The following is a 115,343-nucleotide window of genomic DNA, read 5'->3' as shown; positions in this document are numbered from 1 at the left end:
AGACAAGAAGAAAATTTAAGATTCTGATGATCGGCGCAGTGCTGGCGGCTTCTCTGTGTGCCTGCGGCTCAGTTTCTTCCGGCCAGAGCAGAGAAGCAAGCGGGCAGACAGAGACCTCCATGGAAAGCGCAGGGACAGAGGCTTTTGGAGAACCGGATGGAGCGGAAGGGGAGGATACGGGATTTACCTCTGCAGACAGGAATACAAAGGTGCAGGACGTAATTCAGTCCCCTGTATTTGGAGAATATGGACGGCTGATTTTTCCGGTGGATCAGACCATCCCGGATGACCTGACTTTGGAACATGTGGAAAGCATTCTCCCCTGGTACAACGATGTAATCCGGATAAGACCGTGGAGATTGTAAATTATCTGGGAGAACAGGCCGCCTCCGGCAGTCAGATCTTTTTTGACATCTACACGGAAGAGGAAAAAGCACAGGATCTCAAAAAGGAAAATACCGGCCTGTTTTTCTTCCGCGGAGAGCCGGGCGGCAAGACGGCAATCTGCAGTGCGGGAGGAGGCTTTGTCTATGTAGGAGCCATGCAGGACAGTTTTCCTCATGCGCTGGAGTTGTCGAAAAACGGCTACAATGCCTTTGCGCTGATCTATCGTCCCGGTGCGCAGACTGCCTGTGAGGATCTGGCTCGCGCCATTGCTTTTCTCCATAATCACGCAGAGGAACTGGAGATTGATATGACGGATTACTCTCTGTGGGGCGGTTCTGCCGGCGCAAGAATGGCAGCGTGGCTTGGCTCCTATGGAACTCAAAGCTTCGGAGAACAGGAGTATCCCCGCCCGGCTGCCGTGATTATGCAGTACACGGGACTGTCTGAGGTAACCGGAAATGAGCCGCCGACCTATAACTGTGTGGGAACCAGAGACGGCATTGCATCTTACCGCATTATGGAAGACCGGATAAGCAGGATCAAAGAGCAGGGTACGGACGCCGAAATCCAGGTGTTTGAGGGACTCCACCACGGCTTTGGATTGGGAGAAGGAACCACAGCAGAAGGGTGGATTAACCGCGCCATCGCCTTCTGGGAGAGGCAAATGTAGAAAACAGGGAAGTATGGCAGTTTCAGGCTCCGTACTTCCCTGTTTTTTTGCGAATTTTCTTCCGCTTCTGACGGGACCGCCCTTTCGGATATTATTCCGGGCTTTCCAGGCCGCCTGCGGCTGAAACAGGAGCGGCCTGCCTGAGCCTGTCCGTGCAGATTTAACTCTTAGTTTCCACAGCGGGAATTTATAAAAATGTAACTTTTCTGCAATAAAAATGACGAAACTGTTAAAACCTTTATGAAAATTTTAAGATTTTCCTCTTGACGGGTGCTGGGGCAGATCTGGTAGACTATTACTGTATCAAATTGTCGAAATTGGTCATAAATGGCAGGATGAGACAGGAGAAATTCTGCCATGCAGCAGGCTGAAAATACAGCAGCGGATCAAAGACGGAAACAAAGCAAGGGAAGATGCCTTAAAAAGCAGAAGGAAGAATCAGAGGTACAGAGGCCTGGATTTTGAAGACTGAAATTTTAAGGATTGAGATTTTAAAGATTGAAATATTAAGGATTGAGATTTTGAAACAGGGCTTTACCAGCGATAAAGCCCTGCAAAGGAGAAGAAACGTATGAAGAAAAAATTACCTTTCGCGGCTCTGACGATGGCCGGGATTCTGGGAGCCTCTGTGTGGCTTCAGCCGCTGACGGCTTATGCGGCTGCCTGGGAGCGCTCCGGAAATGTGTATGAGATGCCGGACGGCTCCCCGATCACAGGCGTATTCCGAAGAGGAATTGACGTATCTCACTGGCAGCAGGATGTGGACTGGAACCAGGTAGCTGCTGACGATGTGGATTTCGTTATGCTGGGAACCAGATACAAGGGAGAGGTAGATCCCAATTTCAGGAAAAATGCAGACGCAGCCTATGCAGCCGGTGTGGAGCTGGGAGCCTATATCTACTCCTACGCCACCAGCGTGGAGATGGCTGAGCAGGAGGCTGACTTTATTCTGGATTTGGTGAAGGACTATCCGATTTCCTACCCGATTGCCTTCGATGCGGAGGATGCGGGAACGCTGGGCACACTTCCACCGGAGCAGGTCAGCCAGATTATCAATGCGTTCTGCAAAAAGATTGAGGATGCCGGCTATCATTCCATGGTTTATGCCAACGAGTACTGGCTGAACAATAAAATTGACAGGGATTCCCTCGATTATGATGTGTGGGTTGCCCGGTACAATGTGATGTATACTTATGACAGTCCGGCGATCTGGCAGGCCACAAACACTGGCTCTGTAAACGGCATTGCCGGAAATGTGGATATCGATTTCCAGTTTAAGGATTACTCCTCTGTTATTCCGGCTGACACGTGGAGAGAGATTGGCCAAAACCGGTATTACTATCAGAATTATGTGATGCAGAAGGACGCCTGGATTCACGATGGCAATGGCTGGTATTACATGAACAGCTCGGGAAACCCGGCCAAGGGCTGGCAGGAATTTCATGACGGAACCTACTATCTGGAGGAGCCGGACGGAAGGATGGCTGAAGGCTGGAGAGAGCTTGACCAGAACTATTACTATTTTAACAGTTCCGGCCGTATGACCACAGGCTGGCAGGATGTGGGCGGAACCTGGTACTATATGGACAGCGAGGGCCATATGCAGACAGGCTGGCAGGACATCGACGGAAAGCGCTATTATCTGAACTCCTCGGGAGCCATGCTTTCAGGCTGGCAGGATATCGACGGAGCGCGCTATTATCTGAACGCTTCCGGTGCCATGCAGACGGGCTGGCAGCAACTTGACGGAACCTGGTACTATCTGGGCGAAGACGGAAAGAGAAGGACAGACTGGCAGCAGGTGGGAGAGAGCTGGTATTATCTGGACGGCGAGGGACGGATGCTCACAGGCTGGCAGGACATCGGCGGGTCCCGCTACTATCTGAACGGTTCCGGGGCTATGCTTACAGGCTGGCAGGATATCGAAGGGGCACGCTATTATCTGAACAGTTCGGGAGCCATGCTTTCAGGCTGGCAGGATATTGACGGAAGCCGGTATTATCTTGGAACAGACGGGCGCATGGCAGCGGGCTGGCAGGACATTGACGGAGGCCGGTATTATCTCGGAACAGACGGGCGCATGGCGACGGGCTGGCAGGATATTGACGGAGGCCGGTACTATCTCGGAACAGACGGGCGCATGGTGACGGGCTGGCAGCAGCTTGACGGAACCTGGTATTATCTTAACAGCGACGGGCGTATGGCGACAGGCTGGAAGAAATCAGGTGAAACCTGGTATTATCTGAACTCTGAGGGCCAAATGCAGACGGGCTGGATTGAGGTGGACGGAGCGCTGTACTATCTGAATGAATCCGGTGCCATGGCGGTGAACACAATCCTGGACAGAAATGGCGTGAAGTATCAGGCCGACGGCAGCGGAGCCTGCACAGAGGTTCCGGCAGACAGTGCCGCAGGAGATACCGCTCAGAGTACAGAACAGGCAGCGCCTTCAGACTCCGGCCAGCAGAGCGGGCCAGCAGGTCCGGCCTCTGATTTCTGATAGCAGACCGGTGACAGAGTTTATGGAGGATAGAGGGAAAGAACGCGGAAAAGGCGTCTGCGGTCTTTTTTGAAAAGATTGACAGGGAAAAACGATCGCGAAAAAAAGCAGGCAGCATACTGCATGATTCAGTGTGCTGCCTGCTTTTTTTACAGAAATTTAAAGATTGAATTCTTTCATTTTCCTCCACAGAGTGGAACGGCTGATTCCCAGAAGGGCGGCAGCTCTGGAGCGGCTGTAGCGGCATATTTCCAGGGCTTTCAGGATGGTCTCCCGCTCACTGTCTTTGGGGCTGTCTTCTTCTGCAGATCTGAATGGGGCAGCCGGCGGGAGGGAAGGCTCAGCCGGAAGGGGAAGAGCGGGGGAACCTGGCTCCTGCGGGAGCGTTGGCAGCACATTTCTCACATCCTTCCCGGCGATAAGGCTTCCGCTGCAGAGGACGGAGAGGCGTTCACAGATATTGAAAAGCTGCCGGATGTTCCCGTTCCATTCAGCCTGGGACAAGAGGCGGCAGGCATCGTCGGACAGCTCCGTGCCGGGGGCATGTTTCAGGAGCCATCCCCGGGCCAGAAGGGGAATATCCTCCCTTCTGTTTTCCAGAAAGGGGATCTCAATGCGCAGCACATCCAGCCGGTAAAAGAGATCCTCCCGGAATTCCCCCTCTCTCACCAGCTGTTCCAGATTCCGGTTGGTGGCGGCTATGATGCGGATATTCACAGAAATCGTGCGGTCGCTTCCAAGCCTCATAATCTCCCGCTCCTGGATAGCCCGCAGCAGCTTCGCCTGAAATTTGAGAGGAATCTCTCCGATCTCGTCGAGGAAGAGAGTGCCGTTGTGTGCCAGCTCAAAGTAGCCGGGCTTTCCGCCCTTCTGCGCTCCTGTAAAGGCGCCGGCAGTGTAGCCGAACAGCTCACTTTCAAGCAGATTTTCCGGTATGGCAGCGCAGTTGACAGCCACAAAGGGGCCGTCTTTTCGCATGCTGTGATTGTGGATACTCTGGGCGAACAGCTCCTTGCCCGTCCCGCTCTGGCCGATCAGAAGAATATTGGAATCTGTGCGGCTGTATTTCTGCGCAGTCTGGATGGTGGAGCGGATCGCCGGGGACTCTCCGACAATATCGTCAAAATGGGCCTTGGCCACATGTCCCTTGCTGTGAATCTTTCGCCGGATGTCATTTTCCAGATCCATAATGTCGCTGATGTTCTGGAAGCTCACCACAATACCCATATTGGAGTTTTGGACCATGACGGGGTATTTGGTGACATTGAGCATCATATCGCCGTATTTAAAAATTTCGTTGGTGCAGGCCGTATCCTCCAGCAGCAGCTTTTTAAATTCCCGGGGAAAGGGGGCATCCATGACCTTCATCCCTGTGATGGACTCTGAGATGTGCAGGATCTTTCTGGCAGAATGGTTGACCATGCGGATGTATCTGAGGCTGTCGATGGATAAAAGCCCTTCCTTGGAGGCGTTCAGAAGAACGTGGATGCGGCTTGTCTTCTCCTGCTCTGTCCGGCTGATGGCGGCAGCGCGCTTGGCTGCCGTGATCCCCTGCCAGAAGGAATCGTGGCCGGTGGGAATAAACAGATTTGGTACATTGATGCTGGAGGCATAGCTGCAGGTGTTCACACCGCCTACGATGGCGTCACACCCCTCCCTGACCGCCTGATCGACCAGCTTGGGGCCGTTCCAGTCCTGTGTCAGAATATAGGTTTCTAACGGAATATCGAGAAAATCCTGAATCTCCGCAGCCCCCATGACCATGTTGTGTGAGGCGATAATGCCTACCTTGCGGGCGTGAAAGGCTTCGATGCACTTGAGTACCACCCGGAGAGTGTCGGTGGCCGGAACGGCGATCTCCACAACCGGTATATCTCCCTGAATGCTCTTCAGTATTTCAGCCAGAAGTCCTCTGGTAATTATCACATCTGCGTCAATTTTCACCATTCCCACCGTTTCTTCTGTGACAATCACCTCTTCCATGGAATAATCTTCCAGATCATAGGCTCTTCCCATCTCATTGTGCTGTTTAAAAATTTCAAAGGCATCGCTGATAAAATTGTGGCAGGGAACTGCCAGGGCAAAGCGAATCATAGGCTTCTCCTTTCGCGGACGGACTCTGAGCAGAGGCTTAAACATATCCTGTATCTTCAGTATAGCGTTCTGTTCAGCGAAATGCAACAGATAGTGTCTGATAAAACATTTAGATTCAATATTTTAAAACAAAATGTTTTAAAAAGTAATATGGAGAAAGAGAAGCAGTGAAAATCCCCGTATAAAACAATCAATATCGAAAAAAACAGAAAAAAATAATGTAAAAAAGAACCTGAAACCGAGATTTCCAGCCAGACCAGAATGCGGAGGCAGCCGGAGCCGGGGTTCTGAAGACGAAAAAACACCGCATTCAGACAAAAAAATAGGTTATATTACTAAATAATATTAGAAAAAAGGAGGAAAACAGTACAAAAGCAACAAAAAATGGCATACTGTCTGCTTTATATATAAACATCAGAGAAAACGGAGACAAAAGGAGAAACGGTATGCTCAGACAAAATGAAATTTTCTACAATAAGGTAAAATGGCTCCTAAAAGAGCGCAAGAGAACCGTGGGGGCCTGGCTTCAGGCGGGAAGCCCCATCACGGCAGAGGTTCTGGGAAAAGCTGGATTTGATTTCCTGATGGTTGACATGGAACACGGGCCGGGAGATATTCTGACGCTGATCTCCCAGCTGCAGGCCATCGCCAAGTTCGACGTGGCCCCCTTTGCCAGGGCTCCATGGAATGATCCGGTAGCTATCAAGAGGATGCTGGACGCAGGACTTTACGGAATTCTGATTCCCTATGTCAGTACAAGACAGGAGGCAGAAGAGGCAGTTAAGGCCTGCAAATATCCGCTTGAGGGGATCCGGGGGATTGCCCCAAGCCCCAGGGCAGGGGGATACGGGATGAATGGAAATCATTATCTCGAGAATGCCAACGAGCAGATTGTGGTCATGACGGCAATGGAGACGCCGGAGGCGGCAGAAAATATCGGAGAGATTGTCAAGGTCAGCGGGCTGGACGGTATTTTTATCGGTCCTATGGACCTGGCCACTTCCATGGGTCACTTCTGTAATCCGAAGCATCCGGAGGTACAGGAGGCGATCGGGAAGATTGAGAGAACGGTTCTCGCCTCAGACAAATTCCTGGGAACGGTGGCAGGAGACTTTGAGGCGGCGAAAAAGCTCTATGAGAGGGGATACACCTATGTGGTGGTCATGTCAGATACCACAAGTCTTGGAAAACTGGCCCTGGAAAATGTCCAGAAATTCAGGAAAGAGTACCCGGAGCGGTGACAGAAATGAAACAGAGGATGGAGAGTACGCAGAGGGAGAAGCTGATGAGAGGGAGGGCAGATTGGAAAGTGAAGCATGAGGTAAGGGTGGAGGCCGGATATCTTGAATCCTTTGTAAGGGAGCTGTTCGAGAAGGCCGGCATGGAGAGAGGGGATGCACAGTTTCACGCAGAGGCTCTCGTACAAACTGATTTGTGGGGAATTTCTTCCCACGGCTGCATGAGGGTTCCGGCCTATTTCGAGAGAATGAGAAACGGGGCAATCAATGTGAGGCCGAATGTGAGAAAGGTATCCGGCGAGGGCGCCTTTGAGGTTCTGGATGCAGACGCAGGGGCGGGATTTATCGCCGGGAAGCGGGCCATGGAGAGAGCCATGGAACTGGCGAAAAAATATCATATTGCCGCGGTTGGGGTGAGGAACAGCAACCACTTCGGCGCCGGAGCGGTTTATGCCAGGATGGCTGCGAAGGAAGGCATGGCGGGAATTGCCATGACCAATGTGCTTCCCCTTGTGACGGCGCCGGGGGCTTCAAGGCCGGTGACAGGGAACAATCCCATAGCCGTCGCAATTCCCACCTATGGGGACTTTCCTTTCTGTCTGGATATGGCGCTCTCGAAGGTGGCCGGGGGGAAACTGACTCTGGCGATCAAGAGAGGGGAAAAAATTCCCATGGACTGGGCCACGGATGAGGAGGGCAGACCTACCGATGATCCGGAAAAAGCCTTTAAGGGCTTTCTGCTCCCCGTGGGAGGCTACAAGGGACTGGGACTTGCCTATGTGGTGGATATTCTGTCCGGTGTTGTCACAGGAGGAGTGTTCTCCCATCAGATGAAGAGCATGTACGCTCAGCCCACGGAACCAAGCCTGACAGGTCACTTTTTTGTCGCAGTTGATATTGATGCGGTGATTGACCGGGAGCAGATGAAACAGCGGATGGGAGAGTACTTCCGAAGGATCAAGGAAACTCCCATGTGGGAGGAGGGGGCCGAGATGCTTCTTCCGGGAGAGCTGGAATACAGGAAGGAAAAGGAACGCAGGGAGAACGGAATACCGGTTCCGGTTAAGACGTATGAGGAGCTTCTGGAACTGAAAAAGACCTGGGGACTTCAGGCAGAACTTCCTGAAAAACAGAATTAAGAGCCGGAAAACTCAAAACAGGCCCAGAGAAAAGGAGGGGGTGCCATGAAACAGAAAGTATTGCTTCCCCAGGATATTGCAAAGCCGGGAAGAGATTACCTGCTGGAGAGAGGCTATGAGCTGAAAATGGGGCGGGGAATTTCTGAGGAACTGATTGCAGAGGACGTAAGAGGGTGCAGCGCCATCATTGCAAGGCTGGGAGCCTTTGGGAAGCGTGTGATAGAGGCAGAGCCGGGCCTTCGGGTAATCGCCAGGCACGGGGCCGGATACGACAACATAGATATTGAGGCGGCGAAGCAGGCGGGAATCTGGGTGACCTTTGATCCCGTTTCCAATGGAAACGCGTGGCAGAACACTGCATCGCCCTGCTTCTTGCCTGTGGGAAGAACCTGCCCGTTATGGACCGGGCGGTCAGGAGCGGAAATTTTGCTGTGAGAAACCAGAGACCCACGATGGAGCTGTCCGGAAAGGTTCTGGGAATTGCGGGATTTGGAAGAATCGGAAGACTGGTGGCCCAAAAAGCGGGAGACGGACTGGGTATGGAGATTGCGGCCTATGATCCCTATGTGAAGGAGGCAAAAGGGGCCAGAATGACAGAAACTCTGGAGGAGCTTCTGGAAGTCTCAGATTTTGTCAGTATCCATATGCCGTCCACAGAGGAAACGAGAGGCATGTTTGGGATGGAACAGTTTAAAAGAATGAAGGGCACCGCCTGGCTGATCAACGCAGCGAGGGGGGGAACTTGTAAAGGAAAAGGAGCTGATCGGTGCGCTGAGTCAGGGGGTGATTGCCGGAGCAGCCCTCGACGTCTTTGAGAAGGAGCCGCCAAAAAAGGACAGCGGACTGTTTCAGCTGGAAAATGTGATTTTATCGCCCCACAATGCGGCGCTCACAAAAGAGGCCATGGAGCGTATGGCCGTGACGGCGGCAAAGGCAGTGGATGACGTGCTGTCAGGCAGAAAGCCGCAGTTTGTGGTGGCAGAAGGGAAGTAAAGACGATTTTTGGAAAATTCATAGAAATAACAGAAAAAACAGGGGAGGATACAAAATGAAGCGTTTTTTTGCGGGACTTCTGGTAGTTGGAATGATGGGAACAGTTTTGACAGGATGCAAAAGCCAGGGAACGGATTCTGCTTCCGGAAATGCAGCGGCAGATGCATCGGGGACAGATACAACCGTTCTGGTGCTGGCAAATTCAGCGCCGGCCAGCGAAGACAACCACATGTACCAGTACTGTGAAAAGTTTAAAGAGCTGGTAGAGGAAAAAGTGGGAGTAAAATTCTTATCCTGGGGCGTAAACGGTTTCAGACATTTCTGCAACAATATCCGCCCGGTGAAATCGCCGGAAGATATCAGGGGACTGAAGGTGAGAACCATGGAAAATAAAATCCATATGGAAGCCTTTTCAGCACTGGGAGCAGACCCGACTCCTATGGGAACAGGAGAACTTTATACTGCCCTCCAGCAGGGAACCGTGGATGGGATGGAGGGGCCGCTGACCTGGATTCTGCCCAGTAAATACAATGAGGTTCAGAAATATATGTCACTGACCAGCCATTTCTATGCCCCGTCAGCAGCACTTATGAATCAGGCGAAGTTTGACGGCCTTCCGGAAGACGTCAGGACCATACTGGAGGAGAGCGCAGAGGAGGCGGAAAGCTACCAGCTTCAGTTCTGCCGTGATATTGACAAGCAGATGGCAGAGGAGGCGGCAGAAGCCGGAATGGAGGTAATTCCGGAATCAGAGCTTGATATGGATGGATTCCGGGAGGCCGTTCAGAGCGTTTATGACGCCCATCCGGAGTATGCACAGATCCTTCAGAAAATTAAGGAAACAGAGTAAGGAGAAGGGGGTGAAGGGGTGAGAGCGTATATTTGCTTTATGGATCACCTCAACAGAGCGGTAAAATTAATTCTGGCTGCTCTTCTGACTGCCATGAGCCTTGTGATTATTATCCAGGTGATTTACAGGGGACTGAAAATGTCCCTTCCCTGGTCAGAAGAGTTTTCCAGATATGTGATGATTTATATCGTATTTCTGGGAACAGGATATGCAGTGCGCTATGATCTTTTAATGTCAGTCAAAATCCTCTGGGAACATGTTCCTGAGAAGGCAGTCAAGGGGCTTTCGATTCTTGTAAACCTGCTGATGGCAGCATTCTTTCTTCTCCTTATTGTGCAGGGCATCAAAATATTAGGAACAGTGGGAAATCAGACATCGCCGGCTATGCTGCTGCCCATGTCTGTTCCCTATGGCGCCATGCCGGTGGGAGGAGCGCTGATGTTCTTAAACAGCCTTGCGGTGATAGCGGAAGATATTGTGGGGAAGGAGGGGTGATATATGGCTGGAATATTATTTGTTGGAATGCTGGTTTTGTTTATTCTCGGAGTTCCGATTGCAGCAGGAATCGGCATGGCTGCGGCTGGCTTTCTGGCGTTTCTGACCGATCTTCCGCTTACCGTAGTGCCCCAGAGGCTTTTTACGACTTCTGATTCATTTCCTCTGATGGCAATTCCATTCTTCGTACTGTCGGGAGCTTTGATGGAGTCGGGAGGAATCTCAAAACGTCTGATTCATCTGGCTGATGCCTTTGTGGGACATAAGACAGGCGGACTGGCCATGGTGGTGATTATAACCTCTATGTTTTTCGCGGCTATTTCAGGCTCCAGCGCAGCCACTGTGACAGCAGTGGGCGTTATCCTGATTCCCGCAATGATTCAGAAAGGATACAGCCGGAGCTTCTCGGCCTCGGTTCAGGCCTGTTCTGGGCAGATGGGGGTTATCATTCCGCCCAGTATCCCCATGGTTATCTACGGGGTGGCGACAGGCGTGTCAATCGGTGATATGTTTAAGGCCGGAGTCCTTCCTGGAATTCTGATGGGTGTATCGCTGATTGGGCTGTCCTACATGATCTGCAAAAAAAGAGGATACAGAGGAAACGAAAGAAAGGCCACGGCCAAGGAGAAAATGCATGCCTTTACAGAAGCAATCTGGGCCATTTTCATGCCGGTCATTATCCTGGGGGGAGTCTACTCAGGCCTGTTTACGCCTACAGAGGCTGCGGCAGTGGCGGCCGGATATTCGTTCCTGGTGGGAAAATTTATCTATAAGGATTTAAAGCTGAAGGATCTTCCGGAAGTGATAGGAAACGCGGCTGTTACAACGGCAACAATCATGTTTCTGGTGGCGACGGCGGGGCTTCTGGCATGGCTGATGGGACGTCTGAATGTGCCCCAGCAGGTGGCCCAGATGTTTACCACCTTTGCCCACAACAGAGTCATATTCCTTCTGATTGTCAATGTGCTTCTGTTCTTTGTGGGAATGTTTTTCGACGCAGGGCCTGCCATTATTATTCTGGCGCCTCTTCTTTCCCCGATTGCGACGGCATTTGGAATCGATCTGATCCACTTTGGAATTATTATGGTTGTGAATCTGGCCATCGGCTATTGCACTCCGCCAGTGGGGATCAACCTGTTCTTATCCTGCCAGATTGCGGGGATCAAGCTGGAAGAGATGATGAAGGATGTGCTTAAATTCCTCGTAGTGCTTGTGATAGATGTGCTGATCATCAGTTTTGTTCCGTTTTTATCCCTGGCGCTTATTTAAGATGCCGGAACACAGAGAAAATGACAGAAAAGAAAGGAAAGTATTATGTATACAATTAGACCGATTTTTCATGGAGTATTTATTGACTTTGACAAATCTCTGTTTACATACAAACAGGATCCGGGCGTTAAAATTGATGTGCCCCTTGTATCCTATCTGGTAGAGGGAGACGGGCTGACCGTTCTCGTTGACGCGGGCCCCCCAAACCCGGAGCTTGCCAAAGGCATGACACACCGGAAGGTGGAGAGGGCTACCTTCCTGAAGGAAGAGCTGCAGAAAATGGGGGTGGAAACGGAACAGATCGATTTCATTATCCTGACGCATCTCCACTGGGATCACAGCTACAACCTGGAACTGTTCCCCGATGTGCCGATCTATGTGCAGAAAAGGGAGCTTCAGTATGCAGTGGCTCCCCTTCCCTCGGACAGCGTCCCATACTGCTACGATCCGAGAAACGGAAAACCCAGCTGGTTCACCGGCTTTCAGCAGATGAGAGTGGTGGATGGGGATATGGAAGTGGCTCCCGGAATCAGTCTCGCGCTTCTGCCGGGCCACACGCCGGGAATTCAGGGAGTCCGGGTAGAAACAGAGGAAGGCGTTTATCTGATTGCCAGCGATACGTATCCTCTCTATGAAAACTATGAGAAAATGTCGCCGTCCGGCATCCATGTAGATTTGAAAGAATGGTTTGCAAGCTATGAAAAGACAAAGAAAATCTGTGATTTCATTCTGCCGGGACATGATATGAGAGTTCTGGAGAGGAAAATTTACGGGGTGAAGGAAGGCTAGGCTTTGATTGGCTGCAGAAGACAAAAAACGGACTTTTGCAAATGCGAAAACAATAAAAATACATGAATCATTCAGGTAGCAATTTCAGCCAGATGAAATGGAGGAATGGCGCATGGAGGCCTTCAAGAGAAATGAACAGCCTTTTAAAATCGCAGTCCTGGACGACGATCCTACTGGAATTCAGACGGTTCACGATGTATACGTCTATACCGACTGGGAAATTTCCACGCTCCGGGAGGCATTTAAAGACAGCAGCTGTCTGTTCTATATCCTTACCAATTCCAGAAGCTTTGGAAAAAAGCAGACAGAGGAGGTGCACAGAACCATTGCCCGCAGACTGCTGGCCGTGTCCGGGGAAACCAATATCCCGTTTCTGGTGATCCTGCGGGGAGATTCCACACTTCGCGGACACTACCTCCTGGAGCCGGAAGTTATGGAGCAGGTGTTTCTGGAGGAAGGGGGACTGAAAACAGACGGAGAGATTCTGTGTCCGGCCTTCTTTGAAGGCGGGCGCTGCACGAAGGACGATATTCATTATGTGGAGGAGAACGGAAGCTGGACAGAGGCGGCGAAGACGGAGTATGCCCGGGACAGAACCTTTGGCTACCGCTCCTCCAATCTGAGAGAATTTATAGAGGAAAAGACGGGCGGTCGGGTAAAAAGGGATAACTGCATTTCTGTCAGTACGCAGCTTCTGGAATCGGGTACAGAAGACTGCCGTCTGGATGAACTTCTGAAATCAGCGAAAGACGGGCAGAAAATTGTCGTAAATGCTGTCTGCTATTCCCAGCTTGAGAGGTTCTCCGTTTCCTTCTGGCGGGCGGTTAAGCAGGGAAAATGGTTTACCGTCAGAAGCGGTGCTTCCCTTGTAAAAGCTATATCGGGCATAAAGGCAAAACCATTTCTGACAGGCAGGGAACTGCTCAAAAAGGGAACAAAGAGCGGAGGACTGATAATAGCCGGCTCCCATGTAGAGAGAACTACGAGACAGCTTGCAGAGCTTGAAAACAGCATCCATCCCTACTGCTTCATCGAATTTCAGGCAGATGCGGCCCTCAGGGACGGAGAGCTGAGAAAAGAGATACAGGAGGTCAGAAAACGCGCGGAACAGGCAATTTCATGGGGGAGAGACGCAGTCGTCTACACCAGCCGCCGCGTTCTCTGCAGAGAAGAGGGGGAGGAAAGTCTGAATCTGTCTGTCCGCATTTCCGAGGCCCTCACGTCTGTTGTGCGGGAGCTTTCCGTTTCCCCTTCCTACATTATCGCAAAGGGCGGGATTACCTCCAGTGATGTGGGGACAAGAGGGCTTGGAGTGAAGAAGGCTCTGGCTCTGGGACAGGCGGCGCCTGGGGTTCCCGTGTGGCTGACCGGGAAGGAGAGCCGGTTTCCGGGTATGCCCTACATTATCTTTCCCGGCAATGTGGGAACCGATCAGACGCTTAGGCAGATTGCCGACAGTCTGGCCGAAGAGCGGGGGTCATGTACCTGACCAGATTCTGTGTGAAGGGGAGGATACGATCTGCCCGCTGTCCGTTATCCGGCAGCGGCAGTTCCCCGCTTTCCGGGAGTTTTCCCCGCCTTCTTTTCGTCCTGCTCTTCGGACTCTCCTGTGGGGGCAGAACTGCTTTGCTCTGTGTCCAGCTTTTTAACAAGAACAGATTCGATTCTGCGTCCCACGATTTTTTCAGCGTGGAGGGACAGGCCGTTTATCTCCACATCCACTGTTGTCCCGTCTTTTGGAATCGTGTGAAGACAGCTTAAGACCATTCCGCCGATGGTATCGTACTCTTCCTGGTCGGGAAGCGTAATATCCATCTGCTCCTCCACATCTTCGATCAGGGTGTCCCCCGGGAATCTCCACAGGTTTTCGCTGATCCGTTCAATCTCCGGATCGATCACCCGGTCAAATTCATCGTAAATGCTTCCCACAATTTCTTCCAGCAAATCTTCCATTGTTATGAGACCGGAGATGTTTCCGTACTCGTCCACGACAATGGCCATATGCACTTTTTTCGTCTGCATGTCACGGAACAGGTCATCTGCGTGGATAGACTCCGGAACGAAATAAGCCTGGTGGAGAAGCTGCGAAAGAGATTTTGGCTGTTTGGCCGTCAGGTTTAAAAGGTACTCCCTTGTATAGAGGATACCCTTTACGTCCTCGTGATCCTTTGTGTAAACCGGAAGTCTGGAAAGTCCTGACTCACGGATGATTTTCAGAATTTCCTGTTCGGAGGAGTCCTCAAACAGGTTTACTATATCAGATTCTCTGGTCATGGCAGACAGGATAGAGGTGTCACGAAAATCAAAAACATTCTGAATCCACTCATTTTCATCTTCGGCAATAGTACCCTTTTCCTTTCCCAGGTCAATCATCATGCGGATGTCCTCTTCTGTAACGCCTTCCTCCTCGGCTTCCGTTTTCATGCCGAGAAGACGAAGCACCAGATTGGTGGAAAACGCGAGAAAAGCGATTACCGGACGGGCCATAAAAGCGATGGCAGATACCACTGAGCAGGAAAACTTTGCTACAGCGTAAGATTTCTGCATGGCGATGCGCTTTGGAACCAGCTCTCCGAAAATCAGCGTAAAGTAGGAAAGAATCAGAGTAATAAGAATGACGGAAACTGTATTCAGCACAGCCGGGGAAAGGGTCTGAAAGCCCAGTCCGCTGTATATCCACTCTGTCAGGGGGTCAGAGAAGTTATCAGCCGCGAAGGCGCTTCCGAGGAAGCCTGCCAGCGTAATTCCGATCTGGATGGTGGAGAGAAAGCCAGCAGGCTCCTCTGCCATTTTCAAAAGGCGTCCGGCCATACGGTCGCCTGCCTCCTGCTGTTTTTTCAGCTTCGCCGTGTTCAGCGAGATGACCGCAATCTCTGTTGCGGCAAAAAATGCATTGAGAAGAATCAGCCCTGCCTGAATCAGCAGTAGCCCAGGTAGATTGTCCACAAAATGTCGCTCCTTTTCCTAATTATTTTGACCGGAACAGGCTGTCTTAATCATGCCCTGTCATCATTATGCCCTTCCGGCGTCTTTGCAGACTAATCCTATTGTACTAAAAAAAGAACAGTGTTTCAATCGGGAAAAAATAAGATTAACGAAGAATTAGCGGGACAGGAGAGAACAGAAGAGAGTTACAGAGTTGGGAGTAAAAACGGAATAATTGGTTTATATCGGATAATTAATGAAGTGGTGAATAAAAAATAATGTTAAATTATTATCAGTCATATTGACGACAGGACAGGTGATATAGTATTATATTTATCATAGCGATGCAGGTTGTTATAGAGAATTTGCATTTTTTTATTTCGTCAGAAATTTGTCAAATTTCCGACGAAATAAAAAGCCCTGCCGGGCAGAAGGCATTGCGGAAAACGGTTGTCCTTTTCCGCAGAATCAGCACTGAGGATAAAAACCGGCGCCAAAGAGCAGGACAGCGTACGCTGTTTGAGCCGGAGGCATCCCCGTGCAGGAAGCAGCGGGAAGCTTATGAAAAAGAGAAGAGCATAGGAGAACCCGCCTGCTTAGCGTTTGGCGAAGGACGGAATCTGCCGGGAAGTTTATTTATAAGGAACTGAACGGAAAATTTGCAGGGATAGAAGCGGAAATGGGGTATGCTGGTACAGACAGACGAAACAGCAGTATGAGAGCAGGGAGGTGAGACGGAGAGGAGCTTCGGCAATACTTCTGCGTTATTTCGGAATGATTCGCCAGAAAAAGATAATTCAGGGAGGTTAATGCAATGAAAGAATTGGTTTGGCTTGCGCCGGCAGCGGGAGTGGCGGCACTTCTGTTCGCGCTGATCCTGGCATCAGGGATCAGGAAGCAGGCTCCGGGAAATGAGCGAATGAGAGAGATTGCAGGGGCGATCAAGGAAGGCGCCCAGGCGTTTCTGAGGGCGGAGTATAAGATCCTCGTATTTTTTGTGGCGATCCTTTTTGTGGTGATTGGGATCGGAATCGGCAACTGGATTACTGCCGTTTGCTTTTTAGTGGGAGCGGCATTTTCTACGATGGCAGGATACATTGGCATGCAGGTAGCCACAGATGCCAACGTCCGCACAGCTAACGGCGCCAGAGAGGGCGGCATGGGAAAAGCCCTCGGCATCGCCTATAAAGGCGGAGCCGTTATGGGAATGTGCGTAGTCGGCCTGGGACTTCTGGGCGCCAGCGTGATTTATCTTGTGACAAAGGATGTGAACGTGCTGACAGGCTACAGCCTTGGCGCATCCTCCATCGCCTTATTTGCCCGTGTAGGCGGCGGAATCTACACAAAGGCTGCCGATGTGGGAGCTGACCTGGTAGGAAAGGTTGAAGTGGGAATTCCGGAGGACGATCCGAGAAACCCGGCAGTTATTGCAGATAATGTGGGCGACAATGTAGGCGATGTGGCCGGAATGGGAGCCGATCTGTTCGAGTCTTATGTAGGCTCTCTGGTATCAGCAGTGACTCTGGGAGTTGTGGCTTACCAGGCGGAAGGCGCATTCTTCCCTCTGGTTCTGGCAGCCTTTGGAGTAATCGCTTCCGTAATCGGAACTTTCTTTGTAAAGGGAAAAGAGGGGACAGATCCTCAGAAATCCCTGAATCTTGGAAGCTATGTGGCATATGCCATTGTAATTATTATGTCCCTGGTGCTCAGCAACCAGTTCTTCGGACGCATGAATGAGGCGGCAGCTGTGATTTCCGGTCTTTTAGTGGGCTTCATTATCGGACAGGCCACAGAGATTTACACCTCAGACAAGTATAAATCTGTAAAGAAGATTGCAGAGCAGTCAGAGACCGGTTCAGCTACAAACATTATCTCCGGTCTTGCCGTGGGCATGAAGTCCACAGTAGTACCTATTCTCTTTATCGCAGTGGGAATTATCGTGGCCTACTCCACAGCAGGCCTCTACGGAATCGCGCTGGCAGCAGTGGGAATGCTGGCTACCACGGGAAGCACTATTGCAGTTGACGCCTATGGTCCTATCGCGGACAATGCAGGCGGAATCGCAGAGATGTCCGGTCTGGACGAAAGTGTGAGAAACATCACAGACAAGCTGGACAGCGTCGGCAACACAACGGCGGCAATCGGAAAGGGCTTTGCCATCGGTTCTGCTGCCCTGACAGCTCTGGCTCTGTTTGTGTCCTATGCTCAGGCGGTAAATCTTACGACTATTGATATTTTAAATCCGAAGGTAATCATCGGATTATTTATCGGAGGCATGCTGCCCTTCCTCTTCTCAGCCATCACCATGGAATCGGTGTCCAAGGCGGCTTATAAGATGATCGAGGAGGTCAGAAGACAGTTCCGGGAGGATCCGGGTATCTTAAAGGGCGAGAGCCGTCCTGACTATACGTCCTGTGTTGGAATTTCCACCACAGCAGCTCTCCACGAGATGCTGGTTCCCGGCATCATCTCCGTGGCAGTTCCGATCGCAATGGGAATCCTGCTTGGAACAGACGCACTGGGCGGCCTTCTTGCAGGTTCTCTGGTTACAGGCGTTCTGATGGCGATTTTCATGGCCAATGCCGGAGGAGCGTGGGACAACGCAAAGAAATATATAGAGAGCGGAACTCACGGCGGAAAGGGAAGTCCTTCCCATAAGGCAGCCGTTGTGGGCGATACGGTGGGCGATCCGTTTAAGGATACTTCAGGACCTTCCATCAATATCCTGATCAAGCTGATGACGATCGTGTCACTGGTGTTCGCGCCGCTGTTCCTGTCTATCGGAACTATATTCTAGGAAGCGAAAAATCTTACAGAGAGATACAGAAAAACTGCAGGGCTGTCCGCTCTGCAGTTTTTCTGTATGGAAATTCAAAAAGAGAGACGGTTCTGAACCGTCGGACTCGGCACAGGTTCTCCTCAGTTCGGTTTCAGTGTGTCTGATTTCTAAAAGGAACTTTCCTCATCTAAAAGGAGCTTTCCCTCATGGCGGATACATGGTAAAATAAGGTACAGACAGAGAAATAATACATTCAGGAGGTATTTCTTATGACACATTGGAAAAAAGTACTCCTTCCGGCAGTGTGCGCGGGGCTGGCAGCTGCCATGCCGGTGACTTCGTTTGCCGCTTCCAAGATTACGTCCGTAACCATCGAGCTGGATTCAGCCATCACAGTCGGGGACAGCGACAGCGAGGTAGATGGCTCCACAGATTCAGATAAATATTATGTGGATACAGTGGAAGTGGAGAATGAGCCGGAAAACGACTGGGAGGAAGGCGATCAGCCCGAACTCAAAATCACTCTGGAGGCTGAGGACGACTATATTTTTAACTCCGGATTTTCCGAAAAGAAAGTGAAGGTAAAGGGGGTAAAGGGAGAGGTTACCTCAGCCAAGAGGAGCGGAAGCCGGACCCTTATCGTATCCTTTACCATGGATGGCCTTGAGGATGACAATGAGTATGAACTGGATTTGGAGGATCTGAGCTGGGATCAGAACAGCGCAGCGGCATCCTGGAACGGCGGCTACGATGCAGAGAGCTATGAGATCCGCCTTTACAGAGGAAGCACCGTAGTCTCCCCTCTTCTGTCCACAACAGATATTAAATACGATCTTTCTCCATACTTCACAGCGGCCGGAGACTATAAATTCCGCGTCCGCGGTGTCCACGGCTCCCAGAAGGGCGAATGGCACAATTCACCGGTCTGGACGGTAAATGCTGAGAAGGCAGCGGCCTTAAGTGCAGGAAAAAGTGCGGCTGTGTGGATTCAGGACACTACAGGCTGGTGGTACAGGAATGCAGATGGGAGCTACACAGTAAATAATTGGCAGTACATAGGAGGCAAGTGGTATTTCTTCGACGGAACCGGCTATATGAAGACAGGCTGGATTGACTGGAACGGAAAGTGGTATTACTGTGACTCCTCAGGGGCCATGCTGTCAAACACCACGACGCCGGACGGTTATCAGGTCGGGGCAGACGGGGCCTGGATTCAGGCAAACTAGGAAATTTGAGATAGGACGGGAAAAGCAAAAGATGCAGGGAGCCGAGTTTTCAGAAAGACGGCTCCCTGCATCTTTTTTCCTAAACGGCCAGAGAGACCCTGGCGGCCATGGCTGTCTTATTTACTCCAGCCCCAGCTCCCTGTAGCACTCCCTTAAAACCTGGCAGGAATTGTTTAATTTTTCCAGCTCATCCTCTTCCAGGGTGAGGGGCAGCACCCTCTGGATTCCGTTTTGATTGATGATGCAGGGGACACCGACAAAGATGCCGTTCTGTCCGTACTCGCCCCGCAGCATGGCGGAAACGGTCATAACGCTGTTTTCGTTTCCCAGCACCGCTTTGGTAATCCGCGTGAGGGCCATGCCGATCCCGTAGTAGGTTGCATTTTTTGCCTCGATAATCTTGTAGGCGGCTGTCCTCACTTCCTCGGAGATCTGCTCCATATCCTGCTCACAGATGGAACCATGGGATTCATTGACCATCTCCCGGATGGACTTGGTGGCAACCATGGCCTGGCTCCAGGGCACAAACTCAGAATCCCCGTGCTCGCCCATGACATAGGCGTGAACATTTCTCGGATCAACCTTCAGGTAATCGCCGAGAAGGTAGCGCAGGCGGGCGGTGTCGAGGGTGGTTCCCGTACCCAGGACACGCCTCGGGTTAAAGCCGGACAGGGTGCAGGTGATTTTCGTCATAATGTCCACCGGATTTGTGGCTACGAGGAAGATTCCGTTAAAACCCGAGGCTGTCACTGGCTCAATGATAGACTGGAACACCTCCGTGTTTCTCTTTAAAAGATCAAGCCTTGTTTCGCCCGGCTTCTGTGCAACGCCTGCGCAGATAACCACAATATCCGCATCCGTGCAGTCATCGTAGCTTCCGGCGTAGATTTTCATATTAGAGCTGGAAAAAGCCAGCCCGTGGTTTAAGTCCATAGCCTCGCCCATGGCGCGCTTCTTGTTTACGTCAATTAAAACCAGTTCATCACACACGTTCTGATTGAGCAGGGAGTAAGCGTAGCTCATCCCCACCATTCCAGTACCAATCAGGGCAATTTTCCGGTTGTCATGTTTCATAAGGGTACCTCCTGTCAGAAATCATACAGATGTTTGCAGATGCAGTCAGACCTTAAATCCTCTCTGTTTTCACAAACGAGTGAGTCAAGGCTAACTCTATTGTTAATAATATCACAAAAGCTGTGGGAAGGGAAGAGAAAAATGCAGTTTCTTCCTTAATATAATTATATCATTGCAGTTTTGCAGGTTTTTATTCATGTAGGCGGGAAGGCAGCCCGGCACGGTGATTAAAACTTGCTAGGGACATTAATTTATGGTATTATAAAATCTAAGTATTTATGAACAAGAGAATAACGGAGGAAATGAGATGGAAGAAAACACAAAAACAGTTGCCGAAGCGGAAGAGAAGGAAACCGTTTCGAAAAACTTTATCGAGAGAGAGATTGAGAAAGATTTGGCTGAAGGTGTTTACAACCATGTCCAGACCAGATTTCCACCGGAACCGAACGGGTATCTTCATATTGGACATGCCAAGTCCATCATCCTGAATTCGGGGCTGGCCAAGGAATACAATGGCAAATTCAATCTGCGCTTTGATGACACGAACCCGACAAAGGAAAAGACGGAATTTGTCCAGTCCATCATTGAGGATGTAAAGTGGCTGGGAGCTGATTTTGAGGACAGGCTGTTCTTTGCCTCCGATTATTTTGAGCAGATGTACGAGTGCGCAGTTCTTCTTATTAAAAAGGGAAAGGCGTTTGTATGCGATCTGAGCGCCGACGAGATTCGCGAGTACCGCGGCGACTTCAATAACCCCGGCAAGGAGAGCCCCTACAGGAACAGAAGCATCGAAGAAAACCTGCAGCTCTTTGAAAATATGAAAAACGGCATGTACAAGGATGGGGAGAAGGTTCTGCGCGCCAAGATTGATATGGCATCTCCCAATATCAACATGAGAGACCCGGTTATCTACCGCGTTGCCCACATGTCCCACCACAATACAGGGGATAAGTGGTGTATTTACCCGATGTATGATTTTGCCCATCCGATTGAGGATGCTATCGAGCATATTACACACTCGATCTGTACCCTGGAGTTTGAAGATCACCGCCCGCTTTATGACTGGGTGGTAAGAGAATGCGAATTTGAGAATCCGCCCCGCCAGATCGAGTTTGCAAAAATGTATCTGACCAATGTGATCACAGGAAAGCGCTATATTAAGAAGCTGGTTGAGGATAAGATTGTGGACGGCTGGGATGATCCGCGGCTGGTTTCCATAGCGGCTCTCAGAAGGAGAGGCTTTACGCCGGAATCCATCAGAAAGTTTGTGGAGCTGGCAGGCGTTTCCAAGGCGGACAGCTCCATCGATTACGCCATGCTGGAATACTGTGTCAGGGAAGATCTGAAGCTGAAGAAAGCCAGAGTGATGGCAGTTCTCGATCCGGTGAAGCTGGTTATTGACAATTACCCGGAGGGACAGATGGAAGAGCTTTCCGCGCCGTGCAATCTGGAAAATCCTGAGCTGGGCGATCGCATTGTGCCCTTTGGCCGTGAGCTCTACATTGAGCGTGAGGATTTTATGGAGGAGCCGCCGAAAAAATATTTCCGCCTCTATCCGGGCAATGAGGTGCGCCTGATGAATGCCTACTTTGTCACCTGCACCGGCTGTGAGAAGGATGAGAATGGAAATGTGACGGTTGTTCACTGTACCTATGATCCGCAGACAAAGGGCGGAAACGCGCCGGACGGCAGAAAGGTAAAAGGAACGATTCACTGGGTGGCAAAGGAGACTGCTCTCAAGGCAGAGTGCCGTCTCTATGAAAATCTCGTGGATGAGGAGAAGGGCAAGCTGAATGCAGACGGAACCCTGAACCTGAACCCCAACTCCCTGACTGTATTAAAGGAGTGCTATGTAGAGCCTTCCTTAAAAGATGCAAAGGCCTATGACAGCTTCCAGTTTGTGCGCAACGGCTATTTCTGTGTGGACTGCAAGGACAGCACGCCGGAGAAGCCTGTGTTTAACAGGATTGTATCTCTGAAGAGCTCCTTTAAATTAGGAAAATAATGCGGAAGGGAAAATCCGGCAGGTCAGACCTGCAGACATCTGCAGTGTGCTCAAAGAGAGACTGCGCTGTGATTTTACCCGGAGACTATATCAGCTGCAGTAAAAAGAAGAAGACTTCAGAAGTCTCAGATAGGTGAAAACGATAGATGAAAACGGCCGCCGGGCAGAAGAATTGGCAAAAATGGATTCTCTGCCTGGCGGCCGGTTGTTTTTTGAAAGTGTGCAGGCTTCAGGCGCGCGAAAACCTGAAAAGCTGACAAATTCAGACAAGGTTCAGGCAGGAATGTTTTTAAAAACAAAATGAGCCAAAATATACAATTAAAATAGGGAGAAATGAAAAAAGAAGCCAGAATTTGAGCTGTATGTGCGTCTTTTGCAGAGGAAAGGGATTTTTATGTAATTTTCTGGAAAAAAGCAGGACAGTAAAACGGTAAAAACAGCGTGATTGCTGGAGAAAAGAGGCGGCGAAATATGAGTTATTGTGCAAAATTTATGAAAGCATCCGTTGACATTTCAGGCCGCCACTGTTATAATTTAGTTAAATAAAATTCCAGGAACGGGGTTTTGTTTGTGAAGGAATAAGAGGGGTTATTCCCTCGATTTTTTATCATTAAAAAATGGAATGCGTTCCATAATGTGAAATATGTGGCGGAGAGATTTTGCTTACATAATTTTTCACAAAACATTGCAGAGCTGTCAGGAACAGCTCTGACTATAAAAGGAGGTGCAAAGGAGTATGTGGACTCAGTCAACCATGAGCTTTCCAGAGTCTATCGTAGTTTCTGCGCTTGGGCTTTCCGTTGTATTTGTTACATTGATTGCCCTTGCTCTGGCGATTATCTTTATTTCAAAGATTCTGCGCTTAATTATCAAGGATGAGGCGAAGAAGCCGGCAGCGGCTCCGGTTCAGCAGACAGCCGTTTCCGATGAAGCTGACAAGGAGACGCTGGCAGTGCTTATGGCTACCATCGGTGTAGATCTGGATTTGCCGCCAGAACAGTTTAAAATTGTGAACGTCAGGGAGATCAATTAAGAAGTGACGGATTTCATGGTACGTCTTTTGAGAGAAAGGGTTTTCACAGAAAACCGGCCAGAAAATTAATTGAAAAGGTTCACTATTTGGGAATGAAAGGAAGGTTCAACAATGAAATACACAGCCACACTTAATGGAAAACAGTATGAAGTGGAACTCGAGAGAGTAGCTGAGTACAGCCCGATTCCGCGCTACGGCGAGGCGCCTGCAGCGGCTCCGGCCCCAGCAGCAGCTCCGGCACCTGTTCAGGCAGCTGCCCCAGCAGCAGCACCAGCACCTGCAGCAGCTCCGGCTCCGACGGGTAAGAGCACAAATGTAGAGGCTCCAATGCCAGGAAAGGTTCTGGATATCAGAGTGACTCCAGGCCAGGCAGTGTCCTACGGTCAGGTGATCATGACAATGGAAGCGATGAAGATGGAGACAGAGATTGTGGCTCCGGCTGACGGAATCGTAACATCTATTCTTGTTAAGGGCGGCGATATGGTAGAGACAGGCGCAGCGCTGGTTGTTTTAAGTGAGGCTGCAGCGGCAGCCCCAGCCCCAGTTCCAACACCGGCTCCAGCACCTGCCCCGGCTCCAGCACCTGCCCCGGCTCCAGCCCCAACACCTGCAGCGGCACCAGCTCCGGCTCCAGCAGCAGGAGCAACTACAATCGAAGCTCCGATGCCAGGAAAAATTCTGGATGTAAAGGTAAATCCAGGTCAGGCAGTATCCTACGGCCAGGTTGTGCTGACAATGGAAGCGATGAAGATGGAGACAGAGATTGTTGCCCCGGCAGACGGTACGGTTGCTTCTGTTCTTGTTAAGAGCGGTGATATGGTAGAAACAGGTGCAGCCCTTGTATCTCTGAATTAGTAAAACAGTTCGTAAGTGAAAGGATGAAATCTGATTATGAAGTATGTAGCTACGATTAACGGAAAAAGATACGAGGTTGAGGTGGAAAAGGTAGATGCCTACAAATCTCTGGATCGCAATGGAGCAGCAGCTCCCAAGGCGCCTGTTCTGGCTGCCACACATGCGGCAAGACCGGCGGCACCAGCCCCGGCTCCGGCAGCAGCCCCAGCACCTGCAGCAGCACCAGCTCCGGCAGCAGCCCCGGCTCCAGCACCTGCAGCAGCAGGCGGAACTACAGTGGAGGCTCCAATGCCAGGAAAGATTCTCACTGTTAAGGCCTCTGTAGGACAGGCTGTCAAATTTGGAGAGCCGTTAGTAATCATGGAAGCTATGAAGATGGAAACTGAGATTGTTGCTCCGGCAGACGGCACAGTAAGCCAGGTTCTGGTAAATACAGGCGATACTGTGGACACGGGAGCCGCTATGGTTATCCTGAACTAGGAGGTACGTGATGAACTTTTTTGAAATTTTAAAGGAAATGCTGGCACAGTCCGGTTTTGCAGCACTTACCTGGCAGAACTGCGTAATGTTCGTTGTTTCCTTTATCCTCTTATATCTTGCTATTAAAAAGCAGTTTGAGCCGCTGCTGCTCCTTCCGATTGCCTTTGGTATGTTCCTTGCAAACCTGCCATTAGCAGATCTGATGAAGGAGTCAGAACCCTGGTATACTCAGGGCGTGCTCCGAATCATGTACGGCGGAGTAAAGTCCAGCCTGTTCCCCTGTCTGATCTTCCTCTGCGTAGGAGCGATGACAGACTTTGGTCCGCTGATTGCAAATCCGGTCAGCCTTCTTCTGGGAGCTGCCGCACAGTTTGGTATTTACATCGCATTCATGCTGGCGAATGCAACCGGCCTCTTTACAGTAGGTGAGGCCGCAGCTATCGGCATCATCGGAGGAGCTGACGGTCCGACAGCTATCTATATCGCAAACAATCTGGCACCGGATCTGGTTGCGCCCATTGCGGTTGCCGCTTATTCCTACATGGCGCTGATTCCTATGATTCAGCCGCCGATTATGAAGCTTCTCACAACAAAGAAGGAGCGCGCTATCGTGATGAAGCAGCTTCGCAAGGTGAGCAAGGTGGAGAAGGTAGTATTCCCGGTTTTCGTAGTATTATTCTGCTCCTTACTGCTCCCGTCCGTTGCACCGCTTCTCGGTATGCTGATGCTTGGAAACCTGTTCCGTGAGTCCGGCGTGGTAGAGCGTCTGTCTGACACAGCTCAGAACGCTCTGTGCAATATCGTAACAATCATGCTGGGAACTACCGTAGGCGCTACAGCAAACGGAGAGATTTTCCTTCGTCCCCAGACTCTGGCTATCGTCGCTATGGGACTTATCGCTTTCTGCTTCTCCACAGTGGGCGGTGTGCTTCTCGGAAAGCTGCTCTGCTTCCTGACAGGCGGAAAGATCAACCCGTTAATTGGTTCTGCAGGTGTTTCTGCTGTTCCGATGGCAGCCCGTGTATCCCAGACAGTAGGTTCTAAGGAAAATCCGACAAACTTCCTGTTAATGCATGCTATGGGACCGAACGTAGCCGGAGTTATCGGCTCTGCAGTTGCAGCCGGCTTCTTCATGCTGATTTTCAAGTAAAAGATTGATTAGGAAGATGACGCTCAGGACGCCGCGCTGTAATTTACGGCGCGGCATTCCGAACGGTTATCCATACATAAGGTAACAATGGTGTTTACCAAAAAATTATAAAGGAGGCTTTATTGTGGCTAATAAAGTAATGACATTACAAGAGGCAGTTGCAAAGTTTGTTGAAGATGGCGACGCTATCTCCTTCGGCGGCTTTACAACAAACAAGAAACCTATGGCTGCTGTTCGCGAGATTCTGCGCCAGGGCAAGAAAGACTTCATCGCATATGCAGGTCCTGCCGGATCTGACTGGGATATGCTGATTGGAGAGGATCGCGTAAAAGCGTACATCAACTGCTATACAGCTGACTCCGGTGTTACCAACGTTTCCCGTCGTTTCCGCAAAAAAATCGAGGCCGGCGAGCTGATCTATGAGGACTACTCCCAGGATGCCATCATGTACATGCTTCACGCTGCTTCCTTAGGTCTTCCATTCTTACCGGTACGTTTTATGATCGGTTCCGGACTGGTTGATGAGTGGGGAATCACAAAGGAAGTGCGCCAGACTATCGACAAGCTGCCGAACGACAAATTTGTGTACATGGACAACCCATTTAACCCAGGTGAGAAGACCGTATGCCTTCCAGTTCCGCAGCTGGATACAGCAATCATCCACGTACAGAAGGCTTCACCTGACGGAACCTGCATTCTGCTCGGCGACGAGTTCCACGATGTAGATATTGCTGTTGCAGCTAAGAAGGTTATCGTTACATGTGAGGAGCTGGTAAGCAACGAAGTGATCCGCAGAGATCCAACCCTTACAAAGATTCCGTGCTTCGCAGTTGACGCTGTCTGCGTTGCTCCTTACGGCGCATACCCGACACAGTGCTACGGCTACTATGATTATGACAACAGCTTCCTGAAGGCTTATGGCGCAGCCAGCAAGACAGAGGAGGATTTCAAGGCATTCTTAAAAGAGTACGTTTACGACGTGAAAGACAATGAAGAGTTCCTTGAGAAGATCGGTGTAAATCGTCTCCTTAAGTTAAAAGTATCTGATGGCTTTGGATATGCAACAGATGTAAGCAAGGAGGATTAATCATGGCTGACTACACAAAGTATACAAACAAAGAGATGCAGGCTATTACGCTTGCACAGCAGATCACAGATGACAACATCGCAATCGTAGGTACCGGTCTTCCGTTAATCGGCGCTTCTGTTGCCAAGAGGCTTTTCGCTCCTAAGTGCAACTTAATCGTTGAGTCCGGTCTTATGGACTGCTCTCCGATTGAGGTTCCGCGTTCTGTAGGTGACCTTCGTTTTATGGCACACTGCGGATGCCAGTGGCCGAACATCCGTTTCATCGGATTTGAGACAAACGACTGGCTGCACAACAACGATCGTATCATCGCTTTCATCGGCGGCGCTCAGATCGACCCATACGGAAACGTAAACTCCACCTGTATCGGAGATTACCACAATCCGAAGACACGTTTCACAGGTTCCGGCGGTGCAAACGCTATTGCTACCTTCAACAACACAATCATCATGATTCAGCATGAGAAGAGAAGATTCATGCAGAAGATTGACTACGTTACAAGCCCAGGCTGGATCGACGGCCCTGGCGGACGTGAGAGACTCGGCCTTCCGGGCAACAGAGGACCTCTGGCAGTCGTTACAGACCGCGGTATCTTAAAGTTTGACAAGGATACAAAGAGAATGTACCTTGCAGGATACTATGAGACATCCTCACCGGAGGATATCATCGAGAACACAGGTTTCGATCTGGATGTATCCAGAGCAGTGAAGCTGGATCCTCCGTCTCCTGAGGTAATCAAGATGATCCGTGAGGAGATCGATCCAGGTCAGGCATTTATCCAGGTTCCGAAGGAGGAGCCGGAGGCAAAATAAGCCAGAAGGATCTGAAAACAGGATACTGAGGTGAAAATTACACCAGACAGCATTTTCCGGCATGGCCTTCCGTTTCGGAAGACCGTGCCGCTGTTGATTTTCACTTTTTGTTATAGTTTCATTTTTCAAAGTAAAGAATAGGAGATTCAAAATGAACATGTATTCTATGCCAGGATATTTCCAGAACATGCCTACAATCGGTAAAGATCTGGTTAATCCGAATCCAGAAAATGAAGAGAGCTTAAAGGCTGTTGAGAAGGACATTCACGATTCCATCGAGAAAGCTCTTGCAGCCGGCATTACTTCCGAGGAGAAGTTAAATGAGCGCGGACAGTTATCCGCTATGCAGCGTATCAATGCATTAATCGACGCTGGAACATGGTGTCCGTTAAACAGCCTTTACAATCCGGAGGGCAACCGTTTCGGAACAACAAACGTGGTAAACGGCCTTGGACGCGTAGACGGAAAGTGGGTTTACATTGTAGCATCTGATAACAAGAAAATGGCTGGAGCATGGGTTCCGGGACAGGCAGACAATCTGCTTCGCGCTTCCGACACAGCTAAGATGCTTCACTTACCGCTTGTATACCTGTTAAACTGCTCCGGTGTTGAGTTCCCGAACCAGGATAAGGTATATCCAAACAGACGCGGAGGCGGTACACCATTCTTCCGCAACTCTGAGTTAAACCAGTTAGGCGTTCCGGTAATCGTAGGTATCTACGGAACAAACCCTGCAGGCGGCGGATACCACAGCATTTCCCCGACAATCCTGATCGCTCATCAGGATGCCAACATGGCAGTTGGAGGCGCTGGTATTCTTTCCGGTATGAACCCGAAGGGATACATTGATGAGGAGGCTGCAGAGCAGATCATCAATGCACAGATCGAGAACAGCAAGCACCATGTACCGGCTCCAGGCTCCGTGCCGATTCACTACGATGAGACAGGATTCTTCCGCGAGGTATATGAGAACGATTTAGGCGTAATCGAGGGTATCAAGAAATACATCAGCTACCTTCCGGCTTACAACCTGGAGTTCTTCCGTGTTGACACACCAAAGGCTCCTCAGTTCCCGGCAGAGGATCTGTACAGCATCGTTCCGATGAACCAGAAGCGTCCTTACGATATGTACGAGGTTATCGCACGTCTCTTCGACAACAGTGAGTTTGCTGAGTACAAGAAGGGATACGGCCCGGAGATGATCACAGGTCTCGCAAAGGTAAACGGCCTCTTAGTAGGTGTTATCGCCAATGTTCAGGGACTTCTGATGAACTATCCGGAGTACAAGCAGAACTCTGTAGGTATCGGCGGAAAGCTCTACCGTCAGGGCTTAGTTAAGATGAACGAGTTCGTGACACTCTGTGCACGCGACAGAATCCCGTTAATCTGGCTGCAGGATACAACAGGTATCGACGTAGGCGATGAGGCTGAGAAGGCTGAGTTACTTGGTCTTGGACAGTCCTTAATCTACTCCATCGAGAACTCCAAGCTGCCGTCCTTAGAGGTAACCATCCGTAAGGCCAGCGCTGCTGCTCACTACGTTCTCGGCGGACCACAGGGCAACAACACAAACGTATTCTCCATCGGTACAGGTGCATGTGAGTATTACGTAATGCCAGGCGAGACAGCAGCAAACGCTATGTACTCCAGAAAGCTCGTTAAGGCTAAGAAGGCAGGAGAGCCGCTTCAGCCAATCATCGACAAGATGAACGATATGATTCAGATGTACACAGACAAGTCCCGTCCGAAATACTGCACAGAGAAGGGAATGGTAGACGAGATCGTTGACATGACAGACATCCGTCCATACATCCAGGCCTTCACAGAGGCAGCATACCAGAACCCGCAGTCCATCTGCCCATTCCATCAGATGATTACTCCAAGGGCAATCCGCGAGTTCGAGACATTTAAGAAATAATTCAGCCGTAGGGCCGGACTGCTTTTTGCCAGACGGTCCGGCCAGACAGCAAAAGAGACAGGGGACGTTCTAAAACGTTTGAGTGTCCCAAATAATGATAGTAAAAGAAAAAGCATAAAAATTAGCCATACAGGCGCATAAATGATAGGATAGCACGATAAGTCGGGCAAAGGCACTGGAACCTTTGCCTGACTTGTCGTGGTTAGAGACATTTATGCGCCTGAATGCGGAGCCTATAAATAATACCAGATCACAGTTATATGAATACTTTTATGTATGTTTGGCCAAATTGTTTTGGCTTTTTTATGCTGTATATGATATACTTAAAACGATGTAGAAAAATGATGTAAGAGATTAAGTGGGGATGTCAGGAATCCGTTTGACATTCCTTTCTATACGGAGGTCATTATGGCAATTTACACAATGGGTATCGATGTGGGTTCTACTGCGTCGAAATGCATTATCTTAAAGGACGGAAAGGAAATTGTCGGAAAATCCCTGGTGGATGTGGGAACAGGCACAAGCGGTCCGGCCCGCGCTATTGAGGAAGTCCTCAGGGATGCGGATATGACACAGGAGCAGCTTGACTACACACTGGCAACCGGCTATGGCCGCAATTCCCTCCTGGGAATCGCCAAAAAGCAGATGAGCGAGCTTTCCTGCCACGCAAAGGGTGCATCCTTCCTGTTTCCAAATGTCCATACCGTCATTGATATCGGCGGGCAGGATGTGAAGGTGCTTCACATTGACAACGGCGCCATGACTAATTTCCAGATGAACGACAAGTGTGCAGCCGGAACCGGCCGTTTTCTGGATGTTATGGCAAAGGTTCTGGAGGTTAAGGTTCAGGATCTGGGAAGACTGGGCGCTATGTCTACAAAGGAGGTAGGCATCAGCTCTACCTGTACGGTTTTCGCGGAGAGCGAGGTTATCAGCCAGCTCGCCATGGGAACAGACAAGTGCGATATTATCAACGGTATCCACAAATCAGTGGCACACCGGGTTACGGGACTTGCACACAGAATCGGGGTAGTTCCGGATGTGGTTATGACAGGCGGTGTTGCTCAGAACAGCGGCGTTGTCTCCGCTCTTCAGAAGGAGCTGGGCTGCGAGATCCACATTTCCCCGCTGACACAGTATAACGGCGCGCTGGGTGCTGCGCTTTTTGCGTACCAGGCAGCCAGCCGTCAGAAATAAATCTTACAGAAAGATTGGAGGATAATTATTATGGCAAAACAAGTTAGTCCAGGCGTACTCGCCCTCCGCAAGGTAGTTGACGATGTTCACAAAGAGGCGCGCGAGGCCAAAGCAAGAGGAGAGTTAGTTGGATGGTCCTCTTCCAAATTCCCGTGCGAGCTTGCTGCGGCATTTGATCTGAATGTTATGTATCCTGAGAACCAGGCAGCAGGTATTGCTGCAAACCGTTACGGCGAGATGATGTGCCAGGCGGCAGAGGATCTGGGATATGACAACGATATCTGCGGATATGCCCGTATCAGCCTTGCCTATGCAGCCGGCGTCCGCGTATCCCGCAAATACGATCCTGAGACAGGCGAGTATATTATCGATCCGAGCACAGGAAAGCCATTAAAGGATGCTGACGGAAACGTAGTGATGGGTGAGGACGGAAAGCCATTAAAGGATCCGAAGACACAGACTCCATACCTGCAGCTGGACAACATTCTTGAGATTGAGAAGCTGCCGGACGGACCGGAGAAGGAGAGACGTCTTGAAGCCATCTCCCCAATCCGCCAGATGCGTATTCCGCAGCCGGACTTCGTGCTCTGCTGCAACAATATCTGCAACTGCATGACAAAGTGGTATGAGAATATTGCCCGTATGTGCAATATCCCGCTGATCATGGTAGATATTCCTTACAACAATGACGTTCACGTAGCAGACGAGAATGTAAAATATGTGCGCGCACAGTTTGACAAGGCTATCAAGCAGCTGGAGGAGCTGACAGGCAAAAAGTTCGACGAGAAGAAGTTTGAGGAGGCCTGTGCAAACGCAAACCGTACAGCTAAGGCATGGTTAAAGGTATGTGATTACTTACAGTACAAGCCGGCTCCATACAGCGGTTTTGACCTGTTCAACCATATGGCAGACGTAGTTACGGCACGTGCCCGCGTTGAGACAGCAGAGGCATTTGAGCTTCTTGCAAGAGACCTGGAGGAGACAGTTAAGAAGGGTGAGACAACCACTCCATTCCCGGAGAAGTACCGTGTAATGTTCGAGGGTATTCCATGCTGGCCGAAGCTGCCTGCACTGTTTAAGCCTCTGAAGGCAAACGGTGTAAACGTTACAGCCGTAGTATATGCACCTGCATTCGGATTCGTTTACGACGGACTGGATGAGATGGCCCGCGCTTACTACAAGGCTCCGAACTCTGTCTGCATCGAGCAGGGTGTTGACTGGCGTGAGGGCATCTGCCGCGACAACAAGGTAGACGGCGTTCTTGTTCACTACAACAGAAGCTGCAAGCCATGGTCCGGTTATATGGCAGAGATGCAGCGCCGCTTCACAGCCGATCTGGGTGTTCCATGTGCAGGATTCGATGGAGACCAGGCCGATCCGCGTAACTTCAATGCCGCACAGTACGAGACAAGAGTACAGGGTCTGGTAGAGGCAATGGAAGCAAACAAGCAGGCAAAGGAGGCATAGTCAAATGAGTATCAACGCATTATTAGATGAATTTAAAGTAAAAGCTGCCACACCAAAGCAGCAGCTTGCTGAATATAAAGCTCAGGGGAAAAAGGTAGTTGGCGTTCTGCCATATTACGCTCCGGAAGAGCTTGTTTACGCAGCCGGAATCGTTCCCATGGGAATCTGGGGTTCCAACAACAAGACTATCAGCCGTGCGAAAGAGTACTGTGCTACCTTCTACTGCACAATCGCTCAGTTAGCTCTTGAGATGCTCCTTGACGGAACTATGGACGGCCTTGACGGAATCATCACTCCAACTATCTGCGACACTCTGCGCCCGATGAGCCAGAACTTCCGTGTAGCTATGGGTGACAAGATGTCCGTTATCTTCTTAGCTCATCCGCAGAACCGTTTTGAGGACTTCGGCCTTCAGTTCACAGTGGATCAGTACACACACGTTAAGAAAGAGCTGGAGAAGATTGCAGGCAGAGAGATCACAAACGATGACATCAAGAATGCCATCAAGGTTTACAACGAGAGCCGTGCAGCACGCCGCAAATTCGTGAAGCTGGCTTCCGACCACTGCGATGTGATCACTCCAACCAAGAGATCTGCTGTATTAAAGGCCTTCCACTTCATGTTAAAGGACGAGTACACAGCTAAGTTAAATGAGTTAAATGCTGAGCTTGAGAAGCTTCCAGTCTGTGACTGGCAGGGTACAAAGGTGGTTACCTCCGGTATCATCTGCGACAACCCGGCTCTGCTGGCAGCCTTTGAGGAGAACAACATCGCCATCGCTGCAGATGATGTGGCTCACGAGACACGTTCCTTCCGCACCGATGTACCTGAGGATGCTGATCCGATGATGGCACTTGCACATCAGTTTGCAAACATTGACTACGATGTTCTTCTGTACGATCCAAAGTCCAGCGAGAACCGCCGCGGTGAGTTCGTTGCTAACCTGGTTAAGGAGAGCGGCGCTCAGGGTCTGGTACTGTTTATGCAGCAGTTCTGCGATCCGGAGGAGATGGAGTATCCATACCTGAAGAAAGCATTAAATGATGCAGATATTCCTCACATCAAGCTGGGAATCGATCAGCAGATGCGCGACTTCGGACAGGCCCGCACAGCTATCCAGGCCTTTGCAGATGTGCTTGAGATGAGAAAATAACTTTCTGTAAATAAGAGAGACTACAAAAGATAAGCTGAGACTTCTGCACTGGAATCGCACGGAAGACCCAGGAAAAAATGAAAAAGCGCAGGCAGGAAATGCAGGCGCAAAAAAGTTCCCCACCGGCAGAGGAAGAGTTCCCACCGGTGGGGCTTTTTGTGTTCAGGGGAAGGGGAAGTTTCGGCGCTGTCAGTGTCAGAATGGCCGGGGAAGATAAAGAAAAGGAAGAACAAAAGACAGAGTGTGGAGTATCCTGCGCTCTGTCTTTTACCTTGGTCTCTGGAAGGTGTGTCCCATGTAGTAGGACAGCTCTGCCGCGCTGTGCTTTACCTGTTCTATCATATGTTCTAAATGAATATCATCGGCAATTCGGCTGTAGGGAGCGATGATTCCCACAGAGGCTGCAACCTTTCCGTCTATGCCGAATACAGGAGCTCCTATCCCAACTGCGTCGTGGACGTATTCTCCGTGTGAGACAGAGAGCCCTGTCTCGCGGATTTCCTTCAGCTCTTTGAGAAGTCCTGCCCGGCTTGTCTGGGGGAACGCCTCCGGGCGGTCTAAAACCTGTCTGGTATAGTAGTCCAGGTATTCCGGTGTCTGATAGGCAAGAAGAACCTTGCGTATGGCACCGCAGTGGAGATCCAGCTCATACCCGAATTTTTCCACTACCTTTAAGTGGTTGGGGCCGTCCACTTTGTCGAGAACGAGCCCCTTATCGCCCACCTGGATAATGAGGTAGGAATCCTCGCGCGTCACATAAGAGAGATTCTTCAGAATAGGAATAGCTGCGTCCTGAATGCGTACATTTGCCGCTGCCGCCCGGCCCAGTGAGATGAGCGCCGGGCCGAGACAGTAGGTGTGTGTGAGTTCATCCCGGATTACATATTTTTTATCGCAGAACGTCTGGAGAATCCGGTGAACCGTGCTTGGTGGAAGTTCAAGCCGCTCTGAAAGCTCTGCAATCGTTATCTTGTGGTCAGACTCCTTGAGGACCTCCAGGAGATCCAGGGAGCGCAGAAGGCTCTGAATCATAGTTTAAATCCTGCCCTCCATTACTGATTTTCGGTTTCTTCGTCGTCCACAATGGTGGTTGCAGAAGTTTCTGCCCCAGGGGAAGCGGAGCTCTCTGACTTCTCTGAGAACAGGGGCTCATCATCCAGAAATTCCATGTCGCTGTCCAGGTAACCGGTATTTTCGGACGAAGCCTTTGGCTTTTCTTCTGTTTTGCCGGCACTGCCTTCTTCGGTGGAATCAGCAGAAGCGGTTCCGGGCATCTCTGCCTCTGTTTTCTGGGTATCCTCAGCTGCCTTTTCGGGAGTCAGGGAAACGTAATTTCTCTGCGGAGATTCTTCCTCGCTTTCCCCGACGTCAAACTCATCGAGATCATCTTCAAAATCGTGGAAATCTTCTTCCAGCTCTTCGTGAAAGGATTTGTATCTGAGAAAATAAGTGATTCCCACTGCGGCTCCTGCCAGAGCGGCGAGAGCAGCAATTCTTCCAAACTGTTTTTTTGCCATGATATAACTCCTTTTTTAGTTAATATTTTATATTTGCTCCTGCCCGATGATGTACAGCACCAGGTGGAAAATTCAAACATATTTGAGCAGAGGCGGGGAGAAAGGATCTCAAAAAAGGGACCTCAAACTCCGCTATGCTCCGTTTGAGTAGCGGGGGAGAGAAAGGGACCTCAAACTCCGTTACGCTCCGTTTGAGTAGCGGGGGAGAAAAAGGGACCTCAAACTCCGCTGCACTGCGTTTGAGTAGCGGGGGAGAGAAAGGGACCTCAAACTCCGTTACGCTCCGTTTGAGTAGCGGGGGAGAAAAAGGGACCTCAAACTCCGCTGCACTGCGTTTGAGTAGCGGGGGAGAGAAAGGGACCTCAAACTCCGTTACGCTCCGTTTGAGTAGCGGGAAGCAAACAGCACTTGTGCTGTTTGCTTCCCTTTATTGTAATACGAATTCGCTGAAAAATAAAGGGATTGGGGATGAATAAATTGTAAAAAAAGGAATAAACTAACAGGGATGATGGAAGAGGCGGGGGAGAACTGGGGAGTTTTGGAAAGTTTTTGAAACTGTGGATTAAAATAAAAAGTGTTTATATATTCGGAAGTGCCTGATAATCAGCCGGATAGCGGAAGGAACTGTTTTGCTCTGAAAAGGGAAAGTATTAAATCTCTATAAATTTATCAAAAATTAGCACTCACCTATTGACAGTGCTAATAAAGCGTGGTATAACTTTTCTTGTGATTGAGAGAGGAAGATATTTACAATAGAGGATGGTTCTGAGAGGGAGCCATGAGAGTTGCAGATGACAGAGTCAAAAACAGATTATTCTGCTTATTTAAAGAAAATCACAAACAGTAAGGAGGAGTCAGTAATGAAATTAGTACCATTATTTGACAGAGTTGTTTTAAAACAGTTAGTTGCAGAGGAGACTACAAAGTCAGGCATCGTTCTTCCAGGTCAGGCAAAGGAGAAGCCGCAGCAGGCTGAGGTTATCGCAGTTGGCCCGGGCGGAGTGGTTGACGGCAAGGAAGTTACCATGCAGGTAAAGGTTGGCGATAAGGTAATCTACTCCAAGTACTCCGGAACAGAGGTTGAGGTAGAGGAAGAGAAGTATGTTGTCGTAAAGCAGAACGACATTCTGGCTGTCATCGAATAGGCAGAGAGCAGAGTGGGGCTGCTGAAAACGGCGTGAGATTCTGAAAACGCAAAACAGCATCAGATTTGAAAAACAGAGATTGAAACAAAACATAGTTTGAAATAATGTTGGAGGTTGATAACCATGGCAAAGGAAATTAAGTACGGCGTAGAAGCCAGAAAAGCACTGGAATCCGGCGTAAATCAGTTAGCAGATACAGTACGCGTGACATTAGGCCCGAAGGGAAGAAACGTAGTTCTTGACAAGTCTTTCGGAGCTCCGCTTATCACAAACGACGGCGTGACCATCGCAAAGGAGATTGAGTTAAAGGATCCATTTGAGAACATGGGAGCGCAGCTCGTAAAAGAGGTTGCCACAAAGACAAACGACGTAGCCGGCGACGGTACAACGACAGCCACTGTTTTAGCTCAGGCTATGATCAATGAGGGAATGAAGAACCTGGCAGCAGGCGCAAACCCAATCGTTTTAAGAAAGGGTATGAAGAAGGCCACAGAGGCTGCTGTGGAGGCTATCAAGAATATGTCCAAGTCCGTGAAGGGCAAGGCTGATATTGCCAGAGTAGCTGCTATCTCCTCTGCTGACGACGAGGTTGGCGAGATGGTTGCAGATGCCATGGAGAAGGTTTCCAAGGACGGTGTTATCACTATTGAGGAATCCAAGACCATGAAGACAGAGCTTGACCTGGTTGAAGGTATGCAGTTTGACCGCGGTTATGTTTCCGCTTACATGGCTACTGACATGGATAAGATGGAAGCAAACCTGGACGATCCGTATATCTTAATCACAGATAAGAAGATTTCCAACATCCAGGAAATCCTTCCTCTGTTAGAGCAGGTTGTTCAGGCCGGCGCAAAGCTCTTAATCATCGCTGAGGATATTGAGGGTGAGGCTCTCACAACTCTGATTGTCAACAAGTTAAGAGGAACCTTCACAGTAGTAGGAGTCAAGGCTCCGGGATACGGCGACAGAAGAAAAGAGATGTTAAAAGATATTGCTATCCTGACTGGCGGCCAGGTTATCTCTGAGGAGCTGGGCCTTGAGTTAAAGGAAACAACCATGGATCAGCTGGGACGCGCGAAATCCGTTAAGGTTCAGAAGGAGAACACCATCATTGTTGATGGCTGCGGAAACAAGGAGGAGATCTCTGCAAGAATCGCACAGATTAAGGCTCAGATTGAGGAGACAACATCTGAATTTGACAGAGAGAAATTACAGGAAAGACTTGCAAAGCTGTCCGGCGGCGTTGCTGTAATCCGCGTAGGCGCTGCTACAGAGACAGAGATGAAGGAAGCTAAGCTTCGCATGGAGGATGCTTTATCCGCAGCTAAGGCAGCTGTAGAGGAGGGAATCATCGCAGGAGGCGGTTCCGCATACATCCACGCTACAAAGGAAGTGGAGAAGGTTGTTGAGGCTCTGGACGGAGATGAGAGAACAGGCGGCCGCATTATCTTAAAGGCTCTGGAGGCTCCGCTGTTCCATATCGCTGCCAATGCAGGACTGGAGGGCTCCGTTATTATCAATAAGGTAAGAGAGTCTGAAGTTGGAATGGGCTTTGATGCATACAACGAGAAATACGTTGATATGGTAGAGGCAGGCATCCTGGATCCGGCAAAGGTTACAAGAAGCGCCCTTCAGAACGCCACAAGTGTTGCTTCCACACTGCTGACAACAGAGTCTGTAGTTGCTAACATCAAGGAAGAGACACCGGCTATGCCAGGCGGTGCAGGCGGCATGGGAATGATGTAAATCACCCCGCACTGAGAAATCATAAAACCATATATGATAAAATCAGTAAAATCAGATAACGGCTGATAATCAGCAAAAGAAGGGACTGTGTGCCCCGCCGGATGGCGGAGCTCACAGTCCCTTCTCTCTTTCTATTATAGGAAATTCCTCCGAATTTCCTATAATAGAAAAAGTTCTGCCGGGCGGGATGCGCACGCCGCTCAGAGGAAAAAGGCTGCTTAAGGCAGCCCCGCGGCGGCGCGAAAAAGCAGGCAAGCCTCTCATGATTGAGGGGGATGGGGAGCTGAGGCGGGCCTGCCTGCTTTTTTTGTTTGTTCTGGTTTCTGGTACTATGCGTGATCTGCCACAGTATAGCTGCCGTCCCTGTATACGGCGGGGCGGCACTGGCCTTTTTTAAAGACAGAGATAAATTCATCCAGAGTGGCCACCGGCTCAGGAAACCAGGTGGCATATACGCCTACCTTGGACGGAACATGGCAGTCGCTGGCTCCTGTACACTGGATTCCCAGTTCCCTGGCATAGGAAAACGCCTGATTGCAGGCATCAGGAAGCGTGCTTCCGTTCAGGGCCTCGATGCCGTCCAGCCCTTTTACAAGGCGAAGATTCTCCTCCAGCCCGCGGCTGTTGTTTCTGAACGGATGGGCTGCTATGCAGACTCCCCCGAAACTTTTTACATAGTTGATAAAATCCTGGGCTGAAATACGCTCCGGCGGAACCTCTGGAACCCCGAAGGCCAGAATGTCCCCCTGAAGAGAGTAAAATTCATATCCCACAAAAATAGGAAACCCCGTTTCTCTGGAGTAGCTCTCTGCGTACTCCTTAATGCCGATGTCGTCGTGATCCGTAATACAGATTCCATCTAACCCCTTTTTTCTGGCAATATCCACCATCTCTCTCAGGGAGAGGAAGCTGTCCTTTGAAAATGTCTTCTCATGCATATGCAGATCAATAAACATGCGCAATCTCCTTCTCCTTTAATGTCTGATAAAATTGTACCAACAGAAATTAAAAACAGTCAATAGAAGAAAGGGCGGAAACGGGGAAAGTCTTATAGAAAAAAACAATAAATAAGGGCACTTATAGATAATATGGAATAAAGAGGGGACAAAAGACGACGAAAGTATACAATATAGACAAACTGATACATAAAATACACATATAAAACAGAAAGATTCCATAAAGCCCAAAATAATAAAATTGAGAGCCTTTGTACACAATATTGAAAAGCAGTTGACGGAGCACTTTTTATCGTATACACTATGTGGGGCCTGAAATGGGACCGGAAGGATGGTAAAAACAGGAAAACCGTTTTCTGGTCGCCCGGGCAGAGATAAAAGTCAATTCAGGCAAATGGAAAAAGAGGAGGAAAAAGCATGAGAAAGCAGAGCATTGCGGGATTCATGGCAGCGGGAATGGCAGCGCTTATGCTGGCAGGATGCGGCACCCAGAGCACACAGGAGACGACAGCCGCTTCCGAGACAGGTGCAGAGACCAAGGCGGAGAGCGAAGCTTCAGAGGCGGAAAGCGAAGCCAGGGATGAGGCCGGCGGGACGCTGAGAGTAGTTGCCACCAGCGAGGATTATGTGACCTTATTTGACAAATTTACACAGGAAACAGGAATAGAGACAGAGCTTCTTTCCATGTCTTCCGGCGAGGTTCTCTCCAAGGTAAAGGCAGAGGGAGGAACTCCGATGGCCGATCTGTGGTTCGGAGGCGGAATCGATGCCTTCATGGGAGCCAAGGAGGACGGACTTCTCCAGCAGGTGAATTTTGACGAGGCGGCAAATCTGGCGCCTGAGTATAAGGATGCAGACAACTACTGGTTTGCCAAGGGAATTACCGTGGTGGGCTTTGTGGTGAACAATGATATTATCGAGGAGAAAGGCCTTGAAATTCCCAAGACCTGGGATGATCTTACAGATCCTTCCTACCAGGGAGAGGTTCTCATGTCCAATCCGGCTATCTCAGGAACAAACTATGCAGTAGTGAATGCGCTTCTTCAGACAAAGGGTGAAGAAGAAGGCTGGAAATACTTTGAAGAGCTGAATAAAAATATTGAATATTACTCCAAGCGCGGCTCCGATCCGGTAACCAAGACAGTGGCCGGCGAGTTCGCAATCGGAATCGCACCTATGGACAGGGCGATTGACAAGATGGAGGAGGAGCAGAATATCACAGCTGTTTATCCGGAGGATGGAATCCCATACGTTCCAGAGGGAGTGGCCGTATTTAAGAATTCTGAGGGAGCAGAGGCTGCCTGCGAGTTCATTGAGTGGTTCTATTCAGACGATGAGAATCTGAAAATGGTTGCCGATATCGACAACAAGGATACAATCAAGATGGTGAAGCCTGACATTGAGGGAATGGAGCTTACATTCGACACAGAGATGCTGATGGATGAGGATTTATCCCTGTTTGGTTCCGAGCGTGAGAACATCCTGGCAAAGTGGGATGAGCTGGCTGGGGACAAGTCTGAAAATGAATAGCCGCAGGACAGAGGGCAGCCAAAAGACGCAGAGGAGGGTATCTGATTCAGGTACCCTTTTTTGCATAACAGGAAACTTCGTTCCCTGTTATACAAAAACGCTCCGCGGGGATCGCACTGGGTTGGAGAGGAATACGGCTGCTTCGCAGCCCCGCCGCAGGCGGAGAATCCTGCGAGGCAGGATTCTTTGTCCCAGTACAGGAAACAGGTCCGGAAAGCATCTTTTTTACGGCGCTGTCGACCGGCTGATTTTCTGGGCCATGGCGGCTGCTGTCCTTCTGTTCGTTCTCTGGCCGCTTCTGTGCATTGCAGCAGAGAGCCTGTGGGCAGACGGGGGGCTCACCTTCTCAGCATACAAAAATCTGTTTCAGGAGAATGCTTCGCTGATACGGCACAGCGTATTTACCGGGACGCTGGCTGCGCTTTTCTCCACAGTTCTGGGAATTGCGGTGGCTCTGAGGATCGTGACGCTCCAGGGAAGGGTTAAGCTTGTCCTCATGGGAATCCTCCTTATGACTATGGTTTCGCCACCCTTTATCGCTTCTCTTGTGTATATCCAGCTTTTTGGAAAGAGGGGATGGATCACCTACCGGCTTCTGGGACTGATGATAAGCCCCTACAATAAATGGGGAATTATTGCAATGCAGAGCCTTCACTTTGCATCATTGAACGCCCTGTTTGCAGTTGGAATTCTGGAAAAGATCGATCACAGGATTCTGGCGGCTTCCAGAGATCTGGGGGCATCTGCGGCTGATACTATGAAGCAGATTGTATTTCCCATGCTGAAGCCTGCAGCAGGTATCTGCTTTATCCTGTCGTTTATCCGCTCCGTATCTGATTTTGGAACACCGGCCGTGATCGGAGGGCGCTATAATACGCTGGCTTCCGCCATATACCTGGAGCTGATCGGCTATGCCGATCTGGAAAAGGCCTCAGCCATGAATATGCTCCTTCTGCTTCCGGCAGTGGCGGCCTTTCTTCTCTACCGCCTTTTGATGCGGAAATCAGACCGTCTGACTGCAGCTGACAGCCAGAAAAACAGCAGAAGCGGGCTGCCCCTTCCGCTGACAGGAATTGTGGGAGCAGCAGTGCGGCTGATGTCAGCCATGTTTTTCCTTATGATGACACTGCAGTATATCTGCATTTTTCTGACAGGATTTCTCAAATCGAAAAAAGGCGTATATTATTTTTCGCTGGACAATTTTAACAGCCTCCTGTCCTACAACATGGAGAGCCTGACAAGGAGTATTCAGTATTCGCTGATTGCGGCAGTGGCGGGAACTGCCTTTGCCATCCTTTTTGCCTACTATCTGGAACGGAGAAAGGTGAGGTTCAGAGGATTTTTCGATTTCATCTCCACGATGCCGTATCTGCTGCCCGGAACCTGCTTCGGAATCGGCTACATTCTGGCGTTTAACAGCGGAATCCTCAAGATGACAGGCACTGCGGCAATCATCATTATCAATATGATATTTAAGCAGCTCCCCATGGTGACAAAGCTGACAGCCGCCTCCCTGGCACAGCTTAACAGCCGGGTGGAGGATGCCGCCAGGGATCTGGGGGCGGGACGCTTCCATGTGACGAAAGATATTGTTCTGCCAAATCTCAGGCGAACTTTTGTGACAGGTTTTATATACAATTTCTCCAGCTCCATGACGACGGTGGGAGCAGTGGTGTTTCTAATAAGCGCACGCCACAAGCTGGCAGTTTATACGCTGTTTGACGCCATCAATTCCGGTGAGTACGGGGTGGCATCTCTGATCTCATCCCTGATCATTCTGACAACTATAGCTGTCACCGGCGGTGTATCCGCCCTTCTCCTGAGGGAGGAGAGAGGAGACGGCAGCAGCGGCCGAAAAAAGCGAAAGCGGAAAAAGGGGGAAGTGAAACAGGCACCGGGTCAGGGGGAAGTTTGGAAGGAAGGTGAGAAGCATGTATCTGGAAATTGAAAATCTGAGCAAGTCATTTGACGGCAAAGAGGTGGTTTCGGGGCTGAAGCTCTCCATGAACCGCGGAGAAATCCTCTGCCTTTTGGGGGCTTCCGGCTGCGGAAAGACGACTACGCTCCGGATGCTGGGAGGATTTTTAAAGCCCGATGGCGGAAAAATTTTTCTGGACGGAGAGGATATAACGGGACTTGAGCCGGAGCGAAGGCCGGTGTCCACGGTGTTCCAGTCCTACGCGCTGTTTCCTCATATGACAGTTCTTCAGAATGTGATGTACGGGCTTAAATTTCAGGGGATGAAAAAGAAAGAGGCGGCAGAATGTGCCTACAGATACCTGGATATTGTGGGGCTCTCTGATCGGGGCAATGGGGCTGTCCAGGAGCTCTCCGGAGGCCAGCAGCAGAGAGTGGCCCTGGCCAGGGCGCTGGCCGTGAACCCGAAGGTGCTTCTGTTAGACGAGCCTTTAAGCAACCTGGATGCGAAGCTTCGAATCAGGATGAGGGACGAGCTGAAGGAGCTGCAGAAAAAGACAGGGATCACGATGATCTTTGTAACCCATGATCAGGAGGAAGCCATGGCCCTGGCAGACAGGATAGCGATTATGGACGGGGGACGCCTGGTCCAGACGGGGACTCCGTCCCAGGTTTACCGAAATCCCGCGAACCTCTTTGTCATGGAATTTCTGGGAACTGCAGATCGGATAGAACTTCCAGACGGACAGACGCTGTATGTCCGGCCGGAGGAAATTTCGATCCTGGGAAGGACGAAGCCGGGAGAAGAGGATGGGGCAGGAGGCAGAGACAGAACTCAGGGAGCTGGGACAGAGGAGAGGGACGGATGCGTGCTCTTGGGCGGAACGATTTCAAAGGCTGAGTACATGGGCTTCTACAGCCAGTATTTTGTGACTGCCGGTACGAACGAGATCATGGTCAGGGATTTCAGCCACGAGTACAGTGCAGGAGAAACAGTACGGCTGTCCGTCTGTACAAAACATGCCTTCAGAAAGGGGAGGCTGTCCCGGACAGGGGATTAAAAGGCTTCGTTTATGACCTCCAGCACCTGCTGCTCAAAAAGCCGGTTCTTCTGCCAGACTACGGAGATCTCATGCTGCATGCCGATGCTGATGGGGATTTCACGGATAGTCCCCTCTGAGAGCTCCCGGCTTACTGCGCTTTTGTACAGGAAGGTAATGCCGCAGTCGGCGGCAATCAGCTCTTTTATGGTCTGCATGTTTCCGATTTCTGCCGTATTCTTAAAATCAGAGACAGAAAAACCGTGCTCCTCCAGAATCTGTTCCAGAATCATCCGGGTACCTGAGCCGGATTCCCGCAGGAGCAGCCGTTCTCCCAAAAGCTCATCCAGGGAGGAGGGGGAGCCGATAGAAAGCCCTGCCCCGCAGACGGGGATGAAAGGCTCTCTGAGGTAGGTGTGGTAGGAGTAGGCAGCCTTTGAAAAGTTTCCCTCCAGCACAGCGAAGTCCAGAGCTCCGCTGTCGATCTGGCTGAGGAGCTCCGCAGTGTTTTTGACTGTCACGGTCAGGGAAATGTCGGGCCATCTGCGGAAAATGCGCACAAGGGGCTCAGTCAGAAGAACGCTGCCTGCTGTCAGCGTGGCTCCGATCCGGATAGGGTTCGTTCTGCCCGAAGATTCAGCCAGAGCATTCTGAAGACTGTCCTCGTTATTTTTCATAATCAGAAGAGCATTTCTGAGAAGCTCTCCCTCCTGTGTGAGGGAGAGCTTTTTCCCTTCCAGGCGGAAGGCACGTATATGGTAATAGTTTTCAATATACTGGATGTGCTGGGAAACAGCGGGCTGTGTAATGTGCAGCCTTTTTGCCGCCCGTGTGAAATTCATCTCCTGGCAGACAGCCAGAAAAGTGTGAATGCGGTTGTCCAGCATCGTTGTTCCTCCTTTTCTCATACATTGACCGTTCTCATACGGTTGCCGGTTAAAATGATTATATCAATAATAATTTATTATTGAAAGATAAATAAATATAATTTTACTTTATCTTATGAATCCTTTAGTATAGAGTAATAGAAGTATACCTGAGAGAAGTCAGAGGATGGCAGGCTGCATGTGAGCGTTTTGCCTGAAACACGGCAGCAGGGAGCAGAAAAGGAGATAAAGTATGGGAAATGAAGCGTGGAAGCAGGATTTAGCGGAGTTTAAGAAGGTAACAGAGCAGTTTTACAACAAGGAAGTGGCAGTAAAGGATTACAAAGGCTTTTCCGGCGGCTTTGGAAGCTATGCACAGAGAGGGGCTGAGGCCAGCATGCTGCGCCTTCGCCTGGCAGGCGGCCGCATGACGAAGGATCAGCTGAAATTTATCGCCGACAGCATTGAGGCGTATCAGATCGACAAGGTTCATTTGACGACCTGTCAGTCTGTTCAGCTTCACAATCTGAGCGGACAGGCTGTCTGTGAGATTATGGAGGAGGCCCTTGACCACGGGATCAACACCAGAGGAGGCGGAGGAGATTTCCCGAGAAATGTGATGGTTTCCCCGCTTTCCGGCGTGGAGGAGGGCGAGCGGTTTGACGTGCTGCCCTATGCCCTCAGGGCGGCTGACTATCTGATGGGCTTTATCAAGACAGTAAAGCTGCCGAGAAAGCTGAAAGTATGTTTCTCCAACTCGCCTAAGAACCTGTCCCATGCAACCTTCCGCGATCTGGGCTTTGCGGCCAGGGAGGACGGACTGTTTGACGTCTACAGCGCAGGAGGCCTGGGGGCAAATCCAAAGATGGGAGCTCTGGTGGCGGGCGCAGTGGAACCGGAGGATATTCTCTACTATATAAAGGCTATGGTAAAGACCTTCATGGCTTACGGAAACTATGAAAACCGCGCAAAGGCAAGGACACGCTACATGCAGGACACTCTCGGCAAAGAGGGCTACATTGAGGCCTACGGTGAAAAACTCAGAGAGGTGATGGACGAGGAGAAGGACAATCTGAAGATAAAGAAGGAGGAGCTGATTTCATTTCATCCCGAGGAGAAGGCCAGGAAGGCAGCCGCCTGCACGGAGCTGTCGGATCGGGCAAGGGAGGCTGTGAAGAGCTTTCGTGTGACAGCCCAGAAGCAGAGAGGGCTCTATGCGGTAGAATATCACCCCATTGGGGGAACACCGGAACCTTCTGTATTCAGAAAGCTCTACGAGACTGTGAAGGATATGGAGGAGGTGGAGATGCGCGTGGCGCCTGATGAGGCCATGTTCATTCTCAACCTGACGGCAGAGGAGGCCGCTGAGGTATTGGAGGTGACGCAGGACAGTGCTGCCAGCCTTTTTGAAACCTCTGTGGCATGCATCGGCGCCTCCATCTGCCAGGTGGGAGTGCGGGACTCCCAGGCCTTAATCCGCACACTGGTGGAGGAGATGAGAAAGCACAGCTTTAAGGACGGCACACTTCCGAAGATTCATATTTCCGGCTGCCCGTCTTCCTGCGGAACCCACCAGATTGGAACCATCGGCTTCCAGGGAGGCGTAAAGGTCATCGACAAGGCTGCCAATCCGGCTTTTGTGCTCCATGTAAACGGAAGCGATCGTGAGGGAGACGAGCGCTTCGGCGAAAACTGGGGCACGATGCTTGAAAAGGACATTCCGCCTTTCCTGGCAGAGGTCGGAGAGACTGTGGAAAGAACAGGAAAGAACTTTGACGAATGGCTGGCAGAAAATGCCGGGGAATTCAGAGCCATTGCCGACAGATACCTCTGCTGATGGGCTGAGCGGCGCCGACAGAGGGCGGGCACTTATTCTGTCGAAAAGTGCTTGCATAAAATTAGGCTCTGTGATATAGTATAAAAGTTGAAAAATCACGCACGGCGGATTCTCAAGGACGGTGCCTGATATCAGGTCCCAAAGGAAGCATAAGATGCCGGCGGAAGAAAAACCAAAATGGAGGAAAGAAATATGAGCGTTATTTCAATGAAGCAGTTACTGGAAGCTGGCGTACATTTCGGTCACCAGACAAGAAGATGGAACCCTAAGATGGCTCCATACATCTACACAGAGAGAAACGGAATCCACATCATCGACTTACAGAAGTCTGTAGGCAAGGTAGATGAGGCTTACAAGGCAGTTTCCGATATCGCAGCAGAGGGCGGCACAATCCTTTTCGTAGGTACAAAGAAGCAGGCTCAGGAGGCTATCAGGGTTGAGGCTGAGAGATGCGGAATGTTCTATGTAAACGAGAGATGGTTAGGCGGAATGCTGACAAACTTCAAGACCATCCAGAGCCGTATCAACCGCTTAAAAGAGATCGAGACCATGGCAGAGGACGGAACATTTGATGTTCTTCCAAAGAAGGAAGTTATCGCTCTGAAGAAGGAGTGGGAGAAGCTTGAGAAGAACCTTGGCGGTATCAAGGAGATGAAGAGAATCCCGGACGCTATCTTCGTAGTAGATCCGAAGAAGGAGAGAATCTGCGTCCAGGAGGCACACACACTGGGTATTCCGTTAATCGGCATCGTTGATACAAACTGCGATCCGGAGGAGCTTGACTATGTGATCCCAGGAAACGACGACGCTATCAGAGCCGTTAAGCTTATCGTGTCCAGAATGGCAGACGCTGTTATCGAGGCTAACCAGGGTGAGGCTGAGGCTCCTGCAGAGGGCGAGGAGTTCGCTGAGGAAGCTGCAGAGGCTTAATTCCAGATAAGAGGAAATCAAAGTCCGCGAGGCGGAGAGGGGAAACCCTTCCCGCTTTGCGGAATTTTCCGCATAGGCAGTCTGTTGTCTGTGCGGCTATAGGAAAGAACATGGAGGTATGGTAAGATGGCAGTTACAGCCGCAATGGTAAAGGAATTACGTGAAATGACAGGTGCCGGAATGATGGACTGCAAGAAGGCTCTTGCAGCTACAGACGGCGACATGGACAAGGCAGTTGAGTTCTTAAGAGAAAAGGGACTTGCCGGAGCAGCTAAGAAGGCAGGACGTATCGCAGCAGAGGGTATCGTTGCCACAAAGCTGGCAGAGGACGGAAAGACAGCCGTTGTCGTTGAGGTTAACGCAGAGACAGACTTCGTTGCAAAGAATGAGAAGTTCCAGAGCTACGTTGCAGATGTTGCCGCACAGGCACTTGCTTCTGACGCAGCAGATATGGATGCATTCATGGCTGAGAAGTGGGCAAAGGATGAGAGCCTGACAGTTGCAGAGGCGCTTTCTTCCCAGATCTCCATCATCGGCGAGAACATGAAGATCAGAAGATTCGAGAAGCTGACAGAGGCTAACGGCTTCGTTGCTTCCTATATTCATGCAGGCGGAAAGATCGGCGTTTTAGTAGACGTTGAGACAGACGTTGTAAACGATGAAATCAAGGAGATGGCTAAGAACGTAGCTATGCAGGCTGCCGCATTAAAGCCATTATATACAAACAGAGATGAAGTTGACGCAGAGTACATTGAGAAAGAGAAAGAGATCTTAACTGTAGCTGCCAAGAACGAGAAACCGGACGCAAATGACAAGATCATCAGCGGAATGGTTATGGGACGCATCAATAAGGAGTTAAAGGAAATCTGCTTATTAGATCAGGTTTATGTAAAGGCTGAGGATGGCAAGCAGTCCGTAGCTCAGTATGTTGCCCAGGTTGCCAAAGCTAACAACGCAAAGGTAACAGTTAAGAAGTTCGTTCGTTTTGAGACTGGCGAGGGTATCGAGAAGAAGGAAGAGAACTTCGCTGAGGAAGTAGCAAAACAGATGGGAATGTAATCTGGATTGAAGGGGCTGCCGCAAAATAAATAGTTTCCGCAGAAAGTGACAGATGCTTACGGGCGATTTGTCTTTCTGCGGGATGTGATATTTTGCGGCGGCTCTTTTCTTTTAGCAGAGATGTCCGCACCTGGCCTACATATGTGTTTTTTATATAACAGGAAACTTCGTCCCCTGTTATATAAAAATGTTCCGCGGGGATCGCACTGCGGCGGAGAGGAAAACGCCGCTTTCGCGACCCGCCGCAGGCGGAGAATCCTGCTTCGCAGGATTCTTTCTTATTCGGCTTTCAGATACGTTCTTTGCTGTTTTGGGCTGTCCAGGCCGCCGGGGAAACTGTCAGATTTCCCCGGCGGCCTGGACAGAGGAAACAGAGCATGCAGCGATGCGTCAGAAAGACGGTCTGAGAAAGCGGATAGACGACACATGATGGCTTTAATATGGCAGTGCGGGAAAGGAGATAAGCTATGGCAAAATACATTTTAAAGCGTATTGGTCTGGCGGTTGTTACAGCCTGGCTGGTTGCTACTCTTACATTCTTCCTGATGAACCTGGTGCCAGGCGGCCCATTTATGGCTGAAAAGGCGCTCACGCCACAGGCTCAGGCTGCAATGGAGCAGAAATACGGTTTGGATAAGCCGCTGGGAGAGCAGTATATCATCTATATGGACAAAGTTATCCATGGAGATTTGGGACCCAGCGTAAAACAGAGAGGACGTACAGTAAACACGATTATTCAGACGAAGTTCCCGGTTTCCGCAAGGATCGGCGGTCTGGCAATCCTGCTGGCTGTCTGTATCGGAGTTCCCTTAGGAAGTATTGCGGCGTTCAACAGAGGAAAGCTGATTGACAATATTATTATTCTGTTTACCACCTGCGGAATCGCCATACCCAGTTTCGTTATCTGTACGGTGCTCATGCAGATTTTAAGCAACTGGCTGGGACTGCTTCCTACCTACGGACTGACGTCCTGGAAGCACTACATCATGCCGGTCATCGCTCTGGCCCTGTATCCGTCTTCCTATATCGCAAGACTGATGCGTTCCTCCATGCTGGACGTTCTGGGACAGGACTATATGAGAACAGCCAGGGCGAAGGGCGTTTCATGGGTAGCGAGCGTATTCAAGCATGCCCTGAGAAACGCAATTCTTCCGGTTGTCACCTATCTGGGACCGCTGTTAGCCTATACAGTTACAGGAAGCTTTATTGTTGAGAAGATCTTCACCATTCCGGGACTTGGCTCTGAGTTCATCGGCGCTATCACGGGACGTGATTATCCGCTGATCATGGGTACTACCATTTTCCTGGCCGTTCTGATTATTGTGATGAACGTGATCGTGGATATTGCATACACGCTGATTGATCCGCGTATTAAACTGAAATAGGGAGGAGCGTAATCATGGAGAAAAATAAACTGTCATTTCAGCTTAAGGCAGAAGACTTCCTCCCTGCAGGAGATGACGAGAAAAAAAGCCTTGTAGTAATGAGGGAGAGCGTCAGCTTCTGGAAGGATGGTCTGCGCCGTTTTAAGAGAAACAAAATAGCCATGACAAGCCTTGTGGTTGTCATTCTCATCTTTATACTATCCTTTATCGTGCCTCAGTTTTATCCGTACAAGTATGAGCAGCAGATAAAGGGAAGCAACAGCCTTGCGCCTTTCGAGTATTCTGAGGCAGAGCAGGAGGCAATCGCCAACGGCGAGGACGTGTTCCCCCACATTCTGGGAACGGATCAGCTGGGCCGCGACTATGCCATCCGTGTTATGATGGGAAGCCGTGTCTCTCTGACTGTAGGTCTGGTGGCCTCCGCCATTATTCTTTTGATAGGATCCATATACGGCTCCATAGCCGGATTCTTCGGAGGCTGGGTGGATATGGTGATGATGCGTATTGTAGACATCATATACACGGTCCCCGACGTTCTGATCGTAATTCTTCTGGCTACTGTGCTGAACTATCCGCTGAAGGAGCTGGCCATGAAGCCGGGATTTGAGTGGATTGGCCTGATCGGAGTCAATCTGATCAGTATTTTCGTGGTGTTCGCCCTCCTTTACTGGGTAGGTATGGCACGTATCGTGCGAAGCCAGATCATGATCCTGAAAGAACAGGAGTATGTGACTGCAGCCCGCGCTCTGGGCGCGTCAAACGGCCGCATTATCAAAAAGCACCTGCTCACCAACTGCATCGGAACCCTGATCGTTACGACTACCCTTCAGATCCCGTCCTCCATCTTTACGGAGAGCTTTTTAAGTTTCCTGGGACTGGGCGTAAACGCGCCGATGCCTTCTCTGGGAAGCCTTGCAAGTGCGGCCTTAAACGGACTTCAGAGCTATCCTTACCGCCTGTTTGCACCGGCTATCATGATTTCTGTCATCATCCTGAGCTTTAACCTCTTAGGTGACGGACTCCGTGATGCCTTTGATCCGAAGCTGAAGAACTAGGGAGGAAATGAGCATGAGTGAATATCTTGTAAATATTAAAAACGAGCGCCTTTCCTTCTTTACGCCGGCCGGAGAGGTGAAAGCTTTAAATGACGTATCCCTGCATTTAAAGGAGGGAGAGGTTCTGGGAATCGTAGGCGAGTCAGGCTCTGGAAAGTCTGTAACAGCGTACAGCCTCATGGGACTGACGGCCTATCCGGGACGTCTGATCGGCGGAAGCATCGAGTTTAACGGCCATGAGATTGACAAGATGAACGAGGCCCAGATGAGAAAGATCAGAGGAGAGGAGATTTCCCTGATTTTCCAGGATCCCATGACCAGCTTAAACCCTGTATACACCATTGGAAATCAGATCTGCGAGATGATCCTGCTCCACACAAAGAAGACAAAGCAGGAGGCCAGGGAGAGGGCCAAAGAGCTCCTCACTCTGGTTGGAATCAATGAGCCGGAGAAGCGGTTAAAGCAGTATCCCCATGAGCTGTCCGGCGGCATGCGCCAGCGTGTCATGATCGCCATTGCCCTGGCATGCGAGCCGAAGCTGCTGATTGCAGATGAGCCGACCACCGCCCTGGATGTTACGATTCAGGCCCAGATTCTGGAGCTGATGATGGAGCTCAAGAAAAAACTGGGTATGGCAATTATCATGATCACTCATGATCTGGGTGTAGTGGCCAGCATGTGTGACAAGATTGCCGTTATGTACGCAGGCAAGGTGGTGGAGTACGGTACCACAGACGATATTTTCTACCGTCCGTCCCACGAGTACACCAAGGGACTTCTCCGCAGTATTCCGCGTCTGGACGAGAAGGAAAAGACAAGGCTTGTACCTATCGAGGGCTCACCGGTAGACATGCTGAACCCTCCGGCAGGATGTCCCTTTGCGCCGCGCTGTGAATCCTGCATGAAGATCTGCTTAAGACAGATGCCGGAGTACACGGACCTGTCAGACATTCACTACAGCGCCTGCTGGCTGCTCCAGAAGGCCGAGTTCGAGAAAGCGCAGGGAGGTAACAACTGATGGAAAATAAGAAGCTGCTTGAAATCCAGAATCTGAAACAGTATTTCCCTGTGGCCAGCGGAAAGCTCTTTGAGAAAAAAGTGGTTAAGGCTGTTGATGATGTATCCTTCTATATTAATAAGGGAGAAACACTGGGTCTGGTAGGCGAGTCCGGCTGCGGAAAGACGACCACAGGACGTACCCTTCTGCGCCTCTATGAGCCTACCAGCGGCCGCATTATCTACGATGGCACCACGATTTTCGACAGCGGAGATCTTCCCCTCAGGGATGAAAGCGGGAATCCGGTGATCGGAGAGGATGGAAAACCTGTATACGGGAAAAAGACAAAGGTTGATATGCTTCCCTACAGAAGAAAGATGCAGATCGTTTTCCAGGATCCTTACGCCAGCCTGGATCCGCGTATGACGGTGGGCGACATTGTAGGCGAGGCCATCGATATTCATAAGCTGGCTGCAAACCGCAAGGAGCGCCAGGAGAGGATCATCCGCATGCTGGAACGGGTGGGGTTAAACTCGGAGCATGCAAACCGTTATCCTCACGAGTTCTCCGGCGGCCAGAGGCAGCGTGTCGGCATTGCCCGCGCATTGGCTGTGGATCCGGAATTTATTGTCTGTGATGAGCCGGTATCTGCTCTGGATGTTTCCATTCAGGCTCAGGTTGTCAATATGTTTGAGGAGCTGCAGAACGAGATGGGGCTGACGTATCTGTTTATCGCCCATGATCTGTCTATCGTAAAGCATATTTCCAACCGAATCGGCGTTATGTACCTGGGAAAGATGGTGGAGCTTGCAGACAGCTACGAGCTGACCTTCCACAGTGTCCATCCCTACACCAAGAGTCTGATCTCAGCGATTCCGATTGCAGATCCGGAAACCAGCAGAAAGTCCAAGCGTATTGTGCTGAGCGGCGACGTGCCAAGCCCGGTAAATCCGCCCAGCGGCTGCCACTTCAGAACGAGATGCCCGTACGCCACAGAGCTGTGCGCACAGCAGGATCCGGAGTGGAGAGAGGTTTCCAAGGGACACTATGCAGCCTGTCACCACTTAGACAAGATCAATTAATAATAGCAGTCATAAACTTTGCCTCTCTGGAAACAGGGAGGCGAATTACTGCCTGCCTGCAGGGCTGCAGACGGCAGATAAATATTTATACTAACGTACCTATGAGGAGGAAACAAGATGAGAAAGAAATTTGCACTTCTTCTGGCAGCTGCGATGCTTACCACGACTGTGCTTTCCGGCTGCGGAGGAAGCGGCGGTGACGGCGCAGGCACAGGTGCTGCAGCAGAGGCAGGAAATAACCTGGTGGTTCAGATTGGACCAGATCCGGAGACCATGGATCCGGCATTAAACAGCGCCATTGATGCGTCCAATATGATCATCCACTTATTTGAGCCGCTGTTAAATATGGACAAGGACAACAATATCATCGGCGGAATGGCTGAGACCTGGGAGGTTTCTGAGGACGGCCTCACCTACACCTTCCACCTGCGCGACGGCTTAAAGTGGAGCGACGGCTCTGACTTTACAGCCAATGATTTTGTATATACATTTAAGAGAATGGCAGATCCGATGACAGCTGCTCCTTACGCCTATGACCTTCTGTGCATGGTAAAGGGCTATGACGAGGCGGCAGGCGGAGACGTGGATGCTCTGGCAGTTTCCGCACCGGATGATCAGACCTTTGTGGTAGAGCTCTCCTATCCGTGCGTATACTTTGACAAGATCTGCGCATTTGCAGCCTTAAGTCCCGTTCAGCAGGCCACTGTAGAGGCAAACGGCGAGGCGTGGGCAGTAGATCCGTCCACTTATGTGAGCAACGGACCGATGAAGATCAAGGAGTGGGTTCCAGGCTCCCACATTCTTGTTGAGAAGAATGAGAATTACTGGAATGCGGACGCTGTTACAGCCGACACTATCAAGTTCGTTCTCATGGAGGACGCCAACGCATCCTTCAGCGCCTACAACACAGGCGAGATCATGTTCACAAGGGACGTGCCGACAGAGGAGGTTCCGAATCTCCGCGATAATCCGGAGTTTCATGTAGCTCCGATTCTTGGAACCTACTATGTGAGCCTGAATCTGGAAAGAGAGTATTTCCAGGATGTAAAAGTGCGCCAGGCATTAAGCCTTGCCCTTGACCGTCAGTATATTGCGGATACTATCATGCAGGGAACCTACTCTGCGGCTACGAACTTTGTAGGCCCAGGTGTTTCTGACGCAGAGCCAGGCTCTTCCTTCGCTGACACAACGGTTGCCCAGTACGGGGAGTTCTTCCACACAGACGATTTCGAGGGAGATCTTGCCAAGGCAAAGGAGCTTATGGCAAAAGCAGGATATCCGGACGGAGAGGGCTTCCCGACCATCGAGTACATGACAAATGACGCCGGCTACCATAAGCCGCTGGCAGAGTATCTCCAGAGCGCATGGGGAGAGCTGGGAATCAACATGGACATCAAGATTGTTGAGTGGGCATCCTTTACGCCAACCCGCCGAAACGGAGATTATGACATTGCCCGCAACGGCTGGGTATACGACTACGACGATCCGTCCAATATGCTGAATCTGTTTGAGTCCACAAACGGAAATAATGACGGAAAATACAATAATCCTGAGTACGATGCCCTGATCGAGCAGGCCCGTACAACTGTGGATAAGACGGAACACTATGCCCTTCTCCATGAGGCAGAGCAGATGCTGTTAAACGACATGGCTATGATTCCTGTGGCTTACAATAATGACTTCTGGCTGCAGAGCTCTGATCTTCAGGGAATCTGGCACTCTCCGTACGGATACTGGTATTTCATGTACGGCTATATTGGTGATGCGCCAGAGGCCGACGATGATGCAGAGGCCAAGGTGAGCACAGAGGCTGCTGAGGCTGCCACAGAGAGCACAGCCCAGGCTGAGTAAAGATAAGAGCGCATTCCTGCAAAAAGCAGAAAAGAAAAGGCTTCGGAGAGCTTCTCCGGGGCCTTTTTTCGACTCTGAATACGAAAACTGCCGCAGACGGCAGTGCAGCGTCAATCTAAAACGTCAGATTATGGGAGAAATAACCACAGGGAATAAAAGACTTACAATTCAGCAATTTTGGATATTTTCTGACTTTTTTCCATCATTTTTGCGGCATAAACGGGTATATTAAAAAAAATAGCTTGCATATTTTTTTTTCTGTGGTATTATAGATGTAACTTTTCCGTTTCGTGCTTTATCAAAGAAAAGTGTTTAAAGGGCAGATGATGCATTAGGGGAGCATCTGGCTGAAAAACGTCTGAGGCACGCTCTGACAGCGTTTCTCATAGAAACCTTTAAAGGAGGAATATTATGAAAAAGAAATTTGCACTTCTTGTAGCGGCAGCGATGCTTTCCACGACAGTGCTGTCGGGCTGCGGCGGTGGCGGCGGTACCGAGACGACAGCTGCATCCGGAGGCGGCGATGCCCAGGCAGTGGATACGGCGTCTGGCGGCAACAATCTGGTAGTGGAGATAGGGCCAGATCCGGAGACCATCGATCCGGCGTTAAACAGCGCTATTGACGGCGCAAATATGATCATCCATTTATTTGAGCCGCTCCTCAACTTTGACAAAGACAACAATATCATCGGCGGAATGGCTGAAACCTGGGAGGTTTCCGATGACGGTCTTACATATACCTTCCATCTGCGCGACGGTTTAAAATGGAGCGACGGCACTCCGCTGACAGCAAATGATTTCGTATATACCTTCAAGAGAGTGGCAGATCCGCTGACAGCTGCTCCTTATGGCTATGATCTGCTGTGCATGGTCAAGGGCTATGATGAGGCGTCAAACGGAAATGTGGATGCTCTGGGCGTTTCCGCACCGGATGATCAGACCTTTGTGGTAGAGCTCTCCTATCCGTGCGTATACTTTGACAAGATTTGTGCATTTGCAACCATGAGCCCTGTTCAGCAGGCAACCATCGATGCAAACGGCGAGGCATGGGCAGTCGATCCGTCCACTTATGTCTGCAACGGTCCGATGAAGATCAAAGAGTGGGTTCCAGGCTCCCATATCCTGATGGAGAAAAATGAGAATTACTGGAATGCAGATGCAGTTACAGCAGACACGATCAAGTTTGTTCTGATGGAGGATGTAAACGCAGCATACAGCGCCTATAATTCCGGCGAGGTTATGATGATTAAGGATGTTCCGACAGAGGAGGTTCCGAATCTTCGCGACAATCCTGAGTTCAACGTAGATCCGATCCTTGGAACCTACTATATCAGCCTGAACTTAAACAGAGAGTATTTACAGGATGTGAGAGTACGCCAGGCATTAAGCCTTGCTCTTGACAGAGCCTACATTGCAGATACCATCATGCAGGGAACCTATTCCGCAGCTAAGAATTTTGTGGGCCCGGGCGTTTCCGATGTAGAGCCAGGCTTCTCTTTTGCAGATGTGACCCTCGAGCAGTATGGTGAGTTCTTCCACACAGACGACTTTGAGGGAGACCTTGCGAAGGCTAAAGAGCTGATGGCTGAGGCAGGCTACCCGAACGGAGAGGGATTCCCGGCTATCGAGTATATGACGAACGATGCCGGCTATCATAAACCGCTGGCAGAGTATCTCCAGAGCGCATGGGGCGAGCTCGGAATCAACATGGATATCAAGATTGTTGAGTGGGCATCCTTCACACCAACCCGCCGCAACGGCGACTATGATATTGCCCGCAACGGCTGGGTATACGATTACGATGATCCGTCCAACATGCTGAATCTGTTTGAGACAGAGAACGGCAATAATGACGGCAAGTACAGCAATCCTGAGTACGATGCCCTCATTGATCAGGCACGCACAACGGCCGACAAGACAGAGCACTACGCACTTCTGCATGAGGCAGAGCAGATGCTGTTAAATGATATGGCTATGATACCGATTGCCTACCAGAATGACTTCTGGTTACAGAAGCCAGAGCTTCAGGGAACCTGGCATTCTCCATACGGCTACTGGTACTTCATGTACGGCTATATCGGTGACGGAACAGAGGCTCCGGCAGACGGCGAGGCAGCAGCCGCCGCAGAGACGGAGGCAGCAGCCGAATAAGCGGCAAAGCTGCAGAATCTGATTATAACAGACAGATGCAGAGCATCCATCTGTTTCAGGGCAGCCGCCGGGTGACCGAAAGACTGGCTCACCCGGCGGAAAGGAAAATGCCGCTTTCACGACCCGCCGCAGGCGGAGAATCCTGCGAAGCAGGATTCTTTTTAAAATTGAAAATAGAAAACCGTAATGAGCCCCCGCGGCTGCCGTCCAGGCAGCAGGCGGGGGCTTTTGCTGTATAAAATTCTGTCAGACTTGCGGACAAAAAAATACCCTGGCAGGCAGAAATTTACAGAAGAAAGGCGGCTGAGAACAGGACGGACGGCAGGTCAGGCTGTTTTGACAGACAGATATAAACATGATAAAATAACAGCTCAGCGCCTAAGCGCATGGACGCGCGAGGCAGAAAATAGGAGTGAGAAGCCGGGGCATTCTGTTTCAGAGAGGGATGGAAATGCAGGCAGCCGGAAAGGGAGAGAGCGGACAGATGACAGTTGAGAGGATAAAAAGAGACGGGGTTTTGGAGGATGACGGGAAAAAGGCCATCCTTGTAGTCAGCTTTGGCACAAGCTATGAGGGACAGATAAGAGATGCGATCGGAGCCGTGGAGAGGGCAGTGGGACGGGCTTTTCCGGGGTGGGAGATCCGCCGCGCCTTTACAAGCCAGATGATTATCAATCATCTGAGAGAAAAAGGGGAGGATCAGACAGACAATGTAGAGGAAGCTCTGAAACGCCTGTTAAGGGACGGATACCGGGTGGCGGCCGTCCAGCCCACTCATGTGATGAACGGGCTGGAGTATGACAAGATGATGGCAGCCGTGAGAGCGCACGAGGCTCAGTTTGACGCAATATACTGCGGAAGCCCTCTTTTAAACAGTATCAGCGACTACGAGAAGACCGCAGAGGCCCTGGCCCGGGTGACCGGGGAATTTCAGGACGGTCGGACAGCCATTGTCTGCATGGGACACGGCACGGAGCATGAGGCAAACCAGGTGTATGGCAGGATGGAGTCCTGTTTTAAAAAGCTGGGCATGGAGAATTTCTTCATCGGGACAGTGGAGGCGAGGCCCTCGCTGGAGGATGTTATGGCAAAGGTTCAGAGGCAGGATTATGAGCGGGTGATTCTTCTGCCGCTCATGATTGTGGCAGGAGACCATGCCAACAACGACATGGCCGGCGGGGAGGATTCCTGGAAAAGAGCTTTTGAGAAAAGTGGATGCAGAGTGGAATGTGTACTTCGGGGGATGGGAGAGTACGGTGATATCCAGCAGATTTTCGTGGAGCATGTACACCAGGCAATAAGAGGGGGGCTGTGAGAAAAAAAGGGAATGATTTGACCTGAGTTCTATTTTCTTTATCTCATTCATATGGTGTGAAAAGGCCAAAGCCTTGTCCGGCGGGAGCTGTTCAGGGGAGAGGGACAGACGGTTCGGTGTGTTCATAAGGCCTGTGTCAGAAGGAGGGGACGCCATGTATGAGAAAAAGACCATAGAGGAAACGCTTCAGAAGCTGAATGCGGATGGGAAAGAGGGGCTTAAATCAGGCGATGTGGAGGAACGCCAGCGCCACTATGGAAGAAATGTGCTGGAGGAGAAAAAACACAGAACCCTGCTTCAGAGGTTTGTGGGACAACTCTGCGATTCCCTGATTTTTGTGCTGTTTGCAGCGGCAGGGATTTCAGTGCTTCTCGGAGAGTACAGCGATGCGGTGATCATTCTTACGGTGGTGGTATTGAATGCGGCTGTGGGAGTAGTTCAGGAGGGGAAGGCGCAGAAGGCGCTGGAAGCCCTCAGAAATATGACCAGACTTGAGGCAGTTGTCATCCGGGAGGGGGTGGAGCAGGAAATCGACGCCCAGGAGCTGGTGCCGGGGGATCTGGTGGTCCTAGATACAGGCTGTCAGGTGCCGGCGGATATACGCCTGATCCAGTCGGCCGGACTCAAGATAGAGGAGTCGGCTCTCACAGGGGAGTCTGAGCCGGTAACAAAAGAGGCCGGATTCATCGCTGAGGGAAAGGTGGCTGCCGGCGACAGAAAAAACATGGCATTTATGACCTCCTATGTCACATCCGGCCGCGGCAGGGGAATTGTGACGGCCACGGGAATGGGAACGGAAATTGGAAGAATTGCCGCCATGATCCATGAGGCTCCGGAGGAGGAGACACCGCTTCAGAAGCGTCTGGGAGAACTGGGAAAAATACTGAGCCTCACTGCCGTAGCTCTGTGCGCAGTTCTGTTCGTCCTGGCAGTGGTTCAGAAGCGCGATGTGATGGAAATGCTGATTACCGCAATTTCCCTGGCAGTGGCGGCCGTACCGGAGGGACTTCCCGCCGTGGTTACCATTGTGCTGGCCTTGAGCGTTACCAGGATGGCAAAGGCGGGGACCATTGTGAGAAAGCTGCCGTCTGTGGAGACACTGGGGGCTGTCAGTGTGGTGTGTACGGACAAAACAGGAACGCTGACTAAGAATCAGATGACGGTGACAGAGTGGAATGAAAACGGAAGGGTCTGTGAGGTAGGAGAAAATGGGACGGACAGTAAGCCCTGCCTTCCGTCTGAGCGGCTGGCAGAGTGCTTTGCCCTGTGCAGCGATGCAGTACTGGAGAGCCGGACGGGTGATCCCACGGAGCTGGCTCTTCAGGAGTTCGCTCTTCTGGCCGGTGTCAGCAGGGAGAGTGCAAATGCCAGAAAGAAACGGTGCGGGGAGATCCCCTTTGATTCGGATCGGAGGATGATGACTACCCTTCACAGGGAAAAAGGAGGGTATGTTTCTTACACAAAGGGAGCGCCGGACGAAGTGATCCTGCACTGCACAAAGATATGGAAAAATGGAGAAGCAGTTCCCATGACGCCTGCTGATCAGAAGCGGGTCAGACAGGCGGCGGAGACCATGTCCGGGAAGGCTCTGCGGGTTTTGGCGGCTGCTATGCGGGAGGGAGTCTCTAAGCCTGCAGAGAGAGGGCTCACCTTTATTGGAATGGCCGGTATGATGGATCCTCCCAGAGATGAGGCCAGAGAAGCGGTGGAGCTGTTTAAAGAGGCCTCCGTCCGCACGGTGATGATTACAGGAGATCATGTAAAGACGGCAGGCGCCATCGCAAGGCAGCTGGGAATTGCAGAATCCGGAGAGGAGTGCATGACGGGGGAAGAGTTAGACAGGACGGATGATGAAACTCTCCGAAAAAAGATAGGGACCCTGTCGGTGTTTGCCAGAGTATCACCGGAGCACAAGGTCAGGATTGTGAACGCATTCCGGTCCGCCGGAATGATTACGGCTATGACAGGGGACGGAGTCAATGACGCCCCCTCCCTGAAAAACGCAGATATTGGAATAGCCATGGGACGCTCCGGCACAGATGTAGCCAAGCAGGCAGCTGATATGATTCTGACAGATGACAATTTCTCGACTATTGAGAAGGCGATTGAGGAGGGGAGAGGGATCTATGAAAATATTAAAAAATCCGTGATTTTCCTTCTGTCGTCGAATTTTGGGGAGATAGCTACCATGTTTGCCGCCATAGCGGCAGGGGTAGCCTCCCCGCTGAAGCCCAGTCATATCCTGTGGATTAATCTGATCACAGATTCTCTTCCGGCTCTGGCGCTGGGAGTGGATCAGAATGATAACCGGAGACTGATGCGGCGTCCGCCGAGAAAGGCAGGAGAAAGCCTGTTTTCCGGGGGAGGATGGTTTTACACGCTGTTTTATGGACTGCTGATTGCAGGAATCAGCCTGCTTGCATTTTTCCGGCTTCCGCTGGAGATGGCGGCAGCCGCAGGAAAGGAGCTGTCTGTGGATGCTGTCAGACAGATGCTTCAAAACCCGGAGATTCTTCTGCACTCCCAGACTTATGCCTTTACCGTGCTAGGGCTTTCACAGCTGTTCCACGCTGTCGGCATGAGGGATGTAAATGCATCAGTTTTTGGCAGCAGGCTTTTTTCCAACCGCCTGATGCTGCTTGCGTTCGGAGCCGGACTGCTGCTGCAGGCGGCTGTGACAGAGCTGCCGTTTCTTTCTGAGATGTTTGGAACCAGTATTCTGTCCATTTCAGAATGGGGATTTCTGCTGTCTCTGGCGTCTGCCCCTCTCATTGCCCATGAGATACTGGCCATGGTCACAGCCGGAAAGGACAGATAACCGTACAGGGGAAAAACTTTTCAGAGCTTACAGCCTGGAAAAGGCCAGCAGAATCAGGAGAAGCCCTCCAATCCACGAGAGGTCAAAATTCAGCTTTTCTGCCGCCAGGTTTCCGAGGAGACTTCCGCCGGCAACTGCAGCAGCTCCCGCTAAGAGAGACAGAAACAACGCCGGGATAAGAGAGAAATCCAGCATTCCTGCCCCGAAGCCTGCGGCAGCGCTGTCCAGGGAGAGGGCGATCCCGAGGGAAAATGCCTCAGCCGGTGAGAGGACAGATACATCCTCGGCATTGGCTTTTTCCGGATCTGCATACACCGTCATAATGAAATGCAGGCCGGAAAAGGAGAGGGAGAGGTGACGGGAGCACAGGCGCAGCCTTCGGATCAGGGCTTTTACAGAGCTGTCGAAGAGCTTGAGAAGGCCCAGGAGAAAGAGCAGCAGGAAGCTGAGAAAGGCGGAGAAGCCTTCCGACAGAAGCTGCTGCATCAGCCCACCCAGGAGCAGAAAAGCCAGCAGGACAGCAGAGGACACCCCTGTGATAATACAGGCAGACAGCAGAGGGATCTTTACCCTATCTGCCCCGTAGATGAAGCAGGCGGCAAAAGCGTCCACAGAGAGGGCTGTGACAAGCAGCAGTATATCATAAACAGAAGCGCTCATAAGCACCACCAGAATTTGTACCATTACTCTATCTTATTCCGCAGAGGGCAGAGCGGTTCAGAAAAAGAGAACCGGGAGTAAAGGTTAGAATCTGTCATACATAAGGTTGTATTATAGAAGAAAAAGCGGTAAAATAGACAAAAAGTTTTCGGCGGAGCAATGCCGGAAGAGAGAACAGCAAAAAGGGACCAGAAATGATGCACGGAGTAAAACCGGTACAGGCAGAAAAAGGAGCGGTATGGATAGAGAGAGAGTAGAAAAAAACAGCAGAGGTGAAAACGCTTCCGGAGCGTCAGAACCGGTAAACGCGCAGAAAAAGCCGGAAACAGGCAGGCAGGAGGAGATCATAAGGGAGCTTCAGGAGGAAGAGGCAGTACAGAGAGAGCTGTGCGACAGCATGCGCAGGATTCTTGGGGAAGAGCAGGACGGACAAGAGAAGGAAGAGAGCCTGCAGCCTGAAAAGCCGGATTTAAGAAAACAGGAAGAGGAAGGTACAGAGGAAGAAAAAACCAGTGCCGGAGGGCAGGGGGAGAAAGGTCCGGGAACAGGCAGTCCGGACATGGAAAAACCGGCTCCCATGAGGCCGGAAAAGAAGACAGGGAAAGGCAGACAGGGCAGAAAAAGAAAAAAACACCGCCTGCTGCGGCGCTTTCTTTCAGTCTTCTTTCTCCTGCTTTTCATCGCCCTCGCAGGAGGCGGGATTTTTGCCTGGAAGTTTTACACTGTCTGCAGGGACGAGGTGGCAGGCCTGGTAGAGAACAGTACGGAGAGCGATTTCCTTCCCAGCCAGGCATCCTATGTTTACGACTCAGCCGGAGAGGTTATGGCAAAGCTGGCCCAAGATGTGGATTCCCAGTATCTGTCCTACGAGGAGATACCAAAAGCTGCAGTAAATGCCTTCGTGGCGGTGGAGGACCGCACTTTCTGGGAAAACTGCGGCGTGGACTTCAAGGGAATCGCCCGTGTGGGGATTCACTTCATACTGACAGGAGGGGAGGAGGTCCACGGGGCCAGCACCATCACCCAACAGCTTGCCAGAAACCAGTATCTCACAAGGGATGTTTCCATCAGGCGAAAGGTAAAGGAAATAATCATTGCCATGGATCTGACAGAGAAGTACACGAAAGAGCAGATCATGGAATTTTATATTAATGACATTAACTTTGCCAATACATATTATGGGCTTCAGGCGGCTGCCAGAGGCTATTTTGGAAAAGATGCCGATGAGCTGAGCCTGAGCCAGACGGCTTATCTGTGCGCAATACCCAACTCCCCGTCCTATTATAACCCATACCGCCACCCGGAAAACGCCCTGAAAAGAAGGGATAAGATTCTTGGCGACATGCTGGAGATGGGGTATATCACACAGGAGGAGCACGATGCGGCGGTCAGCGAGGAGATTTCAGTTTCCAGAACCTCCTATGAGATGAAGAATTATGAAACCACCTATGCCATTGACTGTGCGGTGCGCTGGCTGATGAGGGAGGACGGTTTCACGTTTGAATACGGCTTTACAAACTATGATGATTACCGGGCCTACCAGGAGGCTTATGAGGAAAGCTATGACAGGGCAAAGGATGAACTGTACACAGGAGGATACAGGATTTATACCTCTCTGGACCCTGCCAAACAGTCAATTCTGCAGTCGGCGGTGGATCAGGGGCTGTCCTTCGACGCAGAGACAGCGGAAAACGGAATCTATGCCCTTCAGGGAGCTGCGGTAGCTGTCAATAATGATACCGGAAAGGTGGAGGCCATCGTGGGCGGAAGGAGCCAGGAAACGGATACCTACACGCTGAACCGGGCATTTCAGAGTTTCAGGCAGCCGGGCAGCAGCATTAAACCTCTGATTGTCTATGCTCCGGCTCTTGAGGATGGCTATGCCTCCTTCTCCCGGGTGAAGGACATCAGTGTGGATGCGGCAAAAAAACCGGGAGCCGATGTGTTCTCCCTTCCCGGAAACTGGATTACCATGCGGCAGGCGGTGGAGAGGAGCAGAAATGGAGCTGCCTGGTGGCTGTTTAATGAGGTGACTCCCGAGGAAGGGCTCTCCTATCTGACGAAGATGAGGTTTGACAATATTGTGCCGGATGACTACAATATGGCGGCCTCTCTGGGAGGCTTTACCTACGGGGTGACAGCAGAGGAGATGGCAGGCGCTTTCTGTGCTCTGGAAAACGGGGGAGTATACAGAGAGCCGGACTGCATTCTGCGGATGGAGAATCTGGAAGGGGATGATATTTACACGGAGAGGGAGCCAAAGGAGGTGTACTCCAGACAGACGGCTGCCGTTATGGTCGATATGATGAAGGGCGTAATCACAAGAGGAACGGCCCGCGGCATGGGATGGAACAGCAGTATTGAGGCCGCGGGAAAGACGGGAACTACCAACAACAGCAAGGACGGATGGTTCTGCGGAGTGACACCCTACTATACCGTAACAGTGTGGGTGGGCTACGATACTCCAAGGACCCTTTCCTCCCTTTACGGTTCTACTTATCCGGCGGCTATCTGGAAGCAGGCGATGGAAGGGCTGACAGCCGGACTGCCGGAAGCATCCTTCTCTGCGCCGGAGGCGGAGAAGGAGAATATCCACAAGGAGGGCAGGGGTACCTACCTGGAAGGATACGATGACGCCTATGTGCTGTCTCCGGGCTATACGGTGGGGGATTACAGAAAGGATCACGCCCTGGCAGATGAAGCGCAGAAGTATATTGACCAGATGACCGGGGCGAGCCCTGAGGAGCAGGAGCGGCTGAGAAAGAAAGCGGAGAGCGCCATCAACCGCATTTACGGACAGACTTTAAAGGGACAGATGCTCCAGGTGCTGGAGGGGGCCGGAAAGTCATAGGCTGTACCCTGATTTGAAATAAGAGAGAGACAGGAAAAAATGAGCTGTATCCAGAGTGAACCATTCTGGGTGCAGCTTTTTTTTAAAAAGTGCTTTACAAAAACAGAAAGTTAGTATATACTAACTAACATGAAAAGTTAGCATATACTAACTTCAAAAACGGCCTTTCAGACAGGGCGAAAAAAGGAGGTTAAAGCCGGATGAATCAGCAGGATGTCCAGGTGAAAGAAGCAGGGGGCTTTGAGAGTGAAAACAGGCACAGGCGAATCCGCAGACAGGCCGCGCTCCACTGCGCGCAGGTGCTGGCAGGAATGAAGGCCTCCAATATTTTTATCATGTCAGAGGGGACGGGACAGGACTTGGATGCAGTCCTTGCGGGAACGGGGATAGAGTACAGAAAGCTCTGCCAGGACGGGAAAAGAAAGGTGTATCTGCTGTACAGGAGAGGGCGGGCGGAGCGCATTCTCTCAGATCCGGCAGTGAGAGGATTTTTTGAGAGGTACGGATACGCTTCCTTTGAGCTTGATCAGGTACTGGAACGTCTGGCAGAAAGGTATGGAGCCTATGCAGGAGGGGAAGAGGAATTTCCCCATGAAATCGGCCTGATCCTGGAATATCCGCTCTGTGATGTGGAAGGTTTTATCGAGCACAGGGGAAAAGATTTCCTGTTTTCAGGATACTGGAAGGTTTACGGAAACCCGGAAGAGACAAAGAAGCTGTTCGCCGCCTACAGAGCCGTTCAGAAGAAGGTGATGGAAGAGGTGGAGAGAGGGTACATGTTCTGGCAGCTCTCCTCTGTTCTTGGCGGTCAGACAGCTGCGGCCTGAATATGAAAAACATCCGGCGGATATACGGCCGGTTGTCAAATAAATCAAGTATTTACAGGAGGAATTTATCATGGAACAGGTTTTAATTGTTTACTGGAGCGGTACAGGAAATACGGCTGCAATGGCAGAAATGGTTGCCGAGGGAATAAAAGAAGCAGGAAGGGAGGCTGTCATCCTTCCGGCAGAAGAGGCATCTGTGGCAGATGTGGAAAAATACAGTGCAATCGCCATGGGCTGCCCGTCCATGGGAGATGAGGTTTTAGAGGAGAGCACGATGGAGCCGTTCGTTGAGGAGATAGAGGGCTCCGTTTCCGGAAAAACACTGGGCCTTTTCGGCTCCTACGGATGGGGAGACGGACAGTGGATGCGCGACTGGACTGACAGAATGAAACAGGCAGGTGCATCTGTTATCGGAGGTGAGGACGCGATCTGCAACGGCGCTCCGGATGCAGACGCAGAGGCTGCATTAAAGGAACTTGGAAAACGGCTGGCAGCCATTTAAGGCTCGCTCAGACACAGGGCAAATAAACTCCGGGCAAGAGCAGCTTCAGGCAGCAGCTCTTTGCCCGGAATGAAAAAAAGACTGCCGCGAACCGGAAGCTGCAGCTATTTGAATCAGAAAAGGAGGCGTTTATGAGCGTTGTGATTGTAGGGGGACATGACAGAATGGTCTGTCAATATAAACAGATTTGCAAGAATTTCAGGTGCAAGGCAAAGGTTTTTACACAGATGACTGCTGATTTTAATAAACAGATAGGAACTCCCGACCTCTTAGTCCTGTTTACAAACACCGTGTCTCATAAGATGATCCGGGCAGCTGTGGACGGTACGAGAGGAAAAAAGACAGAGATCGTCCGCTGCCATACGAGCAGTCAGAATGCGCTTTCAGAAATTCTCCAGGAAAGATGTGTATAGTGACAAACTGCATGATACATTCCAGATATTTCATACAAGAATCTCTTACATCTCTGTAAGGGGAGGGCTAAGCTCTCCCCTTATACGCATGTCAGTCATCTCAGATATGTATTTTCATTTCAGGCTGTCTGCCGCTGTCTGGTCAGGCTGGGCCTGTACCCCGTCTGAATCTGCACTCTGCCCAAGATGGTGGTGTGCCAGCTCATTTCTGGCAAAGGCCTTGATCGCCTCGAAGCTTTCCGGGCTTATCACGTGTTCCATCCGGCAGGCATCCTCTGCAGCTGTTTCTGGGGAAACGCCGAGGAAGGTCAGAAGTTTTGTGAGAAGTGTGTGCCGCTCGTAGATGGTTTCCGCAATTTTTCGCCCCGATTCCTCCAGCGTGATATAGCCTTCCCTGTCCATGGAAATGTAGCCGTTTTCCCGAAGATTCTTCATGGCGACGCTGACGCTTGGCTTGGAATAGCCCAGTTCATTGGCGATGTCGATGGAACGAATCTGAGGCTTTCTTAAGCCGAGGACAAGGATTGTCTCCAGATAGTCTTCTGCTGACTGTTGAATTTTCAATGTAACCGCTCCTTTAACCGTTTTATATCTTTTGCTGCTCTGCGCTCTGGCGTGTGACAGGAGAACGACGGCGCAGACCTTCAGTTCTTTATAGAATACCATAATTTGTGCGCTAATTCAAACAGTAAAAGTCTGGGCCGGAGAAATTTCCATGAAATCCAGCCTGCCCGGAAAATTCAGAGTCAGTAAAAATTGTACTTGCCGGAAACCCGAACTGCGGCAAGACAACACTGTTTAATGCTTTGACCGGCTCCAGCCAGTTTGTGGGAAACTGGCCTGGAGTTACGGTGGAAAAGGGAAGACTGAAGGGACAGAAGAATGCCATCATCAATATTGTGGACGGAACAAACCTGGAGAGAAATCTCTACTTGTCCCACACAGCTGATGGAGCTGGAAATTCCGGTTATCATGGCTGTCAATATGATGGATGTTGTGAAGAAAAACGGGGATCGGATCAATGTGAAAGCCCTCGAGGAAGAGTTTGCCCGCATGACGAAAGTTCCTGATGTGGAGGATATCATTAAAAAGGTGGAAGATTCCATGGATGACGATGCGGAGAGCATCATAACCAATGAGCGATATACATACATTACCTCTATTATCGGAAGGCGCCGCCGGAAGAACAGGAAAAATTTTCTTGATTTATATGATGGTCCCGCCCGTACAGTAAGAGCGCAGGCTCAAAAGCAGATGTAAGGCTTGCAAAGAACTGATAGCAGTATATAATAAAAAAGAGCAGCTAAATGATTATTTTATCCAGAAAGGGTGATGGTATATGGAAATTTTCGTATCTGGACTTTCCACACTGGTGGTGGGGCTTATTGTGGCAGGAATTGTATTCCTGGCTGTCAGAAGTATTGTAAGAGATAAGAAGAACGGAAAATCGCTCTGCGGCGGAAACTGCGGAGGGTGCAGCTGTTCCGGCATGTGCCATCCTGCGAGGGATGAAAAGAATAAATAGCAGAGACAGCGGGGGAAGAGATAGGACTCTTCCCCCGCTGTCTGTTTATGATGAAACAAGCTGTACAGAGTAATCAGACGGGCCGCCCAGGATAGTCAGCATGTAGTAGCTTCCGCTCTGGAACTGAACCCGGTTGTTGATAATCGGAGCGCCTCCCGGATTTGTCCTTCTGTATACAGTCAGGAGATAATTGCCGGGCAGGATGTGGAGGTATCTGGTGTAATTCATGTAGTCCAGATCGGAGACAACCAGCCGTCCGTTCAGGTAAATGTCAAGAGGTTCCCGGATGGAGGCTGCGTTGTAAAAGCGGACATGGGAGACAGAGGACGGCGTGGCGGTAGGCGGAAAAGCGCCCCAGGACCAGAGGATTGTTCCCAGAAGCCCCGGGATAGTTCCCTGTCCGGGACCGCAGGAAACGCAGTTGTTTCCTGAATTGGAGGGAAGCGATGGAGTAACCGGACCGATGGGACCAAAGCCTGGGCTGGCAGGCTCCGAGAAGGAGGGGGCCTGGGCAGAAGACGGAGCCGCCTGCACCTCCTGAACCATGTTTTCCGGTGCTGACATGGCGAAGGCAGACTGGCCGTCACTGCCGGCCTCCCCTGATGTACGGCCAAGCTGCGGCGTTCGGATGTTCTGGGAGGCCTGGCTCATCTGAGATCCTGAAGCAGCCGGATTCTGTCCTGCTGCCTGCTGGGGAGCACAGGCCGTTTCCTGTACCGTCTGTGGGCAGGAAACAGCGGATTGTTCGTAATTATAAGTTTCCATATGGCATACCTCTCTTAGATTTTATACTCTATTATATGGCCTGTGCCTGTCAGCTTTTCACAGATTTTGAAAAGGCTTTCTCACATAAAGCGCAAAAAACGACGGTTTCCCTTGAAAGAGGTGAAAAAATGGGCTATAATCGGTTGTAACTAAATGCCAGGCAGATGAAGGGTGTGGATGCCAGGCGGTGAGGATGCTCGCCGGATGGCATCCACACCCTTCATCTGCCTGAAAGATAGGGGGAATTTAATTATGGAAGAGCAGAAAAACGGAAGAGCCTCTGCGCTGCTTCCCATTCTTGTATTTCTGCTGATTTTTCTAGGTTCCGGCCTGCTGACAGGGGATTTCTACAGTATGCCGGCTATCGTAGCCTTTCTTATTGCTCTGTTCGTGGCATTTATCCAGAACCGCAGTCTGTCGTTTGCTGACAAGATGAAGCTGGCCGCGAAGGGCGTAGGAGAGGAAAATATTATCACCATGTGCCTGATTTTCCTGGCAGCGGGAGCTTTCTCAGGCGCTGTCAAGGCTGCCGGAGGTGCAGAAAGCACGGTAAACTTAGGACTGTCCATTCTGCCGTCCAATGTGGCGGTGGCCGGACTGTTTGTCATCGGATGCTTTATTTCCATTTCCATGGGTACCTCGGTGGGCACGATCACAACTCTTGCCCCCATCGCGGTGGAGATCAGCGAAAAAACAGGCTTTTCCATGGCTGTCTGCGCAGGGGCAGTGGTGGGCGGAGCCATGTTTGGAGACAATCTGTCCATGATCTCCGACACGACGATTGCGGCAGTGAAGACGCAGGGATGTGAGATGAAGGACAAATTCAGGGAGAATTTTCTGATTGTCCTCCCGGCGGCAATTCTGACGGTGATTATTTTTCTCGTTATTGCCCAGGATGCCGATTTCCAGATGGATGAGCCTCTGCCCTACAATATTTTTAAGGTGCTTCCTTATCTCGTGGTGCTGATCGGAGCCCTGGCGGGAGTCAATGTTTTTATTATCCTTTTAGTGGGAACGGTGCTTTCTCTGATAGTGGGAGTGGCTGCAGGGGCTTTTGGAATTGCCGAGATGTTCACCTTTGTAGGCGAGGGAGTCACAGGCATGTATGATATTACAGTGATTTCCCTCGTGGTGGCCTGCATTGTAGCTCTGGTCAGGGAGTACGGGGGAATTGATTTCGTACTTTCTTTTATCAGGAAGCGGATCAGCGATGAAAAGGGCGGAGAGCTGGGAATTGCGGCCCTGTCTCTTCTGGTCGATATGTGCACGGCCAACAATACGGTGGCGATTGTCATGGCAGGCCCCATTGCCAAGGAAATAAGCGATGACTTTGGAGTGACACCCAGGCGTTCGGCCTCCCTGCTTGATATGTTCAGCTCCATGGGACAGGGACTGATTCCCTATGGTGCCCAGCTTCTCGCTGCAGCCAGCCTGACAGGTCTTACTCCGTTTGATATTATCCCGTACTGCTATTATCCGATTCTGATGGGAATCAGCGGACTTATATTCATTTTTATCAAAAAGAGAAAATAGGGGGAAAAGGTATGAAAGCTTATAATCAGTGGGCCAGCAAGCTGGGATTTATCATGGCCACGGCGGGAGCGGCAGTCGGGCTTGGGAACCTCTGGAAGTTTCCCTATCTGATGGGCAGAAACGGCGGTTTTCCCTTCCTGATTGCCTATCTTATCTTTGTGTGTGTGCTGGGAGTGCCTGTCATGATTACAGAGATGTCCCTGGGCAGAAAGACGCGTCATGATCCGGTGCAGGCCTACGCAGACATTCATCCCCACGCCAGAATTGTGGGAGTGTTCGGCATACTGGCCGCCTTTATTATTCTTTCCTACTACAGTGTCATCGGAGGATGGATTTTAAAGTATATTGTAAGCTATGCCACTACGCTCCATGCTCCGGCTGATTTCAATGGCTTTATTGCGAACGGTACGGAGCCGGTAGTCTGGCATCTGATCTTCATGGTGGCCACAACGGCGATCTGTTTTTTCGGAATCAGAGGAATTGAGAAGGCTTCGAAATTTATGATGCCCATGCTCTTTGTACTGCTGCTCATCATCATTGCCAGAAGTGTGACGCTTCCAAACGCGGGGGAAGGGCTTAAATTTATCTTTTCCCCGGCAGGTTCCTCCTTCAGCATCACCTCTGTCAGCGCTGCTGTGGGGCAGGTGTTCTACTCCCTGAGCCTCTGCATGGGGATCACAATTACATATGGAAGCTACCTCAGTGATCAGGAGAGTATCCCCAAAAGCTGCGCCAGCGTGGCGGGGCTTGACACGGCAGTAGCAGTTCTGGCGGGGCTTGCCATCTTTCCGGCTGTATTTTCCTTTGGACTGGAGCCGGGACAGGGACCGGGACTTATTTTTGGAACACTTCCAAAGGTATTCTCAAGCATTGCCGGAGGCGCGGTGTTTGCGCTGGCCTTTTTTATCCTGGTCTTTTTCGCGGCAGTGACAAGCGCCATCGCTCTTCTGGAGGTGGTGATTTCTTTTGCCATTGATACCCTGGGATGGGAGCGGAAAAAGGCTACGCTCATTCTGGGAACCCTGGTGTTTCTGACAGGTATTCCGAGTGCCCTGTCCTACGGAGTGCTGGGGGATTTGACGATTGCCAATTACAGCGTCTTTGACTTTGTGGGAATGCTTACTGACAATATTCTGCTGCCGTGCGGCGGAATTACCATGTGCTATTACATCGGATGGAAATGGAAGCCTGAGTATCTGGTGGAGGAAATGGAGAAAGGAGGAAACGTGTTCAGACTGAAACGGCTGTGGATTCTGTGCATCCGTTTCCTGACTCCGGTATTAGTGGGAATTGTTACCATCTCAGGTCTGATCAGCGTGTATGGAGTGGTGTTTCAGTAAAGTGTGACGGCACGCCTGCCAGTGATCTGCCCTCTCTGCGGCAGTTCACCGGCAGGGTGCCGTTTTTCTTTTTTTGCGGCCTGCAGTCCATTGAATTGTAAGAGAATTGTAAATATTGTTAGCTGGAAATAGCAAAACTCTGTGTTATAATAGGGATCAAATGGAAAATGGGGGAATATCTGAGAGACAGACACAGAGAATGATAAGCTCAGTTTTATAAGACCTGAAGGAATGACAGCGTAAAGACAGGAGGAAGATATGAGAAAATTGAGATGGTTAAAGACAATTCTTTCTGCAGGGGCCATGGCCCTCGCCTTTGCGGGGACGGCTTTTGCTTCAGATACAGCCAATATTTCATCCTGCACGGTGAATGGAGGCGAGATCCGGATTACAGGAACGGCCCAGCACACGGAAGACGGGGTGACGGACGATGGAAACTATTATCTGTTCGACCTGATGCCCTATGAAGGCTCCATAGGGGGAAGGACAGATTATGTGGCTTCGTCTGGAAAGACAGACAGCTTTACCTTCACCCTTCCCTTCGACAAAAATCAGGATGAAGATCCGCTGTTTGCAAGATATGTGGTTGCGGTGAATAAGGGAGGAGTCTATGAGGCGGTCAGCAACGAGGCCTATGTGACAAACCCGGAAGTGACGGCCGACTATCAGGAGCCGTTTCCCGAGGCACAGACGAAGAAGGGGCTTAATATCGAGCTTTCCATGCTGGATGACGCCATGTCTCTGGGAGTGAAGCACACGGCTGTCAATATATCAGTCCGGGAATTTCTGGATCCCAACGGGTCCATGACATATACTTACAATGGAAAGACATATCATTTTAACAAGAGCCGTGTGGAGGAGTACGATAAGACAATCAGGATGTTTTCCAATAAGGGAATCATCATTACAGGCATTATCTTAAACGGATGGAACACAGCGAATCCCGAGCTTCTCTATCCGGGAGTGAAGGAGACAGGAACTTCCCAGTACTATATGTTCAACACTGCCACGCTGGAGGGATTTGAGACCTGCCGTGCCGTAATGGCCTTCTTTGCTGAGCGGTACAATGGAAGCAATCCGAACTACGGCCAGGTGTCAAACTGGATTATCGGAAATGAGATTAACAACCAGGCGATCTGGAATTACACAGGCCCCATGCCTCTGGAACAGTATGTGGAGATCTACGAGAGGATGTTCCGTGTCATGTATACCTCCATCCGAAGCGAGAATGCAAACGCCAGAGTTTATTTTTCCACGGATTACAACTGGGTTCAGCCAAACGGCGATACCAGCTACGGAGCCAGGGATCTCATCGACTGCTTTAACAATCAGATCAAGAAGGGCGGGCAGATTGACTGGAATCTGGCTTACCACCCATACCCGCTGAACCTTCAGGAACCGGAATTCTGGCTGGAGGATGCGAGAGTGATCGACAGTGTGGATTCGCCGGTAGTCAACTTTAAAAACCTGCATGTGCTGACAGATTACTTTACCCGCCCGGAGCTTTTAAACAGTCAGGGACAGGTGCGCCACATTATCCTGTCAGAGCAGGGATTCACTTCCCAGAGTCCTTCCAGAGGAAATGTGGAGAAGGAGCAGGCTGCGGCCTTTGCCTATGCCTACTTCCTTGTTGACAGCAATCCGTACATCGATTCCTTTATCCTGAGCCGCCAGGTGGATAATCCCTATGAAGCGCAGCAGAGTATGGCTTTCGGCCTGTGGACGGTAAATCCCAGTTCCCAGGTGATTACGGGCTTTGACAGGAAGAGGATTTACCCGATCTTCAGGGTAATTGACACAAATAAGGCGGTAGAGGAGACGGAATACATGAAGTCTGTTATCGGAATTTCCAAGTGGAGCGATGTCATTCCTGATTTCAGATGGGGTACAAACAACTAAGAGTGAAGGGGAAGGTGCTGTCCTTTTCCTTGGCTTCCGGCAGTTTTGGAGAAGCTGTATTTTGTATGACTGAATGATTGAAAATACAGAGGAAAGAGTGAGGCAATTTTCGCGTTTAGTTGACAAAACGGAAAAATAGGCTTATAATTCCTTTCAATTAAGGCATCATAGGATTTTCATAAGGCAGAATAATCAGGAAGTTGTTATAGGAGGATAGGAAAAATGGCAGCACCTAGAAAGAAAACTGCAGCAAAGACTACAGCCGCGAAGGAAGTGAAGGCAATGGAGCCTGCAGCTGAGGTGGAAGTGAAGGCAGAGGCAGCAGGATCTCAGGCGGAGGCTAAGGCTCCGGCGAAGAAGACGGCAGCCAGAAAGACAGCAGCTCCAAAGAAGGAAGCGGCAAAGAAGGCTGAGCCGAAGAAGGAGGCTAAGTCCCGCGTATTTGTTCAGTATCTTGGCAAGGAAATCTCCACCGATGCTCTCGCTGCAGAGGCCAAGAAGGCATTTGTGGCAGCAGGACACAAAGAGGAAGAAATTGAGACGATCGATATCTATGTAAAGCCGGAGGAGAATGCCGCATACTACGCAGTAAACGGCATAGGCTCTGAAGCGTACAGGATTCAGTTATAAGTCCCTCTGAAAAGCAAGTTTGAGGCAGAAATGTGCATCCTGCGTTCTCAGGGGTACAGAAGAGACAACATTCAGAAGTGGCGCTTTCTGATGGCTGAGCAGGCCGTGAGGGCGCCGCTTTCTTTATATAACAGGAAACTTCGTCCCCTGTTATATAAAAACGCTCCGCGGGGATCGCACTTATGAGGGGCAGGACATTCCTGTTCAGAGCCGTTTGGGTGAAGGAGCGGAGAAAAACAGGTGGAGCCTGTTGGCCACGGTACAGCAGGTCAGAGTGTACACAATTTCCATGGCGCTGTTTACAATCCCTGTAATCAGGTAGGAGGAAGCGCAGAAGGCGGCAGCTGCTGTAAGAAGGCAGAACAGTACCCTTCCCTCCTTTTGGCGGTGGAAATAAACTGGAAGGACGGCCAGTACAAGAAAGAAAAAGAAACTGACAGCTGACCAGACGGAGGCGTATACGTGAATCTGGGAGAGAAAAGGTTCTTCTCTCGGCAGGTAGGGGGTAAATACCGATGTCAGGAGAAGGAGGCCGCAGCCCAGGAAAAGAAGCAGCATACCGTCCCATTTTCTGCGGCGCGGAAGGCTTCTTCTGTAAAAAAATGGCAGGAAGCAGAAAAGCAGGTAGATGAGGAGTAAAAAGCTCCAGACGAGAAATTCTCCCTGCCTGTGGTTTGCGGTGCGGATGGAAGAAAAATTAGTGGAAAACAGGGCTGTTTCCCGGCTCAGAGCAACGGTGAGAAAGGGGACAGCAAAATATCCGATAAAATCAAATGCCATATATAGCCCTCCTGACAGCGATTAGTATTTCCCGGGTATCAGTTTGTCCATACTGGAACTGCCAGGTATTTTTGCATGAAATCCGCTGAAATTCCAAAAAACAGCACAGGACTCCCGCTTTTTAGATTTACAGAAACTTTGAGTATGGACAGCGGCAGGAAAAGCTCAGTCTGCAGTATGGAAATAAAAAAGATGCCGGAAAAGAAACAGACAAAACAAAACAGACAAAACAAAACAGGAAAAGAGAGGAACGAAGATGGAGCTTCCGCAGGTATTTAGGAAAAAAATGAAAAACCTTCTGGGAGAGGAATATGAGGCGTTTCTGGAAAGCTACGACAGGGAGAGAGAGCAGGGCCTGAGGCTGAACCTTCTGAAAACAGACAGAGAGAGGTTCAGGGAAGAAACAGAATTTTCTCTGAAACCGATTCCCTGGGCGGAGGAAGGATACTATTACGGAGCAAAGGACAGGCCAGGCCGCCATCCCTACCATGAGGCAGGGGTGTACTACATTCAGGAGCCAAGCGCCATGGCGGTGGTTTCTCTGCTGGATCCGAAGCCGGGAGATCGGGTGCTCGATCTGTGCGCAGCGCCGGGGGGAAAGACAAGCCATATTGCATCGAGACTCCAGGGAAAAGGCTTTCTTCTGAGCAATGAGATTCACCCGGCCAGGGCCAGGATTCTCTCCCAGAACGCAGAGCGTATGGGGATAGCCAATGGGGCTGTATTCAACGAGGATTCTGCGAGACTGTCCGCTGCCTTTCCCGAGTATTTTGACAAGATTGTGGTGGACGCCCCGTGCTCCGGAGAAGGAATGTTCCGAAAGGACGAGGGAGCCAGGGCTGAGTGGAGTCCCGACAAGGTAAGGCTGTGCGCCCAGCGCCAGGCAGAGATTCTGGAAAACGCGTCGGCAATGCTGAAGCCGGGGGGAACTATGGCTTACTCCACCTGCACCTTTTCTCCTGAGGAGGATGAGCAGGCGGTGGAGGCATTTTTAAAAGCCCATCCGGAGTTTAAAATAAAAAAGGTGAAAAAGTATCCGGGAATGTCAGACGGAGTACCCGGGTGGGCCCTGGAGGGCCGGGAAGAGCTCTCCTGCGCTGTCCGAATCTGGCCTCACCGGACAGGGGGAGAGGGACATTTTATTGCGATTCTGGAAAAAGAGGGACGGGATGAGAGGGAAAGAAAGAGAAGATTTCCCGTGTATGTAAAGGACAAAAGACTTTTTAAGGACTGGGAGGACTTTCTGAGGGAAAATCTTTCTGCCGGAAATACGGGGCAGGGAGAGCTCCTGAGCTCCGTAAGGAGAAGGGAATTTATGCTCTTTGGGGATCAGCTTTATCTTCTGCCGCCGGAGCTTCCTTCCTTTGACGGGCTTCGGGTGCTGAGGCCGGGCCTTCATCTGGGAACCTTAAAAAAGAACCGTTTTGAACCCTCTCATGCCCTTGCTCTGTGGATGAGGGAGGAGGACGCAGCAGGTTTCTGCCGCCTTTTCCCCGAAAGCCCCGCCATGGGAGCCTACCTGAGAGGGGAGGCCCTTTCCCTTTCTGCAATTTCAGAAAAGGAGGCCGGGGCTGTCAGAATTCCTCCGGAGAGAAAGAAGGGGTGGATTCTCATGAGCACGGGAAACGGAAAAAGCGGCTACAGCATCGGCTGGGCCAAGCTGTCAGGCGGAATTCTGAAAAATCATTATCCCAAAGGGCTCCGCATCCAGGGCTATGAGGAATAAAAACCATGGAAGCAGACAGAGGCGTAAGGCGGGCAAAAGCCTTGCAAATACTGTAAAAATGCAATAAAATATTTGACTTTTGGGATAATACATATTAAACTGATACGTAATGGCTTATCTGAAGCCTTGGAGAGAGCTTTACCAGTTAAGGAGGAAATAGTTTGAGCGATATAAATAAGACAAACGGCGGCGCAGAGAACACAGAGGCTGCGGAGAAGACAGCTGCGAAAAAGACAGCGGCAAAAAAGACTTCTGAAAAGAAGACGGCCGAGAAAAAGACAGCCACAAGAAAGACGGCTGAAAAGAAAACCACAGCTAAGAAGACAGCGGAAAAACCGGCTGAGAAGAGCACGGCCAAGAAGGCGGCAAAGAAGGAGCCGGAGAAAAAGCGCGTGAATGAGAAGCTCATTGAGGCTCTTGAGAAGTGGGAAAAGAATCCTTCCCGTGAAAATCTGAACGCGGTGATGGAGGAAGTTGTCATGACAGGAAAGTTCCTGGTTCCGGCAGTTACTGCAGAGCTGACAGAGGATGAATCCAGAAGAGTCGGTTCCGGTCAGGGAAGAAAGATGCGCTTTACTGCTTTCTCCAATGCCAAGGGACAGAAGTATTTTCCGGCTTTCACCTCCCCGGATCAGCTTCTGCGCTGGAATAAGGAATACAAGGGAGAGACAGCAGTTCTGACCTTCGACGATCTCTGTTCTGTCGTGGGCTGGAATCCGGAGATGATGGGCTTTGTCGTAGATCCTTTTGGCGCAAACCTGTCAATCGGAGGAGAGCTTTGCGGACAGCTGAAGCACAAGAAAGATGCCCTCAGAAGGAAATACGCCGAACTTGTCAGAAGGAATATGAAGAGGCCATAAAATAACCATAGAATAGACAGGACGCGAAAGAAGAAAAATAAGAGAGCCATGGACATGCCGGAGTGGGCGGGCCCGTGGCTCTCATTTTTATTCTGCAGGAAACGCTGCCAGGTTTTCGCAGATGGAAACTTTGCCGCCCAGGGCAGAGCAAAAATCCGGCGGAAGGGGAGCAGAAAAATTCAGGCTTTCTCCTGTCAGAGGGTGGGTAAAGGACAGGAGGAAGGAGTGGAGTGACTGGCGCCTGAACAGGCGGTAGTCGGGATTGTAGAGGAAATCACCAAGGAGGGGATGCCCGATGTGCTTCATATGCACCCGAATCTGGTGAGTGCGGCCGGTATCCAGAGTCAGAAGGAGAAGGGAGCAGTCATTTTCTGAAGAGTAGACCAGTCTTCTGTAATGGGTGCAGGCGTATTCTCCTCTCGTTTCGTCAACGCATCTTTCTATCGTGGAGCCGTCGGCTCTGGCGATGGGAGCGCAGATGGTTCCCTCTTCGTCAGTTTTTCCCGAAGCGATGGCCAGATACTGCCGTCTGACCTCTTTTCTGGCGACCATTTCGGATAGGAGAGCGGCGCACAGTCCATGTTTGGCGATGATCAGAAGCCCGGTTGTGTCCCGGTCCAGCCGGTTGACAGCCCGGAAGGTAAACGGTTCTCCTCTCTCGCTGAAGTACCAGGCAATCCCGTTTGCCAGCGTGTTGTAAAAGTTTCCCTGGGAAGGATGGACCGGCATTCCGGCAGGCTTGTCGATGACCATCAGATCCCTGTCCTCATAGATAATGTCAAAGTTCTGGCGGACGGGTACGATGTGTTCAGAGGGGGCGTCATCAGGCAGGCGGACCGTCAGCAGATCTCCCTCGGCCAGAAGTTTCGTGGTATAGACAGGAAGCTCGCCGTCCGCTCCCAGGCACAGCCCGTTTTCTGTTTTTCTGAGACGGATAAGGAGGCGGCGGGAGAAGCCGCGGCAGCGCAGATAATGCTCCACGCTTTTTCCGGCGTCCTGTCTTGTAATATGGTAGGTAAATGTCTGCTTCATGGGAATGATTGTACCATGGACAAACGGGAATTGACAAGCCAAAGCTTCCATGGGATAATCGAAAAAAGAAACGGATCATAAAGAAAAAGCGACAGAGAATGGAGAGGGAAGAAGGGTATGGAAAGGGATGCGAAACAGCGGCTTAAACAGAGGGTGAAGAAAATAGCAGATTTCCAGGCAGCGGCCGGGGGAATCTGCCTGGCGGCAGCCCTCGCGCTTCTCGCCCTCAGGCTTGGGACAAAGTATATTGGAGAACATGAACCGGCCTGGGCGGGTGAGATGGCCATGTATGTATTTGTGTGGGGGATCTTTCTTGAATCCGGAGCTCTGGTGTATGAAAAACGCCATTTTGCATTTGAAGCTCTGGCAGAGGGGATTAAAAACAGAAGAGCCAAGCAGCTGATTGTGCTGTTTGACAGTCTGGTAAAGCTGGCGTTTTCCCTGATGGCTGTCTATTACGGCTGCCGTCTTGCGGGAAGACTTCTGGCAGGCGGGGAGACGTACGGGCTGAGCCGCGGCTTTTTATGGCTCTGCCTGCCGTTTTGCGGAATGACATCTGTCCTGTATCTGCTGTTTCATCTGTGGGAGGATTGGGCAGAAAAAAGGGATGCAGATTCAGAAGAACCGGTAAAGGAGGAAGGAGAAAAATGCTGATAATAGGGATAAGCCTGGTCATCCTTCTGGTTTTAGGCGTTCCGGTATCCTTCGCTGTGGGCGCGGTGTCCATTGCAGGAGCCATTTTGCTGACCGATATTCCAGGTGCAGAGATTTTTGCGGGTATGATTGAAAGCCTCTGCGATCCTCTGCTGTTAGCCGTGCCGCTCTTTATTCTGGCTGCCAACCTGATGAATGAGGGGAAGGCGACAGATCGTCTGATTGATGTGGGAACAGCCCTTCTGGGTCACAGGAGGGGAGGACTCGCCTATGTAAATATTCTGGTCTCCATGATCTTTGCCGGAGTGACGGGCTCCTCCCAGGAGGACACAGTCAGCGTGGGAAAGAACATGATTCCCTCCATGATACGTCAGGGATACGACAGAAAAACGGCGGTGGGCGTCACAGCCGCCTCCTCGACAATCGGCTCTGTGATTCCGCCCAGTGTATCGATGGTGGTCTTTTCCACACTGGTGCATGTGGACACAGCAGAGCTCTTTCTCTGCGGCCTGCTGCCGGGAATCCTGCTGGGCCTTTTTATGATGGCTGCTGTATGGATTCTGAACAGAAAAAAACAGTTTCCCTCCGGTGAGAGGGCGGAGGGGGAGACGGTAAAGCATCTGGTTATGGAATCGCTTCCGGCTCTTTTAACTCCCGTCATCCTGATAGGAGGAATTGTTTCAGGCTGGTTTACGGTTACGGAGGCCGCTATGTTTGCCTGTCTTTACAGCCTGGTGACAGGGATTTTCTTTTACGGGGAGATAAAGCCTTCAAGGCTGCCGGGAATTTTTGTAGATACCATGAAGGCAGCGGCGCTTCCTCTGTTCGCCTTCGCCACCGCCGGCTCCCTCGGAAAGCTGGTGGCATACTACAATCTGGACGGGCAGGTGCTGGAAGTGTTTTCAGGGATGGAGGGAGGAGCGTTCTTCTTCCTTCTGGCAGTGGAAATTCTGCTGCTGATAGTGGGAATGTTTGTGGATGCCTCCCCTGCCATGATCCTGCTGGTTCCCATTCTGCAGCCTGCATCCGCTGCTCTGGGAATACCGGTTTTGGCTCTGGGGCTTGCGGTTGTCATCACGCTGTCCCTGGGCCTTGTGACTCCCCCCTATGGCCCCTGTCTTCTGATAGCGTCGGGAATCGGAGGCCTGTCCATGGAGGAGGGCTTCAGGGGAACACTTCCGTATTTTCTGTCTTCTGTGCTGGTTCTTCTCCTCCTGGCGGCAGCCCCCCAGCTCTTTGCAGAGCTTCCGGTCATGCTCTTTCCCGGAAGATTTTAGGCTGCCTGGCACTCCTGCTCAGGATAAGAGCGCAGCTGAAATTGAAAGGCCGGGGAAGCCGGTTTCTTCCCCCGGCCCGTCAGAATATTGAAACACCAGACAGCATATAGTTTGGTAAAATGGAAGCAGGGGGCAGCCCAGGTGAGACGCAGAGAAGGGGAAAGGGGGCGCCTGAGGAAGGGCGGAACAAAACCAGAGAAAAAAAATAGGGAAGAGCAGAGGAAAGTGCTCAAAGGACGGAAAGAAAAGGAAAGTAATGCAGGAGGAAGGCAAGGAAAAATCAGGGTGAAAGCCTTCGGCCGGAAGGCAGAACAGGGTTTCCTCGGTATGCTTGGCGGGATTTTCCTGGCTGTTTCGGTAACATTGCTTCCGGCAGGCCAGGACGGAAAGTCAGAGACGGCCGGCGGCTCTGCTCTGGCTTCCCCGGAGACAGTGTCCTCAGAGAGGGCGTCATTTTCTGCGGAACCAGCCAGCCAGAGCCTTTCAGGAATATTGGACGAGACTTTGCCTGCCCAGGCTAAGCCCGAAGAGGATTTTAAGCTGTACGCCCAGTCGGCTGTCCTGATGGACGCCGGTACGGGGCGTATTTTGTATGAGAAGGATGGAAAAACGAAGCGGCCCATGGCCAGCACAACGAAGATTATGACCTGTATACTGGCCCTGGAGGAGGGGAGCCCGGAGGATCTGGTGACTGTCTCCTCCTATGCAGCTTCCATGCCCGATGTGCAGCTGAATATTCGCGAGGGGGAGCAGTATTATCTGAAGGATCTGCTGTACTCCCTGATGCTGGAATCGCACAATGACACGGCAGTTGCGGTGGCAGAGCATATCGCCGGCTCAGTGGAGGAGTTTGCCGTCCTTATGAACCAGAAGGCCAGGGACATCGGGTGTACTGACACCTGGTTTGTCACTCCAAACGGGCTGGACGGGGCAGACGGCCCCCAGCAGACGCCTCACTCAACTACAGCGGAGGACCTGGCCCGCATCATGAGTTACTGCATCACTCAGTCCCCGAAGCGGGAAGAATTTATTGAGCTGACTAGAACGGCATCTCACTCCTTTGCGGACAGGGAGGGAAAGCGCTCTTTCTACTGCGCAAACCACAATGCCTTTCTGACCATGATGCCGGAGGCCCTGACGGGAAAAACAGGCTTTACAGGGGCGGCGGGCTACTGCTATGTGGGAGCCGTGCAGGACGAAGGCAGAACTTTTGTGGTTTCCCTTCTGGGCTGCGGATGGCCGCCCCACAAAACTTACAAGTGGTCGGATATGAAAACGCTCTCTTCCTACGCGCTCAGGGAGTACGGATGGAGAGAAGTCTTTGAGTCAGGGAAAACGTTTCCGGACGCGGCTGTAAAAGACGGCGTTGCAGAAAAGACAGGTCTGGTTCTAGCAGTGCCGAAGGAGGAGCAGACGCTCCGGGTGCTGATGCGCGAGGGGGAGGAGGCTGACATCCGCTACCGGTACCCTTCAGAGCTTGAGGCGCCTGTGGCGGCCGGGACTCCGGTTGGAAGCGCGGATTACTATATAGAAGGGGAGCTTTTAAAAAGCTATCCCATCTGTACCAGGGACAATGTGGAGCGCATCAGCTATCTCTACTGTCTGAGACAATGCGTCAGACAGATTTTTTCTTTCTGATCCTGGCTGCAAACTGTTACGAATTTCTTTCTTTTGATTTAAAATATGCAAAACAGCTTTATTTTAAGGGAATATTTTGATATAACTAAAGATAGCTGTATGCAGGGCGGCCGCATACGGAAAAACCGGCCGCCGAATGAAGGCCGGAAAACGGGCGAAGGACAGGGAGGAAGATGAAAATGGACGCAGGATTAAGCAGGGAGCAGGCGCTGGAATTTTTGAAAAAACATAACAAAGAGCCGTTTCATGTTCTGCACGGACTGACAGTTGAGGGAGTGATGCGCTGGTACGCCAGAGAGCTTGGCTACGGTGCAGACGAGGAATTCTGGGGGCTTGTGGGCCTTCTCCATGATATTGACTTTGAGGAGTATCCAGAGGAGCACTGCATCAAGGCGCCGGAGCTTTTGAGGGAGGCCGGAGCATCAGAGGAGCTGATCCACGGGGTAGTCTCCCACGGATATGGGCACCGGGTGGATACTAAGCCGGAGCATGAGATGGAGAAAGTGCTCTTTGCTGCTGATGAGCTGACAGGCCTTATCTGGGCGGCGGCAAAGATGAGACCTTCCAAAAGTGCCAAGGACATGGAAACTTCCAGCCTGAAGAAGAAATTTAAGGATAAACGATTTGCCGCAGGCTGTTCCAGGGATATTATACGGGAGGGAGCGGAACAGCTTGGCTGGGATTTGGATATACTGTTTGAGCGCACGATTCTGGCTATGCGGGACTGCGAGGATTCAGTAGCCCGTGAAATGGAGAATGCATAAAAAAGGAGGATAAACCTTTGAAACTTCTGACGATTGCGATACCGTGCTATAATTCTGCCGCCTATATGGACAGATGCATCAGGTCCCTGCTTCCCGGCGGGGACGAAGTGGAGATTCTCATAGTAGATGACGGCTCTGAGAAGGACAACACGGCGGAGATTGCCGACCGGTATGAGCGGGAGTATCCAGGCATCTGCCGGGCCATCCATCAGGAAAATGGCGGTCATGGAGAGGCGGTAAATGCCGGGCTTCGCAATGCTGCAGGCATTTTTTTCAAGGTGGTGGACAGCGATGACTGGGTGAACGGGGAGGCCTACAGAGAAGTGCTGGATACTCTTCGCCGCTTTGCTCACGAAAACCAGAGGCTGGATATGCTCCTCACCAACTTTGTCTATGAAAAGCAGGGAGCAAAGCGCAAAAAGGTCATGAATTACAGGACGGCCATCCCAAAAGGCGAGCTGATCGACTGGAGAGGAGTGCGCATGTTTATGCTGGGACAGTATATTCTGATGCACTCTGTAGTATACAGGACAGAGCTCCTTCGGGAATGCGGCCTGGAGCTGCCAAAGCATACCTTCTATGTGGACAACATCTTTGTGTATCAGCCGCTGCCGCATGTGAAGTCCATGTATTACCTGGATGTGAACTTTTACCGCTACTATATAGGGAGAGAGGATCAGTCGGTCAATGAAGCGGTGATGATCGGGCGCATTGACCAGCAGATCCGTGTCACAAAGCTGATGCTGGGCTACTACGATGTGATGAAAATTTCCAATAAAAAGCTGCGCCGATATATGATCCGCTATCTGGAAATTATGATGACCGTGTCATCCATTCTGGCTATCCGCTCGGAAACAGAAGAAAATCTGGCGAAGAAAAAGGAACTGTGGCAGTATCTGAAAAAACAGAATTTCGCTCTTTTCCTTCGGCTGAGATGGGGATTTTTGGGCCAGGGCGTCAACCTTCCGGGAAAGGGCGGCAGAAAAGTTTCCATCGCCTGCTATAAGATCAGCCAGAAATTTTATGGATTTAATTAGCCTGTGCTGCGCATGGAAATAGGACAGATGTGAGAGAAAGTCAGAAAGCCGCCGCTTCCGGCAGGGAAGCGGCGGCTTTCTGCATAAAAGATTAAGATGTTCTTTCGGAACGTCTATCCGGCTACCGGATCAGTACGCTCTCCTGATCCTTTTCGCCGGCCCGTGAAGCCCCCGGTGCATAGACAAGAGGATACACGGCAGCACACAGCAGCATGGCTCCCGCCACATCGATGACGGAATGCTGTTTTAAGAATACTGTGGACATACAGATGGAAACCATAATAATTCCCGATATCCAGTGCATAAGGCGGCAGTTTTTAAACTGTTCGCTTCTGACAATGCCGATATGTACGGCCAGGGAATTGTAAACGTGGATGCTGGGAAACACGTTGGTGCAGGTGTCCGCCGCATATAAATAGGAAACAAGCCTTGTAAAAATATTTTTGTCGGGATCAACAGCCGGCCTGAAATCGGTTCCGTTGGGAAACAGAGTACAGACCAGAAGGCTTAAAGTCATTCCGGTAAAGAGGAAGATGCAGAGTCTGTAATAGTCCTCCCGGTTGGTAAAGAAAAACCACACCACTGCCAGGGCAATGTAGGCGAACCAGAAGAAGTAGGGGATGACAAAATATTCATTGAAGGGTATCAGGTCATCCAGTGAGCTGTGCATCACGTGATATCGGGTCGTCACATGCTTTTCCAAATAGATAAACCATGGAAGATAAATGGCGAAATAAAGCAGTATCCATGCGTGACCATACTTTTTGATCAAATTTTTTAATGTATTCATTTTATACGCTCCATCTACGCAGAAAATGAGAAATAAAGCGGAAGCTGCCAGATATCTCTCTGCAGGCTTCCAGCCGTATTAACAATTTTGTAACAACTTTTGGAGATTATAGCACATTCCGCCAGGGGCTTCAAGGGGATTTTGAAAAGGTTAATAAAAACGTAAGTTGGGCTTTGGAATTCCTGAAGATTCTTTAGAAGTTATTCGGAATTGAGAAAATAAATACCAGAATACGTTCCGGAATTTCGGCTGAAAGCCATTCGTGGGAGGAGATCCTGCCCCGGCAGCAGGAGAAAATCGGAGCAGAAAAAGTAAAAGGCTTCTGAAAACCAGAAGCCTCAAATAGAAGTAGCGGAAGGGAGATTCGAACTCTCGACACTACGGGTATGAACCGTATGCTCTAGCCAACTGAGCTATTCCGCCGTGTTTGCTTAACGCTCTAATAAGATACCACGTTTTTTGGCGTCTGTCAACAGAAAATTGCATATTTTGGCAATAAAATTTTTATATTCAGGAAAATCATGACGATTCAGGGAGAAACATCCAGTTTGCCAGATGCGGAGAGGAGCATATACGGCGATTATCATATGCGGCAGGTATCCTATGCGGAGAGTATGAAAATCGGTTCAGAGACAGAGAAAGGCCGGAACCGGGCATAGGAGAGCAGGAGCAGAGGGACAGGAAAAGGGAAGGCAGAAGGAAAGGAAAAGACAGAAGAAAAAGGGAATGAAAAAAGATATTGAAAAATGAAAAAGACTTCTGAGTAACCAGAAGTCTTAAATACAGAGTAGCGGAAGGGAGATTCGAACTCTCGACACTACGGGTATGAACCGTATGCTCTAGCCAACTGAGCTATTCCGCCATATTTATAGAATTTCAATGGGGCCTATAGGGCTCGAACCTATGACCCTCTGCTTGTAAGGCAGATGCTCTCCCAGCTGAGCTAAGACCCCATCGCTTTGCCGCTCACTCGCGACTGCTTAGACAGTATAATATACTTTCCAGGGATTGTCAATACTTTATTTTAGATTTTTTAATAGAAATTTTCTTAGTATTTTCCGGGAAGTATGCTATAATAATCAGAAAGAGCTTTACAGGCCTTTCTACCAAGGAGATAAACGGAGGCTGTCATGTATTATTTTATCGTAAATCCCCAATCCAGGCATGGGTATGGTTTGAAGATATGGAAAAAAATAGAACAGCAGCTAAAGCGTGAAGGGACTGAGTACAGAGCGTTTCTGACAGAGCGTCCCGGTCAGGCGTCGGAAATCGCTGACGACCTGACGAGAGGCAGGAAGGAAGAGCTGACGATCGTGGTTGTCGGAGGCGACGGGACGTTTGGAGAGGTACTGGACGGGATTAATTTCGCAGGCGCGCTGACCTTTGGCTATATTCCGGCGGGGCGGGGCAATGACCTGGCCAGAAGCCTGAGGCTTCCGAAAAGCCCTGCGAGAAGCCTCAGGAGGATTCTGCATCCGAGAAATTACAGATATCTGGATTATGGGCTTGTGACTTACGGAGAGGAGACGCTTCGGCACAGACGCTTCATGGTGAGCGCGGGAATTGGCCTGGATGCGGCTGTATGCCACAGCCTTTTATATGAAAAATCAGGTTTTTTGAGAAGGCATTTTCCCTTACCCCACAGAGGTTATCTGACAGCTGGGCTGTGGCAGTTATTAAAGGCAAGGCCGTCAAAGGGCTACCTGCTTCTCGATGGGACGAGAAAAGTGGAATTTAACCATATCTATTTTATCTCTGCTCAAATTCATCCATCGGAGGGCGGCGGCTTTTATTTTGCGCCCAGGACAGAGCCGGGGGACGGAAAGCTGACGCTGTGTGCAGTCAGCCAGGCGGGTAAGTTCAGCCTGCTTTTGCTGTTTCTGAGGACCCGCCTGCCCATTTTTCGGAAGAAAAAGGGCGTGCGCACCTACGAGTGCAGGGAAGCGCTGATTCACACAGAGCAGCCCATGGCAGTTCACACCGACGGAGAGAGCTGTCAGTATCAGAATGATCTGGAAATCCGGTGCATCGAGAGAAAAATCAGGATGATCGTGTAAGCTGTACAGAGATTTAAAATAAACGAAAAGACGGACACAGACAGATAGAGCTTGGAGGAAATGAATATGAGGATCGGACAGGGCTATGATGTCCACAGATTAGTGGAGGGCAGAGACTTGATTCTGGGAGGAGTGAAGATTCCTTATGAGAAAGGCCTTTTGGGCCATTCAGACGCAGATGTGCTGGTTCATGCGGTGATGGACGCGCTTTTAGGTGCGGCGGCTCTCGGAGATATCGGCCAGCATTTTCCGGATACGGATCCGGCTTATGCAGGTATATCCAGTATAGAGCTTCTGAGGCATGTGGGCAGGCTGCTGTCAGAGCACAGCTATATTATAGAAAACATTGACGCCACTGTGATTGCCCAGAGGCCTAAGCTGCTCTCATACAGGCCGAAGATGGCCGAGAATATAGCAGAGGCCCTGGGAATCAGCCCTGGGCAGGTGAGTGTGAAGGCTACCACGGAGGAGGGCCTGGGATTTACAGGAACCGGAGAGGGGATCTCGGCTCAGGCCATTACCCTGTTGACGGAAGTGGAAAATTACTGCTATGATAAAGAAATGATGGCGTCGCCCGGGTGCGGCGGCTGCTGCCCCGGCAGGGGCTGCGTTCAGTAAAAGAGGGCTGCGGGAAAAGGGGCGGGAGTCCAGGAAAAGTACAGGGAAGGCAGAAGCCCCTGACCTGCAGACATTGGCACGTCATGATTAAATAGTAAGGAGAAAAGCCATGAAAATTTTTAATACTCTGTCCAGACAGAAGGAGGAGTTTGTCCCGTTAGAGGAAGGAAAGGTAAAGATGTATGTGTGCGGTCCCACCGTATACAACTTTATCCACATTGGAAATGCAAGGCCGATGATTGTATTTGACACAGTCAGGCGCTATTTTGAATACAAGGGCTACGATGTAAATTATGTATCCAACTTTACCGACGTGGATGACAAGATCATCAGGAAAGCCATCGAGGAGGGCGTGGACGCCCAGACCATTTCCGAGCGCTACATTGCCGAGTGCAAAAAGGATATGGAGATGATGAATGTCAAGCCGGCTACGGTTCACCCGAAGGCCACCGAGGAGATCTGCGGCATGGAGGAGATGATACAGGAGCTGATCGACAAGGGCCATGCCTATGTGGCAAAGGACGGAACCGTTTATTTCCGCACGAAGTCCTTCAAGGAGTACGGAAAGCTGTCACACAAGAATCTGGAGGATCTCCAGTCTGGTTTCAGGGAGCTTAAGGTAACCGGCGAGGAGGATAAGGAGGATCCCACTGATTTCGTTCTCTGGAAGCCGAAAAAGGACGGAGAGCCGTTCTGGGAGTCTCCCTGGTGCGAGGGACGTCCCGGCTGGCATATTGAGTGCTCTGTGATGTCGAAAAAATATCTGGGGGATTCCATCGATATCCATGCCGGCGGTGAGGATCTGGTATTCCCACACCACGAGAATGAGATTGCCCAGAGCGAGGCGGCCAATGGAAAACCTTTCGCAAAATACTGGATGCACAATGCATTCCTGAACATTGATAATAAGAAGATGTCAAAGTCCCTGGGAAATTTCCGCACGGTGCGTGAGATTTCCGAGCAGTACGACTTACAGGTTCTGCGCTTCTTCATGCTGAGCGCCCACTACAGAAGCCCGCTGAATTTCAGCGCCGAGCTGATGGAGGCGTCCAGAAACGGCCTGGAGAGAATCCTGACCGGTGTTGAGAGGCTGAGAGATCTGCTGGCGAAAGCGGCGGAAAAGGAGATGAGCGGGGAGGAGAGAAGAAATCTGGAGACTGCAGCGGAGCTTGTGAAGAAGTTCGAGGCAGCCATGGACGACGATTTCAACACAGCCGACGCTATCTCAGCTATTTTCGAGATGGTTAAGCTGAGCAACTCCACAATCTCTGAGGAGAGCAGCAGGGCATACCTTGAGGAGTTAAAGGGAAGCATTGAGAGGCTCTGCGAGGTGCTGGGAATTATCACAGAGAAGAAGGCCGAGGTACTGGATGACGAGATCGAGGCGATGATTGAGGAGCGCCAGCAGGCCAGAAAGGCAAAGAATTTCGCTCTGGCTGACGAGATTCGCGGAAAGCTGCTTGACATGGGAATTGTGCTGGAGGATACCAGAGAGGGCGTTAAATGGAAACGGGTTTAGACTGTTTAAAGGAGGCGCTGAGGCTTAAGGAGGCGGATGCCGCCTCCTATTCTCCCCTTGTGCTGGCCTACCTGGGCGATGCAGTCTATGAGCTTGCGATCCGGACACTTGTGGTAAACGAGGGAAACAGGCAGGTAAACAAGATGCACAGGGAGACGGCTTCCCTGGTCAAGGCAGGCGCTCAGGCAGAGTTTCTCAAGCTCATCGAGGAGGCGCTGACGCCGGAGGAGCTGTCTGTCTACCGCAGGGGAAGAAATGCCAAGTCTGTAACCATGGCAAAACATGCCACCATGAAGGATTACCGGATGGCCACAGGCTTTGAGGCCCTGATGGGTTACCTCTATCTGACCGGACGCCTCGGGCGGATGGCAGAGCTCTTAGGCATGGGTCTTGAGAAGCTGGGAAAGCTCCGGGATGAGGAAGAATAAGATGACAGGCACAGGCAGCAGGGGCAGACTGCTGCAGGCAAAAAGGGAAGGATTAAAAACAGGAGTGCGTTTTAGAGAATGAGATACGAGGAACTTACCATTGAAGGGCGCAATGCCGTGCTTGAGGCATTCCGCTCTGGAAAAACCATTGACAGACTCTTTGTCCTGGACGGATGTCAGGACGGGCCGGTGAAGAGTATCACCAGAGAGGCCAGAAAGCAGGACACGATTATCAATTATGTGTCAAAAGAGAGGCTTGACCAGCTCTCAGAGACCGGAAAGCACCAGGGCGTGCTCGCCTACGCAGCCGCGTACAAATATGCCCAGGTGGAGGATATGCTGCGGGCCGCCGAGGAAAAGGGCGAGCCCCCGTTTCTGTTCCTGTTAGACGGGATTGAAGATCCACATAATCTGGGAGCGATCATCAGGACGGCAAACCTGGCCGGCGCTCACGGCGTGATTATTCCAAAAAGAAGAGCTGCAGGGCTTACTGCCACAGTGGCCAAAACCTCCGCAGGGGCGCTCAATTATACTCCGGTGGCCAAGGTGACGAATTTATCTGCCACCATCGAGGAGCTTAAAGAACGGGGACTCTGGTTTGTCTGCGCCGACATGGGAGGCGAGAGCATGTACCGCCTGAATCTGAAAGGGCCCATCGGCCTGGTGATTGGAAATGAGGGAGAGGGCGTGAGCAGGCTCGTGAAGGAAAAATGCGATATGGTGGCGTCCATTCCCATGAAGGGGGATATCGATTCTCTGAATGCCTCCGTGGCGGCCGGTGTGCTGGCGTATGAGATTGTAAGACAGAGAGAGATCGGATAGCGTCAGGCACAGGAAAGCGGAGAGAATGCCGATGCCTGGGCGGAAGCCTGATAACTGATAAGAGATAGGGAAAAATAAGAAACTCCTGAAAGCTGACAGAATAGCTGCCGGCTTTCAGGAGTTTCTTATATAACAGGAAACTTCGTCCCCTGTTATATGAAAACGCTTCGCGGGGATCGCACTGCGGCGGAAAGGAAAATGCCGCTTTTGCGGCCCGCCGCAGGCGGAGAATCCTGCGAGGCAGGATTCTTACTTATGATAATGCGGGTGACAGGACTTGAACCTGCACACTCTCGTACCAGAACCTAAATCTGGCGCGTCTGCCAATTCCGCCACACCCGCAAAGACTTATATCATTATAAGAGAGAACAGGGGAATTGTCAAATAGTTTATCGTCTGAAGCAGTGGGGGAAGAGGCAAGGCAGAATAAAAATCGAGAAGACGCAGCTATCGCAGAAAGTCGTAAAACAGGCAGATCCGGGGACTTTGTTCCGGTTTCTTGCGGTCTTTCGGAAGATTGTCCCCACTTCAGGAATATTTATTAAACAGATATGCATAAACTCGCAAAAAGGGAATGACTTTTCAACTGTTCTGTGCTAGAATACACAGGAATCTATATGTTTGTATATATTTGGGAAAGGAAGTGAAGCCATGAAGATTCTGATGACAGGTTTTGAACCCTTTGGCCTTCACAAATTAAATCCATCCTGGGAGGCGGTGAATGCTCTGCCGGACAGGATAGAGGGGGCAGAGATTATTAAGCTGCGCCTTCCGGTTTCCTTTGGAAGATTTACGTCTCCTCTCGAGGAGGCAGTGCGCATAGAATGTCCTGACTGCCTGATTTCTGTGGGTTTAGCCGGGGGAGAAAGACAGATAAGCATAGAGCGCGTAGGTATCAATCTGGAGGAGGCCAGGATTCCGGACAATGACGGAGAGCAGCCATTTGACATTCCTGTGAGGAGGGACGGACAGAATGCCTATTTTTCTACCCTTCCTGTAAAGCGGATCGCAAAGGAGATCGAGAAGGAGGGAATCCCCGTCTGCGTGTCTTACTCTGCAGGCACATTTGTGTGCAATGCAGTGATGTATACAGGACTCTATCTGGCAGAGCAGGAGAACCGGAATATGAGGTGCTGCTTTATCCATGTGCCCTACGACGAGACCATGGCGGAGGCCGGGAAGGGAGAGCCGTTTCTTCCAAGAGCAGAGATGGTGAAAGCGCTGAAAGCGGCTGTGCGTGTTGCTGTAAAGGCAGCCGGGGAGGGAGCCGGGGACCTGCGGGAAGCAGCCGGAACCATTTTTTAGGGGGGAAAACAGGAAATAAGAAAATAAAAACAGATACAGGGGAAAGGAACTCCAATATGATTTTGATAAAGAATGCCCATCTGTACGGCCCTGAAGACATGGGAATCAGGGACGTTCTGATTGGAGGCGGAAAAATTTTAAGGATTGCGGAAAACCTTCCGGAAGAGGAGGCCTATGGGATCACAGTGATCGACGGCACGGGGAAAGTTCTGATGCCCGGGCTGATTGACGCCCATGTGCATATCCTGGGGGGCGGCGGAGAGGGCGGTTACCATACAAGAACGCCGGAGCTGATGCTCACAGATGCCCTGGAGGGGGGAGTGACCACTATTGTGGGATGCCTCGGAACAGACGGGACCACGAGAACCATGACAAACCTGATTGCCAAGGCCAGAGGTCTTGAGGAGGAGGGAATTACCACGTATATTTATACGGGCTCCTACCAGGTTCCTGTCCGTACCCTCATGGGAAGCGTGATGGATGACCTGATTCTGATTGACAAGGTTGTGGGAACAGGGGAGATTGCCGTCTCCGATCACCGTTCCTCCCAGCCGACAAAAGAAGAATTTGCCAAAATCGTGGCTGATACCAGAGTGGGGGGAATCCTGTCCGGCAAGGCCGGAATTGTCAACATTCATCTGGGCGACGGCAAGGAGCAGCTCTCCTTTCTGCGCTATGTGCTGGAGGAAACACAGATTCCGCCGTCCAACATGCTTCCGACGCATATCAACAGAAGCCGTTCTCTGATGGAGGATGGCATCGACTATGCGAAACATATGGGAGGATACATTGACCTGACCACCAGCTCGGATCCTGATTTCCTGGATCCCGAGGAGGTAAAGGCCAGCACAGGGCTTAAAATGGCGCTGGATGCGGGAGTTCCCGCGGAGCATGTGACATTCTCCTCCGATGGCCAGGGAAGCCTGCCTGTGTTTGACAGCCAGGGAAAATTCCTGCATCTGGGGGTGGGAAAGGTTTCATCAATCTACAGAGAGATGCGTGACGCAGTGCTGACGGACGGCGTTTCTCTTACGGATGCCCTGAGGACAGTGACCTCAAATCCTGCCTCCCTTCTGAAACTTTCCCACAAGGGCAGAATTGCCGAAAATGCAGACGCCGATCTGGTGCTGTCTGATTCGGATACATTGGAAATCCACACAGTTCTCGCCAAAGGCGAGCTGATGGTTTCCGAAAAAAGGGTTCTGAAAAGGGGGACCTTTGAATACTAAAAGGAGAGTATGATTATGGAGAAACAGAAGAAAACATTCCAGATGCCTCACACGTATATAATCATTTTCCTGGTTATCTGTGTGGCGGCTATTATGACACTGTTCATCCCGCTGGGGACGTATCAGCAGAAAGAGATTACGTACATCCAGAATGGGGAGGAAGTGACGAAGACAGTTCTCGATCCTGACAGCTTTGAGTATGTGCTGGATGAAAACGGAAATAAGGTAACTAAGGCAGCTCCGCTCTGGGGAACCGAGGATTTCGGCGGCCAGGGAATTTTGAACTTTGTGTTTGAGGGAATGACGGTAGGAGACAAAAACGGGACTGCTGTAGGAATTATCGCCTTTATTCTGGTGGTGGGCGGCGCATTCGGAATTGTGCTGAGGACCGGAGCAGTGGATGCAGGAATTATGAGGGTTATTGCCATCACCAAGGGGCGGGAGATTCTCCTGATACCGATTCTGATTACGCTGTTTTCCCTGGGAGGCGCAGTCTTTGGAATGGGAGAGGAGGCGATTCCCTTTGTCATGATCCTGGCGCCTATGTTTGTGGCCATGGGATATGACGGAATTGTGGGCATTCTCTGTTCCTATGTAGCAACCCAGATCGGCTTTGGCTCATCCTGGATGAATCCCTTCAGCCTTGCGGTTGCCCAGGGAATCGCGGGAATACCGGTTATGTCCGGCGCGCCGCTTCGTATTGTCCTGTGGATTCTGTTTACAGGACTTACCATCGTGTTTACCATGCGCTATGCGGCTAAAATCAAGAAAAATCCGAAGCTTTCTGTGGCATATGAATCAGACGCTTACTACAGAAATGAATTCAGGATGGACAGCAAGCAGGAGCTTCCCTTTACGCTGGGACACAAGCTGGTTCTGTTATCCATTCTGGCCACGATAATCTGGACAATCTGGGGCGTTATAACCCAGGGATATTATATTCCGGAGATTGCATCCCAGTTCTTCGTGATGGGATTTGTTTCCGGTATTATCGGCGTTGTGTTCAAATTAAATGACATGAGGCTCAACGATATTGCAAAAGCATTTGACAAGGGAGCAGCTGATCTTCTGGGAGCGGCTCTCTGCGTAGGTATGGCTCAGGGAATTATTATCGTCCTGGGAGGAACAAGCCCCACAGACGGAACGGTTCTGAATACGATTCTTCACACGATTGGCGAGGGAATGAAGAATTTCCCGCCGGTTATCTCCGCATGGCTGATGTACGTGTTCCAGTCTGTGTTCAACTTCTTCGTTGTATCTGGTTCAGGACAGGCTGCTCTGACTATGCCGATCATGGCGCCGCTGGCAGATATCGTGGGCGTTTCCAGACAGGTTGCTGTCCTTGCCTTCCAGCTGGGAGACGCATTTACGAACTTCATTGTTCCGACCTCAGGCTGTCTTCTCGGCGCTCTTGCCGCTGCGAAGCTTGATTGGGGAAAATGGGCAAAGTTCCAGATTAAATTCCAGGCTATCCTGTTTGTATGCTCATCCCTTGCTGTAATTATTGCAGTGATGATTGGATTCTCATAAAGGGGGATGCACAGGGGAAGTTCTTTTTAGTCCGCTCTTGACTTTCCCGAAAAAAGCCCTTATAATAGCACATAACCTGCAGGGGGCAGATTCAGCTGACAGGAGCTGAAGGCAAGATTTGAACCGGCAGGAATGACAAACAGATACCAGGCGTTGACGGGAAAAAGTAGCCGCCCCGCACCCCATACAGAGAGCCGCCGGATGGTGAGAGGCGCATGGAGGAGAGGCAGACGAATACATCCCAGAGCCCTGCACCGAAGGGAAGAGAGCGGGAGAGCTTTTGATTTCAGCTTTACGCTGTCAGCGGACCGGAAGGCTTCCTGTGTAGGCTGCAGCGGGGTCGCCGCACGTTACAGCGGCGGGAGTATAGCGGCAGGCTGAAAGCAGGTTTGATAATATGCCGACTGTACTCGGTGAGGCGGGACATGCGAGTGTTTCCGCGAAATAAGGTGGTACCACGGAAGTTTAAGGCTCCGTCCTTTTGAAGAAGTTCAGAGGGATGGAGCTTTTTGTAGTTTGAGCTTTTAAAGCGGTAAAAATTTCAGGCCAACGGTTCTGTCCCGGAACAGAAAATGCCTTAAATGCAGTCTGGGTTCATCCTGAAGCGGCATGAGACCTGAAGGGCGAAGCCAGACGATATGAAAAATGAAAAAGGAGAATCAGTATGAAAATCTACGAAGAGCTGGTTGCCCGCGGGCTGATTGCCCAGGTGACCAATGAGGAAGAAATCAAAAACATGGTGAACGAGGGAAAGGCCACCTTCTATATCGGCTTTGATCCCACTGCCGACAGCCTTCACGTAGGGCATTTCATGGCTCTCTGCCTGATGAAGCGTCTGCAGATGGCCGGCAACAAGCCGATTGCCCTGATTGGAGGGGGAACCGGATATATCGGCGATCCGTCCGGAAGAACAGACATGAGATCCATGATGACCCCGGAGATCATCCAGCACAACTGCGACTGCTTCAAAAAGCAGATGAGCCGTTTTATCGACTTCTCTGACGGAAAAGCCCTGATGGTAAACAATGCGGACTGGCTTTTAGGGCTCAATTATGTGGAGCTTCTCCGTGAGGTGGGCCCCCACTTCTCTGTAAACCGTATGCTGACAGCTGAGTGCTACAAGCAGAGGATGGAGAGAGGACTGAGCTTCCTGGAGTTTAACTACATGATCATGCAGAGCTACGACTTCTACATGCTGTTCCAGAAATACGGCTGCAATATGCAGTTTGGCGGCGATGATCAGTGGAGCAATATGTTAGGCGGAACTGAGCTTATCAGAAGGAAGCTTGGAAAGGATGCCCACGCCATGACCATCACCCTGCTTTTGAACTCTGAGGGAAAGAAGATGGGCAAGACACAGTCAGGCGCTGTGTGGCTGGATCCAAACAAGACATCTCCGTTCGAATTCTACCAGTACTGGAGAAATGTGGCGGATGCAGATGTCTTAAAATGCCTGCGCATGCTGACCTTCCTGCCTCTTGAGCAGATTGACGAGATGGATCAGTGGGAGGGAAGCCAGTTAAACAAGGCAAAGGAGATTCTGGCCTATGAGCTGACTGCCCTGGTTCACGGGGAAGAGGAGGCAGTTAAGGCGCAGGAAGCTTCCAGAGCCTTATTTACAAGCGGAAATGCTGCCAATATGCCTACGGCGAAGCTCAAAGAGGAGGATTTTGCGGACGGTTCGATTGACATCCTCTCCATCCTTCAGAAGTCGGGTCTGGCACCGTCCCGCTCTGAGGCGAGAAGAAATGTGGAGCAGGGAGGCGTCTCCGTGGACGGAGTTCAGGTGAAAGATATTAAGGCTGCATTCACGAAGGATCAGCTCTCCGGCGAGGGAGTCGTGGTAAAACGCGGAAAGAAGAATTTTAAGAGAGTTGTGCTGGAATAACGAGGGTGAACAGCAAAAAAAGACAGATTCTGAAAAAACGGAAAGACAGAGGCGGGAGGCAGATTTTGTATGTTCTCCCGCCTTTCCGGTATTCTGGCAGGAGGTTTTCTCTGCCCCGCAGAAAGGTTCGCCAAGAATCGGTGCAGATTATTCCAAAACAGGAGGCTTGAAGTTTCTTCCCGGCTGTGCTACTGTTAAAAAAACAGAATCTGCCGGATACCGGCAGCAGGAAAACGCATAAGGTTTTGCACAGTGACGGCTGAAACTGTATGGAGCGAATGTGTAAAAAGGCTTGTATTATGGGCCGGACAGGGGGAAAAATGAAAAAACGGGCGAGCACAGGAAAAGTGCAGACAAAAAAGCAGCTGGAACAGGCCATAGCCGCCTACCAGAAGCTGGCTGAGGAGGATTGGCTTACAGGCCTCTACAACAGAGGAGCCATTGAAAAGCGGGTGGATGAGCAGCTGAAAAAGAACAGAGCCGGAAGCATGATCGTGATGGATATTGATCAGTTTAAGAAGGTCAATGACACCTATGGCCACATCATCGGAGATCAGCTTCTCAGAGAGATTTCCTCTGTCCTTAAAAAGATGATGCCGCCTTTCTGCCTGTTAGGGAGAACCGGAGGGGATGAATTCGTTATTTTCTTTCCCCAGACCCTCGGGAAGGAGGAGCTGGAACGGCGCTGCAACCAGATTCGGGAGAGATTTTCCAGGGTTGAGGTGAACAGCAGGGTGCTTCTGTGCCTTTCTCTGAGTATCTGCTCAGGAACCTACCATCCCGGTTTTGGGTACAGGGAGCTGTTTGACCTGGCCGACCAGCAGATGGTGAAGGAGAAGCGGAGCCGGGACGCGGGAAAATTCGGAAAGGGAACTGTGACGGATACAGAGGGAGACGAGATCCGGATTGACATGAAAATCCTGGCAAAGGAGATGCGTGAGGAGGATCCCCATCCGGGAGCCTACTGTCAGGACTATGAGACCTTCAAGAGTATCTACCGCTTTGTAGAGCGCCGGATGACGCGAAAGGATATGGGCGCCTTTTTGATTCTGTTTACGCTCACAGACACCTCCAATGAGTTTCCCACCCTGGAGAAAAGGGATTACCAGCTGGAAGTTCTGGGACAGGAGATACAGAATAATCTGCGCATGGGAGATCTCTATGCACAGTACAGCAGCTGTCAGTACCTTGTCATGCTGTCGGACACGACGGAGGAAAATGTGGAGATGATTGCAGAACGTATCTGCAGGGCATTTTACAGCGAAAACGGTACGGAGGAGGAGCTGATTCTCCACCACACCTACCCGCTGAAGCCTGCCGGAAAATAGCGGAGGCTTTCGCAGAACCTTGGATTTGCTGGACTGTTCAGGCATCAGGGACGGTTATATGAAAAAAGCATCTGTCTTATAAAAACAGATGCTCAATCAGAATTTTGGAGCCGATGAGAAGGAGAATCGTACCTCCTGCAAGCTCAGCCCGCGATTTGTATCGTATTCCAAATACATTTCCTGCCTTTACTCCCACGATGGACAGGGAGAAGGTGATGATGCCGATAAAGGACACTGCCGGAACGATGTCAACATTTAGGAAGGAGAGGGTGACTCCGATTGCCAGGGCATCGATGCTGGTAGCCAGGGCGAGGACGCACATGGTTTTGAAGTCAACGGATGCGTCCAGTGATTCCTCATCCTCGTCCTTGGAGCGTGATTCCCGAATCATGCTGAGTCCGATGGCTGCCAGGAGCACGAAAGCGATCCAGTGGTCCACCGAGGTGATGGCGTCCTTAAAATGCCAGCCCAGGAGATAGCCGATAAACGGCATTCCTGCCTGGAATCCGCCGAAATAGACTCCGATTATAACGGCATGGCGCCAGTTCAACTGTTTCATGGAAAGTCCTTTACAGACTGCGACAGCGAAAGCATCCATGGAAACTCCCACTGCAAGAATAAAAAGCTCAGCTAAAGACATAGGTGAGCACCTCCTGAAGTTATTTTTATGATATCAGTGTTTGGCAGATGAATATGCCGAAACTGCCCTGACAGCGGATTAGAAAAGTCGGGACTTACTCCTCACCGTCCGTATCCCGGTTCAGGCGCAGGCGTTCCAGATATTCCTGCAGGGCCGGATCGGCGTAGTCGAACAGACGCATCTTATAGCTCTTGATCTTGTCGAGATGCTCTTTTTTGATAACAGCGTCCGTTTCACGTATCTCTTTTTCCAGGTCCTTGGCTGACATGCGGACGGCTCCCTTTCCGAGAATGATCACCTGCTCCAGGCGGTCTGAGGTGGCAACTCTCACATGGTACTGGCGTCCGATCTCCTGGGTGACCTTTTCTATGTACTGATCTGCCGTTTCCGCTTCTTTTGTGAATATAACGTGGATATTGTGGTATTTGATGACTGAGCCGGGATTGCCCTTTACCTTGTAGCCGTCAAATACCAGGATCACATTGCATTTTTTAAAGCCCTGATAATTGCAGAGAATATCCTGCAGCTTTGTGCGGGCCGAATCGATATTCTGTTCTGCAATTTTTTTTAAATCTGTCCATGCAAATATGATATTGTAGCCGTCCACCAGCAGATACTCTGAACTCATTGCGCAGGCCTCTTTTCTCTAGTCTATGGGATAGGGAAGGCTCCATATCCTTCGGATAGGGAGACTTAGGCGGGACGAAGTGCCGGGACTTATACAGCAGGAGCTGAAATCTGCCCCGGTAATAGGATCCGCTTCGGGTCATTATACCATTGATGGGAAAGCTGTGCAACGTAAAAAGGTATAAATCCACGGTCAAAAAGAGATTTAAAAGCAAAAGGAGCCTGCAAAAAAATCTTGTCAATAAAACTGCGTTTTGATATGATAAATAGGAAAGACTGAATTTTTTAGAATAAGATGGCCGAGAGAGCCTGATAACAAGGAGGATTTAGAGGGAATGAAGCCTTACAGCGAACTTACAAAGGAAGAATTAGTGGCACTCAGCCATGAACTGAACGCACAGTACCGGGCATTCCAGGCAAAGGGGTTAAAGCTTGATATGTCCCGCGGAAAGCCGTCTGCAGAGCAGTTAGACCTTTCCATGGGCATGATGGATGTGCTGAACAGCTCCACCGATCTCACCTGTGATGACGGCACAGACTGCCGCAATTACGGCGTGCTGGATGGAATCAGTGAGGCCAAGGAACTGATCGGAGATATGATCGAGGTGCCTGCATCTAATCTGATTATCTATGGAAACTCCAGCTTAAATGTAATGTACGATACGATTTCCCGTGCTATGACACATGGAATTATGGGAAATACTCCGTGGTGCAAGCTGGATAAGGTGAAATTCCTCTGTCCTGTTCCCGGTTACGACAGACACTTTGCGGTTACAGAATATTTTGGCATTGAGATGATCAATGTGCCGATGACAGAGGACGGTCCTGACATGGACATGGTGGAGGAACTGGTTGCAAAGGATGAGGCAATCAAGGGAATCTGGTGTGTTCCCAAGTATTCCAATCCAAGCGGAGTCTCCTACTCCGATCAGACGGTACGCCGTCTGGCGAGATTAAAGCCGGCTGCAAAGGATTTCAGAATTTTCTGGGACAATGCATACGGAATCCATCATTTATATGAGGACAAGCAGGATCAGGTGACAGAGATTCTGGCAGAGTGCAAGAGAGCCGGAAACCCGGATCTGGTTTACAAGTTTGCATCTACTTCCAAAATCAGCTTCCCGGGCTCCGGAATTGCGGCTCTTGCCACATCCCAGAATAACCTGGAGGACATCAAGAAGCAGTTAAAAATCCAGACCATCGGACATGACAAGGTAAATCAGCTGCGCCATGTGCGCTTCTTTAAGGACATTCATGGAATGGTAGAGCATATGAAGAAGCACGCTGATATTCTCCGCCCGAAGTTTGAGGCTGTTGAGGAGATCCTGGATCGGGAGCTGGGCGGTCTGGAGATTGGAAGCTGGACAAAGCCCAGGGGAGGATACTTTATCTGCTTTGATTCCTTAGAGGGCTGCGCGAAGGCGATTGTGGCCAAGTGCAAGAAGGCAGGTGTGATCATGACAGATGCAGGCGCTACCTATCCATACGGAAAGGATCCGAAGGACAGCAACATCCGTATTGCTCCTTCCTATCCGCCGCTTCAGGATCTGATCACAGCAACAGAGCTCTTCACACTGTGCGTGAAGCTGGTGAGCGTGGAGAAGCTGTTAAGCGAGCTTTAATTCAGGCAGAATTTGGCAGAGCTCTGCCAGAAACGCAGATGTGAAAGGCCGTACGGCCTGGGATGGAACATGGGCGTTTGTTTATCCATCCGTTTGAAGGCGTGAAAATAGAAGGGCGGGAACATGTGAGAAAACAGGCTCCCGTCCTTGCTTTTTGCAGAAAAAAACATTACAATAAAAGGCGGCGTTCAGGCGCCGGACATACAGGCAGAGATAACAGAGATAAGACGAAAAGAAAAAAGAGAAAAAGAGAGCAGAGGAAGCAGAAAGTATATGATTAGAAAATTATGGGAAGCCTTGTGGTCAAAGTTTGTGAACAGGGAAACCGTGTCCTACTTTATCTTCGGTGTGCTGACCACAGCGGTAGACTGGGTGGGATATTTTGTCCTTTACTACATGGGGTACTCCGTTGTATTTTCCCAGACCATATCGTTTGTGGCCGCTGTCCTGTTTGCATTTGTTACCAATAAGATTTATGTGTTTCAGAGCAAAACCTTACATCCGGCAAAGCTGCTGAATGAGCTGACGTCCTTCGTGGCATGCAGGCTCTTTACAGGAGTCATCACGATTGCCGGAATGGAGATCATGGTAAATGGCCTGGGATGGCCGAATCTGATCGGAAAGATCGCAGTATCTGCGGTATCTCTTGTTTTGAACTATGTGCTCAGCAAGCTGTTCATTTTCAGGAATAAGCAGGAAGCGAGATAGGAAATTTGGAGGTTCTATGAGAGAAGATGAGATAGCCGGAATTTCCAGGGAGTTTGACAGGGTTTTAAATCAGGTGGCTGCAGGGGCAGACAGGGAACCGGGACAGAACGAGGAGAGAGCGGCTGAAAGGAAAGATACCGGTCCGGACAGAGAAGAGGGACGGGTGGACGAAATGGAACCCGCCGGGATAAAAGAGGCTGCAGCCAGCCAGCGGCGGGTGAGAAAGCCGGAAAACGGCACAGAGGACAGACTGAGGCCTGGCAGAGGTCAGAGGGAAGGTCAGAAGGCGGCCGTTTTAGGCGCCAGGGAACGGTATCCGGAGAGAAGCCGGAAACAGGAAGAGGATCGCCCGGGACTTTTGAGGGCGAGAGACTGTTACGCAGCGGCCTTCCTGATCCCTGTGATAATCATGATTATTATTTTTGCCCAGCGCGGAATCTTCCCTTTTGGAGAACAGAGCTTTCTGAGGACGGATATGTACCACCAGTATGCTCCGTTCTTTTCAGAGTTTAAACACAAGCTGTCACAGGGAGGAAGCCTGCTCTACAGCTGGAATATAGGGCTGGGAGTTAATTTTGCGGCGCTTTATGCCTATTATCTGGCGAGCCCTTTGAACTGGCTGATCATTTTCTGCCCAAAGGAGTTTATCATCGAATTTATGACAGGCTCCATCGTGCTGAAGATCGGACTTGCAGGCCTTGCCTTTACCTGGTATCTGAGAAAGCACTGCAGAACTTCCGACTTTGGGACGTGTTTTTTCGGTATTTTTTATGCCCTATCCGGGTATATGGCGGCCTACAGCTGGAATATCATGTGGCTGGACTGCATTGTGCTGTTTCCGGTGATCCTGCTGGGGCTTGAGAGACTGGTCAGTGAAAAAAAAGGGCTTCTCTACTGCGTGGCCCTGGGACTTTCGATTCTGTCCAACTACTATATTTCCATCATGATCTGTATTTTCATGGTGCTGTATTTTATTGCCCTGGCGGTTCTCGACTGGGACAGCTTCAGGGACGGATGGGGGAAGACCATCGGACTGTTTGCCGGGTATTCCCTGCTGGCCGGAGGACTGGCAGCCTTTGTGCTTCTGCCTGAAATTTATGCTCTGCAGAGCACTGCCTCAGGAGAGATGAGCTTTCCGGAAACGGCGGAGAGCTACTTCTCCATCCTGGATATGCTGGCCCGCCATATCGGGAATGTACAGGTGGAAATCGGTCTTAATCACTGGCCGAACATCTACTGCGGCGTGGCTGTGCTTATGTTTTTTCTGCTGTATCTGGCCTGCAGGAAAATTGAACTTAAGGAAAAGGCAGTTTACTGTACGCTTCTGCTGTTTTTCCTTGCCAGCTTTTCCATCAATGTGCTGAATTTTATCTGGCATGGCTTTCACTATCCCAACAGCCTTCCTGCAAGACAGTCCTTTATCTACATTGCGCTGATGCTGACTGTCTGCTGCAGGGCCTATACCAATCTGGAAGGAATTTCTTCCAGGAGCGTGTCCGTGGCCTTCTGGGGCTCCGCGTCCTTTGTCCTCCTGGCACAGAAATTCATGGAAGGGGACGAGGCCTACCACTTTGCCGTATTTTACGGGGCGATCTTTTTCCTGGCGCTCTACACAGGGCTGATTTTCCTCTACAGGAGCAGCAGGGAGAGATGCGGCCAGAGATGGCGGGGCAGACAGGCCCTGATTATGCTTCTGGCTCTTCTTACAGTCAGTGTGGAGGCGGCGGTCAATACGACCTGCACCAGCGTCACCACTACCAGCAGAACTGCGTACACGCAGGACAATGAGGCGGTTGAGATTCTGGCTGACAGTCTTAAGGGGCAGGAGGGATTTTACAGAGTTGAAAAGACGGATCAGAGGACGAAAAACGACGGTGCGTGGATGCACTTTCCTTCAGTCTCTCTGTTTTCCTCGGTGGCCAGCGCGGATGTGACGGATTTCATGAGGCACATGGGCTGCGAGGCCTCCACGAATGCCTACAGCATTACGGGAAGCACGCCTCTGGTGGACTGCCTTCTGTCGGTGAAATATGCATTTTATCCGGAGGAGCAGAGAAATCCCCGGGTGGAGTATATTCAGGATTACAGAGGCGTGTACCTGTACGCCAACCGGTATACCCTGCCTCTGGGATTTCTGATCCCGGATATCATGGAAAATGAGTGGCAGCTTGACATGGTAAATCCCGCTGATGTGCAGAATTCCCTGTGCGGTCTGTTTGACGCGCCGGATGTGCTTATGGAAGTTGGCGGGCTCGGCAGCGGGCCCAGTTTAATCTATACACCGGAGGAGCCGGGAGAGTACTATGCTTACGTCTCCAACAGACAGGTGAAAGAGGTGTCTCTGAAAAAAGGAGAGAAAGAACAGACCTTTGACAATGTAAACAGAGGCTATCTGATTGAAGTGGGACTTGTAGATGAAGGCCAGACGCTGACCTTCCAGAATGAGGAGGGAAGTGAGGATCTGGGAATCCGCCTGTACCGCTACAATGAGGCTGCCCTGGAGCATGTCTACAGAAAGCTGGCCCAGAGTCCCCTTGAACTGACTGTCTGGGAGGACAGCAGACTCAAGGGAAGCGTGGAGACGGAGGCGGGAGGAACGCTGTTTCTGTCTATCCCCTATGACGAGGGATGGAGCATAACTGTGGACGGCGAGAAAAAAACTGCCAAAAAGCTGTTTGACGCGTTTATGGGAATTGAGCTGTCCCCCGGAAGCCATGTGATTGAGATGCATTATATGCCCCAGGGACTTAAAATGGGGGCTGCAATTTCCCTCGGCTCCCTGGCCGTTCTGGCTGCTGCCTTTGGCATTTCCCATGCCAGAAAGCAGCGCGAGAGAAAGCAGATGTACGACAGAAAAAGAAGAGAAAGGGCCAGAAGCCAGAAATCTGGGCAGCGGCAGGAAAAAGAAAGCCAGCTCTCAGCTTTGCAGAGAGAGGGACAGACAAATACAGAGAAACATTCGCAGGAGGGCGCAGAGGCCCAGGAGCAGGGATAAAGGAGAGAATTGCCATGAAATTATGGGGAGGCCGTTTTACGAAGGAAGAAAACCAGCTGGTGCACAACTTTAATGCATCTATTTCCTTTGATCAGAAATTGTACCGTCAGGACATTGAGGGGAGCATCGCCCATGTGACGATGTTAGCCCGGCAGGAAATCATTTCAGAAGAGGACAGAGAAGCGATCACAGAGGGGCTGCAGGGAATTTTGAGGGATCTGGAGAGTGGAACCCTTACGGTTACGCCGGAGTACGAGGATATCCATTCCTTTGTGGAGAGTCAGCTGACTGAACGGATTGGAGAGGCGGGAAAGCGGCTTCACACGGGGCGCAGCAGGAATGATCAGGTGGCCCTTGATATGAAGCTCTACACAAGAGATGAGATTGACGAGCTGGACAGCCTTGTGCGGGGACTTTTAAAGGTGCTTGTAGATATGATGGAGAAAAATCTGGATACTTACATGCCGGGCTTTACCCATCTCCAGAAGGCCCAGCCCATCACCCTGGCTCACCATCTGGGAGCCTATGCGGAGATGTTTTTCCGGGATCTGTCAAGGCTTCATGACATCCGGGAGAGGATGAACTACTGCCCCCTCGGTGCAGGTGCTCTGGCGGGAACCACCTATCCCCTGGAACGGGAATACACGGCTTCTCTGCTGGGCTTTTACGGGGCAACCTTAAACAGCATGGATTCTGTGTCTGACAGAGATTACCTCATCGAACTGTTAAGCGCGCTTTCTGTCATTTCCATGCATCTGAGCCGGTTCTGTGAGGAGATCATTATCTGGAATACAAACGAGTACCGGTTTGTGGAGCTGGACGACTCCTACAGTACGGGAAGCAGCATTATGCCCCAGAAGAAGAATCCCGACATTGCGGAGCTGATCCGCGGAAAAACGGGGCGCGTGTACGGTGCCCTGGTGAGTCTTCTCACAACGATGAAGGGGCTTCCCCTTGCGTACAACAAGGATATGCAGGAGGACAAGGAGCTGACCTTTGACGCCATCGACACGGTAAAGGGAAGTCTGGCTCTGTTTACAGGCATGATTTCTTCCATGTCATTCAGAAAAGATGTGATGGAGCAGAGTGCAAAGAACGGCTTTACCAACGCCACAGACGCTGCGGACTATCTGGTGAACAGAGGCGTTCCCTTCCGGGATGCCCACGGGATTATCGGGCGTCTGGTGCTTTTATGCATTGAGAGAGGATGCTCCCTGGATGAACTGCCTCTGGAGGAATACAGGAAGGTAAGCCCTGTGTTTGAGGAGGATGTCTACAGCGCCATCAGTATGGAAAACTGCGTAAGGAGAAGGGTGACTGCCGGAGCGCCGGGGCAGGATGCCATGAGGAGGGCCATAGCCGTGTACAGACAAAGGCTCGCCGTTCAGGAGGACAGCCTGGAAAAAACGAAACAGCAGGCATAGGAGAGAGGCGCCTGCTCTGCAAAGAGGAATGATAAAACAGTTGATGTAATATAAAATAACAGATACAGGGAGGAAACAGACCATGAAAAAACTTGAAGAGTATGTAAGAAGCATTCCGGATTTTCCGGAGCCGGGGATTATTTTCAGGGACATTACCACGATCCTGCAGGATCCCGACGGACTTCATCTGGCTGTGGACGGCCTTTTGAAAACACTGGAGGGTGTGGACTATGACGTGGTAGTGGGACCGGAGTCCAGAGGATTTATCTTCGGAGTGCCGGTGGCCTATGCTGCCCGCAAGGGATTCGTGCCGGTGAGAAAGAAGGGAAAGCTGCCCTGCAAGACCGTTTCCATGGCATATGATCTGGAATACGGCAGCGCGGAGATTGAGATGCATGAGGATTCCATCAGGCCGGGCCAGAAGGTTGTCATTATCGACGATCTGATTGCCACAGGAGGAACCATGGAGGCGATCTGCAAGCTCATCGAGAGCCTTGGAGGAGAGGTTGTAAGGATCTGCTTTGTCATGGAGCTGGCAGGCCTTGAGGGAAGAAAGAAGCTGGAAAAATATCAGGTGGAATCCCTGATTGTGTACGAGGGTAAGTAGGCACAAAATGCCGGAATGCCAAAGAAATGAGGCATTCCGGCATTTTCCGTAAGGAAGACAAATCTTAAAGGAAAAATTTTAAAGAAAAGCAAAGTGCCGGCTCTGCTGTTATGACAGGCAGAAACAGACAGGATACGGCGAAACAGGAAAAGAAAGGAGCAGTGGAACCATGGGAGAGCAGAGGAGAACAGAAAGAAGAATTTTAGTGACGCTGCCGGTGACAGAGGGGCATAAAAGAAGGCTTGCAGAGGCTGCTGCGGGGGCTGAGCTTCTCTGTGAGAGGGACATGGAAAAGATCAGGGAGCTGATAGAGACAGTGGACGGTGTGATCGGAAATCTTCCGCCTGAGCTTTTAAAGAGAAACAGGAACCTTGGCTGGGTACAGCTAAGCAGCGCCGGCACAGACGGGTATACGAAAGAGGGGGTGCTCCCGGTAGATACGGTTCTGACAAATGCCACGGGAGCATACGGGCTCGCCATCTCAGAGCACATGGTGGGAATGGTGTTAAGCCTTCTGAAAAAATTCCCCAAATATCTGGAAAACCAGAGGCAGCATCTGTGGAAGGATGAGGGGATGGTGAGGTCTGTCTACGGGAGCCGGGTCCTGATTGTGGGCCTTGGAGACATCGGGATGGAGTTTGCTGTGAGGATGAAAGCGTTCGGAAGCTATATTGTGGGAATCAGGAGAACGATCCACGAAAAGCCTGACTGTGTGGATGAGCTCTATACCATGGACGCGCTGAAGGAGGAGCTCGGAAAGGCCGATATAGTGGCGTCATGCCTTCCTGGTACGGAGGCTACCAGAGGGCTGTTCGGCAGCGCAATGCTTCACTCCATGAAGAGAGGAGCCGTCTTTCTCAATGTGGGGAGGGGAACGGCTGTGGATACAGACGCCCTGGCCGAGGCGCTGAGGGAGGGATACCTCCTGGGAGCAGGCGTGGATGTGACGGAACCTGAGCCGCTGCCGCCTGAGAGCCCTCTCTGGGACTGCGAAAACGTGATTATTACGCCCCATGTGTCAGGAGGATTCCATCTGGAATACACCCTGGACCGGATTGTGGAGATAAGCTGCAGAAATCTCAGAGCGTATCTGGGAGAGGGGGAGTATGTAAGCCCGGTGGACAGGAGCACAGGCTATAAGAGAGCCGATGCGGGAATAAAATGGGCGCCGTTTCAGGGAATTTCACACCAGAGTGAATAAATGAGATGAAATGGGGCAGGATCTGAAAAACAGCTGTTTGACCTTTGGCGGAAGCCGGCCGCCGGAAGGGCAGAAACGTGTTTAAAATCGGGTTCAGATCCGGGAGAACAGAAAATAATTGCATTTTCCGACAAAAAAATTTATAATAGTGATAATTCTCTAACGGAGTCGGCGGCCGGTTCAGGTGCCGGCCGCCGTGAAAACCGCCCTGGATGCCTGGACGCGGCTCTGCGCCGGGTGACAGAAGGCTGGATTTTACGACACAAACGACAGAGGGAAAACGGGGCAGACGCCTGAAGCTGGGAGGCAGAGTATGGAAAAGATGGATCAGATGAAAAAACTGGATAGGGAGCTGGAGCAGCCGGCAGACTTTACGAGCCCGGAGGAGCTGTATCAGGATCTGATTGTGAGCATCCAGAGGTATCATCCGTCCGATGATATTTCGATGGTGGAGAAGGCATACAGACTGGCCTTTGAAGCCCACAAGGATCAGAAGAGAAAATCGGGTGAACCATACATCATCCATCCCCTCTGCGTGGCTATTATCCTGGCTGACCTGGAGCTTGACAAGGAAACGATCGTGGCCGGAATCCTTCACGATGTGGTAGAGGATACGGTGATGACCACCGACGGATTGGCCAGGGAGTTCGGCGCCGAGGTAGCTCTTCTGGTGGACGGCGTCACAAAGCTGACCAATATTTCCTGGGACAAGGACAAGGTGGAGATGCAGGCGGAGAACCTGAGAAAGATGTTCCTGGCCATGGCCAAGGACATCCGCGTAATCCTTGTAAAGCTGGCCGACCGCCTTCACAATATGCGCACCCTTCAGTATATGAAGCCTGAAAAGCAGAGGGAAAAGGCCAGGGAAACCATGGATATTTACGCCCCCATCGCTGACAGGCTGGGAATTTCCAGGATCAAGACAGAGCTTGACGATCTGGCCCTCAAGTATCTGGAGCCGGAGGTCTACTATGAGCTGTCAGAAAAGATCTCCCTCAGGAAGGATGCCAGGGAGGCATTTGTGAAGGGGATTGTCGATGAGGTGAAGAGCCATATGGACGATGCCGGAATCGAGTGCAAGGTAGATGGGCGCGTGAAGCATTTCTTCAGCATCTACAAAAAGATGGTGAAGCAGAATAAAACCCTGGATCAGATCTACGATCTCTTCGCCGTGCGGATTATTGTGGATACGGTGAAGGACTGTTACGCGGCTCTGGGCGTCATCCACGAGCTGTATAAGCCGATACCGGGCCGGTTTAAGGACTATATCGCCATGCCGAAGATCAACAATTATCAGTCCTTACATACGACTCTGATCGGAAGCAGCGGCCAGCCCTTTGAGATTCAGATCCGCACCTATGAGATGCACCGTGTGGCTGAGTACGGTATTGCAGCCCACTGGAAGTATAAGGAGAGCGGAAGCACGAAGGCGGCCATGGACAGCGCGGAGGAGAAGCTGTCGTGGCTGCGCCAGATTCTGGAGTGGCAGAAGGATATGTCGGACAACAAGGAATTTCTGGATTCCCTGAAAAGCGATCTGGATCTGTTTTCTGACAGCGTGTTCTGCTTTACCCCGTCCGGCGACGTGAAGAACCTTCCCAGCGGCTCCACCCCCATCGACTTCGCCTACTCCATCCACAGCGCGGTGGGAAACAAGATGGTGGGTGCCAAGGTCAACGGAATGTTAGTCAATATTGACTACGAGATCAAGAACGGCGACAGAATTGAGATTCTGACCTCCCAGAACAGCAAGGGACCCAGCCGCGACTGGCTCAAGATTGTCAAGAGCACGCAGGCCAAGAATAAGATTAACCAGTGGTTCAAGGCAGAGCTCAAGGAGGACAATATTATCCGGGGCCGCGACATGATCGACAAGTACTGCCGGAACAAGGGAATCAATTATTCTGAGATTAACAAGCCCGAGTTTATGGAAAAGGTCATGAAGCGGTATGCCTTCAAGGACTGGGATTCCGTCCTCGCCTCCATCGGCCACGGCGGCCTCAAGGAGGGCCAGGTAATCAACAAGATGCTCGAGGCCAGGACGAAGAAGCTGGAAAAGGAGAAAACAGACGCCACCATCCTCGATTCCATCGGGGACGGAAACAAGGTTCCCGTCATCGCTCCGGGCAAGTCCAAGAGCGGCATTGTGGTCAAGGGGATCGACGATCTGGCCGTGCGGTTTTCCAAGTGCTGCAGCCCGGTGCCGGGAGACGAGATTGTGGGCTTTGTGACGAGAGGCCGCGGCATTTCCATTCACAGGACAGACTGCATCAATGTGATCAACCTGCCGGAGGACGAGAAGGCAAGGCTTATCGAGGCAGAGTGGCAGCAGCCGGTTGGAAACGAGACAGGAAAAGAGCGGTACACCACGGAGATCAAGATTTTTGCAAACAACAGGATTGGCATGTTTGTGGATCTGTCCAAGGTGTTTACGGAACGGCAGATTGATATCAAATCCATGAATGTGAGAACCAGCAAGCAGGGGAAGGCCACGATTATGATGACCTTCGACATTCACGGAATAGAGGAACTGAATAAACTGGCCGACAAGCTGAGACAGATTGAAGGCGTAATAGACATTGAGAGAACTGCCGGATAAGCAGTTTTCTCTTTGTGTTTGTATAAAGAGTATGCCGTGCCCTCTGACCGGGAGCAGGGTTCAGAGGCGGCTTCCAGGGCCTGAGAGGCGGCAGAAGAAAATGGAGAGAGGGAAAAGGAGAGAACAGACAGATGCAGATTAAGAAGCTGACAGTCGGTTATGTGCAGACAAACTGCTATATTGTATCAAACGAGGAGACAAGGGAGGCTGTTGTCATTGATCCGGGAGATCAGGGGGAGCTGATTGCGGAGGCCTTAAAGCGTGATTCACTTCAGACAAAGGCCATTCTCCTGACACATGGCCATTCCGATCACATCGGAGGTCTGGAGGCAGTGAAAAAGGCCACCGGGGCGAAGGTGTATGCCCTGGATCAGGAGAGGGAGCTTCTGGCAGACGAGAACCTGAATCTGTCAAAGAGCCTTCTGGGAACCATCATCCGCGAAGAGGCGGATGTGTGGCTGAGAGACGGGGAGAAATTTTCCATGATCGGATATGAGTTTCAGGTGATTGGCACACCGGGCCACACCACAGGCTCCTGCTGCTACTATGTGGAGAGTGAAAAGGCTCTGTTTGCAGGCGATACTCTGTTTGAGGGCTCCTACGGGCGTGTGGATCTGCCGGGAGGCAGTTCCGTGCAGCTTCTCCACTCTGTGCTCGACAAGCTGTTTGAGCTTCCCGATGATGTGAATGTATATCCGGGACATCTGGGCTATACAACCATCGGGGATGAGAAAAAATATAATCCGCTGGCGCCCTATAAGGGAAAGCTGCTGGAATAGAGAAGGCGGCCTTCGGGCGGATGTGATATACAGGCAGAGGGATATTGGATGGTAGAAAAAATGATTGGAATACTGCTTAGCGATAATTCATTTGAACAGGATATAAGAGAGCTTCTGATGGCCTTCTGTCCGGGGAATAAGTTCACCCACGAGGAAGAGGAGGCCGTCTCAGAGGCAAAGCTGATTGTCCGAGGAGAGCGGGCGGGAGATGAATTCTGTCTCTGTGTGGAAACCCGGGCAGACGAAAATGGGCAGTCCTTCGCGCCGCCGGCCGGAGCAAAAGGGGACGGGGAGGACTGCATGGTACAGGAGGCAGCGGCTCCTTCCTGGAAGGCTGCCGGGAAAGGCTGCGTGCAGATACTTGACGGGGACCGCCTGGAGACGAAGAACCGGATCAAGAGGGAGCTCTACCGGCTGATGAGCGGGCTCACAGGAAGAACCCTTCCCTGGGGAACCCTTACAGGCATCCGCCCCACCAAGATTGCCCTCACAAGGCTTTACGAGGGGATGTCAGAGGAGGAGATCCGGGACTATATGCGGGAGACCTACCTGACCAGCAGGGAAAAAATCCAGCTGAGCCTGGACGTGGCCAGACGGGAGAAGGAGCTTCTTTCCGCTGTGGACTATGAAAACGGGTACAGCCTCTATATCGGCATCCCGTTTTGCCCCACCACCTGCCTTTACTGCTCCTTCACCTCATTTCCCATAGGAAAGTGGCAGGGCAGGACAGGGCTCTATCTGAACGCCCTGTTCCGGGAGATGGACTATGTGGCGGAGAAGATGAAGGGACGTCCCCTGGACACCGTCTACTTCGGAGGAGGGACGCCTACCTCCCTGAGCCCGGAGGATCTGGATGCCATTTTAGATAAGGTGGAGAGAACCTTCCCCATGGATCAGGTGAAGGAGTTTACGGTGGAGGCAGGAAGGCCGGACAGCATCACAGAGGAGAAGCTTCAGGTTCTGAGAAACCACGGGATCACCCGAATCTCCATCAATCCCCAGACCATGAAGCAGGAAACCCTGGATCTGATTGGGCGCCGCCATACGGTAGAGCAGGTGAAGGAAACCTTCCGCCTTGCCAGAAGGATGGGCTTTGACAACATCAACATGGATCTGATCGTGGGGCTTCCTGAGGAGGACGAGGAGGATGTCCGAAATACCATGGAGCAGATCAAGGAGCTTCGTCCGGACAGCCTGACTGTCCACTCCCTGGCCATCAAGAGGGCTGCGCGGCTCAACATGTTCAGAGAACGGTACGGGAACCTGAAAATAACGGGGACCCAGGAGATGATCGACATGACGGCCCGCTATGCGAGGGAGATGGGAATGGAGCCCTACTATCTCTACCGCCAGAAGAACATGGCGGGGAATTTTGAGAATGTGGGCTACAGCGTTCCAGGCAAGGCCTGTATCTACAATATTCTTATCATGGAGGAGAAGCAGACCATTATGGCCTGCGGCGCCGGAACCACCACAAAGGTGGTATTTCCAAGAGAAAACCGCCTTGAGAGGGCGGAAAATGTGAAGGAAGTGGAGCAGTATATCGAGCGGGTGGACGAGATGCTTGAGAGAAAGGAAAAGCTGATCCGCCAGCTGGAGGGATGAGGGATTTGATAAAAAGACTTGCAATCCCTGAAATGTCTGCTACTATGTAACATAGACGGCTCTTTAGCCGGCCTGCCGCTGAAGAGACGGCCCTGTGGCGGACCGCTTTTTCGCGGCGCAGAAGAAGACCGCCCCCGCCGGGGCGTGCAGAATAGAAAACAGGAGTGAATACCATGGCTTTAAAGAAAAAACCAGTAACCGGGATGAAGGATATTTTACCGGCAGAAATGGAAATCCGCGACTACGTGCTCGCAAAGATCAAGGAAACCTACAGAAGCTTCGGCTTTTCAGCTATAGAAACTCCGTGCGTGGAGCACATTGAAAACCTGACCAGCAAGCAGGGAGGGGACAATGAGAAGCTTATTTTCAAAATTTTAAAGAGGGGCGAGAAGCTCAACCTGGAGACAGCCAGGGAGGAGAGCGACGTTGTGGACGGAGGTCTGCGCTATGACCTGACCCTTCCTCTGTCCCGCTACTATGCAAATAACTCCGCAAACCTGCCCAGTCCCTTCAAGGCTCTTCAGGTGGGAAGCGTCTGGCGTGCTGACCGCCCACAGAAGGGACGCTTCAGACAGTTTGTGCAGTGCGACATTGATATCTTAGGAGATCCCACCTCCCTGGCAGAGATTGAGCTTATCACAGCCACAACCACCGCCCTGTCCCGTATCTGCCCCGATAATTCTTTTACCGTGCGGATCAATGACAGAGAGCTTCTGAAGGCCATGGCATCCTACTGCGGCTTCCCGGAGGATGACTGCGACAAGGTGTTTATCACCCTGGACAAGATGGATAAGATCGGCCTTGACGGGGTTGCCGCTGAGCTGATGGAGATGGGCTATGCAAAAGAGAGCGTAGACCGCTACAGAGAGCTCCTGGCATCTGTAAAAAATGATGCGGCAGGCGTGCGCGCCCTCGGAGAAACCCTGAAGGGGGTACTGAAGGAGGGAACCGCTGAGGGGCTGGCAAATATTATGGAGACAGTTTCATCCACAGCTGAGGCAGAGTTTGGCATTGAATTTGATCCGACTCTGGTGAGGGGAATGGGATACTATACAGGAACTATCTTCGAGGTGTCCATGGAGGGCTTCGGCGGCTCTGTAGCCGGCGGCGGCCGCTATGACAAGATGATCGGAAAGTTTACAGGCATGGATACTCCGGCCTGCGGATTCTCCATCGGCTTTGAGAGAATTGTCACCATCCTTCTCGACAATGGCTTTAAGGTTCCGGCTGCGTCAGGAAAGAAGGCATACCTCTTTGAAAAAAACATCGGAAGCGAGAAGCTTTCCCAGGTGTTAAAGGAGGCATCCGAGGAGAGAAAGGCAGGCGTTCAGGTGCTGGTAGCCCAGATGAACAAAAACAAGAAGTTCCAGAAGGAGCAGCTCCAGAAGGACGGCTACACAGAGTTTAAGGAGTTTTACAGAGAAGCCTTAAAGTAAGAGGCAGACCAGGCATCCAATGAAATGAAACTTTAAAAAAGCAAAAACAGCATTCTGGTTAAGCAGAAGTTCAGGTATGCGGAAGGCCTGTGCCGGAGGGATGTGCCGGAAAGGCTTCTGCAGATGAATATAGATACACAAAGTTCAGGAGGAAACATATCATGGCAGAATCAATGCTGGGACTGAAGCGTTCCCACAGATGTACAGAGCTGTCCACAGAAAATATCGGTGAGAACGTCACCGTAATGGGATGGGTCCAGAAAAGCAGAAACAAGGGCGGAATTATCTTCGTAGATTTAAGAGACCGCTCCGGGCTGCTTCAGATTATTTTCGAGGAGGCAGACTGCGGCTCTGAGAGCTTTGCCAAGGCAGAAAAGCTCAGAAGTGAGTTTGTAATCGCAGTTACTGGAAAGGTGGAGGCCCGTTCCGGCGCTGTCAATGAGAATTTAAAGACAGGAGCCATCGAGATCCGCGCAAATGCCCTGCGGATCCTCTCCGAGTCTGAGACACCGCCATTCCCTATTGAGGAGAATTCCAAGACCAAGGAGGAGCTGAGATTAAAATACCGCTATCTGGATTTGAGAAGGCCGGATCTTCAGAAGAATCTGATGACAAGAAGCCGCGTCACAACGCTGACAAGAGCATTTCTGGCAGAGGAGGGCTTTCTGGAGATTGAAACTCCGACCCTTATCAAGAGCACACCTGAGGGAGCCAGAGACTACCTGGTTCCAAGCCGTGTGCATCCCGGCAGCTTCTATGCGCTGCCCCAGTCACCCCAGCTGTTCAAGCAGCTTCTGATGTGCTCCGGCTATGACCGTTACTTCCAGATCGCAAGGTGCTACAGGGATGAGGACCTGCGCGCCGACAGACAGCCGGAGTTTACACAGATCGATATGGAGCTGTCCTTTGTGGATGTGGACGATGTGCTGGATGTCAATGAGAGACTGCTTAAGAAGCTGTTCAAGGAAATCTGCGGCTTTGACTTACAGCTCCCGATTCAGAGAATGACCTGGCGCGAGGCCATGGACCGCTTTGGCTCCGACAAGCCGGATCTCCGCTTCGGAATGGAGCTTAAAAATGTGTCGGAAACAGTGAAGGACTGCCAGTTCGTGGTATTTAAGAGCGCCCTGGAAAACGGCGGCTCCGTGCGGGGTATCAACGCAGAGGGCCAGGCAGGAATGCCGAGGAAGAAGATTGACGCCCTGGTTGAGTTTGCCAAAGGCTTCGGCGCCAAGGGACTGGCTTATCTGGCTGTCCTTGAGGACGGCTCCTATAAGTCCTCCTTTGCAAAATTCATGACAGAGGAGGAGCTGGCAGCCCTGGTGAAGGCTATGGACGGAAAGCCCGGCGATCTGCTTTTATTTGCCGCAGATAAGGACAAGGTTGTGTTCGACGTACTCGGAAACCTGCGTCTGGAGCTGGCAAGACAGCTTGACCTGTTAAAGAAGGATGACTTTAAGTTCCTGTGGGTGACAGAGTTCCCGCTTCTCGAGTACTCGGAGGAGCAGGGCCGCTTCGTGGCCATGCATCATCCGTTCACGATGCCTATGGAGGAGGATCTGGCTCTGATCGACACCGATCCGGGAGCTGTCCGCGCAAAGGCCTACGACATCGTGTTAAACGGTACGGAGATGGGCGGCGGTTCCGTCCGTATCCACCAGAGCGACATTCAGTCCAAGATGTTCGAAGTGCTGGGCTTCACAAAGGAACAGGCAAACGAGCAGTTCGGCTTCCTGTTAGAGGCCTTTAAGTACGGAGTTCCGCCTCACGCCGGCCTTGCCTACGGCCTTGACCGTATGGTCATGCTCATGGTTGGTGCAGACAGCATCCGCGACGTGATCGCCTTCCCGAAGGTGAAGGATGCATCCTGTCTGATGACAGAGGCTCCGTCTCCGGTTGACGAAAAGCAGCTGAAAGAGCTCGGAATTGAGGTTTCCCAGGAAGAAGAGCAGAAAGCAGAAGAATAGGGAAATACAAGGGAAAAGAAAACAGCTCAGAAAATAAAAGAAAAGAAGATAAAAGAACAGAAGGAGGGGGCACAGGAAACGGGCCTCCTCCTTCTGTGTATGGGCAGGATTCTGAAAATTTTCC

At 50.9% G+C, this 115,343-nt stretch carries 95 protein-coding genes, 4 tRNA genes and 1 pseudogene (1 of these 100 cut by a window edge); 81 read left to right on the top strand and 19 right to left on the bottom strand.

Going from position 1 to position 115,343, the window contains the following annotated elements; all coding sequences use genetic code 11:
• The 3 genes from LK436_RS18450 to LK436_RS14440 form a co-directional block, all read left to right on the top strand.
• Nucleotides 1-365 carry the 3' portion of a hypothetical protein gene (locus LK436_RS18450; RefSeq protein WP_008394814.1) on the top strand. Its footprint begins 4 nt before the window's first position, so only the last 365 of its 369 coding nucleotides appear in the window; its start codon lies off the left edge, out of view; its stop codon occupies nucleotides 363-365.
• Entirely contained in the window at nucleotides 353-1,057 is a 705-nt protein-coding gene (locus tag LK436_RS14445) for an alpha/beta hydrolase (protein WP_008394815.1), read from the top strand. The genes LK436_RS18450 and LK436_RS14445 overlap by 13 nt, the downstream gene beginning before the upstream one ends.
• Nucleotides 1,058-1,628: 571 nt before the next feature.
• Nucleotides 1,629-3,557, top strand: a complete 1,929-nt coding sequence (locus LK436_RS14440) for a GH25 family lysozyme (RefSeq protein WP_008394816.1) — start codon at nucleotides 1,629-1,631, stop codon at nucleotides 3,555-3,557.
• A 159-nt stretch (nucleotides 3,558-3,716) separates the two neighbouring features.
• Here LK436_RS14440 and LK436_RS14435 read toward each other — a convergent pair whose 3' ends face one another.
• Nucleotides 3,717-5,651, bottom strand: a complete 1,935-nt coding sequence (locus LK436_RS14435; protein ID WP_044930298.1) for a sigma 54-interacting transcriptional regulator — start codon at nucleotides 5,649-5,651, stop codon at nucleotides 3,717-3,719.
• Between the two features lie 446 nt (nucleotides 5,652-6,097).
• Here LK436_RS14435 and LK436_RS14430 point away from each other — a divergent pair, with 446 nt between their 5' ends.
• The 10 genes from LK436_RS14430 to LK436_RS14390 all read left to right on the top strand — a co-directional run bounded on the left by LK436_RS14430 (nucleotide 6,098) and on the right by LK436_RS14390 (nucleotide 13,913).
• Nucleotides 6,098-6,892 carry an HpcH/HpaI aldolase family protein gene (locus LK436_RS14430; protein WP_008394820.1) on the top strand — a complete coding sequence of 265 codons (795 nt, stop codon included), beginning with the start codon at nucleotides 6,098-6,100 and terminating at the stop codon, nucleotides 6,890-6,892.
• 5 nt (nucleotides 6,893-6,897) lie between these two features.
• Entirely contained in the window at nucleotides 6,898-8,028 is a 1,131-nt protein-coding gene (locus tag LK436_RS14425) for an Ldh family oxidoreductase (protein ID WP_008394821.1), read from the top strand.
• A gap of 45 nt (nucleotides 8,029-8,073) precedes the next feature.
• The gene (locus tag LK436_RS14420; protein WP_008394822.1) at nucleotides 8,074-8,463 is read left to right on the top strand and encodes a D-3-phosphoglycerate dehydrogenase; all 390 of its coding nucleotides are present in this window, start codon (nucleotides 8,074-8,076) and stop codon (nucleotides 8,461-8,463) included.
• Entirely contained in the window at nucleotides 8,427-8,843 is a 417-nt protein-coding gene (locus LK436_RS18385) for an NAD(P)-dependent oxidoreductase (RefSeq protein ID WP_198006609.1), read from the top strand. The genes LK436_RS14420 and LK436_RS18385 overlap by 37 nt, the downstream gene beginning before the upstream one ends.
• Nucleotides 8,812-9,021, top strand: coding sequence for an NAD(P)-dependent oxidoreductase (locus LK436_RS18380; RefSeq protein WP_008394825.1), 210 nt, complete (start codon nucleotides 8,812-8,814; stop codon nucleotides 9,019-9,021). Before LK436_RS18385 ends, LK436_RS18380 begins: the two co-directional genes overlap by 32 nt.
• 55 nt (nucleotides 9,022-9,076) lie before the next feature.
• The gene (gene dctP / locus LK436_RS14410) at nucleotides 9,077-9,871 is read left to right on the top strand and encodes a TRAP transporter substrate-binding protein DctP (RefSeq protein WP_008394826.1); all 795 of its coding nucleotides are present in this window, start codon (nucleotides 9,077-9,079) and stop codon (nucleotides 9,869-9,871) included.
• An 18-nt stretch (nucleotides 9,872-9,889) separates the two neighbouring features.
• On the top strand, nucleotides 9,890-10,366 hold the full coding sequence (locus tag LK436_RS14405; protein ID WP_021965893.1) for a TRAP transporter small permease: 477 nt from the start codon (nucleotides 9,890-9,892) through the stop codon (nucleotides 10,364-10,366).
• Between the two features lie 3 nt (nucleotides 10,367-10,369).
• Nucleotides 10,370-11,635: a TRAP transporter large permease gene (locus LK436_RS14400; protein WP_008394829.1), complete on the top strand. Its 1,266-nt coding sequence runs from the start codon at nucleotides 10,370-10,372 to the stop codon at nucleotides 11,633-11,635.
• Nucleotides 11,636-11,680: 45 nt separating this feature from the next.
• Nucleotides 11,681-12,424: an N-acyl homoserine lactonase family protein gene (locus tag LK436_RS14395; RefSeq protein ID WP_008394831.1), complete on the top strand. Its 744-nt coding sequence runs from the start codon at nucleotides 11,681-11,683 to the stop codon at nucleotides 12,422-12,424.
• A 112-nt stretch (nucleotides 12,425-12,536) separates the two neighbouring features.
• The gene (locus LK436_RS14390; RefSeq protein WP_015573647.1) at nucleotides 12,537-13,913 is read left to right on the top strand and encodes a four-carbon acid sugar kinase family protein; all 1,377 of its coding nucleotides are present in this window, start codon (nucleotides 12,537-12,539) and stop codon (nucleotides 13,911-13,913) included.
• Nucleotides 13,914-13,957: 44 nt separating this feature from the next.
• On the opposite strand, the gene LK436_RS14385 is transcribed toward LK436_RS14390, so the two are convergent.
• Nucleotides 13,958-15,370 carry a hemolysin family protein gene (locus tag LK436_RS14385; RefSeq protein WP_008394834.1) on the bottom strand — a complete coding sequence of 471 codons (1,413 nt, stop codon included), beginning with the start codon at nucleotides 15,368-15,370 and terminating at the stop codon, nucleotides 13,958-13,960.
• Between the two features lie 793 nt (nucleotides 15,371-16,163).
• On the opposite strand from LK436_RS14385, the gene LK436_RS14380 reads away from it, so the two are divergent.
• Complete coding sequence (locus LK436_RS14380) at nucleotides 16,164-18,146, top strand: sodium-translocating pyrophosphatase (RefSeq protein ID WP_008394838.1); 1,983 nt, start codon at nucleotides 16,164-16,166, stop codon at nucleotides 18,144-18,146.
• A 251-nt stretch (nucleotides 18,147-18,397) separates the two neighbouring features.
• Nucleotides 18,398-19,354 carry a hypothetical protein gene (locus LK436_RS14375; protein WP_008394839.1) on the top strand — a complete coding sequence of 319 codons (957 nt, stop codon included), beginning with the start codon at nucleotides 18,398-18,400 and terminating at the stop codon, nucleotides 19,352-19,354.
• 120 nt (nucleotides 19,355-19,474) lie between these two features.
• Here LK436_RS14375 and LK436_RS14370 read toward each other — a convergent pair whose 3' ends face one another.
• Nucleotides 19,475-20,428 (bottom strand): L-lactate dehydrogenase, encoded by a 954-nt coding sequence (locus LK436_RS14370; protein WP_008394840.1) that lies wholly within the window; start codon nucleotides 20,426-20,428, stop codon nucleotides 19,475-19,477.
• Nucleotides 20,429-20,735: 307 nt separating this feature from the next.
• Between LK436_RS14370 and LK436_RS14365 the strand changes: the two genes are divergently transcribed.
• The 11 genes from LK436_RS14365 to hgdB all read left to right on the top strand — a co-directional run bounded on the left by LK436_RS14365 (nucleotide 20,736) and on the right by hgdB (nucleotide 33,585).
• Nucleotides 20,736-22,433 (top strand): glutamine--tRNA ligase/YqeY domain fusion protein, encoded by a 1,698-nt coding sequence (locus LK436_RS14365; RefSeq protein ID WP_008394842.1) that lies wholly within the window; start codon nucleotides 20,736-20,738, stop codon nucleotides 22,431-22,433.
• A 736-nt stretch (nucleotides 22,434-23,169) separates the two neighbouring features.
• On the top strand, nucleotides 23,170-23,466 hold the full coding sequence (locus LK436_RS14360) for an OadG family protein (RefSeq protein ID WP_008394848.1): 297 nt from the start codon (nucleotides 23,170-23,172) through the stop codon (nucleotides 23,464-23,466).
• Nucleotides 23,467-23,577: 111 nt separating this feature from the next.
• A complete protein-coding gene (locus tag LK436_RS18570) occupies nucleotides 23,578-24,321 on the top strand; it encodes a biotin/lipoyl-containing protein (protein WP_008394849.1) in 744 nt (247 codons plus the stop codon).
• A 36-nt stretch (nucleotides 24,322-24,357) separates the two neighbouring features.
• On the top strand, nucleotides 24,358-24,801 hold the full coding sequence (locus tag LK436_RS14345; protein ID WP_008394851.1) for a biotin/lipoyl-containing protein: 444 nt from the start codon (nucleotides 24,358-24,360) through the stop codon (nucleotides 24,799-24,801).
• Nucleotides 24,802-24,811: 10 nt separating this feature from the next.
• Nucleotides 24,812-25,951: a sodium ion-translocating decarboxylase subunit beta gene (locus LK436_RS14340; RefSeq protein WP_008394852.1), complete on the top strand. Its 1,140-nt coding sequence runs from the start codon at nucleotides 24,812-24,814 to the stop codon at nucleotides 25,949-25,951.
• A gap of 124 nt (nucleotides 25,952-26,075) precedes the next feature.
• Nucleotides 26,076-27,038, top strand: a complete 963-nt coding sequence (gene gctA / locus LK436_RS14335) for a glutaconate CoA-transferase subunit A (protein ID WP_083794703.1) — start codon at nucleotides 26,076-26,078, stop codon at nucleotides 27,036-27,038.
• Nucleotides 27,039-27,040: 2 nt separating this feature from the next.
• Complete coding sequence (gene gctB / locus LK436_RS14330; protein WP_008394854.1) at nucleotides 27,041-27,850, top strand: glutaconate CoA-transferase subunit B; 810 nt, start codon at nucleotides 27,041-27,043, stop codon at nucleotides 27,848-27,850.
• Nucleotides 27,851-28,001: 151 nt separating this feature from the next.
• On the top strand, nucleotides 28,002-29,768 hold the full coding sequence (locus LK436_RS14325; protein WP_008394855.1) for an acyl-CoA carboxylase subunit beta: 1,767 nt from the start codon (nucleotides 28,002-28,004) through the stop codon (nucleotides 29,766-29,768).
• 408 nt (nucleotides 29,769-30,176) lie between these two features.
• A complete protein-coding gene (hgdC, locus tag LK436_RS14320; RefSeq protein ID WP_008394856.1) occupies nucleotides 30,177-30,965 on the top strand; it encodes a (R)-2-hydroxyglutaryl-CoA dehydratase activase HgdC in 789 nt (262 codons plus the stop codon).
• 30 nt (nucleotides 30,966-30,995) lie between these two features.
• Nucleotides 30,996-32,432: a (R)-2-hydroxyglutaryl-CoA dehydratase subunit alpha gene (gene hgdA, locus LK436_RS14315; protein ID WP_008394857.1), complete on the top strand. Its 1,437-nt coding sequence runs from the start codon at nucleotides 30,996-30,998 to the stop codon at nucleotides 32,430-32,432.
• A gap of 4 nt (nucleotides 32,433-32,436) precedes the next feature.
• Nucleotides 32,437-33,585: a (R)-2-hydroxyglutaryl-CoA dehydratase subunit beta gene (gene hgdB / locus LK436_RS14310; RefSeq protein WP_008394858.1), complete on the top strand. Its 1,149-nt coding sequence runs from the start codon at nucleotides 32,437-32,439 to the stop codon at nucleotides 33,583-33,585.
• A 267-nt stretch (nucleotides 33,586-33,852) separates the two neighbouring features.
• On the opposite strand, the gene LK436_RS14305 is transcribed toward hgdB, so the two are convergent.
• Together LK436_RS14305 and LK436_RS14300 are read right to left on the bottom strand one after the other, a co-directional pair.
• On the bottom strand, nucleotides 33,853-34,617 hold the full coding sequence (locus LK436_RS14305; RefSeq protein ID WP_008394861.1) for an IclR family transcriptional regulator: 765 nt from the start codon (nucleotides 34,615-34,617) through the stop codon (nucleotides 33,853-33,855).
• A gap of 20 nt (nucleotides 34,618-34,637) precedes the next feature.
• Entirely contained in the window at nucleotides 34,638-35,102 is a 465-nt protein-coding gene (locus LK436_RS14300) for a hypothetical protein (RefSeq protein WP_008394862.1), read from the bottom strand.
• An 860-nt stretch (nucleotides 35,103-35,962) separates the two neighbouring features.
• Between LK436_RS14300 and LK436_RS14295 the strand changes: the two genes are divergently transcribed.
• Together LK436_RS14295 and groL are read left to right on the top strand one after the other, a co-directional pair.
• Entirely contained in the window at nucleotides 35,963-36,247 is a 285-nt protein-coding gene (locus LK436_RS14295) for a co-chaperone GroES (protein WP_021965677.1), read from the top strand.
• A gap of 123 nt (nucleotides 36,248-36,370) precedes the next feature.
• On the top strand, nucleotides 36,371-37,993 hold the full coding sequence (groL, locus tag LK436_RS14290) for a chaperonin GroEL (RefSeq protein ID WP_008394864.1): 1,623 nt from the start codon (nucleotides 36,371-36,373) through the stop codon (nucleotides 37,991-37,993).
• A 329-nt stretch (nucleotides 37,994-38,322) separates the two neighbouring features.
• On the opposite strand, the gene LK436_RS14285 is transcribed toward groL, so the two are convergent.
• Nucleotides 38,323-38,949 (bottom strand): PHP domain-containing protein, encoded by a 627-nt coding sequence (locus tag LK436_RS14285; RefSeq protein ID WP_008394866.1) that lies wholly within the window; start codon nucleotides 38,947-38,949, stop codon nucleotides 38,323-38,325.
• A 417-nt stretch (nucleotides 38,950-39,366) separates the two neighbouring features.
• On the opposite strand from LK436_RS14285, the gene LK436_RS14280 reads away from it, so the two are divergent.
• The 3 genes from LK436_RS14280 to LK436_RS14270 all read left to right on the top strand — a co-directional run bounded on the left by LK436_RS14280 (nucleotide 39,367) and on the right by LK436_RS14270 (nucleotide 43,457).
• The gene (locus LK436_RS14280) at nucleotides 39,367-40,479 is read left to right on the top strand and encodes an ABC transporter substrate-binding protein (RefSeq protein WP_008394867.1); all 1,113 of its coding nucleotides are present in this window, start codon (nucleotides 39,367-39,369) and stop codon (nucleotides 40,477-40,479) included.
• A gap of 259 nt (nucleotides 40,480-40,738) precedes the next feature.
• Nucleotides 40,739-42,427: an ABC transporter permease gene (locus LK436_RS14275; protein WP_147594708.1), complete on the top strand. Its 1,689-nt coding sequence runs from the start codon at nucleotides 40,739-40,741 to the stop codon at nucleotides 42,425-42,427.
• Entirely contained in the window at nucleotides 42,411-43,457 is a 1,047-nt protein-coding gene (locus LK436_RS14270; protein WP_008394869.1) for an ABC transporter ATP-binding protein, read from the top strand. The genes LK436_RS14275 and LK436_RS14270 overlap by 17 nt, the downstream gene beginning before the upstream one ends.
• Here LK436_RS14270 and LK436_RS14265 read toward each other — a convergent pair.
• Entirely contained in the window at nucleotides 43,454-44,344 is an 891-nt protein-coding gene (locus LK436_RS14265; protein ID WP_008394870.1) for a LysR family transcriptional regulator, read from the bottom strand. The two genes, LK436_RS14270 and LK436_RS14265, sit on opposite strands and share 4 nt — an antisense overlap.
• A 211-nt stretch (nucleotides 44,345-44,555) precedes the next feature.
• On the opposite strand from LK436_RS14265, the gene LK436_RS14260 reads away from it, so the two are divergent.
• The 11 genes from LK436_RS14260 (at nucleotide 44,556) to LK436_RS14210 (ending at nucleotide 60,782) form a co-directional block, all read left to right on the top strand.
• On the top strand, nucleotides 44,556-46,139 hold the full coding sequence (locus LK436_RS14260) for a nitrite/sulfite reductase (protein WP_008394871.1): 1,584 nt from the start codon (nucleotides 44,556-44,558) through the stop codon (nucleotides 46,137-46,139).
• Nucleotides 46,140-46,331: 192 nt separating this feature from the next.
• Nucleotides 46,332-47,069 (top strand): 30S ribosomal protein S2, encoded by a 738-nt coding sequence (rpsB, locus tag LK436_RS14255; protein ID WP_021965680.1) that lies wholly within the window; start codon nucleotides 46,332-46,334, stop codon nucleotides 47,067-47,069.
• Between the two features lie 126 nt (nucleotides 47,070-47,195).
• Nucleotides 47,196-48,128: a translation elongation factor Ts gene (tsf, locus tag LK436_RS14250; protein ID WP_008394873.1), complete on the top strand. Its 933-nt coding sequence runs from the start codon at nucleotides 47,196-47,198 to the stop codon at nucleotides 48,126-48,128.
• A gap of 467 nt (nucleotides 48,129-48,595) precedes the next feature.
• Entirely contained in the window at nucleotides 48,596-49,513 is a 918-nt protein-coding gene (locus LK436_RS14245; RefSeq protein ID WP_008394875.1) for an ABC transporter permease, read from the top strand.
• A 14-nt stretch (nucleotides 49,514-49,527) separates the two neighbouring features.
• Nucleotides 49,528-50,568: an ABC transporter permease gene (locus LK436_RS14240; protein WP_008394876.1), complete on the top strand. Its 1,041-nt coding sequence runs from the start codon at nucleotides 49,528-49,530 to the stop codon at nucleotides 50,566-50,568.
• Between the two features lie 13 nt (nucleotides 50,569-50,581).
• A complete protein-coding gene (locus LK436_RS14235; RefSeq protein WP_044930306.1) occupies nucleotides 50,582-51,586 on the top strand; it encodes an ABC transporter ATP-binding protein in 1,005 nt (334 codons plus the stop codon).
• Nucleotides 51,583-52,647 carry an oligopeptide/dipeptide ABC transporter ATP-binding protein gene (locus tag LK436_RS14230; RefSeq protein ID WP_044930307.1) on the top strand — a complete coding sequence of 355 codons (1,065 nt, stop codon included), beginning with the start codon at nucleotides 51,583-51,585 and terminating at the stop codon, nucleotides 52,645-52,647. The genes LK436_RS14235 and LK436_RS14230 overlap by 4 nt, the downstream gene beginning before the upstream one ends.
• Before the next feature lie 117 nt (nucleotides 52,648-52,764).
• Nucleotides 52,765-54,498, top strand: a complete 1,734-nt coding sequence (locus tag LK436_RS14225) for a peptide ABC transporter substrate-binding protein (protein ID WP_008394879.1) — start codon at nucleotides 52,765-52,767, stop codon at nucleotides 54,496-54,498.
• Nucleotides 54,499-54,909: 411 nt separating this feature from the next.
• Nucleotides 54,910-56,649: a peptide ABC transporter substrate-binding protein gene (locus LK436_RS14220; RefSeq protein ID WP_008394880.1), complete on the top strand. Its 1,740-nt coding sequence runs from the start codon at nucleotides 54,910-54,912 to the stop codon at nucleotides 56,647-56,649.
• Nucleotides 56,650-57,061: 412 nt separating this feature from the next.
• Complete coding sequence (locus tag LK436_RS14215; RefSeq protein ID WP_227910084.1) at nucleotides 57,062-57,964, top strand: sirohydrochlorin cobaltochelatase; 903 nt, start codon at nucleotides 57,062-57,064, stop codon at nucleotides 57,962-57,964.
• Nucleotides 57,965-58,118: 154 nt separating this feature from the next.
• Nucleotides 58,119-60,782, top strand: a complete 2,664-nt coding sequence (locus LK436_RS14210) for a cation-translocating P-type ATPase (RefSeq protein WP_008394884.1) — start codon at nucleotides 58,119-58,121, stop codon at nucleotides 60,780-60,782.
• Nucleotides 60,783-60,809: 27 nt separating this feature from the next.
• Here LK436_RS14210 and LK436_RS14205 read toward each other — a convergent pair whose 3' ends face one another.
• Nucleotides 60,810-61,466, bottom strand: coding sequence for a manganese efflux pump (locus LK436_RS14205; RefSeq protein ID WP_083794705.1), 657 nt, complete (start codon nucleotides 61,464-61,466; stop codon nucleotides 60,810-60,812).
• 214 nt (nucleotides 61,467-61,680) lie between these two features.
• On the opposite strand from LK436_RS14205, the gene LK436_RS14200 reads away from it, so the two are divergent.
• The 4 genes from LK436_RS14200 (at nucleotide 61,681) to LK436_RS14185 (ending at nucleotide 66,035) form a co-directional block, all read left to right on the top strand.
• Entirely contained in the window at nucleotides 61,681-64,293 is a 2,613-nt protein-coding gene (locus tag LK436_RS14200; protein ID WP_118750830.1) for a transglycosylase domain-containing protein, read from the top strand.
• A 200-nt stretch (nucleotides 64,294-64,493) separates the two neighbouring features.
• Nucleotides 64,494-65,120, top strand: a complete 627-nt coding sequence (locus LK436_RS14195; protein WP_008394888.1) for a DUF3793 family protein — start codon at nucleotides 64,494-64,496, stop codon at nucleotides 65,118-65,120.
• Between the two features lie 70 nt (nucleotides 65,121-65,190).
• On the top strand, nucleotides 65,191-65,622 hold the full coding sequence (locus tag LK436_RS14190; RefSeq protein WP_008394889.1) for a flavodoxin: 432 nt from the start codon (nucleotides 65,191-65,193) through the stop codon (nucleotides 65,620-65,622).
• Between the two features lie 131 nt (nucleotides 65,623-65,753).
• Nucleotides 65,754-66,035: a DUF2325 domain-containing protein gene (locus LK436_RS14185; protein WP_008394890.1), complete on the top strand. Its 282-nt coding sequence runs from the start codon at nucleotides 65,754-65,756 to the stop codon at nucleotides 66,033-66,035.
• 114 nt (nucleotides 66,036-66,149) lie between these two features.
• Here LK436_RS14185 and LK436_RS14180 read toward each other — a convergent pair whose 3' ends face one another.
• Nucleotides 66,150-66,599 carry a metal-dependent transcriptional regulator gene (locus tag LK436_RS14180; RefSeq protein WP_021966314.1) on the bottom strand — a complete coding sequence of 150 codons (450 nt, stop codon included), beginning with the start codon at nucleotides 66,597-66,599 and terminating at the stop codon, nucleotides 66,150-66,152.
• A 191-nt stretch (nucleotides 66,600-66,790) separates the two neighbouring features.
• On the opposite strand from LK436_RS14180, the pseudogene LK436_RS14175 reads away from it, so the two are divergent.
• A pseudogene (locus LK436_RS14175) lies at nucleotides 66,791-67,229 on the top strand (FeoB small GTPase domain-containing protein); the annotation flags it as partial.
• A 145-nt stretch (nucleotides 67,230-67,374) separates the two neighbouring features.
• Nucleotides 67,375-67,560 (top strand): FeoB-associated Cys-rich membrane protein, encoded by a 186-nt coding sequence (locus LK436_RS14170; protein ID WP_008394894.1) that lies wholly within the window; start codon nucleotides 67,375-67,377, stop codon nucleotides 67,558-67,560.
• 45 nt (nucleotides 67,561-67,605) lie between these two features.
• Here the strand turns inward: LK436_RS14170 and LK436_RS14165 are convergent, their stop codons facing one another.
• A complete protein-coding gene (locus LK436_RS14165) occupies nucleotides 67,606-68,325 on the bottom strand; it encodes a DUF4397 domain-containing protein (RefSeq protein WP_008394895.1) in 720 nt (239 codons plus the stop codon).
• Between the two features lie 252 nt (nucleotides 68,326-68,577).
• Here LK436_RS14165 and LK436_RS14160 point away from each other — a divergent pair, with 252 nt between their 5' ends.
• From LK436_RS14160 to LK436_RS14145, 4 genes are all read left to right on the top strand, one after another.
• Nucleotides 68,578-69,858 (top strand): Na+/H+ antiporter NhaC family protein, encoded by a 1,281-nt coding sequence (locus LK436_RS14160; RefSeq protein WP_044930309.1) that lies wholly within the window; start codon nucleotides 68,578-68,580, stop codon nucleotides 69,856-69,858.
• An 11-nt stretch (nucleotides 69,859-69,869) separates the two neighbouring features.
• Nucleotides 69,870-71,198 carry a sodium-dependent transporter gene (locus LK436_RS14155; RefSeq protein ID WP_008394897.1) on the top strand — a complete coding sequence of 443 codons (1,329 nt, stop codon included), beginning with the start codon at nucleotides 69,870-69,872 and terminating at the stop codon, nucleotides 71,196-71,198.
• Nucleotides 71,199-71,456: 258 nt separating this feature from the next.
• Nucleotides 71,457-73,097, top strand: a complete 1,641-nt coding sequence (locus LK436_RS14150; RefSeq protein ID WP_044930310.1) for a DUF5722 domain-containing protein — start codon at nucleotides 71,457-71,459, stop codon at nucleotides 73,095-73,097.
• 222 nt (nucleotides 73,098-73,319) lie between these two features.
• Complete coding sequence (locus LK436_RS14145; protein WP_008394900.1) at nucleotides 73,320-73,727, top strand: DUF6465 family protein; 408 nt, start codon at nucleotides 73,320-73,322, stop codon at nucleotides 73,725-73,727.
• Nucleotides 73,728-73,931: 204 nt separating this feature from the next.
• On the opposite strand, the gene LK436_RS14140 is transcribed toward LK436_RS14145, so the two are convergent.
• Entirely contained in the window at nucleotides 73,932-74,507 is a 576-nt protein-coding gene (locus tag LK436_RS14140) for a hypothetical protein (RefSeq protein ID WP_008394902.1), read from the bottom strand.
• A gap of 75 nt (nucleotides 74,508-74,582) precedes the next feature.
• On the opposite strand from LK436_RS14140, the gene LK436_RS14135 reads away from it, so the two are divergent.
• The 3 genes from LK436_RS14135 to LK436_RS14125 all read left to right on the top strand — a co-directional run bounded on the left by LK436_RS14135 (nucleotide 74,583) and on the right by LK436_RS14125 (nucleotide 77,093).
• Nucleotides 74,583-74,786 carry a hypothetical protein gene (locus LK436_RS14135; protein ID WP_008394903.1) on the top strand — a complete coding sequence of 68 codons (204 nt, stop codon included), beginning with the start codon at nucleotides 74,583-74,585 and terminating at the stop codon, nucleotides 74,784-74,786.
• Between the two features lie 7 nt (nucleotides 74,787-74,793).
• Nucleotides 74,794-76,233, top strand: coding sequence for an RsmB/NOP family class I SAM-dependent RNA methyltransferase (locus LK436_RS14130; protein WP_242648894.1), 1,440 nt, complete (start codon nucleotides 74,794-74,796; stop codon nucleotides 76,231-76,233).
• 161 nt (nucleotides 76,234-76,394) lie between these two features.
• Nucleotides 76,395-77,093 carry an SseB family protein gene (locus tag LK436_RS14125; protein WP_008394905.1) on the top strand — a complete coding sequence of 233 codons (699 nt, stop codon included), beginning with the start codon at nucleotides 76,395-76,397 and terminating at the stop codon, nucleotides 77,091-77,093.
• Nucleotides 77,094-77,180: 87 nt separating this feature from the next.
• Here the strand turns inward: LK436_RS14125 and LK436_RS14120 are convergent, their stop codons facing one another.
• Nucleotides 77,181-78,125, bottom strand: coding sequence for an RluA family pseudouridine synthase (locus LK436_RS14120; RefSeq protein WP_044930311.1), 945 nt, complete (start codon nucleotides 78,123-78,125; stop codon nucleotides 77,181-77,183).
• A gap of 117 nt (nucleotides 78,126-78,242) precedes the next feature.
• On the opposite strand from LK436_RS14120, the gene LK436_RS14115 reads away from it, so the two are divergent.
• The 5 genes from LK436_RS14115 to LK436_RS14095 all read left to right on the top strand — a co-directional run bounded on the left by LK436_RS14115 (nucleotide 78,243) and on the right by LK436_RS14095 (nucleotide 83,495).
• Nucleotides 78,243-78,779: a TRAP transporter small permease gene (locus tag LK436_RS14115; protein ID WP_008394907.1), complete on the top strand. Its 537-nt coding sequence runs from the start codon at nucleotides 78,243-78,245 to the stop codon at nucleotides 78,777-78,779.
• Nucleotides 78,773-80,056: a TRAP transporter large permease gene (locus LK436_RS14110; RefSeq protein ID WP_008394908.1), complete on the top strand. Its 1,284-nt coding sequence runs from the start codon at nucleotides 78,773-78,775 to the stop codon at nucleotides 80,054-80,056. The genes LK436_RS14115 and LK436_RS14110 overlap by 7 nt, the downstream gene beginning before the upstream one ends.
• Nucleotides 80,057-80,197: 141 nt before the next feature.
• Complete coding sequence (locus LK436_RS14105; protein ID WP_227910082.1) at nucleotides 80,198-81,694, top strand: D-alanyl-D-alanine carboxypeptidase family protein; 1,497 nt, start codon at nucleotides 80,198-80,200, stop codon at nucleotides 81,692-81,694.
• 179 nt (nucleotides 81,695-81,873) lie between these two features.
• Entirely contained in the window at nucleotides 81,874-82,458 is a 585-nt protein-coding gene (locus tag LK436_RS14100; RefSeq protein ID WP_015573677.1) for a domain HDIG, read from the top strand.
• Between the two features lie 17 nt (nucleotides 82,459-82,475).
• A complete protein-coding gene (locus tag LK436_RS14095) occupies nucleotides 82,476-83,495 on the top strand; it encodes a glycosyltransferase family 2 protein (protein WP_044930314.1) in 1,020 nt (339 codons plus the stop codon).
• A 121-nt stretch (nucleotides 83,496-83,616) separates the two neighbouring features.
• Here LK436_RS14095 and LK436_RS14090 read toward each other — a convergent pair whose 3' ends face one another.
• The 4 genes from LK436_RS14090 to LK436_RS14075 form a co-directional block, all read right to left on the bottom strand.
• On the bottom strand, nucleotides 83,617-84,285 hold the full coding sequence (locus LK436_RS14090) for a phosphatase PAP2 family protein (protein ID WP_008394912.1): 669 nt from the start codon (nucleotides 84,283-84,285) through the stop codon (nucleotides 83,617-83,619).
• A gap of 349 nt (nucleotides 84,286-84,634) precedes the next feature.
• Nucleotides 84,635-84,708 (bottom strand) — tRNA-Met (locus tag LK436_RS14085).
• A gap of 365 nt (nucleotides 84,709-85,073) precedes the next feature.
• Nucleotides 85,074-85,147: transfer RNA gene (locus LK436_RS14080), tRNA-Met, on the bottom strand.
• Nucleotides 85,148-85,165: 18 nt separating this feature from the next.
• Nucleotides 85,166-85,238, bottom strand: a tRNA-Val gene (locus LK436_RS14075).
• A 177-nt stretch (nucleotides 85,239-85,415) separates the two neighbouring features.
• Here LK436_RS14075 and LK436_RS14070 point away from each other — a divergent pair.
• The 5 genes from LK436_RS14070 (at nucleotide 85,416) to rlmB (ending at nucleotide 89,729) form a co-directional block, all read left to right on the top strand.
• Nucleotides 85,416-86,342, top strand: coding sequence for a diacylglycerol/lipid kinase family protein (locus LK436_RS14070; RefSeq protein ID WP_008394914.1), 927 nt, complete (start codon nucleotides 85,416-85,418; stop codon nucleotides 86,340-86,342).
• Nucleotides 86,343-86,408: 66 nt separating this feature from the next.
• Nucleotides 86,409-86,960, top strand: a complete 552-nt coding sequence (gene ispF, locus LK436_RS14065) for a 2-C-methyl-D-erythritol 2,4-cyclodiphosphate synthase (RefSeq protein WP_015573678.1) — start codon at nucleotides 86,409-86,411, stop codon at nucleotides 86,958-86,960.
• 109 nt (nucleotides 86,961-87,069) lie between these two features.
• The gene (cysS, locus tag LK436_RS14060) at nucleotides 87,070-88,479 is read left to right on the top strand and encodes a cysteine--tRNA ligase (RefSeq protein WP_008394916.1); all 1,410 of its coding nucleotides are present in this window, start codon (nucleotides 87,070-87,072) and stop codon (nucleotides 88,477-88,479) included.
• Nucleotides 88,464-88,907 carry a Mini-ribonuclease 3 gene (locus tag LK436_RS14055; protein WP_008394917.1) on the top strand — a complete coding sequence of 148 codons (444 nt, stop codon included), beginning with the start codon at nucleotides 88,464-88,466 and terminating at the stop codon, nucleotides 88,905-88,907. The genes cysS and LK436_RS14055 overlap by 16 nt, the downstream gene beginning before the upstream one ends.
• A 78-nt stretch (nucleotides 88,908-88,985) precedes the next feature.
• The gene (gene rlmB, locus LK436_RS14050) at nucleotides 88,986-89,729 is read left to right on the top strand and encodes a 23S rRNA (guanosine(2251)-2'-O)-methyltransferase RlmB (RefSeq protein ID WP_008394918.1); all 744 of its coding nucleotides are present in this window, start codon (nucleotides 88,986-88,988) and stop codon (nucleotides 89,727-89,729) included.
• A 262-nt stretch (nucleotides 89,730-89,991) separates the two neighbouring features.
• Here the strand turns inward: rlmB and LK436_RS14045 are convergent.
• Nucleotides 89,992-90,071, bottom strand: a tRNA-Leu gene (locus LK436_RS14045).
• A 309-nt stretch (nucleotides 90,072-90,380) separates the two neighbouring features.
• Here LK436_RS14045 and pcp point away from each other — a divergent pair.
• The 5 genes from pcp (at nucleotide 90,381) to LK436_RS14020 (ending at nucleotide 97,009) form a co-directional block, all read left to right on the top strand.
• Nucleotides 90,381-91,034 (top strand): pyroglutamyl-peptidase I, encoded by a 654-nt coding sequence (gene pcp / locus LK436_RS14040; protein WP_008394920.1) that lies wholly within the window; start codon nucleotides 90,381-90,383, stop codon nucleotides 91,032-91,034.
• 56 nt (nucleotides 91,035-91,090) lie between these two features.
• On the top strand, nucleotides 91,091-92,263 hold the full coding sequence (gene iadA, locus LK436_RS14035) for a beta-aspartyl-peptidase (RefSeq protein ID WP_008394921.1): 1,173 nt from the start codon (nucleotides 91,091-91,093) through the stop codon (nucleotides 92,261-92,263).
• A gap of 15 nt (nucleotides 92,264-92,278) precedes the next feature.
• The gene (gene yfcC, locus LK436_RS14030) at nucleotides 92,279-93,793 is read left to right on the top strand and encodes a putative basic amino acid antiporter YfcC (RefSeq protein WP_015573682.1); all 1,515 of its coding nucleotides are present in this window, start codon (nucleotides 92,279-92,281) and stop codon (nucleotides 93,791-93,793) included.
• 664 nt (nucleotides 93,794-94,457) lie between these two features.
• Nucleotides 94,458-95,681, top strand: a complete 1,224-nt coding sequence (gene tyrS / locus LK436_RS14025; RefSeq protein ID WP_008394923.1) for a tyrosine--tRNA ligase — start codon at nucleotides 94,458-94,460, stop codon at nucleotides 95,679-95,681.
• A 320-nt stretch (nucleotides 95,682-96,001) separates the two neighbouring features.
• On the top strand, nucleotides 96,002-97,009 hold the full coding sequence (locus LK436_RS14020) for a GGDEF domain-containing protein (RefSeq protein WP_227910081.1): 1,008 nt from the start codon (nucleotides 96,002-96,004) through the stop codon (nucleotides 97,007-97,009).
• Between the two features lie 76 nt (nucleotides 97,010-97,085).
• Here LK436_RS14020 and LK436_RS14015 read toward each other — a convergent pair whose 3' ends face one another.
• Complete coding sequence (locus LK436_RS14015) at nucleotides 97,086-97,649, bottom strand: manganese efflux pump MntP family protein (RefSeq protein WP_008394926.1); 564 nt, start codon at nucleotides 97,647-97,649, stop codon at nucleotides 97,086-97,088.
• A gap of 94 nt (nucleotides 97,650-97,743) precedes the next feature.
• Complete coding sequence (locus LK436_RS14010; RefSeq protein WP_008394927.1) at nucleotides 97,744-98,277, bottom strand: NYN domain-containing protein; 534 nt, start codon at nucleotides 98,275-98,277, stop codon at nucleotides 97,744-97,746.
• A 334-nt stretch (nucleotides 98,278-98,611) separates the two neighbouring features.
• Between LK436_RS14010 and LK436_RS14005 the strand changes: the two genes are divergently transcribed.
• The 11 genes from LK436_RS14005 to aspS all read left to right on the top strand — a co-directional run bounded on the left by LK436_RS14005 (nucleotide 98,612) and on the right by aspS (nucleotide 115,219).
• Complete coding sequence (locus LK436_RS14005; RefSeq protein ID WP_008394928.1) at nucleotides 98,612-99,898, top strand: aminotransferase class I/II-fold pyridoxal phosphate-dependent enzyme; 1,287 nt, start codon at nucleotides 98,612-98,614, stop codon at nucleotides 99,896-99,898.
• A gap of 273 nt (nucleotides 99,899-100,171) precedes the next feature.
• The gene (locus LK436_RS14000; protein WP_021966143.1) at nucleotides 100,172-100,606 is read left to right on the top strand and encodes a GtrA family protein; all 435 of its coding nucleotides are present in this window, start codon (nucleotides 100,172-100,174) and stop codon (nucleotides 100,604-100,606) included.
• Nucleotides 100,607-100,622: 16 nt separating this feature from the next.
• On the top strand, nucleotides 100,623-103,601 hold the full coding sequence (locus LK436_RS13995) for a YfhO family protein (protein ID WP_008394931.1): 2,979 nt from the start codon (nucleotides 100,623-100,625) through the stop codon (nucleotides 103,599-103,601).
• Between the two features lie 14 nt (nucleotides 103,602-103,615).
• Entirely contained in the window at nucleotides 103,616-105,025 is a 1,410-nt protein-coding gene (gene argH / locus LK436_RS13990) for an argininosuccinate lyase (protein WP_008394932.1), read from the top strand.
• Nucleotides 105,026-105,107: 82 nt separating this feature from the next.
• A complete protein-coding gene (locus LK436_RS13985; protein WP_008394933.1) occupies nucleotides 105,108-105,632 on the top strand; it encodes an adenine phosphoribosyltransferase in 525 nt (174 codons plus the stop codon).
• A 169-nt stretch (nucleotides 105,633-105,801) separates the two neighbouring features.
• Nucleotides 105,802-106,833 carry a D-2-hydroxyacid dehydrogenase gene (locus LK436_RS13980; protein WP_008394934.1) on the top strand — a complete coding sequence of 344 codons (1,032 nt, stop codon included), beginning with the start codon at nucleotides 105,802-105,804 and terminating at the stop codon, nucleotides 106,831-106,833.
• Between the two features lie 313 nt (nucleotides 106,834-107,146).
• Entirely contained in the window at nucleotides 107,147-109,432 is a 2,286-nt protein-coding gene (locus LK436_RS13975) for a RelA/SpoT family protein (protein ID WP_008394936.1), read from the top strand.
• A 131-nt stretch (nucleotides 109,433-109,563) separates the two neighbouring features.
• A complete protein-coding gene (locus LK436_RS13970; protein WP_008394938.1) occupies nucleotides 109,564-110,211 on the top strand; it encodes an MBL fold metallo-hydrolase in 648 nt (215 codons plus the stop codon).
• Between the two features lie 48 nt (nucleotides 110,212-110,259).
• A complete protein-coding gene (hemZ, locus tag LK436_RS13965; RefSeq protein ID WP_008394939.1) occupies nucleotides 110,260-111,816 on the top strand; it encodes a coproporphyrinogen dehydrogenase HemZ in 1,557 nt (518 codons plus the stop codon).
• 173 nt (nucleotides 111,817-111,989) lie between these two features.
• Complete coding sequence (hisS, locus tag LK436_RS13960; protein ID WP_008394940.1) at nucleotides 111,990-113,252, top strand: histidine--tRNA ligase; 1,263 nt, start codon at nucleotides 111,990-111,992, stop codon at nucleotides 113,250-113,252.
• A 161-nt stretch (nucleotides 113,253-113,413) separates the two neighbouring features.
• Nucleotides 113,414-115,219: an aspartate--tRNA ligase gene (aspS, locus tag LK436_RS13955; protein WP_044930317.1), complete on the top strand. Its 1,806-nt coding sequence runs from the start codon at nucleotides 113,414-113,416 to the stop codon at nucleotides 115,217-115,219.
• Nucleotides 115,220-115,343: the final 124 nt, after the last annotated feature.

Source organism: Clostridium sp. M62/1 (assembly GCF_020736365.1).
Lineage (GTDB): Bacteria > Bacillota > Clostridia > Lachnospirales > Lachnospiraceae > Otoolea > Otoolea saccharolyticum_A.
This window is presented reverse-complemented; position numbering and strand designations above follow the sequence as displayed.

Bases quoted from the DNA above. Each gene is read 5' to 3' on its own strand.
- LK436_RS14015 (WP_008394926.1), bottom strand. From the start codon at position 97,649: ATGTCTTTAGCTGAGCTTTTTATTCTTGCAGTGGGAGTTTCCATGGAT.
- LK436_RS14155 (WP_008394897.1), top strand. From the start codon at position 69,870: ATGAAAGCTTATAATCAGTGGGCCAGCAAGCTGGGATTTATCATGGCC.
- LK436_RS14190 (WP_008394889.1), top strand. From the start codon at position 65,191: ATGGAACAGGTTTTAATTGTTTACTGGAGCGGTACAGGAAATACGGCT.
- LK436_RS14265 (WP_008394870.1), bottom strand. From the start codon at position 44,344: ATGAGAAAAGGAGGAACAACGATGCTGGACAACCGCATTCACACTTTT.
- LK436_RS14435 (WP_044930298.1), bottom strand. From the start codon at position 5,651: ATGATTCGCTTTGCCCTGGCAGTTCCCTGCCACAATTTTATCAGCGAT.
- LK436_RS14160 (WP_044930309.1), top strand. From the start codon at position 68,578: ATGGAAGAGCAGAAAAACGGAAGAGCCTCTGCGCTGCTTCCCATTCTT.
- hgdA (WP_008394857.1), top strand. From the start codon at position 30,996: ATGGCAAAACAAGTTAGTCCAGGCGTACTCGCCCTCCGCAAGGTAGTT.
- LK436_RS13975 (WP_008394936.1), top strand. From the start codon at position 107,147: ATGGAAAAGATGGATCAGATGAAAAAACTGGATAGGGAGCTGGAGCAG.
- aspS (WP_044930317.1), top strand. From the start codon at position 113,414: ATGGCAGAATCAATGCTGGGACTGAAGCGTTCCCACAGATGTACAGAG.
- LK436_RS14140 (WP_008394902.1), bottom strand. From the start codon at position 74,507: ATGGCATTTGATTTTATCGGATATTTTGCTGTCCCCTTTCTCACCGTT.
- LK436_RS14280 (WP_008394867.1), top strand. From the start codon at position 39,367: ATGAGAAAGCAGAGCATTGCGGGATTCATGGCAGCGGGAATGGCAGCG.
- LK436_RS14005 (WP_008394928.1), top strand. From the start codon at position 98,612: ATGAAGCCTTACAGCGAACTTACAAAGGAAGAATTAGTGGCACTCAGC.
- tsf (WP_008394873.1), top strand. From the start codon at position 47,196: ATGGCAGTTACAGCCGCAATGGTAAAGGAATTACGTGAAATGACAGGT.
- LK436_RS14380 (WP_008394838.1), top strand. From the start codon at position 16,164: ATGAAAGAATTGGTTTGGCTTGCGCCGGCAGCGGGAGTGGCGGCACTT.
- LK436_RS14340 (WP_008394852.1), top strand. From the start codon at position 24,812: ATGAACTTTTTTGAAATTTTAAAGGAAATGCTGGCACAGTCCGGTTTT.
- LK436_RS14325 (WP_008394855.1), top strand. From the start codon at position 28,002: ATGAACATGTATTCTATGCCAGGATATTTCCAGAACATGCCTACAATC.
- LK436_RS14145 (WP_008394900.1), top strand. From the start codon at position 73,320: ATGGCAGCACCTAGAAAGAAAACTGCAGCAAAGACTACAGCCGCGAAG.
- yfcC (WP_015573682.1), top strand. From the start codon at position 92,279: ATGGAGAAACAGAAGAAAACATTCCAGATGCCTCACACGTATATAATC.
- LK436_RS13970 (WP_008394938.1), top strand. From the start codon at position 109,564: ATGCAGATTAAGAAGCTGACAGTCGGTTATGTGCAGACAAACTGCTAT.
- dctP (WP_008394826.1), top strand. From the start codon at position 9,077: ATGAAGCGTTTTTTTGCGGGACTTCTGGTAGTTGGAATGATGGGAACA.
- LK436_RS14295 (WP_021965677.1), top strand. From the start codon at position 35,963: ATGAAATTAGTACCATTATTTGACAGAGTTGTTTTAAAACAGTTAGTT.
- cysS (WP_008394916.1), top strand. From the start codon at position 87,070: ATGAAAATTTTTAATACTCTGTCCAGACAGAAGGAGGAGTTTGTCCCG.
- LK436_RS14020 (WP_227910081.1), top strand. From the start codon at position 96,002: ATGAAAAAACGGGCGAGCACAGGAAAAGTGCAGACAAAAAAGCAGCTG.
- LK436_RS14440 (WP_008394816.1), top strand. From the start codon at position 1,629: ATGAAGAAAAAATTACCTTTCGCGGCTCTGACGATGGCCGGGATTCTG.
- groL (WP_008394864.1), top strand. From the start codon at position 36,371: ATGGCAAAGGAAATTAAGTACGGCGTAGAAGCCAGAAAAGCACTGGAA.
- LK436_RS14120 (WP_044930311.1), bottom strand. From the start codon at position 78,125: ATGAAGCAGACATTTACCTACCATATTACAAGACAGGACGCCGGAAAA.
- LK436_RS14300 (WP_008394862.1), bottom strand. From the start codon at position 35,102: ATGGCAAAAAAACAGTTTGGAAGAATTGCTGCTCTCGCCGCTCTGGCA.
- LK436_RS14210 (WP_008394884.1), top strand. From the start codon at position 58,119: ATGTATGAGAAAAAGACCATAGAGGAAACGCTTCAGAAGCTGAATGCG.
- LK436_RS14000 (WP_021966143.1), top strand. From the start codon at position 100,172: ATGATTAGAAAATTATGGGAAGCCTTGTGGTCAAAGTTTGTGAACAGG.
- hisS (WP_008394940.1), top strand. From the start codon at position 111,990: ATGGCTTTAAAGAAAAAACCAGTAACCGGGATGAAGGATATTTTACCG.
- LK436_RS14225 (WP_008394879.1), top strand. From the start codon at position 52,765: ATGAGAAAGAAATTTGCACTTCTTCTGGCAGCTGCGATGCTTACCACG.
- LK436_RS14130 (WP_242648894.1), top strand. From the start codon at position 74,794: ATGAAAAACCTTCTGGGAGAGGAATATGAGGCGTTTCTGGAAAGCTAC.
- rlmB (WP_008394918.1), top strand. From the start codon at position 88,986: ATGAGATACGAGGAACTTACCATTGAAGGGCGCAATGCCGTGCTTGAG.
- LK436_RS14220 (WP_008394880.1), top strand. From the start codon at position 54,910: ATGAAAAAGAAATTTGCACTTCTTGTAGCGGCAGCGATGCTTTCCACG.
- LK436_RS14305 (WP_008394861.1), bottom strand. From the start codon at position 34,617: ATGATTCAGAGCCTTCTGCGCTCCCTGGATCTCCTGGAGGTCCTCAAG.
- LK436_RS14135 (WP_008394903.1), top strand. From the start codon at position 74,583: ATGAAATCCGCTGAAATTCCAAAAAACAGCACAGGACTCCCGCTTTTT.
- gctB (WP_008394854.1), top strand. From the start codon at position 27,041: ATGGCTGACTACACAAAGTATACAAACAAAGAGATGCAGGCTATTACG.
- ispF (WP_015573678.1), top strand. From the start codon at position 86,409: ATGAGGATCGGACAGGGCTATGATGTCCACAGATTAGTGGAGGGCAGA.
- LK436_RS14055 (WP_008394917.1), top strand. From the start codon at position 88,464: ATGGAAACGGGTTTAGACTGTTTAAAGGAGGCGCTGAGGCTTAAGGAG.
- LK436_RS14195 (WP_008394888.1), top strand. From the start codon at position 64,494: ATGAATCAGCAGGATGTCCAGGTGAAAGAAGCAGGGGGCTTTGAGAGT.
- LK436_RS14115 (WP_008394907.1), top strand. From the start codon at position 78,243: ATGGAAAGGGATGCGAAACAGCGGCTTAAACAGAGGGTGAAGAAAATA.
- LK436_RS14375 (WP_008394839.1), top strand. From the start codon at position 18,398: ATGACACATTGGAAAAAAGTACTCCTTCCGGCAGTGTGCGCGGGGCTG.
- LK436_RS14400 (WP_008394829.1), top strand. From the start codon at position 10,370: ATGGCTGGAATATTATTTGTTGGAATGCTGGTTTTGTTTATTCTCGGA.
- hgdC (WP_008394856.1), top strand. From the start codon at position 30,177: ATGGCAATTTACACAATGGGTATCGATGTGGGTTCTACTGCGTCGAAA.
- iadA (WP_008394921.1), top strand. From the start codon at position 91,091: ATGATTTTGATAAAGAATGCCCATCTGTACGGCCCTGAAGACATGGGA.
- LK436_RS18570 (WP_008394849.1), top strand. From the start codon at position 23,578: ATGAAATACACAGCCACACTTAATGGAAAACAGTATGAAGTGGAACTC.
- LK436_RS14360 (WP_008394848.1), top strand. From the start codon at position 23,170: ATGTGGACTCAGTCAACCATGAGCTTTCCAGAGTCTATCGTAGTTTCT.
- LK436_RS13985 (WP_008394933.1), top strand. From the start codon at position 105,108: ATGAAAAAACTTGAAGAGTATGTAAGAAGCATTCCGGATTTTCCGGAG.
- LK436_RS14090 (WP_008394912.1), bottom strand. From the start codon at position 84,285: ATGAATACATTAAAAAATTTGATCAAAAAGTATGGTCACGCATGGATA.
- LK436_RS14200 (WP_118750830.1), top strand. From the start codon at position 61,681: ATGGATAGAGAGAGAGTAGAAAAAAACAGCAGAGGTGAAAACGCTTCC.
- tyrS (WP_008394923.1), top strand. From the start codon at position 94,458: ATGAAAATCTACGAAGAGCTGGTTGCCCGCGGGCTGATTGCCCAGGTG.
- LK436_RS14205 (WP_083794705.1), bottom strand. From the start codon at position 61,466: ATGGTACAAATTCTGGTGGTGCTTATGAGCGCTTCTGTTTATGATATA.
- LK436_RS14390 (WP_015573647.1), top strand. From the start codon at position 12,537: ATGGAGGCCTTCAAGAGAAATGAACAGCCTTTTAAAATCGCAGTCCTG.
- LK436_RS18385 (WP_198006609.1), top strand. From the start codon at position 8,427: ATGGACCGGGCGGTCAGGAGCGGAAATTTTGCTGTGAGAAACCAGAGA.
- LK436_RS14270 (WP_008394869.1), top strand. From the start codon at position 42,411: ATGTATCTGGAAATTGAAAATCTGAGCAAGTCATTTGACGGCAAAGAG.
- LK436_RS13995 (WP_008394931.1), top strand. From the start codon at position 100,623: ATGAGAGAAGATGAGATAGCCGGAATTTCCAGGGAGTTTGACAGGGTT.
- pcp (WP_008394920.1), top strand. From the start codon at position 90,381: ATGAAGATTCTGATGACAGGTTTTGAACCCTTTGGCCTTCACAAATTA.
- LK436_RS14100 (WP_015573677.1), top strand. From the start codon at position 81,874: ATGGACGCAGGATTAAGCAGGGAGCAGGCGCTGGAATTTTTGAAAAAA.
- LK436_RS14365 (WP_008394842.1), top strand. From the start codon at position 20,736: ATGGAAGAAAACACAAAAACAGTTGCCGAAGCGGAAGAGAAGGAAACC.
- LK436_RS14425 (WP_008394821.1), top strand. From the start codon at position 6,898: ATGAAACAGAGGATGGAGAGTACGCAGAGGGAGAAGCTGATGAGAGGG.
- hgdB (WP_008394858.1), top strand. From the start codon at position 32,437: ATGAGTATCAACGCATTATTAGATGAATTTAAAGTAAAAGCTGCCACA.
- LK436_RS14170 (WP_008394894.1), top strand. From the start codon at position 67,375: ATGGAAATTTTCGTATCTGGACTTTCCACACTGGTGGTGGGGCTTATT.
- LK436_RS13980 (WP_008394934.1), top strand. From the start codon at position 105,802: ATGGGAGAGCAGAGGAGAACAGAAAGAAGAATTTTAGTGACGCTGCCG.
- LK436_RS14370 (WP_008394840.1), bottom strand. From the start codon at position 20,428: ATGAAACATGACAACCGGAAAATTGCCCTGATTGGTACTGGAATGGTG.
- LK436_RS14245 (WP_008394875.1), top strand. From the start codon at position 48,596: ATGGCAAAATACATTTTAAAGCGTATTGGTCTGGCGGTTGTTACAGCC.
- LK436_RS14165 (WP_008394895.1), bottom strand. From the start codon at position 68,325: ATGGAAACTTATAATTACGAACAATCCGCTGTTTCCTGCCCACAGACG.
- LK436_RS14275 (WP_147594708.1), top strand. From the start codon at position 40,739: ATGGCGGCTGCTGTCCTTCTGTTCGTTCTCTGGCCGCTTCTGTGCATT.
- LK436_RS14070 (WP_008394914.1), top strand. From the start codon at position 85,416: ATGTATTATTTTATCGTAAATCCCCAATCCAGGCATGGGTATGGTTTG.
- LK436_RS14345 (WP_008394851.1), top strand. From the start codon at position 24,358: ATGAAGTATGTAGCTACGATTAACGGAAAAAGATACGAGGTTGAGGTG.
- LK436_RS14110 (WP_008394908.1), top strand. From the start codon at position 78,773: ATGCTGATAATAGGGATAAGCCTGGTCATCCTTCTGGTTTTAGGCGTT.
- LK436_RS14430 (WP_008394820.1), top strand. From the start codon at position 6,098: ATGCTCAGACAAAATGAAATTTTCTACAATAAGGTAAAATGGCTCCTA.
- argH (WP_008394932.1), top strand. From the start codon at position 103,616: ATGAAATTATGGGGAGGCCGTTTTACGAAGGAAGAAAACCAGCTGGTG.
- hemZ (WP_008394939.1), top strand. From the start codon at position 110,260: ATGGTAGAAAAAATGATTGGAATACTGCTTAGCGATAATTCATTTGAA.
- LK436_RS14010 (WP_008394927.1), bottom strand. From the start codon at position 98,277: ATGAGTTCAGAGTATCTGCTGGTGGACGGCTACAATATCATATTTGCA.
- LK436_RS14240 (WP_008394876.1), top strand. From the start codon at position 49,528: ATGGAGAAAAATAAACTGTCATTTCAGCTTAAGGCAGAAGACTTCCTC.
- LK436_RS14420 (WP_008394822.1), top strand. From the start codon at position 8,074: ATGAAACAGAAAGTATTGCTTCCCCAGGATATTGCAAAGCCGGGAAGA.
- LK436_RS14260 (WP_008394871.1), top strand. From the start codon at position 44,556: ATGGGAAATGAAGCGTGGAAGCAGGATTTAGCGGAGTTTAAGAAGGTA.
- LK436_RS14150 (WP_044930310.1), top strand. From the start codon at position 71,457: ATGAGAAAATTGAGATGGTTAAAGACAATTCTTTCTGCAGGGGCCATG.
- rpsB (WP_021965680.1), top strand. From the start codon at position 46,332: ATGAGCGTTATTTCAATGAAGCAGTTACTGGAAGCTGGCGTACATTTC.
- LK436_RS14185 (WP_008394890.1), top strand. From the start codon at position 65,754: ATGAGCGTTGTGATTGTAGGGGGACATGACAGAATGGTCTGTCAATAT.
- LK436_RS14235 (WP_044930306.1), top strand. From the start codon at position 50,582: ATGAGTGAATATCTTGTAAATATTAAAAACGAGCGCCTTTCCTTCTTT.
- LK436_RS14285 (WP_008394866.1), bottom strand. From the start codon at position 38,949: ATGTTTATTGATCTGCATATGCATGAGAAGACATTTTCAAAGGACAGC.
- LK436_RS14395 (WP_008394831.1), top strand. From the start codon at position 11,681: ATGTATACAATTAGACCGATTTTTCATGGAGTATTTATTGACTTTGAC.